We start from the raw sequence: 108,627 nt of genomic DNA, 5'->3' as shown, positions 1-108,627 counted from the left end.
TGAAGGCCGGGTCCGGCGCGAAGCCGAAGCGCGCATAGTAAGCCGGGTCGCCTGCCAGCACGCAACCCTTCGCACCGAGCGCCTGCAGCCGCGCCAGCCCGGCGCGCACCAGCGCGCTGCCGACTCCCTGCCGCTGCCGGGCCGGAAGGACCGAAATCGGGCCGAGGCCGTACCAACCCGCGCCCTGTCCGGACATCGCAACCGGCGAAAAGGCAACGTGGCCTATGATGGCGCCACCCTCCTCCGCCACCAGCGACAGCGTCAGCGCGCCGGCCGCCCGCAGCCGGTCGACGATCGCCGGCTCCGAACCGTCGCTGTAGGGCACGCCCGCAAAGGCGACAGCCGTGAGGTCGCGGATCGTCTCGTCGTCGCCCTGCGCCTCGTCGCGGACGATCATTCGACCGTCACCGACTTCGCCAGATTGCGCGGCTGGTCGACATCGGTGCCCATGTGCACCGCGGTGTGGTAGGCGATCAGCTGGATCGGCAGGGCAAAGACCAGCGGCGCGATGATCTCGTCCACCGTCGGCAGCACGATCGTCGCCATGGTCTCGAGCTTGGTCGCTGCCGCGCCGCGGGCATCGGTGATGAAGATGATGCGCCCGCCGCGCGCCGCCACCTCCTGCATGTTCGAAACGGTCTTCTCGAAAAAGCGATCGTGCGGGGCGATCACGATCACCGGCATGTTCTCGTCGATCAGCGCGATCGGCCCGTGCTTCAGCTCGCCGGCGGCATAGCCCTCGGCATGGATGTAGGAAATCTCCTTGAGCTTCAGCGCGCCCTCGAGCGCCAGCGGGAAGCTCGTGCCGCGCCCGAGATAGAGGACGTCGCGGCACTTGGACAGTTCGCGGGCCAGCTGTTCTATCGCCGGCTGGATGGTGTTCAGCACGTTCGCCATGATGCGCGGCGTCTCGGCCAGGCTGCGGACAAACGCCTTCTCCTCCGTTTCGTCCAGCGTCCCGCGCGCCCGGCCGGCCTGCAGCGCCAGCGAGGCCAGCACGGCGAGCTGGCAGGTGAAGGCCTTGGTCGAGGCGACGCCGATCTCCGGCCCGGCCAGGGTCGGAAACACGACATCGGCCTCGCGCGCGATGGTCGATTCCGGCGCGTTGACGATCGCGCCGATCTTCAGGCCGGCCTCTCGGCAATAGCGGAGCGAGGCCAGCGTGTCGGCGGTTTCGCCGGACTGGGAGATGAACAACGCGGCCGACCGCGGATTGAGAGGAATCTCGCGGTAGCGGAATTCGGAGGCGACGTCGATCTCGACGGGGAGCCGGGCCAGCCGCTCGAACCAGTATTTTCCGACCAGACCTGCCAGGTAGGCCGTACCGCAAGCCGACACCGACAAGTTCGGAATATTTGCGAAATCAATCTCGTGCGCCGGTTTTTTCACCTTGTTGTCGATGAAATCGACATAATGGCTGAGCGTGTGCGAGACGACCTCCGACTGCTCATGGATTTCCTTCTCCATGAAATGCCGGTGGTTGCCCTTGTCGATCATGTAGGCGGCGACACCGGACACCTGCCGCGGGCGGTCGACCGGATTGCCGTCAAGGTCGAAGATGTGCACGCCGTTGCGGCCCACCACGGCCCAGTCGCCGTCGACGAGATAGGTGATGTCGGAGGTGAACGGCGCGAGCGCGATGGCGTCGGAGCCGAGAAACATCTCGCCCTGCCCGTGGCCGATGGCAAGCGGTGGGCCGTTGCGCGCGACCATGATCGTGGCGGGATCGTCCTCGAACATCACCGCCAGGGCGTAGGCGCCGGTCACCCGCTGCAGCATGGCCAGCATCGCGTCGCGCCGGCCGTGCCCTTCCCGTCGCAGCCGCGACAGCAACTGGGCGACCACCTCGGTATCGGTCTGCGTGGCGAACCGCGCGCCGCCGGCGATCAGTTCGTCCTTGATCTCGGAAAAATTCTCGATGATGCCGTTGTGGACGACGGCCACCCCGTCGGTGAAGTGCGGATGGGCGTTGTCCTCGGTCGGCGCGCCGTGCGTCGCCCAGCGGGTGTGGGCGATGCCGATCGTCCCGTCCAGCGGCTGCTCGACGAGGCGCGCCTCCAGGTTGACCAGCTTGCCCTCGGCCCGCCGCCGCTCGAGCCGACCGTCGCGGATGGTCGCCACGCCAGCCGAATCGTAGCCGCGGTACTCCAGCCGCTTCAGCGCCTCCACGAGACGCCCGGCCACCGGCCCGGCTCCAACAATGCCGACAATACCGCACATGAGATCACTCCAAGTCTGGTCCGCCCTGCCATTCGCCGGCTACGGCCCCGAAGGTTGCGACAGCTTCATCCGCGCACACACTGGATTGAAAATCGATTCCGACTTTCGGCTGTGCAGCGCGGCAGGTTCCGCCTTGAGGTATCGATTTTCGTAGTAAGCGCAATGGCTTCGCGCTCACTTTCGGTTTCAACCGTTAACGCCGGCAACGGGTGGCTAGTCGCCAGTCTTCGTTCGCGCCGCCTTGATCGCGGCGTTGCGCGCCTGGATCAGCCGCGCCCGGCCGGGCTTGTTCTCCTGACGGGCGCGGCCGAAGGCGACCGCGTCGTCGGGGACGTCCTGCGTGACAACGCTGCCCGAGGCCACATAGGCGCCGTCACCGATCGTCACCGGCGCCACCAGCGCCGAGTTCGAGCCGATGAAGGCGTTCGCCCCGATTCGCGTCTCGTGCTTGTTGATGCCGTCGTAGTTGCAGGTGATCGTCCCGGCGCCGATATTACTGCCGGCGCCAATGAAGGCGTCGCCGATATAGGTCAGGTGGTTGACCTTGGCGCCGGCGCCGATCTCCGCCTTCTTCACCTCACAGAAGTTGCCGACCTTGGCATCGGCGCCGAGATTGGCGCCGGGCCGGAGCCGCGCGTAGGGGCCGACGCTAGCCCCGGCGCCGACATGCGCGCCCTCCAGATGCGAGAACGCGTGGATCACGGCACCGCTCTCCACCGTCACGCCCGGCCCGAAGACGACGTTCGGCTCGATCATCACGTCCCGGTCGATGTTCGTGTCATGGGACAGGAACACGGTCTCCGGGGCGATCATGGACACGCCGGACAGCATCACCTCGGTGCGCCTGCGTTGCTGCCAGAGACGCTCGATGACGGCGAGCTCGGCCCGTGTGTTGCACCCGGTGAGTTCCTCTTCCGGAGCCTCCACCGCCGTCGCGCGGCCGCCGGACGCCCGCACCACCTCGACAATGTCGGTGAGGTAGTACTCGCCCTTGGCGTTGGCATTGCCGATCCGGTCGAGAAGGTCCAGCGCCTTGCCGCCGTCGATCGCCATCAGGCCGCCATTGCAATAGGCAATCGCGCGCTCCTCGACCGTGGCGTCCTTTTCCTCGCGGATGCCGACCAGTTCGCCGTCCCGGACGATCAGGCGGCCGTAGCCGAAGGGATCGGCGGCCATGAAGCCGACGACCACCACGTCGCTGCCGCCGGCCAACCCGTCCCGCGCCGCCAACAGCGGTGCGGGCGTCAAGAGCGGAGTGTCGCCGAAGACGACGAGCACGTCGTCATATCCTCGGGCGATGGCCGCCCGCGCGGCCAGCACGGCATGGGCGGTACCGAGGCGCTCTGTCTGGACATGGGTCTCGGCGCGCACGGCCGGGTTGCGGGCCGCGGCCTCGACCCGTTCGGCATCGCGGCCGAGCACCAGCGCCACGTCGGTGATCCCCGCCGCGGCGAGCGCGTCGACCACATGGGCGATCATCGGCCGGTTGCCGATCGGATGCAGCACCTTCGACAGGGACGATTTCATGCGGGTGCTTTCGCCGGCGGCCAGGATCACGGCCAGGCAGCTGCGTTTGTTCTCGTCCCTGGACATCACTTCCCTCGCTGAACATCTCCGATGCCGATCCTTAGCAAAGGCACCCGGTCACAGACAAAGGGAAAACGGCGCTACTCGGTGCGCCGCAGCCGGCTTTCCACCAGAAGACCGCTCTCATCGAGAATCGGATAGGCCACCGACACCAGGTGGGCGTTGATGCGCTTCAGGTCGCGCAGCATGTCGAGGTGGAGCGAACTGGTCTGCAGGCTCTCGAGCCGGCCGTCGCGAAGCCGGGCCAGATGCCGCTCGGACGACTGCTTCTCCAGATGCCGAACCGCGACCTTCACCTCCACGAGCCGCCGCGCCAGCGCAAAGTCGCGGGTCACGAGGATCGTCTGGGCGATGCGGAGGTTTTCGAGCGTCAGATTGAACAGGTCCGTCAGTTCGGCATAGCCGTCTTCCGAGAACATCAGGCCGTTGACGATCTTCTTGTTCACCTGTTCCTGCAGGCCTTTCTCGATGATGTCACCGACATGTTCGAGATTGATCGCATAGTCGATGATGACGATCGAGCGCGCGGAATTTTCGGCGTTCAGGCCGTTATGCCCAAGGCGCGAAAGATAGATCTTGATCGCCTGCTGCAGACCGTCGACCTGCTTCTCCAGCGTTGCGATCCTTGCCAGTTCGGCCAGATTGTTCTCCTCGAAGGCCTTCATCACATGCATCAGCATGATCTCGATCAGGTCGCCCACGCGCAGCACTTCCCGCGCCGCGCCGGACAGCGCCACGACCGGTGTCGAAAGAGCCGCCTCGTCGAGGTGATGCGGCCCGGTCTCGCCCGGCGGTTCGTCCGGCACCAGCCGTTCCATCAGCCGCGCCAGCAGTGACGACAGCGGCCAGAAGGCCAGGGCAACGACGAGGTTGAAGGCGAGGTGCGCGTCGACCGGCAATTTCGATGCCGACAGCGGCAGCTGCATCAGCGCATCGGCCGCCACCCCTGCCAGGGGAAGAGCCACAAGACAACCGACAGCGCGCACGATGAGATTGCCGAGCGTCACCCGCCGCACCGGCGCCGGCGACTTCAGCGTCGCGACGACCGGCGGTATGGCACCGCCGAGATTGGCCCCCAGCACCAGCACCAGCGTCAGGGCCGGCGAGAGGATGCCCATGGTCGTCAGCGACAGGATCAGCACGACGATGGCAAGGCTGGACGAGGCGACGAAGGCGAGCACGGTCGAGAACAGCAGGGCCACGGGCCAGGCGCCGTCCAGCAGCGTCAGGAACGCGGCGAGCGCTGGCGACTGGCGCATCGGCTCGGTCGCAAGGCTCAGCAGGTGCAGCGAAAGCAACATCAGCCCGATGCCCACCAGCGCTGATCCTGCACCCTGGCGCGCCGTCGATGCGGACTTGTAGAGAATCATGCCGATCAGGATGACCAGCGGTGCGACCCAGGCGATACCGGTCGCGACGATCCACGCCGTCACGGCGGTGCCGACATTGGCGCCCAGCAGCACGATCTGCGCCATGCGCGACCGGATGAGGTTCTTCTCGACGAACGAGGCCGTCATCAGCGCCGTCGCGGTCGAACTCTGCAGCGCGATCGTCGACAGGAATCCAGCGGCGAATGCCCGCAGCGGACCACCCGTGCCAAGCGCCAATCCCTTGCGCAGGCGGCCGCCGAAGGCGCGGGTCACCCCGTCCTTGACCTGCGCCAGGCCGAACAGAAGCATGGCGACGGCGCCGAAGAGGTTGATTGTCACGATAAGAGAAGCCATCAGCATGCCTTTCGGGATCGGACAGTCCGTCGTCCGGGCGGCTTGCGTCAAGCTGCCGCCGCACCATCCGGACCGTCGTTGGCATTTCGCACCACACGCACCGATTCATCAATCATTTCAGGCAAAAATATTTTGCCGGCAAACAAGCCTTCCGGCACCTGACCGAGCTGTCGGACGCCTTTGACCGCCAGACGGAGGCCGCCTTGCCGTCGCTGTCGGCCGACCACGGCATCCGGTACTGATTCCGCGGCCCCTTCGTCTTCTATTCCGCAAAACTTTCCGTTAAGAGACGGGTTCCGTCCGGCGACAACGCCGTGCCAGTAAGGAATGCGAAGTATGCTCGAATCATTGCGAAAAGGCGCCCAGACCTGGGTTGCAAAGGCCTTCCTCCTCATTCTCGTCGTCTCGTTCGGCGTGTGGGGTATTTCGAGCTCGCTCGTCACCGGGGCATCGAATGCGGTGGTGACCGTGGGCGACGTGAAGGTCTCGCCGACCGACTTCCGCCTCGCCTATGAGCGGCAGTTGTCGACGCTGTCGCAGCGCTTCGGAACGCATCTTACGCGCGACCAGGCCCGGGCGCTGGGCGTCGAGAACCAGGTCTTCGCCGAACTTGTCGCCGGCGCCGCCCTTGATCAGCTATCGCAGGACATGAGCCTCGGCCTCAGCGAGGATCGCCTGGCCGAGCTCATCGCCGCCGATCCCGCCTTCAGGGGACCGAACGGCAAGTTCGACCGTGCCGCCTTCTCTTCCATCCTCCGCAACGCCGGCTTGCGCGAGAATGACTATATCAACAACCGCAGCCAGGTTGCCGTGCGCAGCCAGATCGTCGAGGCCGTCTCGGACGGCTATGCCGCGCCCGCGACCCTGACGGACGCCATCAAGCAGTATCGCAACGAGGCCCGCACCCTCGACTACCTCCTGCTGTCGAACGCCAATATCGATCCGATCAAGGCGCCGGCCGACGACGTGCTCGCCGACTGGTTCGAGAAGAACAAGGCGAAATACCGCGCGCCCGAATATCGCAAGATCGTCTATGTCGCGCTGGCGCCGCAGGACATTGTCGACGCCTCTTCGATCGACGATGCCGCGCTGCGCGAGGAATACGAGCGCAGCAAGGACAAGTACCGCAGCGACGAAATGCGCACCATCGAGCAACTGACGTTCCCCGACCGCAACGCCGCCGACGAGGCCGCCGCCCGTCTTGCCGCCGGCACCAGCTTCGACGCCCTGATCACGGAGCAAGGCAAGTCCGCGACCGACGTCCTTCTCGGCGACTTCAGCCAGGCCACCGTGCCCGACCAGACCCTGGCGGCCGCGGCCTTCGCCATAGCGGAAGACGGGGGAACCTCGCCGGTCGTGGACGGCATCTTCGGTCCGGTCATCCTGCGCGCGACGAACGTCCGCCCCGAAAGCGTCCGGTCGTTTGAGGAGGTAAAGGAAGAGCTGCGCCAGGAACTGGCGCTGTCCCAGGCCAGCCAGGATCTCATGGCGGTCCATGACCGCTTCGAGGAGGCCCAGGCCGACGGCGCCCGGATCGAGGACGCGGCCAGCCAGGCCAAGCTCAAGGCCGTTACGATTGAGGCGGTCGACAGCACCGGCAAGGGCACGGACGGCGAGGACCTCGGCCTGCCCGAACAGGCCGCCCTGCTCGCCGAAGTCTTCAAGACCGAGGTCGGTCTCGAGAACCCGCCGGTCAACTACGGCCGCGAAGGCTATATCTGGTTCGAGGTGCTCGACGTCCAGCCCGAGCGCGACCGAACCCTTGACGAGGTTCGCGACGTGGTGGCCGCAGACTGGACGGCGCAGCAACAGCGCGAGGCGCTCGCCAAGACGGCCGCCGGGATCGCCGAGCGGATCCGCAAGGGCGAGGCTATGGACGTCATCGCCGCCGACATGGGCATCGCCGTCGAGACGAAGGCCGGACTCACGCGGGAGACGCAAGGGGATGTGGCGCTCAGCCCTGCGGCCATCGCCGCGGCGTTCGGCGGACCGGCCGGCCACGTCGCCAATGCGCCGGGAGTTAACGGCGAGGGCCAGGTCGTCCTGCGGATTACCGATGTGAACAGTGGCGCGGTGGGCGATGCCGGCGCGGATCAGCAGATCGAGGCCGTCGCCCGCGCCAGCGGCGACGACATCCTCGACCAGATGGTCACGAGCCTGCAGTCCGCCTATGGCGTCTCGGTCAACCGGCAGCTCGCAGAACAGAGCATGCAATAATACAGCCACTCGAACGGAGCGGACATGTCTGACCTGAAACCATTCATCGCCAAGGTTGCCACGGGCCAGCCGCTCGGTCGCGAAGAGGCACGCGCCGCCTTCGAGATCATCATGTCCGGCTCGGCGACACCCTCGCAGATCGGCGGGTTCCTCATGGCGCTGAGGGTGCGCGGGGAGACCGTGGACGAGATCTATGGTGCCGTCAGCTCGATGCGGGCCCGCATGCTGCCTGTCGCCGTGCCCGCCAACGCGATCGACATCGTCGGCACGGGCGGCGACGGGGCCGGCACCTACAACATCTCGACGCTTGCCGCGATCATCGTCGCCGGCGCCGGCGTTCCGGTCGCCAAGCACGGCAATCGCGCACTCAGTTCGAAGTCCGGCACGGCGGATGCCCTGTCCTGCCTCGGGGTCAAGCTCGACATCGGGCCGGAGGCGATCGCGCGCTGCGTCAGGGAAGCCGGTCTCGGCTTCATGTTCGCAACGCTGCACCACCCGGCGATGAAGCATGTCGGCCCGTCCCGGGTCGAACTCGGCACGCGAACGATCTTCAACCTGCTCGGGCCTCTGTCCAATCCCGGCGGTGTCAAGCGCCAGCTTGTCGGTGTCTTTTCTCCGCAATGGCTGGTGCCCGTGGCCGAGGTGCTGCGCGATCTCGGCGCCGAGGGCGTCTGGGTGGTGCACGGCTCCGGCCTCGACGAGATCACCACGACCGGACCGACCCAAGTCGCAGCCCTCGAGGACGGAAAGGTTCGGCAGTTCGACCTGTCGCCGTCCGACTTTGGCCTGCCGCAGGTGACCCTCGAGGACATCCGCGGCGGCGACGGCGCCCACAACGCCGAAGCGCTGCGCGCGGTTCTTGACGGGGCGCAGGCGCCCTACCGCGACATCTCGCTCGCGAATGCGGCGGCGGCCCTTGTCGTCGCCGGGACGGCCGGCTCGCTCGGCCAGGGGATGGAGCTTGCGCGACAGTCGCTCGACGGCGGCAGTGCCCGCACGGTGCTGGCCCGGCTGATCGCGGTTTCCAACGCCGGTGATTAGGGATAGGCTCGTCGCATGACCGACATTTTGAAGAAGATCGAGGCCTACAAGCGCGAGGAGATCGCGGCGGCGAAGGACCGGGTTTCCCTTGCCGAGCTGCGCGCGATCGCCCGTGACCAGGAGCCGCCGCGCGGCTTCCTTGCCAGCCTTCTGGCCAGGCGGGCCGAAGGTGCTTACGGGCTGATCGCGGAGATCAAGAAAGCGAGCCCGTCGAAGGGGCTGATCCGGCCGGATTTCGACCCGCCCGCCCTGGCGAGAGCCTATGAGACCGGCGGCGCCACCTGCCTGTCGGTGCTGACTGACCAGCCGAGCTTTCAGGGCGCACCGGAATTCCTGACGCAGGCACGGGCTGCCTGCGGCCTGCCGGCGCTGCGCAAGGACTTCATGTTCGACACCTACCAGATCCAGGAAGCGCGCGCCTGGGGCGCCGACTGCATCCTGCTGATCATGGCCTCGCTTTCGGACGATCTGGCCGAACGACTTCAGGACAGCGCCTTTTCGCTTGGCATGGATGTGCTGGTCGAGGTCCATGACGAGCAGGAGATGGAACGCGCGCTGAAGCTGAAGTCGAAGCTGGTCGGTATCAACAACCGCAACCTCAGGACCTTCGAGGTCGACCTCGCCGTGTCCGAGCGGCTCGCGCGGATGGTCCCCGATAACCGCCTGCTCGTCGGCGAAAGCGGCATTTTCGCCCATGCCGACTGCGAGCGCCTGAAGCATGCCGGAATTTCAACCTTCCTCGTCGGCGAAAGCCTGATGCGCCAGCACGACGTCGCCGCCGCAACGCGCGTGCTGCTGACCGGCTCGGCGGCAACCCTGGCGGCCGAGTGATGAAGGCTGGCGGCGGGGTCCTGACGCACATCGGCGCCACCGGCGAGGCCAACATGGTCGACGTCGGCGACAAGGCAGAGACGGTCCGCGTGGCCGTGGCCGAAGGCACCGTGCGCATGCGCCCCGAGACGCTGGCGCTAATTCGCGAAGGCAATGCCAAGAAGGGCGACGTCATCGGCACCGCGCGCCTGGCCGGCATCATGGCCGCCAAGCAGACCGCGAGCCTGATCCCGCTGTGCCACCCGCTGATGCTGACCAAGGTCTCGGTCGAGATCACCGAGGACGCGGCCCTGCCCGGCCTGCGGGTTGAGGCGACGGCGAAATTGACCGGCCGTACCGGTGTCGAAATGGAGGCGCTGACCGCCGTCAGCGTCGCCTGTCTCACGGTCTACGACATGGCCAAGGCCGCCGACCGCGAGATGGAGATCGGAGGGATCCGGCTCGTTGAGAAGTCAGGTGGGAAATCGGGCGATTACAAGCGTGGGGAGCGCGGCTGACGATGTCGCTTCTACCGGTGGAGGACGCACTCGAGCGCTTGCTGGCGGCGGCGCGACCACCGGAACGAACCGAAAGCCTTCCGCTGCACGAGGCGTGCGACCGGGTGCTGGCCAGGGATGTGGTGGCGCGACTGACCCAGCCGCCCTTCGACAATTCGGCAATGGACGGCTACGCGCTTCGCCATGCCGATATCGCCGAAGCCGGCGCCGTCCTGCGGGTCATCGGACGGTCGGCGGCGGGGCACGCCTTCAATGGCAGCGTCGGGCCGGGCGAAACAGTCAGGATCCTGACCGGCGCGCCGATGCCGGTCGGAGCCGACACCGTGCTCTTGCAGGAGGATGCGCAAAAGCTGGAGGACGGCCGGATCCGTTCGACGTTCGTGCCGCCGCGCGGCCGCCATGTCCGGCCGCGCGGCCAGGACTTCCGTCAGGACGAGGTCGTACTCCGGAAGGATGAACTGCTCGACGCCGGCAGGCTGCTGGTAGCCGCCGCGATGAACCATCCCGTGGTCGAGGTCTATGCCCCGCCGAAGATCGCGCTGCTCGCCACCGGCGACGAACTTGTGCCGCCGGGCTCCGCGCTCGGACCAAGCCAGATCGTCGCCTCCAACAGCTACGGCGTCGCCGCGATCGCGCGTGAGGCCGGCGCCGAGGTCATCGACCTCGGCATCGCAGCGGACGATCCGAATGCGATCCTCGACGCGGTCGACTGGGCCAGGGCCTGCGGTGCCGACGTACTTGTGACGCTGGGGGGCGCCTCCGTGGGGGATCACGACCTCATTCAGCCGGTACTGCTGTCGGCCGGCATGGAACTGGACTTCTGGCGCGTGGCGATGCGCCCGGGGAAACCTCTGATGGTGGGGCGGCTGGGCGCTATGCAGATCCTTGGCCTGCCGGGAAACCCGGTATCGAGCATGGTGTGCTCGCTGCTCTTTCTCGAGCCGCTGGTCAAGCGTCTCGCCCGCATGCCCCAACCCGACCGCCGCACCCTTGCCGTGACGGGTGCGCGGCTGGCTGCCAACGACAGGCGACAGGACTACCTGCGCGCGACGGTGGAGCCGCGCGGCGACGGCGTACTGGTGGCGACCCCGTTCCCGGTCCAGGATTCATCGATGATGAAGGTCTTCGCCGCGGCGAACTGCCTGATCATCCGCCCGCCGCTGGCCGATCCGGCCGAGCCTGGCGATCCTTGCGAAGTGCTGCTGCTCCGGTCGCCGACGGCCAGCTAGGCTCGCCGGGGCGCCGCGAGTTGGACGACCGTCCGCGCGCCCCCGGCGTCAAGCAGGGGCCACCTCGCTGCAGCAAGTGCCTATGCTCACTCGGTTTTCCCGTAGAGCCGCTCGATCTCCTGCCTGGCCTTCTCCGAAAGCGGATCGCCCGGATGACGGGCGATGAACAACTCCAGCGCCTCGCGTGTCCCCCTTGCCTTGAGACGGGCATATTCTGCCGCTATCGCCTCACGCGCGTCTGGGCCTTCCTGCATGTTTCCTCCCACCGGGGATGCGTCGTTTACCAGGGTCGCCGGCGCAGCACCGACGAGAACCGCCACAAGAATGGAGCAAAATGTGGCCGGCGACATCATGGCTTCTCCATCGTACCTCCAAGTGTCATCGCAAACTGGCGGTGCCTCACGCACGCGCCGTTAAGCATTGGACAGTATGTACGATAGGGGAATGCTCGTCAGGGCCAATGAGTTCGGCCTGCCTTCGAACAAGGAAATGTGAATGAGCGGCACAGCTACCAACACCAAGACGGTCTCCGCGAGCGGATCATCCTTCATCGACGCGATCATCGGCGACAGGGCCTGGAGCGGCCAGGTCACCTATGCCTTCCCGACGTCGAGTTCCGTCTATGGCTATGCCGGCGAACCCGGCCAGGGCTTCGGGACCGTTTCCGAGAAGGTCAAGCAGGCTGCCCTGTTCGCCATGGAGCAGTCCTACGGCTCCACCGCCAATGACGGCTTTTCGATCGAGGGCTTCACCAATCTCAACCTGTCCCAGGCGAGCGACCCGAGCACGGCCACCGTTCGCCTCGCCGAGTCCACCTACAACAACCCGACGGCAAAGGCCTATTTCCCAGGCGGGGCCAGGCAGGCGGGCGACGTGTGGTTCGGCACCAAATACGCCGGCACGTCCAACGACATGCGCAACCCGGTCGCCGGCAACTACGCCTGGCACACGCTTCTGCACGAACTCGGTCATGCGCTGGGTCTCGAGCATCCGGGTGAAGGTCTGGCGACGATGCCGACCGCCTACAACTCGCTCGAATACACCGTCATGACCTATCGGTCCTATGTCGGCGACACCAGCGGCTACTATCGCTACGAGAACTACGGCGCACCGCAGACCTACATGATGGCCGACATCGCCGCCCTCCAGCAGATATACGGCGCCGACTTCACGACCAATTCCGGCAACACCACCTACAAATGGAATCCGACGAGCGGAGAGACACTGGTCAATGGTGCCGTCGCCATTGCCCCCGGCGCGAACCGGATTTTCGCTACGGTCTGGGACGGTGGGGGCATCGATACCTACGACCTGTCGTCCTACCGCAGCAGCGTCGCCGTCGATCTTCGCCCCGGATCCCACTCGCTGTTCAGCGAGACGCAGCTGTCCTACCTGGGCGGCGGACCGAACGATGGCTTTGCACGCGGCAACATCTTCAACGCCCAGCTCTACAAGGACGACACGCGCTCGCTCATCGAGAACGCCAAGGGCGGCTCCGCCAGCGACACGATCACCGGCAACCAGGCGAAGAACAAGCTGTACGGCAATGGCGGCAACGACAAGCTCTACGGCCGCGAGGGCAACGACACGCTGTATGGCGGTTCCGGCGCGGACACGCTCGACGGCGCGAGCGGCAATGACTTTCTCTTCGGCGGCTCCGGGGCCGACAGGCTGGTGGGCGGTTCGGGCAGCGACACGGCATCCTACTCCGGCGCGAGCAAAGGCGTCACCGCCAGCCTGGCAAACGCGAAAATCAACACCAACGATGCCAAGGGCGACACGTATTCGTCGATCGAGAACCTGACAGGTACGAGCTATGACGATCGGCTGATCGGCAACAACGGCGCCAATCGCATTGTCGGCGGTGCCGGCAACGACATCCTCACCGGCGGTGCCGGCAACGACGACTTCGTCTTCCGAAAAGGCTTCGGCAAGGACACGATCACCGATTTCACCGACGGCGCCGACCAGATCGACCTGCGAACCTATGGCTTCAGCAGCGTCGAATCCGTATTGAGCAAGGCGAGCCAGATCGGTGCCGACACCGAGATCCGGTTCTCTTCGACGGACACCCTGCTTCTGAAGAGATTCGACGCCGACAATCTCGACAAGGGCGACTTCATCCTCGTCTGAGCCGCCTCAGCCGCTCATGGCCGGACGCAATCCGGCCACGAGAGCTGTGGGATGGCGCTGCCGGCAACTGCGGACCTGCGCGCCGAGAATCAAACAGGCGCCACCCTGCGGCAGCGCCCGTTCGAACAGAAAACGCTGAACTCAGTCGACGAAGGCGCGCTCGATGACGAACTCGCCCGGCTTGTTGTTCGCCCCTTCGGTCAGCCCCGCACCCTCGAGAAGGGCCTTCGTTTCCTTCAGCATGGCCGACGAGCCGCAGATCATCGCGCGATCGACCGCGGGATCGAAGGGAGCGACGCCGAGGTCGGCGAACATCTTGCCGTTGCCGATGAGGTCGGTGATCCGGCCCTGATAGGGGAAAGGCTCGCGGGTCACGGTCGCATAGTGGCGCAGCTTGCCGCCGACGACCTCGGACAGCAACTCGTCCTTGGCGATCTCCTCAACGAGATCGAATCCGTATTTCAGCTCGGAGACCTCGCGGCAGGTATGGGTCAGGATGACCTCATCGAACTTTTCGTAGGTCTCCGGATCGCGGATTAGGCTGGCGAAGGGCGCAATGCCCGTGCCGGTGGAGAACATGTAGAGGCGCTTGCCGGCGGTCAGCGCGTCCAGCACGAGCGTGCCGGTGGGCTTCTTGCGCATCAGCACCTGGTCGCCCTGCTTGATCTGCTGGAGGTGCGATGTCAGCGGGCCGTCCGGGACCTTGATCGAGAAGAACTCCAGCTCCTCGTCCCAGGCCGGGCTCGCGATCGAATAGGCGCGGTAGACGGGCTTTCCGTCCACCATCAGACCGATCATCGCAAACTCGCCGGAGCGGAAGCGAAAGCCGTCGGGACGCGTCATGCGGAAGCGGAACAGGCGATCGGTGTAATGCTGCACGTTCGTGACCGTCTCGGCATAGACGCCGGCGGGAACGGAGGCTGCGAGATCTTCAGTCTTGGCTGGCGCGTTCATGCGTGGTCTTTTCCTGCGATGTGCGAAACTTGGTGCGTATAGGCAGATATTATATCGCGCCCCGCTTAGGAAGGCATTGCGTTCCAATCGCAGCGGCCAAGCGCAAATTGCATTTCATGCCCGTCTCGTGACCGTGGCTGCGTTATAGATTGCACTGCAACAAAAAGAAAGACCCGCTCCCGGCAGCAGCCGAAAGCGGGCCGTTCTCGCGACATTTTGCGTCAGCCGACGCGCCGCCAGCTGTAGGACCGGGCGTCGGCGGCGGCCTTGGCCGCCGGCTGGTAGTGGTTGTCGATGCCGGGCAGCCGGTTTTCGGCCAACCGCTTCAGGGCCGTGGCGTTGGTCACGGCGAAGCTGTCGATGCCGCAACGGAGCATCAGTGGGATCTGGTCGATCAGTACGTCGCCCACCGCCCTCACCTCGCCCGCAAACCCGAGCCGCGCCCGCAGCAACGAGGCATGGCTGAAGGCCCGCCCGTCATTGAAGGCCGGGAACGCCAGAGCGACGAGGGCCAGCCGGTCGAGATGCGGCCCGAGCTTGCTGACATCGTCGGCTGGGTTGATCAGCACGCCGAAGCCGCTTTCGTCGCCGTCCTCTGCGCGGGCGAGGAAGTCCTCGAGCCCGATGATCGCCTTCTCGTTGGAGCCGGCCGTGGCCTCGTCGGTCTCGATGACCCACGGGTCGTCGTTCACAAAGCCGCTTTCCTTCCAGATCTTCGTCATTTCCAGCGCCCCCTTAAGCCGCTTCCGCCGCATTGCCGTAGAGCGCGTCCTTGAACGGCTGCGGCCCGACGCGGCGATAGGCCGCCAGGAATGTCTCGGACGGATCGTTCCGCAGGCCCAGATAGGTATCGACGATCACCTCGACCGCGTCGGTGACCTTCGCCGGTTCGAAGCCGCGGCCGATGATCTCGCCGATCGAGGTGGTCTCGTCGCCGGAGCCGCCAAGCGTGATCTGATAGAGTTCCTCGCCCTTCTTCTCGACGCCGAGCAGGCCGATGTGGCCGACATGGTGATGGCCGCAGGCATTGATGCAGCCCGAAATCTTGATCTTCAGTTCGCCGATCTCGGCCTGCCGCTCGGGCGCGCCAAAGCGGCTGGAGATTTCCTGCGCGACCGGGATCGAGCGGGCGTTGGCCAACGCGCAGTAGTCCAGTCCCGGACAGGCGATGATATCGGTGATCAGCCCGGCATTGGCCGTGGCCAGCCCGGCGGCGACCAGCGCACGATAGACCGGCTCGAGGTCGGCGAGCGCCACATGCGGCAGGATCAGGTTCTGCTCGTGGCTGACGCGGATCTCGTCGAAGGCATACTCCTCGGCGATGTCGGCAACCGCCTCCATCTGCGCGTCGGTCGCGTCGCCCGGGATGCCGCCGATCGGCTTGAGGGAGATCGTCACCATGCCGTAGTCGGGATGCTTGTGCGGATGGACGTTCTGCTGGACCCAGCGCGCGAAGTCGGAATCCGCCTTCTTCCAGCCGGCGAGGCTGGCCCAGCCTTCGGCCCGCGGCGCCAGCGGCGGCGGGGCGAAGTAGGCCGTAATGGCCTTGATGTCGGCCTCGGGCAGCTTCAGTTCGGTGTTCTTCAGCGCGGCAAACTCGGCCTCGATCTGGCGCGACAGTTCCTCGACGCCCGTCTCGTGCACCAGGATCTTGATGCGCGCCTTGTACTTGTTGTCGCGCCGGCCATGGAGGTTGTACACGCGCATGATCGCGGTGATGTAGGAGAGCAGATCCGCTTCCGGCAGGAAGTCGTTGATCTTCTTGGCAACCATCGGCGTGCGGCCCTGCCCGCCCCCGACATAGACGGCAAAGCCGATCCGGCCCTGCTCGTCCTTCTTCAGGTGCAGGCCGATGTCGTGCACCTGGATCGCGGCCCGGTCGCGCTCGGCGCCGGTCACGGCAATCTTGAACTTGCGCGGCAGATAGGAGAACTCGGGATGAACCGAGGACCACTGGCGCAGGATCTCGGCATAGGGCCTCGGATCGGCGACCTCGTCCGCGGCAGCGCCGGCGAAGTGGTCGGCGGTGACGTTGCGGATGCAATTGCCGGAGGTCTGGATCGCGTGCATCTCGACGCTGGCAAGGTCGGCGAGCGCGTCCGGCATGTCGGCGAGCGCCGGCCAGTTGTACTGGATGTTCTGGCGGGTGGTGAAATGGCCGTAGCCGCGGTCGTATTTGCGGGCGATATGCGCCAGCATCCGCATCTGGCGGCTGTTTAACGTCCCGTAGGGGATCGCGACGCGCAACATGTAGGCGTGCAGTTGCAGGTAGACGCCGTTCATCAGCCGCAGCGGCTTGAAGGCGTCTTCAGCCAGTTCTCCCGACAGGCGTCGGGAAACCTGGTCGCGGAACTGCGCGACGCGGTCGGCGACAAAGGCGTGGTCGAATTCGTCGTAACGGTACATGTCTTGTCCTTCAGGCCGCGGCGGAACGGGTCTCTTTCAGCCCGGCATAACCGGCTGCGTATGGAATGGACGGGCCTTCGGCGCGGATGCGCTCACGCATGCGCAGTGGTCGCAGCACGCCGCCGACCTCCTCGACGTCGACGACGTTGACGTCGACCACCTTGTTATCGGCAAAGTCGCGCTTGCCGGTGGCCTCGAGGGCTTCAACGGCCTCCTTGTGGCGGGCGACGAAGGCCGCCTGCAGCGACTCGTTCCAGTTGCCGGCGGCGTCGAGCCAGACGGAAACCCCGTCCGACAGCCGGTTTGCTGTCAGGACCTTATCTGCCATGTCATGCTCCCAGATATGCGTTGTCCGCCGGCGCGCGGGCGCGCACGAGGGGTACGGAATGTTCGAAATTGGCGCCGGCGACCGCGTCGCCGATGACGACCATCACCGGGCCGGTCAGTTCGTCGCGATACTGCAGGTCCGGCAGGTCCTTGAGCGTGCCGTGCAGCAGGCGCTTGTCGGCCCGGCTGGCGTTCTCCACCACCGCCACCGTCGTCTCGGCCGGCAGCCCGGCCTGCATCAGGCGCGTTGCCACCGAGGCGGCGACGGTGCGGCCCATATAGACGGCGATCGTCGCGCCGGACACGGCAAGCCGCGCCCAGTCGGGCAGGACCGCGCCGGTCAGGTCGTGGCCGGTGGTGAAGACCAGCGAGGAAGCAACGCCGCGCAGCGTCAACGGCAACTCGAAATCGGCAGCCGCCGCGAAAGCCGAGGTGATGCCGGGCACGATTTCGTAGGTGATGCCGGCGCCGCGCAGCGCCGACATCTCCTCCGCGGCACGGCCGTAGACCAGCGGGTCGCCGGACTTCAGGCGCACGACGCGCCTGCCGGACCGTCCGAGTTCGACCAGCAGATCGTTGATCTCGTCCTGCGACTTCGAATGGCACCCCTTGCGCTTGCCGACGGCAATCCGCTCGGCGTCGCGCCGGCCCATGTCGACGATCGCCTGCGGCACAAGCGCGTCGAAGACGATCGCATCGGCCTCCATCATCACCCGTTGGGCGCGCAGCGTCAGCAGATCCTCGGCGCCCGGACCGGCGCCGACCAGCCAGACATGGCCCTCGGCTCCTTGTGCGGTCGCCAGCAACTGCGTCGCCCGGCGCCGGGCCTCGTCCTCGTCGCCGGCATTGATCCCGTCGGCCACCGCCCCCTGGAAGAACCGGCGCCAGAAGACGCGGCGCGTGGCGCCGCGCGGAACGAGGCTTTCCACCACGTCGCGATAGGATGCGGCCAGCTTGGCGAGCCGACCGAGCGAGGGCGACAGCAACTGGTCGATCTGGCCGCGGATAATCTGGGCCAGCACCGGCCCCGCCCCCTCCGTGCCGATCGCCACGGCCACCGGCGCGCGGTTGACCAGCGCCGGCGTGAAGAAATCGCAATACTCGGGCTGGTCGACTGCATTGGCCGGGATGCGCAGCCTGCGGGCCGTCTCGACGATCGACCGGTCGGCTGCCGCGTTTCCGGTGGCGGCAAAGACCAGGGTCGCGCCGGACAGGATTTCGACCATGGGGCCGGCGGGCACGACCGCGATCGACTCACGCCGCAGGTAGGCGGCGAAGTCCGCTTCCAGTTGGGCGGCGGCGACGGTGATGGCGGCGTCGGTGTTGCGCAGCAGCCGGACCTTGGCATAAGCCTCATCGCCGCCGCCGACGACGACGACGCTCCTGCCGCTGACGCGAAAGAAGGCGGGAAACACCGAAAGTCTGTCCTGGGCTCGCTGCATCACATGATCCGGTTCAAGTGTGGCGAACTATCGCCAATCGCAGAGCCGAAATGAAGAAACAGAAATCCGTGCCATTTTCGGCGGGCGTATTGTTTTGCTCCCCCGGCCAGCTTTTGGAGCAAATATCTCCGTTACCCTGTCCGGCCTTGCCTAGCCACCGGCGCGACCGCTAAAGCTTTCTCCGTACCCACCACTTCGAGAAGGACTCCCCATGGATCAAGCTGCGCTGGCAAAACGCTTGCTCGACGTCATCGAAGGTGACGTCCTTCCGCTGACCACCAAAGGCGTCGCCGCCGGCAACAAGATCTTTGGCGCCGCGATCCTGCGGAAGTCCGACCTGTCGCTCGTCGTCGCCGAGACGAACAATGAAACGGAAAACCCGCTCTGGCACGGCGAGGTGCACACGCTGAAGCGCTTCTATGAGCGGGCGGACAAGCCGGACACGAAGGACCTCGTCTTCCTGTCCACACACGAGCCCTGCTCCATGTGCCTGTCGGCCATCACCTGGGCGGGGTTCGACAATTTCTACTATTTCTTCACCCACGAGGACTCCCGCGACGCCTTCGCCATTCCGCACGACCTGAAGATCCTCAAGGAAGTGTTCCGCCTGGAGCCGGGCGGCTATGCGAAGAAAAACGCATTCTGGCGCTCGGCCGCGATCGGCGACCTGATCGCCACCGCGCCGGAACCGGAAAAGTCCTCGCTGCAGGCGCAGGACGCCCGCATCCGCGCCGTTTACGACCGCCTCTCGGACAGCTACCAATCCGGCAAGAGCGCGAACACCATCCCGCTCAACTGAGCGGCAGTCGGAGAAGAAGCATGAAGCCGTCCCGCGACATCCAAGGCCTTATCGTCATCATGGAGGCGCTGCGCCAGCCCGAGACCGGTTGCCCCTGGGACATCGTGCAGACGTTCGAGACCATCAAGCCCTATACGATCGAGGAGGCCTATGAGGTCGCCGATGCCATCGAGCGCGGCGACATGCACGACCTGTGCGACGAACTCGGCGACCTGCTTCTGCAGGTGGTCTTCCATGCGCGCATGGCGGAGGAAGCCGGCGAGTTTGCCTTCGCCGACGTGGTCGAGGCAGTTACCCGCAAGATGATCCGCCGCCATCCCCACGTGTTCGACCGTTCCGACGCCGACACGCCCGAGGCTGTCAAGGTCCAGTGGGACGCGATCAAGCAGACGGAAAAGCGTGAGCGGCTGGAGCGACGCGCGCACCGGGGCCTGCCCCCTGAAGCGGAAAAAGGATTCCTCGGATCGGTGCAGCGTTCCTTCCCTGCCCTCGTGGAAGCCCTCAAGCTCCAGGAACGGGCCGCCAAGGTCGGCTTCGACTGGTCCGAGCCTGAACCGATCCTCGACAAGATCGAGGAGGAAGTGACGGAATTGCGGGAAGCGCTCCGCAACGGCGACCGAAAGAAGGTGGCCGACGAACTGGGCGACCTCATCTTCGCCGTCGTCAACATCGGCCGCCACACCGAGACCGATCCGGAAATGGCGTTGCGCGGCACGAACGCGAAGTTCCGGCGTCGCTTTGCCCACATCGAGATGGAGCTTGCCGCCCGCGGCGAAACCCTGGAAGCCGCCACGCTGGAGCGGATGGAGGCGCTGTGGCAGGCAGCGAAGGCGATCGAACGCCAGGTCGAGCCGGGACCGCGCTGATACCGCGTCCTAGACTTCCCAGTCTTCCAGCGGCCGCTTCTCGCCGCGTCCGAGCCGGCGGTCGAGTTCAGCGGCTTCGGTCTCGGTGAGCCGCAGCGCGATGCGCACCGCGCCGTCCTCCAGATCCTCGCGCCCGTCGACGATCGAGTGGTCGTAGATCCACGGCAGGAGCTGCAGCTTGTCGAGGGGAATGACGACGTCCCGGTCAACAAGCGCGCCCGAGAGCCGCCGATTGACCTCGTCGAGCAACCGGTCGACCCCGTCCCCGGTCAGGGCCGAGACCGCGATCGTGTTCGGCGTCGAGACCGCCTTCTGGACGAGCGCTTCGCGCTCGGCCGGTGGCAAGTCGTCGATCTTGTTCCAGACCTCCAGGATGCGCGCGGCGCCGTCCTTCTCGTCGATGCCGAGATCGGCGAGGATGCGCAGCACGTCAGCCGCCTGGGCGCCGTTGTCCGGGTCCGACATGTCGCGCACGTGCAGGATCAGGTCGGCCTCCAGCACCTCCTCCAGCGTCGCACGGAACGCGGCGACGAGATGGGTCGGGAGATCGGAGATGAAGCCGACGGTATCGGAGAGGATGACAGTGCGCCCCTGCGGCAGCTTCATCCGCCGCAAGGTCGGATCGAGCGTGGCAAACAGCATGTCCTCGGCCAGCACGCCCGCCCCGGTGATGCGGTTGAACAGCGTCGACTTGCCGGCATTGGTGTAGCCGACCAGCGCGACGATCGGATGCGGCACCTTCTTGCGCTTGGAGCGATGCAGCTGACGCGTGCGGCGCACCTGCTCCAGTTCCCGCTCGAGCCGGACGATCCGCTCCTGCAGCAGCCGCCTGTCCGCCTCGATCTGGGTTTCGCCGGGACCACCCATGAAACCGGCGCCGCCGCGCTGCCGCTCCAGGTGGGTCCAGCTCCGGACCAGCCGGCCCTTCTGGTAGTTGAGGTGGGCGAGCTCGACCTGCAGCGTACCCTCCTTGGTCGAGGCGCGCCGGCCGAAGATCTCGAGAATCAGGCCGGTCCGGTCGATGACCTTGGCGTTCCATTCCTTCTCGAGGTTGCGCTGCTGGACCGGCGTCAGCGGATGATCGACGATCACGAGCCCGGCGTCGCTCTCATCGAGCGCAACCTTGATTTCCTCGATCTTGCCGGCCCCAAGCAGCGTGCCCGGCTTGGGCTGCGTCACCGGCACGATCGCCGAATGGACCACATCGAGATCGATCGCCCGGGCCAGCCCGCTCGCCTCGGCAAGCCGCGCCTCGTCCGAGCGCGCCGCCGGACCGCTGGTGTCGGCCCGTCCCTTCTTCACGACCGGCGCGATCACCACGGCACGCGAATCATCGCGGCGCCGTTCGGGCTCCGGGACCATCGAGTCCTGCGTGGTGTCGCGCTTGTTAATGAGCCTTGACCTTGTCAGGAGGCGCCTTCTTCGCTCTCGAACATCTGCAACGGCTGGCCGGGCATGATCGTCGAGATCGCGTGCTTATACACGAGCTGGGAATGTCCATCCCGCCGCAGGAGCACGCAGAAATTGTCAAACGAGGTCACGACGCCGGTCAGCTTGACGCCGTTAATCAAGAAGATCGTGAGGGAAATTTTTTGCTTGCGAACAGTATTAAGGAAAAGGTCCTGCAAATTCTGAGAACGTTCCGCCATTGCGCCGCTTCTTTCTTGATTGCCGATCCTGTTGATCGGTTGACTAAACGATAATACCCCGGAAGAGTTCGAGCTTAGATGCCTCTCCGTCGTTTTTGGTATCAAATCGCAGTCTTCTCCGCAACGTCGAAAAAAGCCTCGCGCAGTTTCTGCGCCACGCTGCCGGGATGGCCGTTGGCGATGGGCTTTCCGTCGATCTCGACCACCGGAAAACAGATGCTCGTCGCAGCCGAAACGAACACCTCGCGGGCGCAAAGCATTTCCTCGACGGTGAAGGCCCGCTCGCTGAGTTCGAGACCGAGCTTCATGGCCACATCCATCAAAGTCGCCCGGGTGATGCCGCGCAGAATGCCGCTGTCTGCCGGGCGAGTCGCAAGCCTGCCGTCGCCGTCGACGATCCAGACATTGGTGGCCCCGCCCTCCTTCACGCAGCCGCCGGCATCGACGAAGATCGCCTCCTGCGCGCCCCTGTCCTTCGCCAGCTGGCGCGCAAGCACGTTCGGAAGCAGGCCGACCGTCTTCACGTCCACGCGCTCCCAGCGATTCTCCGGTACCGTGATGGCCTTGATGCCCTTGGCATTCTTTGCGGCGATGACGCCAGGATCGGTCGGCTTCGCCGTCACCACGATCGACGGCGGCGTTCCGTCCGCCGGAAAGACATGGTCCCGGCGGGCGACACCGCGGGTCACCTGCAGATAGAACAGGCCGTTCCGGACCTTGTTGCGCCGCAGCAGTTCGCGGATTACCGCAATCAGCGCGGCACGCGCCATCGGCCAATCGATCCGGATCTCGCGCAACGACCGGTCGAGGCGGTCCAGGTGCCGGGTCAAATCGACAATCATGCCGTGCCGTACCTCGCAAACCTCGTAGACGCCATCGGCAAACTGGTAGCCGCGATCCTCCACATGCACGGCGGCTGCGGCATGACGGAGATATCGGCCGTTGACATATGCGTAACGCGGCATCTGGAACCGTCCTGTGCCTAGAAGTACTGGATGCTGACGCGGAAGAGCTGCTGCACATGACGAACAGCGTCCCCGGTGGCGAACAACACCACGCGGTCCTTGGCCTTGATCTTCATCTCGCCGTCGGGGCGCAGCACGGTGCCATCGCGATAAATCGCTCCGATTCGGATGCCGTCCGGCAGCTCGAGTTCGCGGAAGGGAATGCCGACAAGCGGCGAGGTCTCGAGCGCGTCGGCCTCGATCACCTCCGCCGAGCCGCGCTGGACAGCGTAAACCGAGCGGATGCGGCCCTTTCGGACGTGCTGGAGAATCCCCGAAATCGTCACCGCGCGCGGGTTGATGTGGGCGTCGATGCCGAGGCTCTTGGCGAAATCCTGGAACGACGGTTCGTTCAGGAGCACCAGGTTCTGCTTGCAGCCCAGCTTCTTCGCCATCACGCTGCCGAGGATGTTGACCTGGTCGTTGTTCGTCAGCGCCACGACCAGGTCGGCATCTTCGATGTCGGCCTGAAGCAGCAGCTTCTGGTCCAGCGCCGAGCCGTGCAGGACAACGGCGTTGCGCAGCTTGTCCGCGATGTGGACCGCCCGCTCGCGATCGTTCTCGATGATCTTGATACGGGTCCGAGGCTGGAAATCCTCGATGGTCTTCGCGACGAAGAAGCCGATGTTGCCGCCGCCGGCGATGACGATCCGCGCGGCCTCCTGCTCCTCATGGCCGAACAGGGCGAGCGTACGCCGGACGTGGGTGCGCTCGCAAACCACATAGGCCAGATCGCCGGTCTGCAGTTCGTCGCCCGAGCGTGGAACGAACAGCTTGCCGGCGCGGTAGATGCCGGTGACCGTCGCGATCAGGTCCGGGAACAACTCGGTCAACTGCTGCAGCGGCGTGTTGACGACGGGGCAGTCCTCCATGCATTCGATCGCCAGCATGACGATGCGATCGTCGGCAAAGCGGACGATGTCGGTCGCACCCGGGAAGGAAATCCGCCGCAGCACCATCTTGCCGACCTCGATTTCCGGCGAGATCGCCACGTCGATCGGCACGTCGTCGCGGGAAAACAGGTTCGAGTACTCAGGCGCCAGGTAGCTCTGTGCCCGGATGCGGGCGATCTTCGTTGGAACCTTGAACAGCGAATGGGCCACCTGGCAGGCGATCATGTTGATCTCGTCGTGCAGCGTGACCGCGATGATCATTTCGGCCTGGTCGGCGCCGGCCTTCGCCAGCACGTCCGGATGGGCGCCATGGCCGACGACGCCGCTGACGTCGAGGGTCTCGGTGATCGCGGAAATGAGAGAGGCTGACGTATCGATCACCGATACGTCGTTGCCTTCCTGGGACAGACGCTCGGCGATGCCGTAACCGACCCGCCCGGCGCCGCAGATAATGACTTTCATGTGATGTCCTTCACCGCGTTTTCGTCAGACTAGACGCCGAGCGACTTCAGCTTGCGATGGAGAGCGGAGCGCTCCATGCCAACGAATTCGGCGGTGCGCGAAATGTTGCCGCCGAAGCGGTTGATCTGGGCCATCAGGTAGTCGCGCTCGAACATCTCGCGCGCCTCCCGCAGCGGCAGCGTCATGATGTGGTGGTCGCCCTGGTTGGACACCTTCGGCAGCATGTCGCCGACGTCGGTCGGCAGCATGTCGGCGGTGATCGGGCTGTCCGGGCCGTCGCTCCGGGCGAGGATCATCAATCGCTCAATGTTGTTGCGCAGTTGCCGGATGTTGCCGGGCCAGTCGTGCGCCTGCAGCACCGCGAGCGCGTCGTCGCCGATCTTCCGGGCTCGGATCCCGGCATGCTCGCTGATCTGGCGCATGAACATGTCGACCAGGAAGGGAATGTCCTCGCGGCGCTCCGCCAGCGCAGGTACCCGGACGGGCACGACGGCGAGGCGATGGTAGAGATCCTCGCGGAACGCCCCTTCGGCGATCAGGCTTTCGAGATTGTAGGCGGTGGAGGAGATGATGCGGACGTCGACCTTCACCCGTTTGGAGCCGCCGACGCGCTCGAACTGCTGGTCGACGAGCACGCGCAGGATCTTGTTTTGCGTCTCGCGCGGCATCTCGCCGATCTCGTCGAGGTAGAGGATACCGCCATGGGCCTCCTCCAGCGCGCCGGTCTTGCGCTGATGTCCGGCGCCGCCCTCCGTGCCGAAAAGCGCGATCTCCATCCGTTCGGGCGTGATCGCGGCGGCGTTGAGCACGACGAACGGGCCATTGGCGCGAAGCGACTTGCGGTGAATCATGCGCGCCACCAGTTCCTTGCCCGAGCCGGAGGGACCGAGGATCATGACGCGGCTGTTGGTCGGCGCGACCTTGTCGATCGTCTGCCGCAACTGGGAAACGGCAACCGACGTGCCGATCAGTTCGACGGCGTCGCCCGAGCGGCGCTTCAGTTCGGTCACCTCGCGCTTCAGCTTGGAGTTCTCCAGCGCGCGCTCGGCAATCAGGATCAGCCGATCGGCCTTGAACGGCTTCTCGATGAAGTCATAGGCCCCCCGCCGGATCGCCGAGACCGCCGTCTCGATATTGCCGTGGCCGGAAATCATCACCACCGGAAGCTCCGGATGCCGGCTCTTGATCTCGTCGAGCAGAGCCAGCCCGTCCAGCTTGCTTCCCTGCATCCAGATGTCCAGGAAAACGAGACGCGGCAGACGATCGCTGATCGCCTGCAGCGCGCTGTCGCTGTCAAAGGCTGTCCGCGTCTCGTGTCCCTCGTCGGAGAGGATGCCCGATACGATCTCACGGATATCCTCTTCGTCGTCTACAACCAGAATATCAGAGGCCATGGGTCAGTTCCTTGTCATCTTCATCCGCATCTGCGGCCACGTTGTCGTCGGCGGGCAGGATCACGCGGATCATCGCCCCATGGCCGCTGTCGAAGTCCGCCGGCGCGTCGTGCAACTCGAGCTGCCCGCCGTGGTCTTCGATGATCTTCTTCACAATTGCGAGACCGAGGCCGGTGCCCTTCTCGCGCATCGTCATGTAGGGTTCGAGAATCCGGTGCCGGTTCTCGGACGGCAAACCCTTGCCGTTGTCGATCACGTCCACGACGAAGTGACCGCTGGTCTCCTCGCGCCGCGCCCGCACCAGCACCTTTCGCTCCTCGCGCTGCACTTCCGCCGGCAACGCTTCGATCGCCTCCACGGCGTTCTTGATGATGTTGCCGAAGGCCTGGCCGAGCATGCGCGCGTCGAAATGGCCGGTCAGCGCCACGTCCTCGAAATCCTTCAGGAAGGTGACGTGGGTGTTGCCCATCTCGCGCAGGAACACGGCGTCCTTCAGCACCGCCCGCAGATCGGACTTGTCCTTGGTCGGCTTCGGCATTCGGGCAAAGGCGGAAAATTCGTCGACCATCCGTCCGATGTCTTCGACCTGGCGCACGATCGTATCGGTGCACTGGTCAAAAACGGCGCGGTCTTCCTGGTCGATCTGCTTGCCGTAACGCCGCCGGATACGCTCAGCCGACAGCTGGATCGGCGTCAGCGGGTTCTTGATCTCGTGGGCGATCCTGCGGGCGACGTCGGCCCAGGCCGTCGAGCGCTGTGCGATGACGAGGTCGGTGATGTCGTCGATGGTGATGACGTAGGACTCGCTGGTGCTCTTCGCCTCCTCGCGCGTCACCTGGACGTTGAGGGTGCGCTCGGTGCCGCCACGCATGATGTTCACCTGGCGGCGATACTCGTTGCGATAGCGGTGGGAAGCCTCCTGCAGCACCACGTCGATTTCCGGCGCCAGGTCGCGGAGGCGCGCACCGAGGAGGGCACCGGCGCTGCGGCCGAACAGATGCTCGGCGGACGAGTTGGCGATCGTCAGCCGCCCACCTTCCTCGACACCGATCACCGCGGCGGTGACGCCGGACAGCACGGCCTCGATAAAGCGGCGGCGATGATCCATCTCGTCCTTGGCGTCCAGGATCTGCCCCTGCTGCGCGCGGATCTCGGCGATCATCTTGTTGAAGGTGCGCGACAGGTTGCCGACGTCGCCGTCAGCGCCCTTCACCGGCACGTGTACATCGAGATTGCCGGAGGCGACGGCATCGGCGGCGCCGATCAACAGGCGGATCGGTCGCACGATCCGGTCGGCGACCGCGATCGCGGTCCAGATCGCGGCCAGAAGCACGATGAGGGCGAAGCCGAGATAGAGCACGCCGAAGGCAAGCTGCAGCGATGCCCGACCGGCCTCCAACGCCCGGTACTCCGCCGTGTTGTCCTCCATCATCCGCATCGAGCGGATCACCTCGGGATCGACCGTTCGGATCGTGTAGAGATAGGTGTCCGGAATGTTGTCGATCTTGATGACGGCGCCGACGAGGTTGGTGGTTCCCGGCGGTATCAGCGTCGGCTGCCCGGCCGCTGCGGCCTCGAGCGCCTCGTCCGGTACGGTCGGCAACGGCTTGTCGGTCGGAATGTTGGCTTTCAGGATCAGCGAACCGTCGCCGCGCACCAGGAACGCGCCGAGCATGCCGCGTCCCCGCGCCTGCCGCGTCATCAACTCGGTGAAGCCGGTGCGATCGAGGCTGTAGAGCTGGCGGTTGCGCTCCAGGTCGTTCGACATCGATACGGTCTGGCCCTGCAGGTAGCTGGCATTCTCCAGCACATAGGCCTGCGCCACGTTCAGCGACGAGCTGACGATCGACTGCGTCCGGATCGAGAACCACCGGTCGAGCCCGACGTCGAGCGTGATCGAGGCGAAGATCGCCACCAGGATGGCCGGCGTGATCGCGACGATGGAGAACAGCGCGACGATGCGCACATGCAGCCGGGCTGCGGCGCGCCCGCGGGAGCGGGCCTTCAGCAGCCGGGCGATCTCGCGGCCGATCAGGAGGATCAGGCCGAGGACGAAGATCGCGTTTACCGCCACCGAAGCAATGATGACGTTCGTCTCCGGCTTGATCGGCGTCAGGCCGAGCAGGATGAAGAGCGAGATCGTCGCAGCAATCAGCGCCCCGCCGGCGAGCAGCAGCCCCGGGAACGCGAACGACGCCCTGCGGTCACGACCGTTGCCGCTGCTTTCTTCTGCGCCCCTCGGCAGGGCTGCGTTCTCGCTCATCAAATGCACTCACTTCGACCGGCCGGGGCCGACCGGCGCCCTCGCCCGCCCCATGCCGATGCAGCTGGAAACGAAGCGGGCCTCCCCGCCCCCCTGGATGCGGTGGAAACGACTCACCGGCATCACCACGCATATGTTACCACCAAGCAACACATTGTGGCGAAAATGCAACGCAGATTGCCGTGAAGTCAAGCCAGGCGGGAGCTGCGGTAGACGGTTACGCCCAGTTCCCGGATTTTCTTGCGCAGCGTGTTTCGGTTCAGGCCGAGAAGGTCCGCGGCCTTGATCTGGTTGCCGCGCGTCGCGGTGAGAGCGGCCAGAATCAGCGGATACTCCATCTCGGCCAGAACCCGCTCGTACAGCCCGGGCGGCGGCAGGCCGTCGCCAAAGCTTGCAAAATACTGCCGCATGTTCTCCTCGACCGCCTGCGAGATCGAAAGCGCGCCGTTGCGGGGTGCGGTCTTCTCGATCGGGCTGTCGGGAATGTCGGCACGCAGTTCGGTCTCGATGATCTCCCGGGTAATCACGTCCTGCGGGTAGAGCGCGGTGAGGCGTCGGACCACGTTCTCCAACTCGCGCACATTGCCCGGCCAGGGATGTGCCTTCATCAGCTCGAGCGCCTCCTGGTCGAACCGCTTGGCATCGAGGCCCTCCTTCTCCGCCTGCTGGACGAAATGGCGGACAAGGTCGGGAATGTCTTCGGCACGGTCGCGCAGCGGCGGCAGCCGCAGCGGCACGACGTTCAGGCGGTAGTACAGGTCTTCGCGGAACAGGCCCTGGTTGATCGACTGCTTCAGGTCCTTGTTCGTGGCTGCGACGATGCGTACGTCGGTGCGGATCGGCGTGCGGCCGCCGACGGTGGTGTACTCACCCTGCTGGAGCACGCGCAGCAGCCGCGTCTGCGCATCCATCGGCATGTCGCCGATCTCATCGAGGAAAAGGGTTCCGCCCTCCGCCTGCTCGAAGCGTCCGGTGGATCGGTTCTGCGCGCCGGTGAAGGCGCCCTTCTCGTGGCCGAACAGTTCGGACTCGATCAGGTCGCGCGGGATCGCGGCCATGTTGATCGCGACGAAGGGTCCGCTGCGACGCTTGCCGTAGTCGTGCAGCGCCCGCGCCACCAGCTCCTTGCCGGTTCCGGATTCGCCGGTGATCATCAGCGTCAGGTCGGTCTGCATCAGGCGCGCCAGCACCCGGTAGATCTCCTGCATCGCCGCAGAACGCCCGACCAGCGGCATGCCGTCCTGCGCGTCGTCATCCGGCTTGGCCGGCCTCTTCTTCGGTTCCGACAGTGCCCGGCCGACAATGGCGATCAGCTCGGTGAGATCGAAGGGCTTCGGCAGGTAGTCATAGGCGCCCCGCTCCGATGCCTTGATCGCCGTCATGAAGGTATTCTGGGCACTCATGACGAGGACGGGAAGGTCCGGGCGCGCCTTCTTGATGCGCGGCAGCAGGTCGAAGGCGTTCTCGTCCGGCATGACCACGTCGGTCACCACTATGTCGCCTTCGCCGGCGGCGATCCAGCGCCACAGCGTGGCGGCGTTGGAGGTGATCCGGACGTCGTAGCCCGCGCGGCTCAGCGCCTGGTTCAGGACGGTTCTGATCGCCGCATCGTCGTCGGCAACAAGGACTGTTGCGCCTGTCATCTGCTATTTCCTCTGCTCTCGGGAGGTGTCGTCGTCCTCGCTCAGGCCCTTGGAGGCCGGCATCAGGACGCGGAAGGTGGTGCGGTGCCCCTGGCTGTCGCATTCGATGATGCCGCCGTGGCCGCCGATGATCTTGGCGACCAGCGCCAGGCCCAGGCCGGATCCGTTGGTCTTGGTGGTGATGAAGGGGTCGAACAGATGCGGCAGCAGATCGGGGGGCACGCCGGGCCCGTTATCGTGCACGCAGAATTCGAGCGGCAACGACACCTTCTCGCGCGTGCCGGCCACCGACAGGCGAATGCCCGGGCGGTAGGCCGTCGTCAGCATGATCTCGCCGTCCGGCCTGTCGCCGACCGCCTCGGCCGCGTTCTTGATCAGGTTCAGAAACACCTGCACCAACTGGTCGCGGTTGGCGAACACCGGCGGCAGCGACGGGTCGTAATGTTCAGTGATCTTGATCTTGCGGGCAAAGCCGGCGCCGGCCACGGCCTTCACATGGTCGAGCACGGAATGGATGTTGAGCGGCACCCGATCGACGGGGCGCTCGTCGGAGAACACCTCCATGCGATCGACCAGCGAGACGATGCGGTCGGTCTCGTCGCAGATCAGCCGCGTCAGCGCCCGATCCTCGTCGACCACGGAACTCTCCAGCAACTGCGCCGCGCCGCGAATGCCCGACAGCGGGTTCTTGATCTCGTGGGCCAGCATCGACGCCAGACCGGTCACCGAACGGGCTGCGGCCCGATGGGTGAGCTGGCGATCGATCTTGTCGGCCATCGTCCGTTCCTGCAGCACGACGACGACGGAGCCGGGCGCGCTCGTCACCGGCGCCACGTAGAGATCCACCAGCTTTTCCGCCCCGAGCCTCGGCGAACTCAGATCCACGCGGTATTCGTTGACCGGAGCCCGTCGTTCGCGCACCTGCTCGATCAACGTAAGAAGAGGGCTTCCGAACGGTATGAAATTATTGATGTTATGGCGCGCCAGGTGGTTGGCGCTTGCGCCGAAGAATGACTCGGCTTCCCAGTTGGCGAACGCGATGTGCCCGGCCTCGTTGACGAGGATGACGGGGTGCTGGATCGCGTTCAGTACGGCCATCGCCAGGCCGCTGCCGTCGATTTTTTCGCCGCTTCCCGCGCTGGTCATGCTGCCTTCTCTTTCCGCAAGGCGGATGGATCGCCGTCGCTGAGTGCGGCCTCCAGCCGTTCGGCGACGAATGCGCTATCGGTCGACGTCATCAGGGCTGCCTTTTCCGCCGGCGCCAGCGCGGGCGCAAACCGTGCCAGATACCAGCCGACGTGCTTGCGCGCGTGGCGCAGGCCGGGTACCGCCCCGTAGAAGTCCAGCATCATCCGGTAGTGCTCGACCGCGAGCCGCGCCAGCGCCGCCCCGCACGGTTCGGCGCAGGCTCCGGCCAGCACCGCCGGATGCCAGGGGCGCCCCTGCGCCGCCCGTCCGACCATCACCGCATCGGCGCCGGAACGCTGCAGGATCTCGACCGCATCCGCGGCGGTGTCGACGTCGCCATTGGCGATCAGTGGCACGCCGATGCGCTCGCGTACGGCCCGGATCGCATCCCAATCGGCCTTGCCCTCGTAGAACTGCATGCGCGTACGGCCATGCACCGTGATCAGCTGCACACCGGCCGCTTCGGCGCGCACCGCAATGTCGGGCGCGTTCAGGCTGTCATGGTCCCAGCCGAGCCGCATCTTGACCGTCACCGGCACCTTGACCGCCGCCACCGTCGCCTCGATCAGCCGCAACGCATGGTCCGGCTCGCGCATCAGCGCCGAGCCGGAATAGCCGCCGATCACCTTCTTCGCCGGGCAACCCATGTTGATGTCAATGATATCGGCGCCGTTCGCCTCGGCCACACGGGCCGCCTCCGCCATCCAGTGGGCATCGCGGCCGGCGAGTTGGACCATGTGCGGGCGAATGCCGCGATTTCGGATCCGCGCCCAGGATTCGGGCGCGTTGCCGGCCAGCTCGCGGCTCGCGACCATTTCCGTGACCACCAGGCCCGCGCCGAAGCGCCAGGCCAGCTCGCGGAACGGCAGGTCGGTAACGCCGGACATGGGAGCCAGCACCACCCGGTTGCGTAGAACCTGGCTGCCGATGGCCAACGATGCCGAGAGGTCCCTCACAAGCAATTGCTTATCTTTCATGCAGTCAACTTTCGTGCACTATTTTTAGACAGATCGGGGCGGCTTGCCAAGCCGTTTCGGTTGCCTGCAGCAAAATTCCGCAACGCGCTGGAATTGGATCGGCGATGGGTCTAAACCGGCCGGAATGCGCTTGGCTTGCAGGGGTTGAAGACAGAATGGGCGAGAAGAACCGGACCAGTTGTGGCGTGATCGTCGTTGCCGCCGGACGCGGAGAACGGGCCGGATCGCACCCGGACGGACCAAAACAGTATCGCCGCATCGGTGGCCTGCCGGTGATCTCCCATACGCTCGACGTCTTTGTCAATTGGGCGCCGGCGCGGGCGATCGTGGCGGTGGTCCACCCCGACGACACGGAGCTGTTTTCCGCCGCGCTTGACGTGGTGAGCGGCGGCAAAGAGCGCGTCCGATCCGTCGTCGGCGGCGCCACCCGCCAGAAATCCGTACTCGCCGGCCTCGAGGCGCTCGCGGGCAGCGGCATCGACCATGTGCTGATCCAGGATGCGGTTCGGCCCTTTGTCGGGCGGGACCTGCTGGCGCGGATCGAGGCGGCGCTGGCGGCCGGCGACAAGGCGGTCCTGCCCGCCGTCGCCGTGGCGGACACGCTCAAGCGCAGCGGGCCGGACGGCCATGTCGGCGAGACTGTCGCGCGTGCCGGCCTGTTTGCCGCCCAGACGCCGCAGGCCTTCGATTTCCAGACCATCCTCGCCGCTCATCGCCGCGCCGCGGCCGCGGGGCGGGAAGACTTTACCGACGACGCGGCCATCGCCGAATGGGCCGGGGTGCCCGTTCGCCTGGTCGAAGGCGCGGCCGAGAACGTGAAACTGACCCTGCAGAAGGACATCGACATGGCCGACGAGCGCGTCCTGGGACCCGCCCTGCCCGACGTGCGCACCGGCAACGGCTACGACGTCCACCAGTTGGTCGAGGGTGACGGCGTTACCCTCTGCGGCGTTTTCCTGCCGCATGACCAGAGGCTGTCCGGGCACTCCGACGCCGACGTCGCGCTGCACGCACTGACCGATGCGCTGCTTGCGACCTGCGGCGCCGGCGACATCGGCGATCACTTCCCGCCCTCCGATCCGCAGTGGAAGGGCGCGCCCTCGCGCATCTTCCTCGCGCATGCGGCGAAGATCGTGCGTGAACACGGCGGAGCCATCATGAACGCGGATGTCTCCCTCATCGCGGAAGCACCCAGGATCGGCCCGCGCCGGCAGGAGATGCGGCAGAACCTCGCCGACATGCTCGGCATTTCGCTGGAACGCTGCTCGGTCAAGGCGACGACGAACGAAAAGATCGGCTTTGTCGGCCGCCGGGAGGGCATTGCCGCGATCGCCACGGCGACCGTCGTCTATCGGAGGCAGAGACCATGACCATGTGGCCCAGCGACATCGAAGCGGCAGCCCGCGCGCTGGTGGAGGATTGGACGGCGCGGGGGCTGACGGCAGCTACGGCCGAATCCTGCACCGGCGGGCTGGTCGCCGCCGCACTGACGGAGATCCCGGGCTCTTCGAACGTGCTGGACCGCGGCTTCGTCACCTATTCCAATGGCGCCAAGGTGGAGTTGCTGAAAGTCTCGGCCGCCACGCTTTCCAGGCACGGCGCGGTCTCGGCCGAGACCGCGGTGGAAATGGCGCGGGGAGCGCTGAAAGGCTCCGATGCCGAGGTGAGCATCGCGGTGACCGGCATTGCCGGTCCCGGCGGCGGCTCGGCGGAAAAACCGGTCGGGCTCGTGCATCTGGCCGCCGCCCGCCGCGACGGACAGGTCCGGCACCAGGAAATGCGCTATGGCGATGTCGGGCGCGACCAGATCCGGCTCGCCACCGTGCGGACCGCGCTGTCAATGCTGGCGGAGATGGGCGGTCAATAGCCCCGAGGTTCCAGCGACCGCCGCTGGTCAGGCGCGGTAGATCACGTCCGCCCGCGTCTCGAAGGCTTCCGTGAACATGTGGAAGGCGCGATCGAACATCGACCCCATGAGCGCGCCGAGAATGCGGCTCTTGAACTCGTAGTCGATGAAGAAATGGACGTTGCAGCGGTGATCGTCCAGCGGCTCGAAACGCCAGCGGTTGTCGAGGTAGCGGAAGGGGCCGTCGATGTATTTCACGTCGATCGCGTAGGCCGCATGGTTCAACAAAACCTGCGTGGTGAAGGTCTCGCGGACCGCCTTGAACCCGACGGTCATGTCGGCAAGCAGCAACTCCTTGCCGTCACGCTCCTTGCGCGACCTGACGACCAGCCCCTCGCACAGCGGCAGGAACTCGGGATAACGCTCCACGTCGGCGACGAGCGCGTACATCTGCTCGGGGGTATGCGGAACCGCGTGGTGCGTCTCGAACTTCGGCATAAGGACCAGATATTGAAACCGGAGGAGAGAAACAAGGGCGGAATTCGGACCTGCGGAGGTGCGCCTCAAGCCATTCCGGAGGCCACCCGGGCATAGGCCGAGAGGATCGCTTCCGCAGCCTGCTCCGCCTGGTCCGCGTCGGTCTGGTAGTTGGATACGGAAATCCGCATCACATGACGGCCCCGCCACTGGGCGCCGCCGACGAAGAGGCGCCCCTCCCGTTGCAGCAGCGCGATCACCTCCTGCGTCATCCGGTCCCCCGCTTCCGGCGGGAGCCCATCCCCGAACCGCAGGATGACCTGGTTGAGCTCGACCGCATTCAGCACGCGGATCCCGTCGCGGGCCGCCAGCATGCGGGCCATCTCGGCTGTGGCGTGGCAGTTGCGCTGCACCAATTCGGCGATCCCGGCCCGGCCGAGATGCCTGATCATCGCCCACGTGGCAAAACCACGGGCGCGGCGCGACAGCTCCGGCACGTAGTGGGACGGGTCGCGTTCCCCTGCCTGCGCCAGCGGCAGGTAACTCGCGGCGATCGTCATCGCCCGGCGGTGGGCGAGTTCGTCGCGCACGATGGCATAGCCGCTGTCGTAGGGAGTCTGCAGCCATTTGTGCCCGTCGGTCGCCCAGCTGTCGGCCAGTTCGACGCCCGCCGCCAGCTCATGCCTGGCCGGGCAGGCGCGCGCCCAGAGGCCGAAGGCGCCGTCGACGTGGACCCAGGCGCCCTTGGCCTTCGCCACCGGAACGAGGGCGGCAAAATCGTCGAAGGCGCCGGTGTTGATCTGGCCGGCCTGGAGGACGGCGATCGCCGGACCCGCAACGGCCGCTGCTGCGGCGACGAACGCGTCCGGCCGGATTCGGCCCGCCTCGTCGGTTTCGATCCTGACCACGCGGTCATGGCCGAGGCCAAGGAACTGCAGGGCAGAAAACACGGTGGTGTGGGCGTCGTCCCCAATCAGCACGGTGACCGGCGGGGCCCCGAAAAGCCCCTGCGCGTCGGCATCCCAGCCGCAATGCCGCAAAACCTCTCCGCGTGCTGCCGCAAGGCAGGCAAAGTTGGCGATCGTCGCGCCGGTGACAAAGCCGACCGAACTTTCGCGCGGCAGGTCGAGCAGTTCCAGCAGCCAGCGGGCGCACACCGTCTCAACCGCCGAGGCCGCGGGCGAAGCGACGTGGTTTCCGGTGTTCTGTCCCCATGCGGAGGTCAGCATGTCGGCCGCGACGGCGGCCGGATGAGAGCCACCGATCACCCAGCCGAAAAAGCGCGGCCCCGTCATCAGGCTCAGGCCGGGTTCCGCGCCCGCCACCAGGTCCCGCAGGACGGCCTCGGCCTCGCTACCCGCCTCGGGCAGCGGCTCCTCGAACGCCTCCAGCGACGCGGCATAGTCCTGTGCCGGACGATGCGGCCGCTCCGGAACGGAGATACGAAACCGCGCGGCCTCGTCCGCCGCCTGCCGGAACAGCGCTCCGATATCCATATGCGCCTCCCTCAAGGACATCGCCCGCATGGCGACAGCGGCAAGCCTACGCCTGCGGGTGACTGCCGACAATCTCGGACGCGGGAAGGCAAAGGGCATGGCCGCAAACGCAGCCGCTGTCCTCTGCAATCACCGGCTATTCCGCCGCGACGCCGGTTTTTCCTTTCTTGCCGTCCATGGGCTGGTGCTGCGCCAGAACCGCCACCAGACGCCGGGCATCCCGGCGCGACCGCAGCACCACCACAGGCGTGTCGCCGCCGTGCCCGACCAGCATCTGCTCGATCTGTGGACTTTCGGTCCGCTCGAAGTTCCAGACATAGGACAGGAACTGCCGGCTGATCCGCTCGGGACAGCCGTCGGCCATCTCCGGCCGGCACTGGCCGCGATAGCGCAGCCAGCGCGTGAGCACGCCGTATACCGACAGCCAACGCGGCGGGCGGAGCCACAGGAGCAGTTGCGCGGAGGCGAGCCGCAGCGGCAACGTGCCCGGGCTCGTGCCGTCCATGATCCAGCGCGCGGCCACGATGCGTTCCTCGAGGCGTGCGAGCGCCTCGGCGCGCGGGCGCGGCGTCCAGCCTGACAGCCAGAAGAATTCGCGGTCCATCGAGACATAGGGCAGCCCACAGAGCTGCGCGATCCGCAAAGACAGCGTGCTCTTGCCGCTGCCCGAGCATCCGATCACCAGCACCCGCTCCGCCGCTCCCAGGCGGACGGCGGCCTCATCGACCGAAATGACGTTCACCATTGCCCCCCAATGAACCGGTCACCGTCGACAACCGGACGGCGCATCTAGACCATCACGGCGCAATTGTCCATTCGCGGTGCGCGTGTTGGCTCGAACTTTGGCGAGACGGCTGGTCGTCGCCCCCGGCTGGGCCTAGGCGCAGCCAGTTTCAGGTGTGCGGCCGACCGCCATCCGTACGGCCAGCAAACCGTTCGGCCGCCGCTGGCTTCTGCAGACGCGGGGCATGGCCGTAATGGCGCGAATAGGCCCGCGACAGCGCCGCTGCGCTGCCGTAGCCGACCCGCCGTGCCACCACCTTGACCGGGAGGCCGCGGTTCAGCTCGATCCGGGCGATCGTCAGGCGCCAGGACGCCAGATAGGCGATCGGCGTGACACCGACGACGGACCGGAAGCTATTGGCGAAATGGGTCCTCGACATGCCGGCAAGACCGGCCAGATCCTCCAGCCCCCACTCGCGCTGCGGCTCCTCGTGCATGGCGACCATTGCGGCCGCAAGACCCGCATGGGCCAGCCCGCCCAGCATGCCGATCTCGGCGGCGCCGCGTGCAATCTCCTGGCGCAACAGGCGAATGACCAGAACCTCGACCAGCCGTCCGATCAGCGGAACGCCGCCGCATCGCGGCTGCTCGTGTTCGTCCAGAACGAGGGCGAGGACGTCGGCAATCGCCTCGGTGTCGGCGCATCCTTCGTCGCCGGGTGCGCCGATCGCCACCGGCAAGGCCTCCGCAATCGGATTCACACCCCCGCCGATGTCGACCCGGGCCATCAGCAGGCCGGCTTCTGCATCGGTGCGCAACACCGCCCAGACTTCCTCCGGCGTGCCGTTGGGGAAATACACAAGCCGGCATCCCTTGCCGTCGATGGCGGCCGTGGCGATTGCCGGAAGACCGTTGCGCGCTGCAAACAGGTTCGGAGCCCGCGCCGGATCAAGCTCCCCTGCCCCAAGGTCGCCGACGACCGACGCCTCGATGCCGAAGCGCCCGATCAGCGCCGACAGTCGGTCCAACCGACCTTGCGACATTTGTACTCTCCATCACGTTTTTCGTACGAACGGTATCCGTTGATACAGTATGACTCTTTCTCATCCGACTCAATGACCTTTGGAGGCATCCATGCTGGTACCACGCCAACCCGTTCTATCACTGACCCTGCCCCTCGTCGGCGGCGGAAGCTTCAGCCTGACGGACGAGAAGCCCGAGTTCGCCACGCTCGTCGTTTTCTATCGCGGGTTGCACTGCCCGATTTGCGCGACCTATCTGAAGGAGCTTGAACGGCTGACGCCGGAGTTCGCGGCAAAGGGCGTGACCACGATCGCCGTGTCTTCGGACAACGAAGAGCGCGCCGCGGAAATGGCGACGAAGATTGGCGCCAAGGAACTCCGTTTCGCCCACAGCCTGCCGCTCGCCGAGGCGCGGAACTGGGGGTTGTTCATCTCTACCAGCCGCGGTGTAACCTCGATCGGGATCGAGGAGCCGGCGCTGTTTTCCGAGCCGGGCGTCTTCCTCGTCCGCTCGGACGGCACGCTTTATTTCGCCTCCGTCCAGACGATGCCGTTCGTCCGGCCGCATTTCCAGGAGATGGTCGGCGCGCTCGACTTCGTCCGCAAGAACGACTATCCGGCGCGCGGTGAGCACACGGGCGCGGTCTGACCGTCTGCCAAACGAAAGCGACCGCGCCGGACACCGCCGGTGCGGTCGCGCCATTGTCAACGGCGGTTGGGTCTGGGGGCCGCTAGTCGGCGGCCAGCAGCTTCTTCTCGCGCGCCGCCCTCAGCCGGGCGAAGTCGTCACCGGCATGGTGCGAGGAACGGGTCAGCGGGCTGGCCGAAACCATCAGGAAGCCCTTGGCATAGGCGACCGTCTCGTAGGACTTGAACTCGTCGGGGGTGACGAACTTCTCGATCTTGTGGTGCTTGCGGGTCGGCTGCAGATACTGGCCTATGGTCAGGAAATCCACGTCCGCGGTGCGCAGGTCGTCCATCAGCTGCAGCACCTCGTTGCGCTCCTCGCCGAGCCCGACCATGATGCCGGACTTGGTAAACATGGTCGGATCGAGCTCCTTGACCCGCTGCAGCAGGCGGATGGAGTGGAAGTAGCGCGCACCCGGACGAACCGTTAGATAATTGCCGGCCACGGTCTCCATGTTGTGGTTGAAGACGTCGGGCTTAGCGGCGACGACGCGCTCCAGCGCACCGGGCTTCTTGAGGAAGTCTGGCGTCAGGATCTCGATCGTCGTTTCCGGCGAGGCCGCGCGAATGGCGGAGATCACCTTCTCGAAATGTTCCGCGCCGCCATCGTCCAGATCGTCACGGTCGACAGAGGTGATCACCACATGCGACAGGCCCATCTGCCGGACCGCCTTGGCAACATTCTCCGGCTCGTCCAGGTCGAGCGCATTCGGCTTGCCGGTGGCGACGTTGCAAAAGGCGCAGGCGCGGGTGCAGATCTCGCCCATGATCATGAAGGTGGCGTGCTTCTTGTCCCAGCACTCGCCGATGTTGGGGCAGCCCGCTTCCTCGCAGACCGTGACGAGCTTGTGCTCCTTCACGATCGAACGGGTCTCCTGGTAGCCTTTCGACACCGGGGCCTTGACGCGGATCCACTCCGGCTTGCGCAACACCTCGGTGTCGGGCCGATGCGCCTTCTCCGGGTGCCGGACGCGCTTTTCCTCGGGATTGGTCCTGTCAAGAATGGTGACCATGCTGCCGTTTCCACTTCGTCGGGCGCCACGCCCTCGCCGGTCTTTCGCTCCGGCCCGATATAGGGGCCGGAGCGGGTGGTAATCAAGCCCGCAATCAGGCGTTCAGCGCGCGCCCATAGGCGTCGAGCACGCTTTCCTTCATCGTCTCCGAGATCGTCGGATGCGGGAAGATGGTGTGAATCAGTTCTTCCTCGGTTGTCTCCAGGTTCATCGCCACGACGAAGCCCTGGATCAGTTCGGTGACCTCCGCGCCGACCATGTGGGCGCCGAGCAGTTCGCCGGTCCTCTTGTCGAAGATCGTCTTGACCATGCCCTGGTCCTCGCCGAGCGCGATCGCCTTGCCGTTGGCGACGAAGGGGAAGCGGCCGACGCGGATGTCGCGTCCCGTCTCCTTGGCCCTGGCTTCGGTGAGGCCGACGGAGGCAACCTGCGGATGGCAGTAGGTGCAGCCCGGGACCTTGAGCTTGTCCATCGGGTGGACGTTGGGGAGCCCGGCAATCTTCTCGACGCAGATCACGGCCTCGTGCTCGGCCTTGTGCGCCAGCATCGGCGGACCGGCGACGTCACCGATCGCATAGACGCCGGGGACGTTCGTCCGCCCGTAGCCGTCGATGGCGATGAAGCCGCGATCGGTCTTCACGCCGAGCGCCTCGAGCCCGATGTTCTCGACATTGGCCTGCACGCCGACGGCGGAGATCAATCGGTCGGCCGTGATCTTCTCGACCTTGCCGCCCTTCATCTCGACATGGGCGGTGATCGAGTTGGCGCCCTTCTCCACCTTGGTCACCTTGGCGTCCAGATGGATCTTCATGCCCTGCTTTTCGAACTGCTTCTTGGCGAGTGCGGAAATCTCGGCGTCCTCGACCGGCATCACCTGCGGCAGCAGTTCGACCACGGTCACCTCGACGCCGAGGGTGCGGTAGAAGGAGGCAAATTCGATCCCGATCGCGCCCGAGCCCATCACCAGCAGCGCCTTCGGCATCTCCTCGGGCTTCATCGCCTCGAAATAGGTCCAGATCAGCTTGCCGTCCGGCTCGATGCCCGGCAGCGCGCGCGGGCGTGCGCCAGTGGCGATGATAACGTGCTTGGCGGTGTAGGTGCCCTCGGGCAGCACCGTCTTCGGCAGCGGCGCCTGCGGCTCGACCGGCTTCTTCGCCGGCTTCGACACCACCACCTCGCCGGGCTTGGTCAGCTTCGCCTCGCCCCAGATGATGTCGACCTTGTTCTTCTTCATCAAGAAGCCGACGCCACCGTTCATGCGCTGGGCGATGCCGCGCGAGCGGGCAACGATCGCCTTCAGGTCGGGCGTGACGGTGCCGTCGATCTTGATGCCGTAGTCGCCCGGGTGCTTGGCGTGATGATAGACCTCCGCAGAGCGCAGCAGCGCCTTGGTCGGGATACAGCCCCAGTTCGAGCAGATGCCGGCCAGATGCTCGCGCTCGACGATCGCGGTCTTGAGGCCGAGCTGGGCGGCACGGATGGCAGCGATGTAGCCGCCCGGACCCGAACCGATGACAATGACGTCGTAGGCATTCGACATGAGCGCTTCCACTCCTCTTCATCTTTTGTCGGCACGCCCGAAAGGCGGGGCACCGTCTCGTTGGAAAGGAGCGGAAGCCGTTTCCGTCCCCTTTACGGTTGCTGCCCGACCGTCTCCGACCGTGTCAGCATCCCGTAGATTTCGTCCTTGAGCCGCATCCGCTCTTTGCGCATGTCCGCCATGCGAAAGTCGTCCGCCGGCTCGATGTCCGTCTCGGCCCGATGGATCGCCCGGTTGACCGCATCGTACTCGTTGCTGATGCGGCGGAAGTGTCCATCGGTCTCCCGCAGTTGCCGGATCCGGCCGACAAGCTGCGGAAATTCTTCTGCCAGTTGGTGCGGGGTGTTCGACATGGCTGCATCTCCTTGCTGAAATCGATGCACCCAGACTAGGTTGCGCGCCTTGCCGCTCCTTGATCCCCGTCAATCTCCGCTTCAAACTCCGAGCATCATGCGCACGACCGGTTCGAGCCCCCGGCCGATCGCCCGCGTGTTCTCGGCATCCAGATGCACGCCGTCGAGGGGCGAGGTCCGCGCCACCGAGCCGGCATCGAAGAAGCCGCAGCCCTTCTCGTCGGCGAGATCCGCGTACAGCGTCGCCAGCATCGAAGACTGCTCGACGCCGCCGGCAAACATCGCCGCAAAGGCGGTGTTGGCCGTTTCGCAAATCGCCGGCGGGGAGACGACCAGGATCTCCGGCTGCTCCTCGCGATCAAACGACCAGGCGTGGTGGCGCACCAGCTCGATCAGCCGCTCCATGCCCCGCATCGCGCCGAAGGCGGTGCCGCAGATCGCCGGCTTCATGTCGTTGGCGCCGAGCAGGATGATGACCAGATCGATCGGATCGTGGCTATGCAGGATCGTCGGCAGGATACGCGCGCCGTTGCGGTCGCAGTCGGCAAGATGGTCATCATAAGCCGTCGTGCGGCCGTTCAACCCCTCTGCGATGACCTGCACGCCTGCTCCAAGCGACTTCTGCAGCACGGCCGGCCAACGGTCCTCCGGCGCATGGCGCCCGAACGTCTCCGCGTCGTAACCCCAGGTGAGGCTGTCGCCGTAGCAGAGGACCGTTTTCATGGCCGGACTCCGTCGTTACACCAGCATCCCCATCGGGTTCTCGATGTAGCGCTTGAACGCCTGCAGCAGTTCCGCCCCGAGCGCGCCATCGACGCAGCGATGGTCGGTCGAGAGCGTGACGGTCATCATCTGCGCGATTACCATGCCGCCGTCCCTGACGATGACCCGCTGTTCGCCGGCACCGACCGCAAGGATCGTCGCGTGAGGCGGGTTGATGACAGCGGCGAAGTTCTTGACACCCATCATGCCCATGTTGGAGACCGAGGTCGTACCGCCCTGGTACTCTTCCGGCTTCAGCTTGCGGTCCTTGGCGCGCTGGCCGAGATCCTTCATCTCGTTGGAGATGGCCGACAGGCTCTTCGTCTCCGCGTGGCGAACGATCGGCGTGATCAGGCCGCCCGGGATCGACACGGCGACGCCGACGTCGGCGTGCTTGTGCTTGACCATCGCCGAATCCGTCCAGGAGACATTGGCGTCCGGCACGTCGCGCAGCGCCAGCGCCATGGCCTTGATCACCATGTCGTTGACCGAAAGCTTGTAGGCCGGCTTGCCGTTGCGCTCGGGCGCGGCAGCGTTCAGTTGCGCCCGCAGCGCCATCAGCGCGTCGAGCTCGCAATCGACCGAGACGTAGAAGTGCGGAACGGTCTGCTTGGATTCGACCAGGCGACGGGCGATCGTCTTGCGCATGCCGTCATGCGGCACGAGCTCGTAGGAGCCCTCCTCGAACAGCTTGAGCACCGCCTCGTCCGACGGACCCTTCGCCAAAGCGGCAGCCGGGGCTGCAGCCGCAGCCGGCGCTGCGGGCTTCTTCGCACCGCCGCCGGCGACGGCGGCCTCGACGTCCGCCTTGACCACGCGTCCATGCGGACCCGAACCGGCAATCGCCGCAATGTCGAGACCGGCTTCCCTTGCGAGACGACGGGCCAGCGGCGAGGAGAACGTGCGGTTGCCGTCGACCTTGGCCGGGGCGGCAACGGACGGAGCGGCTGCGGCCGGTGCGGGCGCGGGCGCCGTCTTTGCCGCGGGCGCAGGGGCGGCCGCTTCTGCCTTCGGCGCCGCAGCGTCGGCGCCGGCGCTGGCCGCGGCCTTGACGTCCTCGCCCTCGGCGGCCAGCACCGCGATCAGCGAGTTGACCTTGACCCCCTCGGTGCCGGCCGGGACGACGATCCTGGCGATCGTGCCCTCATCGACGGCTTCCACTTCCATAGTGGCCTTGTCGGTCTCGATCTCGGCGATCACGTCGCCGGACTTGATCGTGTCGCCTTCCTTGACGAGCCACTTGGCGAGGTTGCCCTCCTCCATGGTGGGCGACAGGGCGGGCATGGTGATGTTGATCGGCATGTCTCCGCCCTCCTCTTACTTGTAGCAGACGGTCTTCACCGCCTGGACGACTTCACCGACGTTCGGCAGCGCGAGCTTCTCAAGGTTGGCCGCATAGGGCATCGGCACGTCCTTGCCGGCGATCGTCAGGATCGGCGCATCGAGATAGTCGAAGGCCTGCTGCATGACGCGCGTGGCGATCTCGGTGCCGACCGAGCTCTGCGGGTATCCTTCCTCGACGGTGACGAGGCGGCCGGTCTTCTTGACCGATTCGATGATCGTCGGCAGGTCCATCGGGCGAATCGTGCGCAGGTCGATCAGCTCGACGTCGATGCCCTCCTTCTCCAACTCGGCGACCGCCTTGGTCGCGTAGCTCATGCCGATGCCGAAGGACACGACGGTCGCATCCTTGCCGGCGCGGTGAATGCGCGCCTTGCCGATCGGCAGCACGAAATCGTCGAGCTTCGGCACGTCGAAGTGCTGGCCGTAGAGGATCTCGTTCTCGAGGAAGATCACCGGGTTGGGATCGCGGATCGCCGCCTTCAGCAGGCCCTTGGCGTCGGCCGCGGTGTAGGGCATGACGACCTTGAGGCCGGGGACGTGGCTGTACCAGGCGGCGTAGCACTGCGAGTGCTGCGCGGCGACGCGGGCGGCGGCGCCGTTCGGACCGCGGAAGACGATCGGCGCGCCCATCTGGCCGCCGGACATGTAGAGCGTCTTGGCCGCCGAGTTGATGATCTGGTCGATCGCCTGCATGGCGAAGTTGAAGGTCATGAATTCGACGATCGGTTTCAGCCCGGTCATTGCCGCACCGACGCCGACGCCGGCAAAGCCGTGCTCGGTGATCGGCGTGTCGATCACGCGGCGGGCGCCGAATTCCTGCAGCAGGCCCTGGGTGATCTTGTAGGCGCCCTGATATTCGGCGACTTCCTCGCCCATGACGAAGACGTCGCCGTCGCGGCGCATTTCCTCGGCCATCGCGTCGCGCAGCGCTTCACGCACGGTCGTCGACACCATCTCGGTACCGGCCGGGATGTCCGGATCGGCGGCCACGGCGGCGACCGGCTGAGCCGGCACGGCGGCTGCGGCCGGGGCCGGTGCCGGGGCGTCAGCCTTCGGCGCGGCGACGGCGTCCTCGCCGATGCCCTTGCCGGCCTGATCGATGTCCTCGCCTTCCGCGGCGAGAACAGCGATCAGCGCGTTCACCTTCACGTTTTCGGTTCCGGCCGGGACGACGATCTTGGCGATCTTGCCCTCGTCAACCGCCTCCACCTCCATGGTGGCCTTGTCGGTCTCGATCTCGGCGATCACGTCGCCGGCCTTGACGTCGTCGCCCTCGTTCTTGAGCCACTTGGACAGCGTGCCCTCTTCCATCGTCGGGGACAGGGCGGGCATGAGAATATCGATCGGCATGGTGGTTCCTCCGCCCGGATCAGATCAGAATGTCGGTATAGAGCTCGGATGCATCCGGCTCCGGATCGGACTGGGCAAAGTCGGCGCTGTCGGCGACGACATCGCGCACCTGCTTGTCGATCTCCTTCAACTCGTCCTCGGTGGCCCACTTCTTCTCCAGCAGGCGCGCACGCACCTGCTCGATCGGGTCGTGTTCGGAGCGCATCTTCTGCACTTCGTCCTTGGAGCGGTACTTCGCCGGGTCGGACATCGAATGGCCGCGATAGCGGTAGGTCAGCATCTCGAGGATGATCGGTCCCTTGCCGGCGCGGCAATGGGCGACGGCCTCGTCACCGGCCGCCTTGACCGCGCGGACGTCCATACCGTCGACCTGGAAGCCGGGAATGTTGAAGGAGGCGCCGCGCTGGGAGAAATCGGTCTGGGCCGAGGCCCGCGAAACGGACGTGCCCATGGCGTAGCGGTTGTTCTCGATGATGTAGATGGCCGGCAGCTTCCACAGCGCCGCCATGTTGAAGCTCTCGTAGACCTGGCCCTGGTTGGCGGCGCCGTCGCCGAAATAGGTCAGCGAAACATTGTCGTTGCCGCGGTACCTGTTGGCAAAGGCCAGACCGGTGCCGAGCGACACCTGCGCGCCGACGATGCCATGGCCGCCATAGAACTGCTTCTCCTTGGAGAACATGTGCATGGAGCCGCCCTTGCCCTTGGAAAGGCCGCCGCGGCGTCCGGTCAGTTCCGCCATCACGCCGCGCGCGCTCATGCCGCAAGCAAGCATGTGGCCGTGATCGCGATAGCCGGTAATGACCTCGTCGCCATCCTTCAGCGCCATCTGCATGCCGACCACGACGGCCTCCTGGCCGATGTAGAGGTGACAGAAGCCGCCGATGAAGCCCATGCCGTACAACTGGCCGGCCTTCTCCTCGAAACGCCGGATCAGCAGCATTTCGCGATAGGCCGTAAGATCCTCTTCCTTGGAAAAGTCGGCGAAGGTGCCGCCGTTGAAGTCTTTCTTGACAGGCCTGGCCGCACTCTTGCGGCTAGATACGGACGCGGTCTTGCGCGGAGCCATACATTCCTCCCGGGTTATGTCTTTGGACGCAACCATAGGGGAAGAAGAAGCCGCCAGCAATGCCAGAAATGCATGGCTCGCATTCCGTATAAATATTTGAAATGATTTAAATATTTCAAATTAACCCGATGTGAGTTAATTGCGCTTTTCAATGAAAAACAACGATCTCGTCACTTCGCGACATGTTCAGGGCGAAGCGTGCCTTCTCATCCAGCATGTCACGTTCGAGCGAACCATCGCTCATCAGCGCAACCTCGCGCTCGAGCCGCTTCCGCTCCTCCACCAGCACATCGCGCCGCGCCTGGCGGGTGATCCGATCGCGCTCAAAGCGCTCCATCGCCCGCAAGCCAAAGTCGCCATGAACGGAATGATAGCTGAAATAGGAGAGGAAGGCGACCGTGATCGCCGGAACGACAAACCGGCCGAGCCGGCGCTTCTTGTGATGCTTGGTCCACATGGAGGAGCCCCGATACGCAATACCCGGCGAGCATAGCGTCGATCGGTTAAGCAAGCGTTGACCATGTTGGAGAGGATCGGGCGAACCGGACCGCGCCGGCCAGTGGCACCCCGCCCGCCAGGGCGCGGATGTGTCGGTGGCGGCGCCGCGGCCGCCACGGAACATTTGCGGTGTCGGGGCAAAGCCATCGGCCGCGCCCCGACCGGAAAATCAGCCGCGCAGGATCGAGCGGCCGGCGTATTTCGCCTGCGGACCGAGCTGCTCCTCGATGCGGATCAGCTGGTTGTACTTGGCGGTGCGGTCGGACCGCGCCAGCGAACCGGTCTTGATCTGGCCGCAGTTGGTGGCGACCGCGAGATCGGCAATCGTCGAATCCTCGGTCTCGCCGGAGCGGTGCGACATCACCGCCGAATACGACGCCTTGTGCGCGGTCTCGACCGCATCGAGGGTCTCCGACAGCGAGCCGATCTGGTTGACCTTGACGAGGATCGAGTTGGCAACGCCCATCTTGATGCCGTCGCGTAGGCGGGCCGAGTTGGTGACAAACAGGTCGTCGCCGACGAGCTGTACCTTGCCGCCGACCTTGCCCGTCAACGTCTTCCAGCCGTCCCAGTCGTCCTCGGCCATACCATCCTCGATCGAGAAGATCGGGTACTTGGCGGTCAGCTCGGCGAGGTATTCGGCCATTGCACCGGGCTCCAGCGTGCGGCCCTCGCCCTCGAGCACGTACTTGCCGTCCTTGAAGAACTCGGTCGAGGCGCAGTCGAGCGCGATGAACATGTCGTCGCCGGGCTTGTAGCCGGCCTTCTCGATCGACTTCATGATAAAGTCGAGCGCCGCCGGGGCGGACTCGAGGTTCGGCGCAAAGCCGCCCTCGTCGCCGACATTGGTGTTGAAGCCGCCGGCCGCCAGTTGCTTCTTCAGCGTGTGGAACACCTCCGAGCCCATGCGGACGGCGTCGCGGATCGTGTCGGCCCCCACCGGGACGATCATGAACTCCTGGAAGTCGATCGGATTGTCGGCATGGGCGCCGCCGTTGATGATGTTCATCATCGGCACCGGCAGGACACGGGCATTCGGGCCGCCGACATAGCGGTAGAGCGGCAGGCCGGAAGCGTCCGCCGCCGCCTTGGCGACCGCCAGCGAAACGCCGAGGATGGCGTTGGCGCCGAGGCGCGACTTGTTTGCCGTGCCGTCGAGCTCGATCATCGTCTGGTCGATCAGGACCTGGTTCTCGGCGTCGAGCCCGCCAACCGCCTCGAAGATCTCGCCATTGACCGCGTCGACCGCACGTTCCACGCCCTTGCCGAGATAGCGGGTTCCGCCGTCGCGCAGTTCGACCGCTTCATGCGCGCCGGTCGACGCGCCGGAGGGAACCGCCGCCCGGCCGAAGCTGCCGTCCTCGAGATGGACATCCACCTCGACGGTCGGATTGCCGCGGCTGTCGAGGATCTCGCGGCCGATGATGTCGATGATTGCGGTCATGGTTCTCTTCCCTGGTTCTTGAGCGGGGTCAGGTAATCTAATCGATTAGAGTGTTCATAAGCGAAGCTGGCGGAATTGCAAGGTCGCCGCGCTCGGCTAGCGCGTGCCTGTGACAATGCCGTGACGGCCGCTCACGCCTTGGCCACGGCATCGAAGGCGAGCAGCTTCTCCAGCAACCGCGGCATGTCCTTCAGCGGCACCATGTTCGGACCGTCCGACGGCGCATTGTCCGGGTCCTCGTGGGTCTCGATGAACAGGCCGGCCACGCCAACGGCCACGGCCGCCCGGGCCAGCGTCTCGACGAACTCGCGCTGGCCGCCGGATGAGCCGCCCTGGCCGCCCGGCTGCTGCACCGAATGGGTGGCATCAAACACCACCGGCGCGCCGAGCGCTGCCATGATCGGCAGCGAGCGCATGTCGGAGACCAGCGTGTTGTAGCCGAAGGACGCCCCGCGCTCGCACAACAGCACATTCGGGTTGCCGCTCTGGGTGAACTTTGCCAGCACGTTCTTCATGTCCCAGGGCGCCAGGAACTGGCCCTTCTTGACGTTGATGACGCGGCCGGTGCCGGCCGCGGCGACCAGCAGGTCGGTCTGGCGCGACAGGAAGGCCGGGATCTGCAGGATGTCGACGGTCGGCGCGACGAGGCCGCATTGCTCCTCGGTGTGGATATCGGTCAGCACCGGGAAACCGAATTCCTGCTTCAACTCGGCGAAGATCTCCATCGCCTTGTCGAGGCCGATGCCACGCTTGCCGGCGAGCGAGGTGCGGTTGGCCTTGTCGAAGGACGACTTGTAGACGAGGCCGACGCCGAGGGTACGGCACAGTTCGACCAGCTTTCCGGCGATCATGAAAGCATGTTCGCGGCTCTCCATCTGGCACGGGCCGGCGATCAGCGTCAGCTTCTCCTTCTGCGAGAAGGTAACCTTGCCGGGGCCTTCGCCGGCGGTGACGACTGCATTCGTTTCCATGTCATTCTCCAAAGACAAAAAGCGCGCCCTGACCGGGCGCAGGCGCGACGACCAGACGGCCGCCCCGCTCGGTGAATTCGATGTCATTGTCGATCAGGTGACGGCGACAACGGGACAAGTCCACGACCCGAAAGACAACCGCCTCCCCCTTGAGGCCCCGATCGGCCGATGGCGGGCTTACGCCATAAAAACCCTGCATGCCGTCGGAATTGAGGACGGATATCCGTCCGCGCGCGGTCTCGACGCTCATGCCGAAGGAATGGGCCTCGACCTCGCGCTCGTCGGCAGCGATTTGCACGAGATACTGGAAGTCGGTCGGGTTCTGCTCGGAGAGCACCACCTCCGCCAGCGCGGCCACGCCATTCGCGTGCTCCACGAGCGCGGTGCGGTCGGATGGCAGCGCGACCACGCGCTCGCTGGCGAAGAAGAAGAAGTCCGGCGCGCGCAGGTCGGCGGCGAAGGCCAGGCGAAAGCTGCCGCTGGCGCTACCGCCGCCCGGCAGGCGCATGTCGCGCGAGAATTCGAGGACTTCGCCCGCGGACAGGCCTTCTGCCGCGTAGCGCTCGTCATCGGCCCACGCATCTTCGCTGGTCATCGCCACCGCCGACAGGCCGTCCGCGCCGCGGCGGAAGCGAAAAGCCTGGTCGCGCGCGACGAAGACGTTTCCCGCCCGCGCGGATGCCTCGCAGTCCTCCCGATTGGCGACCGCGAGCGGTTCGAGATAGCTGCCGTCGGCGAGAAAGACGCAGGCGTTTTCGGTGCCGAAGGGGTGACGCGCATCGGCCGCGACAGTGAATCCGAGCCTCCCAAGGCGTTCCCGCGCAATCGACAGCTCGACTACCGGCAGGACCAGATGATCGATGGCACGTGGCGTTCTTGGCTTCGCGTTCATGGCGGCGTCCGGTCTCCTCATCCGGCCGTGCTTTGCCCTTTTTGCCGCCGCTTTGCAAGGGCAGCCGCCTTGTCGGCCGCGCCGGCACCGCCAGCTGCCCGGCAGGCTGACGTTGCGTGAGGCTGATGGCAGGACGGCTGATTGTCAAAAATTCTGTTAATTACAGCCGCAGCGTGCGTCCCGGGCGCAACCACCATTTTGACAAGCTTGCCGTTGGCGGCTTACCTGCCGGCCGGTCAATGATGCCGCCGATCGATCAGAAGATGCTGAATTATCTCAATATTTAAGCAACTTCAGGCGCTGGTCCGCTTCGTCGCTGACGGCAGTTTTGACTTTTTGACCCGGGGCCAAAGGGATGGTCATGAACTTTTTTCGGCGCGGCGACGAACACGGTGTTGATAGGCATGGTTCCGACAGACGGAGGACAAGCGCGGGCAATCCAGCCGACGAACGGGACGGAAGCCGCCACGGGGGGTACCACCCTGCCCCGTCCGGAACGGGGCTCGAAGCTTTCGGGCTGGCGCTCGAGGAAAGCAAGCAGTCCTCGGATCAGCTCGTCGCCAGCCTGACCTTCGTGCAAGGCCGGGTCACGACACTGCTGACCGCGCATGCCAGCGCTTTGGACGAGGTCGGCGCACTGAGAGCGGAGTGTGCCAGGTTGAGCTCCCTGCTGGACTATGAGGGCACGGCCCGGCGCAAGTTCGAGCAGGAAAGTGGACAGCTTGCGGTCGAGGCCAAGGAGGCCCGCACCGACAATGCGACGCTGCGGGTAGAGGTCGATGCCGTTCGTCAGGAATTCGTCAGGCTCCAGGCGTTGTACGGCGTGACCTGCGAGGAGCGCGCCGTGGTGGAAAGCCGACTGGCCGATGCGGAACGGGAACTGTCGGAGCGGAGCGGCCAGTTCGACGAAGCCGCCGCGCAGCTAAAGCGCACGCAGATGGATCTCGAACGGCGCGGGCGCGAACTGTCGAGCCTGCGCGAGCGGCTCGAGGGCGAGACCACCGCCCACCAGCTGCTGCAGGAGACGTCCCGGCGCGAGAGCGCCGCCCAGCTTCGCGAGATGGCGCGCCTGAACGACGAGAAGGGACAACTCAAGACCGCACTCGCCGAGCAGGAGGCTCTCGTGCGTAGCCTGCAGGCGAGCACCGCTGCGCTCCGCCAGGAGACCTGCGCGCTGGAGGACCGGAACCGGCATCTGGAAGAGGAACTGGAAAGCCTGCAAAGCGCAACGGGGCTCCAGATCGCGCAACTGAGCACCCGCCAGGACGCCCTTGGATCCAAGGCGGAACTGGCGGAGAAGCTGCTTGCGACCGCGAACGGCCGCAATCGCATGACGGACGAGGAGCTGCGCACGACGCGGGCGGAGCTGAACCGGACAAAAGCGGACCTCCAGACCACCGCTGCGCGTGCCGAGCGGCTGTCGGAGGACCTGTCGCGCGCCCGCGCCGCCGGTGGCGAGACCGAATCGGCGCGACGCGACCTCGCCGCCCGGAACGGCGAACTCGCACTCAAGCTGCGCGAACTGGAGACCTTGAGCAACCAGCGCGAACGGGAGTGGGAGGAGACCCGCCGCGACATGGGCTCCCGCTCAGACGCCGATCGCCACGAGATCGGCCAGTTGCGCACGTCGCTGGAGATCGCCCGCTCGGAGATGCGCCAGCTTCAGACCGAACGTGCCATCCTGTCCGGACAGCTCGAGGCAGCCCGGGGGGGGCGGGCCAATAGTGGCGAGACCCGTCCCGCCCGGCCCTCTGCCGAACCTGATCAAACCCTGCGCACGCCGCGCACCGCCGCGGCTCAGCCACGCATCGAGATCTCGGAATGGGCCCTGCGCGCCAATGCGGCGAGTACCCCAGCGATCGGCGACCGCCTGCAGACGATGGACGTCAGCGAGTTGCCGCCGGCCGAATAGGCCGGATCGCCGGCGGAGAGCATGACGCCCTCCGCCGGCGACTAGAAAGCAGTTCCTCGCCGGGCCACCGTTGGACCGGCCGAGAACGGCACCTGCCGGCGGAGCGGTCGCGCGGTCGAGACCCGCGCCGTCAGGATGAAACGGAATGCCTGTCGACGGATGACCCAAGCGCCGTTGGCGAATGCGAGCGGAATAATCCGCCGTCGCCAAACGTCCCGCGAGAAAACCCGACCTCCGTCCCACAACCGACACTGGCTGTTCCTGATCGTGGCAATGCTGACCCGGCCTCCCCTCGACACCCCCGCCTCACAACCGAGCGGCAGGTCGTTTGTCGCCGGCGTGCTGGCGTCGGTGATCGTGCTTTTTGCCCACGCCATAACCGCCGTACGGGCCGTCTGGTCGGATGAGGGGCCGCCATTCCGGCAAGGCGTCTATTTCGCCAATCACAGCAGCCATGGCGACTTTCTCCTTATCTGGGCGGTACTGCCGCCGCGGCTGCGGCTTGCAACGCGACCGGTGGCGGCGGCCGAATATTGGTTGAAGTCGCGGCTCAGCCGCCTTGTCGGCCGCGATGTGTTCAATGCGGTGCTGATTGCGCGAGACCCTGCGGGGCGCAGCGAGGACCCGGTGGACCTCATGACAAGGACGCTTGATCAGGGAGCCTCGCTGATTCTTTTCCCAGAGGGCACGCGCAATGAGACCGAGGCGCCGCTACTGCCTTTCAAGAGCGGCCTCTATCACCTGGCATCGGCCCGTCCCGAGGTCGATCTGGTGCCGGTCTGGATCAGCAACCTCAACCGCGTGATGCCGAAAGGCGAGATCGTGCCGATCCCGCTCATCTGCACGGTGACCTTCGGTCGCCCCTTGCACCTCGTCCCGGGCGAGACCAAGAACACCTTCCTCGACCGCGCCCGCACCGCCCTGCTCGCTCTGTCGCAGCAACCGGGCTCTTCCGCATGACCGACACCCGTGCCGATCTCTTGACCCTCGTCCTTGGCGTCGGCGTCTTTCTGGCAGCAGCAACGGTGACCGGCCAGCTGCTGCAGCGGCGCCTGTCCCCCGATCACTCCAACGCAGCGATCGAAAATCTGAACGCGCGCATCCAGGCCTGGTGGGTGATGGCGGCGTTGATCGGGCTGGCCTTCGCCGCCGGTCGCATCGGCGTCATCGTCCTGTTCGCTTTTTGCTCGTTCGCGGCCCTGCGCGAGTTTGCGACCCTGACCAGCACCCGGCGCGCCGACCACTGGCCGTGGGCCACAGCCTTCTTCGTGATCCTCCCGCTGCAGTACTATCTGGTGGCGACGGACTGGTACGGGCTCTATGCCATCCTGATTCCCGTCTATGGATTCCTCTTGATGCCCATCATCGCCGTCGTCCGGGGCGATACCGAGCGCTTTCTCGACCGGGTTGCCGAGATGCAGTGGGCGCTGATGATCTGTGTCTACTGCGTCTCGCACGTCCCGGCCCTGCTGACGCTGCAGATCCCTGGCTACGAGGGCCGCAACGTGCTGCTGATCGCGTTCCTCGTCATCGTCGTGCAGATCAGCGACGTTCTGCAATATGTCTGGGGCAAGCTGCTGGGCCGGCGCAAGATCGCCCCGAAGCTGTCGCCGTCGAAGACCGTCGAGGGCTTTGCCGGCGGTATCGCCAGCGCCACGCTGATCGGCGCCGCGCTGTGGTGGATCACGCCGTTCACCCCGGTGCAGGCGGCGCTGCTGGCGCTCGTCATAACCATGCTTGGTTTCTTCGGCGGGCTCGTCATGTCGGCGATAAAGCGTGATCGCGGCGTGAAGGACTGGGGACATCTCATCGAGGGCCATGGCGGCCTGATCGATCGGCTGGATTCAGTCATTTTCTCGGCGCCGATTTTCTTTCACATCGTACGCTACTGGTGGTCCCTGACATGAACCGCAGCCTGGAGAACCTGGTCACTGCCTACAGACATCCGCGCCGCGCGGAGGCTCGCACGCCATGACGTCCGGTGCCGACCGCCGCCCGCTCGCCAGCCGCAACACGCGCTGGGCGCGGTCGCTCGCCCGCTGGCTGGCCGCGCGATCGATCACGCCCAACCGGATATCGCAAGCGAGCATCGTCGCCGCCGCGTTCGCCGGCGCCTGCTTCTGGCTCGGCGGCCCCCTTGAGGGCATCGCCCATGCGGTGACGATGCTGGCTGCCGCCGTGTTCTGCCAGTTGCGCCTGCTCTGCAACCTGTTCGACGGAATGGTCGCCGTCGAGGGCGGCAAGGGCGAAGCTGACGGGCCGTTCTGGAACGAATTTCCCGACCGGATCGCCGACATGCTGATCTTCGCCGGCGCGGGCTACGGCATCGGCGTGCCGGCGCTCGGCTGGTCGGCTGCCGCCTTCGCCGTCCTGACCGCCTATGTGCGGGAACTCGGCCGCGCGGCAGGCGCACCCAGCGATTTCTCCGGTCCGATGGCGAAGCCGCACCGAATGGCGGTCATCACGACCGCCGCAGTGCTGTCGGCCCTTGCCGCAGACTGGGACGGCCGCGCGCTGATCGTGGAAATCGCGTTGTGGGGCGTTGCCGTTGGTGGCGCGGCGACGGCGCTGCGACGAAGCATAAGGCTGCTGCGACGGCTCAAGCGCTGAGGCGGGCCGGGCCGTCCGACGGCCACGGCCCGGCATCGCCGGCTTCGATCGCTAGGCGCCCGCCCGCTGCCGGCCATGCCGGCTCGAAGTGCGCAAATGCCAAGTCCCTACGCCGACGGCCGCCGGAGGAAAGCCTCCGGCGGCCCATACGGTCTGGCGACCGGGCTACCGCTCAGCTTCGGGTGATCGACACGCCGCCGTCGACCAGCGAGGCGGTGCCGGTCACGAAGGAGGCATCGTCGGAGGCCAGGAACAGCACGGCGCGGGCGAGTTCGTCAGCCGACGCGACGCGTTTCAGCGCGTGGAGGTTGGAAATGAAAGCCTGCTTGTCGGCGGTGTCGTTCGCCTGCCGGTACATGTCTGTCTCGACCGCGCCCGGCAGCACCGCATTGACGCGAATGCCCTGCGGGCCGAACTCCGCCGCGAGCGCCTGAGTCAAGCCGATCAGGCCCGACTTGCTGGCGGCATAGGCGGCAAGGCCGGGGAAGGCAAAGGTATGGCCGACAAAGGTCGAGGTGAAGACGACCGAACCTGCGCCATGCTTGACCATTTCGGCGATCTGGTGCTTTGCGCCGAGAAACGAGCCGGTCAGGTTGCTTGCGATCGTTTCACTCCAGCCTGCCTCAGAGACCCCGGTGCTCGGCCCCGCCTCGCCGAGCGTTCCGGCATTGTTGAAGCCGATGTCCAGCCGGCCATAGGCGTCGACCGCCAGGGCAACCAGGGCCCTGGCGTAGTCCTCCGAGCGGACGTCGCCGGCAAGTGCCCGGGCCTTGCCACCGGCGTCGCGAATTTCCGAAACCAGATCGTCCAATTCGCGCTGGCGGCGCGCGCCGACGACGACGCTTGCGCCCTCGGCGGCAAAGAGTCGGGCCGTAGCCCGGCCGATCCCCGCACTGGCACCGGTGATGATTGCGACTTTCCCTGACAAGCGAGTCATGATGAAGCTCCTGGTTTGGGTCGCGGACCATTCCGCGTCACCCTTGCTTGCCGGCAATATCGCCTCATAAACTCGTTCGTTGTAGCCTCCAGAATCCCGACCTGCTTTTCGGAAAGATCGAACAATGATCAAGCTCGACAGCATCATCAGCTTCGTCGCGATTGCGGAAGCAGGCTCGATCAGCGAGGCGGCGCGGCGGTTGCGTCTGTCAAAGTCGGTGGTCAGCGAAAGACTCGCCGATCTCGAGGCCGGCCTCGGCGCCGTACTGCTGCACCGCACGACCCGACGGCTTTCGCTCACCGAGGACGGAACCGCGTTCCTCGAACGCGCCCTGCGGATCAAGCACGAGGTGCAGGCGGCCGCGGCCGACCTCGCCGAGCGGCGTGGCGAACTGGTCGGGCCCCTGCGAATCTCTGCTCCCGTGACCTTTGGGCGCCTGCACCTCGGACCTGCGCTCTACCCGTTCCTCGAGAAGCATCCGCAGATCGAGATGACGCTGGACCTCGACGACCGGCGCGTCGATGTCAGCGCCGGCGGCTACGACGCCGTCATTCGCCATGGACCAATCGTGGACTCACGACTGATGGCCTGGCGGCTCGCGGCGAGCCGCCGCGTCCTGGTTGCCTCGCCGTCCTACCTTTCCGACCATGGCGTGCCATCGACGCCGGAAGAACTGGCCGGCCATCGCGGCATCTTCTATACCAACCGTGGCGTCTCAGACTGGCGATTTCCGGGGTCTGAAGGCGCAGCGATGGTGATCCGCGGGCGGCTTGCCCTTGGCATCAACAACGGCGACATGATGCGCGATGCAGCGATCGCCGGCTTGGGGATCGCGCTGTTGCCGATGTTCATCGCCGGCCCGGCGCTGAAGGCCGGGGCCCTCAAGGACGTCGACATAGGGCTGGAGCCGGAGGAAGAGTTCATCTTCGTGGCCCATCCGGACGGCCGCCGTCCGTCGGCAAAGCTCCGGGCGCTGGCCGATCACCTGCGGGAAGCCTTCGGCCAGCCGCCCTACTGGGAACGCTGAGGTAATTAGGGACGCAAAAAGGCCCGGCGCGACGACCGGGCCCAACTATCGGCGCTCCGCTGCCGTCAGACCAGCCGCGACTGCTCCAGTGCGGCTTCGATGAAGCTTGCAAACAACGGGTGCGGGTCGAGCGGCCGGCTCTTCAGTTCCGGGTGGTACTGTACGCCGACGAACCAGGGATGGTCCGGGTACTCGACCGTCTCCGGCAGAAGACCGTCCGGCGACATGCCGGAGAACACGAGCCCGCAGCCCTCGAGCCGCTCCTTGTAATCGACGTTCACCTCGTAGCGGTGACGATGACGCTCGGAAATCTCGGTGGAGCCGTAGATGTCGGCGATACGGGTGCCGGGCTTCAGCGCCGCGCGATAGGCACCGAGCCGCATCGTGCCGCCGAGGTTGCCTGATGCGGTGCGCTTTTCCAACTCGTTGCCCTTGACCCATTCCGTCATCAGGCCGACGACGGGCTCCGCGGTCTTGCCGAACTCGGTCGAGGAGGCGTTCTCGATGCCGGCGAGATTGCGGGCAGCCTCGACCACCGCCATCTGCATGCCGAAGCAGATGCCGAAGTAGGGTACCTTGCGCTCGCGCGCGAACTTGGCCGCGCGGATCTTGCCTTCCGAACCGCGCTCGCCGAAACCGCCGGGAACGAGGATGCCGTGCACCTTTTCCAGATACGGCGCCGGGTCCTCCTGCTCGAACACCTCGGACTCGATCCAGTCGAGCTTGACCTTGACGTGGTTGGCGATCCCGCCGTGGTACAACGCCTCGATCAGCGACTTGTAGGCGTCCTTGAGACCGGTGTACTTGCCGACGATCGCGATCGTCACCTCGCCTTCCGGCGTCTTGATGCGGTCGGAAACGTTCTGCCACGGCTCCAGCCGCGGCTTCGGCGCCGGCTCGATGCCGAACGCCGCGAGCACCTCGTCGTCGAGGCCTTCCTTGTGGTAGGCAAGCGGCACGTCGTAGATGGAGGCGACGTCGAGCGCCTGGATGACGGCAGACGGGCGGACGTTGCAGAACAGCGAAAGCTTCCTGCGTTCGGCCTCCGGAATCTCGCGGTCGGCGCGCACCAGCAGGATGTCGGGGTGGATGCCGAGCGCCTGCAGTTCCTTGACGGAGTGCTGCGTCGGCTTGGTCTTCAGCTCTCCCGCAGCCGGAATATAGGGCATCAGCGTCAGGTGCACGTAGATGGCGGTGCCGCGCGGCAGATCGTTGCCGAGCTGGCGGATCGCCTCCATGAACGGCATAGCCTCGATGTCGCCGACCGTGCCGCCGATCTCGCAGATGACGAAATCGTAGTCCTCGTTGCCGTCGGTGACGAAGTTCTTGATCTCGTTGGTGACGTGCGGGATCACCTGCACGGTCGCGCCGAGATAGTCGCCGCGGCGTTCCTTGTCGATGATGTTCTTGTAGATGCGCCCGGTTGTGATGTTGTCGGTCTTGGTCGCCGAGCGGCCGGTGAAGCGCTCGTAGTGACCGAGGTCGAGGTCGGTCTCGGCACCGTCGTCGGTGACGAACACCTCGCCGTGCTGCGTCGGGCTCATCGTGCCGGGATCGACGTTGAGATAGGGATCGAGCTTGCGAAGCCGGACCCGGTAGCCACGGGCCTGCAGCAACGCTCCGAGAGCGGCGGCCGCAATTCCTTTTCCGAGGGAAGAAACCACGCCGCCTGTGATGAATACATATCGCGCCATGGGAGTCACCGGATACCTTTTCAAAAATGATTCCGCCACCGAAAAATCGCCACGCGGGAAATTTTCCGTGGAGGAATGCCTGGGATTCACACAAGAAGAAGGCCGGCGGGCTTGGCGCCTGCCGGCCGGGTTAACATGGTCGCGTTGCGTTACTGTCCGGTCGGAACGTCGCTGTCCTGGCCGGAAGCGGCGGGCGCCGGGGCGCCGCCGGTGCCGGTCGCAGCACCGCTGTCGGTCGGAACGGCATTGCCGGTGGCCGGTGCGGGCGCCGGAGCCTGCTGGCTGGTGGACGGCGTCGTCTCGCCGCCGAGCGAGTTGAGGACGCCGTTGCCGTCGCCGGTGGTGCCCGGGATCCGGTCAAGGATGTCGGTCGGCTTGGACTCGTAGCGCGACAGGATGCCCATCGCCAGCGCCAGAACGAAGAACAGCGTCGCCAGGATCGCGGTCGTGCGGGTCAAGGCGTTCGCCGCGCCGCGCGCCGACATGAAGCCGGTGCCGCCGCCGATGCCGAGACCGCCGCCCTCTGACCGCTGGATCAGCACGATGCCGATCAGCGCCAAGACAACCATGAGATAGATGACAAGCAAAACGGTCTGCATATTCGAAAACCCTGCCCGAAGGCACAAGAAGGAGATATGGCGGCTCAATATACCAAGCCGCCGGCCATTCCAACCCCTCCCCGGCAAAAGCCGGGATCAGGCCGTCAGTTCGTCGTATGCGCGGTAGATGGCGAGGAAATCGTCGGATTTCAAGCTCGCCCCGCCGACCAGCGCGCCGTCGACATTGGCAACGCCCATCAGTTCCTTCGCGTTGGCCGGCTTGACCGACCCTCCGTAGAGGATACGCATCGTCGCGCCGTCCTTGCCGAAACGCGCCGTCAGTTGCTCTCGCATGAAGGCGTGGGCCTCCTCGACGTCGGCGGCGGTGGGCGTAAGCCCCGTGCCGATCGCCCAGACCGGCTCATAGGCGATCACGGTGTTCTTCGCACTCGCGCCATCCGGTACGGAGGCGGACAACTGCGCTCTCAACACGTCCAGCGTCCTTCCGTCCTTGCGCTCCTCATCCGTCTCGCCGATGCAGACGATGGCGACGAGGTCGGCCTGATGGGCGCGCTCCGCCTTTTGCCGCACCAAAGCGTCGCTTTCGCCGTGATCGGCGCGGCGTTCCGAATGGCCGACGATCACATGGGTGCCGAAGCAATCGGCGATCATCTCCGCCGACACATCACCGGTATGGGCGCCGGACAGTTCCTGATGGCAATCCTGAGCCCCGATCTTCAGCGGGCTGTCGTCGCAAAGGGCGGTCGCGACATAAAGCAAGGTCGCCGGCGGGCACAGCAACGTCTCGACCTTCGCCGACAGAGGCCCCTTCACTCCCTCGGCCATCGCCTTGATCTGCTCCAGCGAGGCGCGGGTGCCATTCATCTTCCAGTTTCCGGCCACTAGCGGGGTCACGTCCGGTGTCATGTTGCCTCCCAAGAACTGTCGATCGATTGTTCCCGCGACGTAGCAAATCATCGCGGTGATTGTAAGGGCATGCACGCCAAAGGCTCGGCCGGCTTCTATTGCGCGAAAATCCAGTTCAGCGTCTCGCGCCAGTCCGTCATCCGCACCGGCGTACCGTGCGACCCCGTCCGGAAAAGCACGAACTGCGTCGGAACGCCGGCGGCGACAAGCTGGCGGAACAGGGCCACCTGGTCCGCGGCCGCATAGACCTTGTCACTTTCGCCGTGGGTGAAATAGACCGGCAGCCGCGCCTTGAACGCCGCGCTTGCGACGTAGCCGGAATCCGCCGCGCCGCCCATCACGACCATGCCGGCGAGTTTTTCCACGGCCCCTGCATCGCGTGCGATCTGCCAGCAGATGAAGCTGCCCATGGAGGCGCAGGACAGGACGATTGGCGCGCCAGGCGAATTTTCCCGCGCCAGATCGATCAGGCCGACGATCGCGGCCGCCCCCTTTTCGTCGAAGCCCGCAACGCTGGCGGAGTAATACACCCCGCCATTGCGCATCGCCAGGTTCTTCAGTCGGTTGAAGTTGCCGCCGAAACTCCAGTCATTGTTTCCGAGCCTGCGGTCCCCGCCCCTGCCGTGGATGAAGATAACCGTGAAGGCGGCTCGCTTCCGGCTCCCGGTCACCGCCACATCGACTGGTCCGCCGACCGTCTCAAGCGTCAGGTTTTCCTGTTGCCGCTTGACGGCCGTGGAGACGTAGGCCGCCTTGGCGCGCCGTTCCGGCACCTGGTCGCGACCGTTGATGTCGCGCATTTCCTGGTAGTCGACCACCCGCAGCGCCCCGCCGTCGGAGCGGTCGATCACTGCCGGATAGGCAAACAGCGCATCCTTCCACGGCTCCAGCGCCGCGGCGGCCGCGAACATCGGCTGGGCGAACAGAAATGTGGCAAGAACAAGCCCCCAACGGCAACGAACTGTGGACTGCGGCATGAAGTCGGGCTCCCTTCGGGCGGCAACTCTTGCCATTGGCGGCGCGCCGACGCAATCCTCAGGGACCCAACAATCATCGGTTCGAGCGGCTCCGGACGAGAACGAATCGCGAAACCGCGCGAAGTCTGGCAAACTCGGGTGATTCGCCGAACCGATGCGATGCCTTGAATTCGCCCGCCCTCCGGGCCTATCGGAGAGGCCCGCTGCAACGAAGCCAAAATCCTGATGGACGATAACAACGATCTCTTTGCCAACGTCGAAAGCACGCCGAAGCCGGAAGCGGCGGAGGCGCGGCCGCGCGAGAACGCCGCCGCCGCACCCCCCGCCCCGCGCCCTGCGGCGCCCGGCGGTGACGGCGGCAACTACGACGCCTCGGCGATCCGCGTGCTCGAGGGACTCGAGCCGGTGCGGATGCGGCCGGGCATGTATATCGGCGGCACCGACGAAAAGGCCCTGCACCACCTCTTTGCCGAGGTGATCGACAACTCGATGGACGAGGCGGTCGCCGGCCACGCCAACTTCATCGAGGTCAGCCTCGACGCCGAGGGCTTCCTGACGGTCAGCGACAACGGCCGCGGCATCCCGGTAGAGAACCACCCGCAGATGCCGGGGAAGTCTACGCTCGAGGTGATCCTGACCGTGCTGCACGCCGGCGGCAAGTTCGACGGCAAGGCCTATGAGACCTCCGGCGGCCTGCACGGCGTCGGCGTTTCCGTCGTCAACGCGCTGTCGGACCAGCTCGAGGTCGAGGTTGCCCGCAACCGCAAGCTCTACCGCCAGCGCTTCTCCCGTGGCGTTCCGCTCGGCCCGCTGGAGGAAGTCGGCGACGTCCAGAACCGGCGCGGCACGAAGGTCCGCTTCCACCCCGATCCGGAGATCTTCGGCGCGCATGCCCATTTCGATCCCGCCCGCGTGTTCCGCATGGCCCGCTCCAAGGCCTACCTCTTCGGCGGCGTCGAGATCCGCTGGAACTGCGATCCGTCGTTGCTGCAGGAAGGCTCGGAGACCCCGGAAAAGGCGGTGTTTCACTTCCCCGGGGGGCTGAAGGACTATCTGCAGGCGACGCTCGGCAAGGAATACACGGTCACGCGCGAGATTTTCGCCGGCAAGACCGAGAAGTCCGGCGGCCATGGCGCGCTCGAATGGGCCGTCACCTGGTATGGCGGGGACTCGCTGATCCATTCCTACTGCAACACGATCCCCACCGCCGACGGCGGCACCCACGAGGCCGGCCTGCGCATCGCGCTGACCAAGGGCCTGAAGAACTATGCCGAACTGACGCAGAACAAGCGCGCGGCGATCATCACCACCGACGACGTGATGATTTCCGCCGTCGGCATGCTGTCGGTTTTCATCCGCGAGCCGGAATTCGTCGGCCAGACCAAGGACAAGCTGGCGACCGTCGAGGCCCAACGCATCGTCGAGAACGCGCTGCGCGACCCGTTCGACCACTATCTCGCCGACAACCCTGCCGAGGCCGCCAAGCTGCTCGACTGGGTGATCGAGCGCGCCGAGGAGCGCGTACGACGGCGCAAGGAGAAGGAGGTCACCCGCAAGACCGCCGTCCGCAAACTCCGCCTTCCGGGCAAGCTCGCCGACTGCTCCCAGAATTCCGCCGAGGGCGCAGAACTCTTCATCGTCGAGGGCGACTCGGCCGGCGGCTCGGCCAAGCAGGCTCGCAACCGCGCCAACCAGGCGATCCTGCCCCTGCGCGGCAAGATCCTCAACGTTGCCAGCGCCGGGCGCGAGAAGCTCGGCGCGAACCAGCAGATCTCCGACCTGGTGCAGGCGCTCGGCTGCGGCACCCGCACCAAGTACCGCGAAGAGGACCTGCGCTACGAGCGCGTCATCATCATGACCGATGCCGACGTCGACGGCGCCCACATCGCCTCGCTGCTGATCACCTTTTTCTACCAGGAGATGCCGGACCTGATCCGCGGCGGTCACCTCTATCTCGCCGTCCCGCCGCTCTATCGCATCAGCCAGGGCGCCAGGACCGCCTATGCCCGCGACGACGCGCATCGCGAGGAATTGATGCGCACGGTGTTCTCCGGGCGTGGCAAGGTCGAGATCGGGCGCTTCAAGGGCCTTGGTGAGATGCTGCCGCAGCAGCTCAAGGAAACGACGATGGATCCGAAAAAGCGCACGCTCCTGAAGGTCGAGGTCGATGACGTCGATTTCGAGGGCACCCGGGCGGCCGTCGACGACCTGATGGGAACGAAGGCCGACGCGCGCTTCCGCTTCATCCAGGAGCGCGCCGCCTTCGCCGACAATCTCGACATCTGATTGCAGAATCGGGCTGCCACAATTTCGCGGCTTTGCGGCGCTCTAGAATTGCCGCGAAGTCTTTGAATGCGCCGGTGATTCGCCCGCAGGCAGGCGCACACGCGGCCCCTGCTCAGGAGGAATGTGCTGGTGAAAGCCGCTCTCATCGTCATGACCATTCTCGGCTGCGACGACTCGGTTACCCAATGCCACTACATCGACACGGTTGCGGAAAGCTGGCAGACGATCGCGCTCTGTGACGCGCAGTCAGAGGCGCTTATCGGGCGCTATCAGAACAGCAACTATCCGGTCGTTGTCGCCGTGTGCGAGAGTGACGGCAAGCTGGAGAACGTCGACGCACTGGCGGACTTCCCTGCCCCGCCTCCGGATGCTTTGGCGGCAACGCCCGCCCAACCGCTCGAGGTGCCCACCACCACGCCGCCGCGGCCCGGCATCTCCGCACGGACCATGGCGATGCTGAAAAGCCGGCTGCCGGATGGAGTCGCGCTGAAGCAGACCCTGTCGAAGCCGTTCCGCTATGCCGAAGACGGCTACAGCTGGGTGGTGAAGAAGTTCGCCGACTGAGCAGAGACGATCGCGGCTTCCGGACCGGGACCGCGACCGCCGTCGCAGGCTTCAGGCAGCGTCGCGCGCCGCCTCCAGAGCAAAGCTGCGGGCCGACCGGCGCTGTTCGGCCAGCGACAGGCTTTCGATCATGTCGAGAAGTTCGCGCGAGGCGTCACTGGCGGTTTCGCGGGCACGCGCGGCAAGACGCGCAGCGACCGTCGTGCGCGCGGCTCCGCGCCGCACGTCCTCGCGCCAGAGCAGGATGGCCTCGGCGAACAATCCGCTGACGTCCCGGCCGAGCCCGGCGGCCTCGAACAGGGACCGCACCGCGTTTTGCCGGCCGTCGGCAAGGATCGAACGCACACGCCGTTCGCCCTGACCGGAGAGGTTGGCCATCGCGGCGGAGACAAACTCAAGACGCCCGGCGCAGAGGGTCTGCATCAGGAAGACCGGCGTCAGCCGCCCACAGACCCGCAGGTGCTCGACCAACTGGCCGACCTCCTCGCCCTCGACCTCCGCCGCCATGCCGATCGTGGCCACGTCGCAGGCCTCACGCGCAATCCGCTCGGCCCTGCGCGACCCGACGGTAGCCCGCACGAGCGAACTGCAGGCCAATGCGCTTCCAACCTTCTCGACCAGGGCATGACGAGTCTCGCTCGGCAGGTCGTCGCGACCGAGCAAACGCGCCCGCACGCCCGGGTCGTCACCATGGCGCTCGCAGATCCGCATTAGCGTCCGCCTCGACAACACGGCCTCCTCGCTGGCAAGCATGGTGACAAGGTCGAAGACGCTGCCGACCTCCGCGAGTGCGGCCGAAACGGCCCTGGATAAAAAGGCCCTGTGAGCAATAAAGGACCGGGTGGCATCGCTGCCCCGGGCCGCGAGATCGACGAGATCGGCGTCGGTAAGCACATCCGAACGCATCAGCACCGGTCCCGAGACCTCTGGCTGGTCCGCCGCCAACGGCAGGATCACCGCCCGTGGCGCTGAAGGAAAGTCGGCCAGCGCCTCGGCCAGCGCCTGACGAACCCTTGGTGCGGGATCGTCGAGCAGAAACATCATCGCCATCTCGGCGGCGTTTCGCTCGTCATGGCCGATCGACGCACTGGCATAGGCGCGAGCAAGCGCCCCGGCCGCCTTCGCCCGGTCACTGGCTTTTGCGGTTTCGGCCCATCGGAGAAAAGCGTGGATGATCACGTGGCGCCCCGGCGTTCTGGATTCTGTTGCAGTAGCGGTCACGCTAGCGGCAAAAGGTTTACGATTGGTTCACCATGTTCCTTAACCGCCTTCCGCGGCCTTTGAGGCGCCGGGAAAGGCGGCGCCCGGCACGCGCGCTTGCAGGCGACGGCGGGCAGACCTAAAAGAAACCATGCAGTTGCAGCTCCACTCTCTCCTGATCCTTGCAAGCAATTCTGCGCTCGCGGACGGCACCGGCGCGGACGCGCTGCTGTGCGACAGCGCGCCGACGACAGGCACGCAGACCGCCGGGAGCGTCTTCCTCAAGGTGCGCGACGAGAGCGAAGCCCAGTTGCGCGCGCTGCTGCGCCAGCGGCCAGCCGGTGTGATTCTCACTGACTGTCGGTCGGGTGCCGAGGTGCAGCGGCTGGACGTGCTCCTCTCGGTCGCCGAGGCCGAGGAGAGCGTTCCGCTCGGGCAGACCCGCGTGCTTGCAGTCACCGACGGCCTGTTGCCGGCGCCACTCTCTCCGGATGGATTTGCCGGCAAGTCGCAGCGCCTTTGCGGCCTTGTCTGGGACTGGCGTGCGCTCGCAACGACCCTCGGCGCGTCCCGTTGCCGCGACGCGGACGGCCGCTGGAGCGAGGCCTTCGCCTGCGCCCGCGCTGCAACGCTGATGGCCGCCAAGGCCGCGGGTGTTTGCGCCTATGACGTTGCCGGGGCACCGCCGGTTTCCGATTTTGCCGATGAATGCCGCATCGCCCGCGCCGACGGGTTCGATGGCCGAGCCACCGAAGAGGCCGGACAGATCGCCGCGATCAACGCGGCGTTCCAGGGCCCACGGACGTGACGGATCCCGGCCGCTATTTGCGCTGCGGCCGCATCATCTCGAAGACATCGCCCGCGTCGCAATAGTCCATATAGCCCATCCGCCCGATCGGCCGCGCGGCCGACAGGTCGAAACGGCCCTCGCGCACCGCCGCGTCGCTGATGTGAATACCGACCACCTGGCCAAAGACGACCCAGGACTCCGACGTCGCGCCGTCGAGGCCGCGCGGCCGCAGGATCTCCGTCATCCGGCACTCGAGCGCGGCCAGGGCTTCGGCGACGCGCGGGGCATCGACGAGGCGCGCCGGCTCCGGCGTCAGGCCGGCGAGCTCGAACTCGCTCTCCCCGTACGGCGCCGCCAGCGAGGTCGTGTTCATCTGGTCGATCAGGCTTCGGCTGACGAAATTGCAGGTGAAGGCCCCGGTCGCCTCGATGTTGCGGACACTGTCCTTGTGGCCGCTGGAGGAGAACATCACCAGCTTGGGCTTGTCGCTGACCGCATTGAAGAAAGAATAAGGGGCCAGGTTATGGCGGCCGTCGGGTCCCTTCGTCCCGATCCATCCGATCGGTCGCGGGGAAACGATCGCCTTGAACGGATCATGGGGAAGTCCGTGCGCATTGGTCGCCGTCTCGTAGAACATTGCAGCGCCCTCAGCCTGGCTCACCCACCCAGGAAACGATCTCCTTCAGATCCGGTCGCGGTCGCTCGGTCGGCGGCACCATGGCGGTGCCGATGTGGACGAAGCCGGCGATCTTCTCGCCGGGCCGGACCCCGAGCAACGGATAGGCGCGCTCGTCGAAGGCATACCACTCCGTCAGCCAGTTCGAGGCATAACCGTGCGCGTTCGCCGCCATCAGCAAGTTGAGGCAAACGGCGCCGGCCGACATCAGCTGTTCCCACTCGGGAATCTTGAAATGCGGCGCCGCCGTGCTGACAACCGCGACCACGACAGGGGCGCGCGACAGACGGGTGTTTTCCACGACGACCATCTCTTCGGAAAGGTCCGGCCTGTCGCTAAGGGCGATCTTCGCCAGTTCGGCGCTGATGCGTTCGCGCTCGCCGCCGCGGTAGACGATGAATCGCCATGGCGCGAGCTTGCCGTGGTCGGGAACGCGCGAGGCGAGCCGCAGCATCGATTCGATCTCGGCCTGCCCCGGTCCGGGCGCGCCCATCTGGAAGGCCGGGATGGAGCGACGGCTGGAAAGATAGTCGATGAGCTTGATATCGGTTTTCATCAGGCGGGAGTTCCACTAACCTAAGGCCGTCAGGCGGCCATCAAAATGCCATTTGCCGGGCATCCAAGTGGAGCCAACGAGTCAGGAAGTCAACCTTCGCCATGCCCATCCAACGCATTTCCGCACTTGCCGGGGTCGTCTCATTATGCGCCGTCTGCGCGATGTCTCCAGCCGTAGCCCAGGACACGCTCGACAGCTTTTCGCAGATCACGACGCCCAGAAAGAGCGGCAAGCTGACCTCCTTCAATCCGCTCGTCACCGGCGAAGGCGAGCAGAGGGAACTCCGCGACGTCATCTGTGAGGCGCTGCTGACCAAGGATGGCGAACCGATGCAGCAAGGGCTGAGCTGGCGGGTGTTCTCCCCCATCCCCGGCGCCGACGGAAAGCTGCCGCTTCTGGCATCGTCCGAGGGCGGCTCGGCCGCGTTCCAGCTCATTCCCGGAGAGTACTTCGTCAACGTTGCCTTCGGTCGCGCGGCGGCGACGAAGAAGCTGGTCGTGCCGGAGAGCGGGACGGTCGAAAAGCAGGTGATGGTGCTCGATGCCGGCGGAATCACGCTGAACGCGGTGTCCGGCTCGGATGTACGCATCCCGCCGAACGAACTCACCTTCTCGATCTATTCATCGGAAGTCGGCGAGGACGGCGAACGCAGCCTGGTCGTGCCCAATGTGAAGCCGAAATCGGTGGTGCGACTCAATGCCGGCACCTATCACGTGGTTTCCGACTACGGCGCCGTCAACGCCGTCATTCGCGCCGACATCCAGGTCGAGGCAGGCAAGCTGATCGAGGCGACGATCCAGCACCGCGCCGCGAAACTGACCCTGAAGCTCGTCGCGGAGGAAGGCGGCGAGGCGATCGCCGATACCGCCTGGTCCATCCTGACGTCGTCCGGCGACGTCGTCAGCGAGAGCGTGGGCGCCTTTCCGACGCTGGTTCTGGCGGAGGGCCAGTACACGGCCGTGGCGCGCAACAAGAACAGGATCTACCAGCGCGACTTCACCGTAACGGCGGGACAGAATACCGACGTCGAGGTTCTGATGGCGGAGAGCCCGGAACAACAGGCGCAGGCCACCATCGAGGCCAACTGACCCCAGGGCCACTACCCCGCCAGCCGCCTCCGCGCCCGGCGCGGCGGCCGCATGGAAAAGACGGCGTGATGGATGCGGCCGAGCAATTCCTTCCTGTCGGCGGCCCCGCTGAGTTCGCTCCAACCGATCATGTCGCCGATCCGCGCGGAGATGGTGGATCCGGACAGGCGCTTGAATTCACGGATCAGCAGCGACAGACGCAACGTCATCGAGATCTTGCTGGCGATGTGAAACAGCGGGCCGTTCTGCCCCTCGAAGTAGATCGGGATGACGTTTGCCCTTGCCGCCTGCACCAGCTTCGCCGGGAAGATCTTCCAGGGCAGGTCCTCGGCGACGCCGAAGCCGCGCCGCGCCGTCGCCACGCCGCCGGCAGGGAAAATGACGATCGTGACGCCTTCCTTCAACAGCCGTTCGGCCTCGTGCCGGGTGCGCATGTTGATCGCCATCGCCTCCCTCGTCTCCTCGAAGGAGACCGGCAAGGCGTACGGCGCCATCTCCGGCACCTTCAGCAAGTCGTTGTGGATCATCACCCTGAACGGGCGGCCGAGCCGCTCGGCCAGCGCCAGGACGGCGATCCCGTCGCCAATGCCGAAGGGATGGTTGGCCATGATGACGAGCGGGCCGTCCGGAATCCGGCGCGGCGGCCATTCTCCCTTGACCTCGAGCCCGACATTGATGAGGTCGAGCATCTCCGCAAAGACATGGTCGCTCCGCCCGACCGTCTCACGCCGCCAGCGCTCATAGAGCGCCGCGTAGCGGTCACGTCCGGAAAGCCCCTCGATCGAGCGGATGAACCACCGCTTCAGCCGAGGGTCGTTCTCGTTGGCATAAGACAGTTCCTTGAAACGCACGGTCGTCCTCGATCCTTGGGATTCCCGACTGCGTACCACGGAATTGTTGCACCCATCTGACAATGCCTGTGGGCAAGGGCGTCAGGCGGCGAAACGGGCCGCTCTCCGCTTGAGGTCGGGCGGCGTCGATTCGTCGACCAGCGCGGCGATCGCCGCGTCGAGCGACATCGAGGTCTGGTTCTGAGAGCCAAGCCGACGGATATTCACCGTGCGCTCCTCCGCCTCGCGCCGGCCGCAGACGATGATGACCGGCACCTTCGTCACCGAATGCTCGCGGACCTTGTAGTTGATCTTCTCGTTGCGAAGATCGGTCTCCACGGTCAGGCCGGCGTCGCGCAGCTGTTCGGCGACCTCACGGGCGTAGCCGTCCGCCTCCGAAGTGATCGTCGCCACCACCACCTGCAGCGGCGCGATCCACAGCGGCATGTGGCCGGCGAAATTCTCGATCAGGATGCCGAGGAACCGCTCCATCGAACCGCAGACGGCGCGGTGGATCATCACCGGCTGGCGCTTCTCCGAGGCCTGGTCGATGTAGAAGGCGCCGAACCGTTCGGGCAGGTTGAAGTCGACCTGCGTCGTGCCGCACTGCCATTCGCGACCGATCGCGTCCTTCAGCGTGTACTCGAACTTCGGCCCGTAGAACGCGCCCTCGCCCGGCAGGATGCCGGTCTTGATGCGGCCGCCGGACTGCGCCTCGATCGTCTTCAGCACCTCCATCATCACGCTCTCGGCGCGATCCCAGAGATCGTCGGACCCGACACGCTTTTCCGGACGGGTCGACAGCTTGACCACCACCTCGCTGAAGCCGAAGTCCTCATAGACCGACAGGATCAGGTCGTTGATGCGCAGGCACTCCGCCGCCATCTGCTCGTCGGTGCAGAAGACATGGGCGTCGTCCTGGGTGAAACCGCGCACGCGCATCAGCCCGTGCAGCGCGCCGGACGGCTCGTAACGATGAACGTTTCCAAATTCGGCAAGACGAACAGGGAGTTCCCGGTAGGACTTGAGACCATGCTTGAAGATCTGCACGTGGCCGGGGCAGTTCATCGGCTTTAGGGCGAAGACCCGGTCGTCGTCGGTATCGTCACCGGCCACCGTCACCTTGAACATGTTGTCACGGTACCAGCCCCAGTGGCCGGAGGTCTCCCACAGGGACTTGTCGAGCACTTGCGGCGCGTTGACCTCCTGGTAGGTATTGGCGAGCCGGCGGCGCATGTAGGCAACCAGCGTCTGGAACATGCGCCAGCCCTTGCCGTGCCAGAACACCACGCCCGGCCCCTCTTCCTGGAAATGGAACAGGTCCATCTCGCGACCGAGGCGGCGGTGATCGCGCTTCTCGGCCTCGGCCAGAATGTTGAGGTAGGTGTCGAGCTCCTCCTGCGTGTGCCAGGCGGTACCGTAGATGCGGGTCAGCATCGGGTTGTTCGAATCGCCCCGCCAGTAGGCGCCGGCCACCTTCATCAGCTTGAAGGCGGTACCGATCTGGCCGGTCGATGCCATGTGCGGGCCGCGGCACAAGTCGAACCAGTCGCCCTGGTAGTAGATCTTGAGGTCCTGCCCTTCCGGGATCGCATCGACGAGCTCGACCTTGTAGGCCTCGTCCTTGGCGGAAAAGACCTCCCGCGCCTTCTCGCGCGACCAGACCTCCTTGGTGAAGGGCTTGTTGCGGGCGATGATCTCCTTCATCCGCTTTTCGATCTTCGGCAGGTCGTCCGGGGTGAACGGCTCGTTCTTAGCGAAGTCGTAGTAGAACCCGTTCTCGATCACCGGACCGATCGTGACCTGCGTGCCCGGCCACAGCTCCTGCACGGCCTCGGCCATCACATGGGCCGCGTCATGGCGGATCAGCTCGAGCGAGCGCGCATCGTCGCGGGTTACGATCTCCAGACGGCCGTCGGAGACCGGGTCGGACAGGTCGCGCAGCTCGCCGTCGAGCGCCACGGCCACAGCCTTCTTGGCCAGCGACTTGGAAATCGACTCGGCGACATCGCGGCCGGTCGCGCCAGCCGGATATTCGCGAACGGAACCATCGGGAAAGGTGAGGGAAACGGCATTCGACATCATGAACTCCTATCCAGTCCCGCCAACGAATGCGGGTGGTCGAAATTGAGATGACCAGTCGGGGTGATTGATCAGGTCGCCTGATTAGTGTGTTTGCGGGCCGGAGTAAAGATTTCGCTGGGCTTCGACGGCCATCACCGCAAGGCCCCCCGCGGCCGTCCACGCCCCTGCCAGGCAGAGCCGCAGGGGCGGCCATCGAGCGGTCATCAGCCGGCCATTATCGCCGATCCGGCTCTGGCGGCAGACGCCACAACCGCCACGGCGCCCACCAGGCGAACCGGGACGGCAGCCGCTCCGGCACCGGATCGAAGCCGCTCGTGCCGCCCGGACCGCAACGGACGACGCGGAACAGCGTCATCCAGCCGCCGCGCCAGAGGCCGTGCCGGCCGATCGCCTCGTAGCCGTATTCCGAGCAGGTCGGCAGGTGCCGGCAGGCATTGCCGACGAAACCCGACAGTGTCAGCTGGTAGAGCCGGATCAGCCCCGTGCCGAACAGCCGCCCGGGCGTTCTTGCGACCGGGCCGGCCCAGTTGCGCGAGCCGGAGACGCCTGCGGCGCGCGGAACCGGCGACGGCGCTGTACCGCGGGGCGGACTGGCCGCCTCAGGCCACGGCTGCGCATCGCCGCTGCCTGCCCCGTGCCGCTCTGTGCAGCGATTGCACATCGCTAGACCGCTTCGGCGGCCGCGCCCCGCTTGGCCTCGATCTGGCCGATCGCATCGACCACGGCGTCGAAGGTCAGCATCGTCGAGGCGTGCCTTGCCTTGTAGTCGCGTACCGGCTGCAGGAAGCGCATGTCCTCGAAACGGCCGGACGGCCCCTCACCGTCCGCCTTCAGCATCGCCAGCATGTCCTGCCGCGCCTGGCGCACCTCGGCCGCGGACGCGCCGATGACGTGCCGGGCCATGATCGAGGAAGACGCCTGGCCGAGCGCGCAGGCCTTCACGTCATGCGCGAAGTCGCTGACGCGGTCCCCGTCCATCTTCAGCCAGATCCTCACGCGCGAACCGCACAGTTTCGAATGCGCAGTGGCTTCGGCATCGGCGTCTTCCAGCAAGCCGATGCGGGGGATGTTCCCCGCGAACTCGAGAATGCGACTGTTGTAAATGTCTTCCATCGGGATTGTCCGAATTGCCACGTTTTCTAGTTCTTTGCTCGATCCGGGCAGCATATTCTAGCGTACACGCGAAAAAAGCATTCCGTGTCGCCGCTGGCCTCTTCCACAGCGATCAGGCGATATTATATGCTATGTCGTGTTGGGGCGACCGTTTTGCAATGCGGAAGGGGTCGCCTGTTGTTTGGGAAACCGTGCCGGACGATCGAGTGCACTGAGACGCCGAGATCGGAAAGCCCCGGAGCCCGCCAACGGGACCCAAGCCTGCAGGGTTAGGCGAATGGCCAATGGCGAGTCCGACATTGACGGAAGTCAAACCTGCAGAAAGGCCATGGATCCATGGACGCCGTAATCAAGAATTTTCCCGTCGGTGACGACCACTCCGGCCGACCGACCCAGAAGGAAGCAGAGGAAGCGGTTCGCGTCCTGCTGCGCTGGGCTGGTGACGACCCGCAGCGCGAAGGACTGCTGGATACGCCGGCCCGTGTGGCCAAGGCCTACCGCGAACTGTTCTCGGGCTACGACCTCGACCCCGAGGAGGTCCTGGGCCGCACCTTCGAGGAGGTGGCGGGCTACGACGACATCGTGCTGGTCAAGGACATCCCGTTCTATTCGCACTGCGAGCACCATATGGTGCCGATCATCGGCCGGGCCCATGTCGGCTACCTGCCGAGCGGCCGCGTGCTCGGGCTTTCCAAGATTGCCCGCGTCGTCGAAATCTACGGCCGGCGGCTGCAGACCCAGGAGACGATGACGGCCCAGATCGCCAGCGCGATCGACGAGACGCTGCGCCCGCGCGGCGTCGCGGTGATGATCGAGGCCGAGCACATGTGCATGGCGATGCGCGGCATCCAGAAACAGGGCTCGACAACGCTGACCACCACCTTTACCGGTACGTTCAAGACCGAGCCTGCCGAGCAGGTTCGTTTCATGACCATGATCCGGGGCCGCGGATAAGTCCGGCGGCTCCGTCCTTTGGAGCCGACGATGGCGATGCAATTCCAGCCCCCCTCCAGCGACAAGACCGAACTCGAGACCGGCGCGGCGTTCACGCCGCGCTTCGACGCGCACGGACTGGTGACCGCGGTCGTCACCGATGCCCGTGACGGCGAACTGCTGATGGTCGCCCACATGAACGCCGAGGCGCTCGCGCTGACGCTGGAGACCGGCGTCGCCCACTACTGGAGCCGATCGCGCAACGCGCTGTGGAAGAAGGGCGAGACCTCCGGCAATCTGCAAATCGTGGTGGAACTGCGCACCGACTGCGACCAGGACGCGGTGTGGCTCAAGGTCTCGGTCGCCGGCCATGACGCCACCTGCCACACCGGCCGCCGGTCCTGCTTCTACCGTACCGTCGCCGCCGACGGCGGCGCGGCCCGGTTGACGACAACCGACGACCGGGTTCGCTTCGATCCGGCGGAAACCTACAGGAAATAAGCCGGAACTCGCGCGTTCCGTGCCGTTTCGGCACGGATTCATCAAATGGCAACGGAAATGGCGCCTAATGTCCGGTGCAACCACTGCACACGGAATACCGCGATGGCATGCCATCTTTTGCCGCCAGCCTTTGACGGTCGGCCACTTTCTTCGGCCAGATCGCCCGATTGCCCTTACTACTCCTTATTGATGAGCGAAAGCAGAGGGGCTTGGCTCAACGGCCAGCATCGTCTCGCTCCCATGGTCAATGTCAGGACGCATTCTTTGCTTTATTGTTCGAGGGGCGATGGCGGGACTGTGGAACCGAACGATCGAGCGCGCAGTTTTCCGCACATCGGAGGCGTGGAATGTTGAACTGGAGCTTCAACCGCAGCACGGCGACCCCGGAATCGTCGGATCCGGGCGGACCGACTCTGCCCGAACCGCCTCCGGCGGTCCCGTCTCAGGTCCCGCCCCGTTCACGCATCGCGCTTGCGCTCGGCGGCGGCGCGGCTCGCGGCTGGGCCCACATCGGCGTGCTGCGGGCGCTCGACGAGGAAGGCATCGAGGTCAGCATGATCGCCGGCACCTCGATCGGCGCGCTGGTCGGCGGCTGCTACCTGGCCGGCAAGCTCGACGAACTCGAAGGATTTGCGCGCTCGCTCACCATGCGCAGGATCGCCAGTCTGCTCGATTTCACCATCCGGGGCAGCGGCCTGTTCGGTGGCATGCGGCTGACCCGCCGCATGCAGGAGCACCTGGAGAACATTTCGATCGAGGAGCTTGGCCGCCCGTTCGTCGCGGTCGCAACCGAGGTCAACACCGGGCATGAAGTCTGGATCGGCGGCGGCGCACTGATCACCGCGATCAGGGCTTCCTACGCCCTGCCCGGCATTTTCGAGCCGATCAAGTGCAACGGCCGCACGCTGGTCGACGGGGCGCTTGTCAATCCGGTGCCGGTGTCGGTGTGCCGCGCGCACGAGCAGCCGCTGGTCGTCGCCATCAACCTCAACTACGACCTCTACGGCCGCTCGGCCGTCATCAAGCACACCGCCAGCGTGCAGCAGATCGACAATACGGCGCGCCAGGAAAACAGCGAGGCACGGCTGGGCCTGACCAGCGTGATGGTGCAGTCCTTCAACATCATCCAGGATCGCATCGCGCGGGCGCGCCTTGCTGGCGATCCGCCCGATCTGGCGCTGCATCCGCGCCTGAGCGACATCGGGTTGTCCGAGTTTCACCGCGCCGGCGAGGCCATCGACCGCGGCTATCTCGAGACAAAGTCGAAGATCACCGAGATCAGGCGGATGCAGGAAGCGCTGCTCTGGTAGCCGGCATGAAGATGCCGCCGCGCTGATCGCGGCCTTGCGGCGAACTTTTGCAGACTTGACGGGAATGGGATGCGGGACGCGCGGCGCCCCGCCCACGGGCTCGGGTCAGCCGGAAATATAGGCCTTAATGGCCGCGGCTTCGTGCTCGATCGAGCGGATATGCGCCTTGACGACGTCGCCGATCGAGATAATGCCAACGAGGCGGCCGTCCTTCTCGACCGGGATATGGCGCGCGCGCAGCGTGCTCATCATGGCCATGACCTCTTCCACCGTCGTGTCCTCGCTGCACCGGTGGACGTTGCCCCACATCACGGAGGAAATCGGCTTGTCCAGACAATCCGCACCACTCTTGGCAATGGCGGCGACGACGTCGCGCTCCGTCAGGATGCCGGCGATCCGGTCGTGACGGTCGACCACGACGATGGCCCCGATGTGGTTGTCTCGCAGATAAACGGCGGCCTGACGAACGGTGAGCTGCTGGCCGCAGGTAATGACGTTGCGGCCCTTTTCGTCAAGGATGGACTTTACATACATGCGCTCCTCCCAAGTGATCATCACGCAGAGAGGCAGGGATCCCGACAGGGTCGCCCTGCCAGCCCGGAGAGGCCGTCGTCAAACCGCGCCTCCCTTCGGCCCCGACATGCATGCGCGAACCGGGACACCATCATGGTGCGTTACCAAGGCTGCGAAAGCAAGTCCGCCGGATGGCTAGCGTTAATCCGGGCGGTGCCGGAAGTCGGCCCTGGCGCCGATGGTGTCGAACAGCGGGAAGCAGAAAAAACCGAACAGGAAGCCGCCGATATGCGCTTCCCAGGCGATCGTCGCGCCGTCTGCGACGGCAAAGAGCTGGCCGAAGCCGATGGCGAAGTTCGTCAAGAACCACACCGCCGAGAACACCAGGACGGAGCGATTGGACAGCGATTGGGCGATCGAGAGCCGGCGGTTGAGGTGCGCGTGCTGGCGGTCGATTCGCCCGCCCGGAGAAAACACAAACCGCGCCGCCGCCCCCATCAGGCCGGAGACGACACCGGAGGCACCGATGACGATGACCAGCTCTCCCCAGTTGACGGCGCAGTGAAGCGCCACCGAGGCCGCCGCAGAAAGACACCAGAACAGGACGAACCGGGACGCGCCGATGCGGCGGGCGACGGGAGCGCCGAACGCCACCATCCAGAAGACGTTGAACAGCAAGTGCTCCCAGCTGCCGTGCAGGAACGAATAGGTCACCGGCGTCCAGAGCCAGGCCCAGTCGGCAGCCATAAGCTGCGGCGCGTAGCGGGCGGAGATGAACGCGAACTGCAGGAGCACCCACTCGTCGGCCATCGGCGGCAGCAGGTAGACCCGCACGAGGTGGACCGTCGCCAGCAGCGCAATCGCGACGACAAGACTGCCGGGCAGGTTGAAAGCCGGCTCCCGCTTCGGCGCCGGGCGCCGGATGGCGAGATCGTCGTCTTTGTTGTCGGTGTCGTTCATCGCTCTTCCGCCGGTTCCCGGACAAGGCCGTCGCAGCGCTTATACAGACAAAATGTGGGCCGTACAGCGCTAGCCGTACGACCCCGAGCCCCCAAAACCCCGGCCCTGAAAGTTGGTGTGCTGAGGAGGTTTCCCCCCGAAGTGATGATGACGGTGTGCCACGGCGGTCAAAATCATACAATCGAAACCAATAGTTAACCTTAACATCGCCGTGGCACGTTCCTCGCTACTTCTTCATCAACAGGTGGCCGACGGGCCGCCCGGTGCCGTTTTGGCACAGGTGGAGTGCTGGTTTGATGCAGACGACGACAGCAAGAGCGATCTACGCCTACTGGTCGCGCGTGCGAGCGGGACGAGACATTCCCAATCGGCGCGACATCGAGCCGGCAGATCTGAGGCAGCACCTGCCCGACCTGTTCATCCTCGAGCAGTCGGCAGGCGCTGGACCGTCGTTTCGCCTCGCCGGCACCCGGCTGTGCAGCCTGTTCGGGCGCGAGTTGCGCTCTGCAGGCCTGCAGCGGCTGTTCGCGCCGGACGTCCGCGAGCGCGTGCTGCGGATCTGTGCAAGCAGCATGGCCCAGCGCACGCCCGCCCTCCTCCATGCCAGCGCCTATGGCGGCTCGGACCGGGCGGCGGGCATCGAGATCCTGTTGCTGCCGATCAGTTCGCACGCCGCGCACGCGGATCGGCTCTTCGGCGTCCTGTGCCCGATCGAGGCGGTGCAGCCGCTCGACCTGCCCCTCCGGTACATGACCGTCGACAGCGTCGGCATGATCGACCACGAGCAGGAAAATGCCTTCCTGCAGGCCCGTCCGCCCATCCCGTTGCCGGCCTCCGTCATGGCGGTGCGCAAGACGGACTTCGGCAAGATGGTGCGGCGGGTTCTGCATCTACGCGTATTCGACGGCGACAAATAAGATGCCGCAGCGCCAGAATCGACAAAACCTTCGCCAAAGCCATCCACCTTGAACGATCTGTTAACCTCGAAAGGTTAGGAGTTTGAAAGAGATTTTTATCAGGCCCGACTGTCCATGTATTCGTTTCAACAAACGTCACCGACAGCCCGCAGACCGCAACCCGAAGCGCGCAGCTTCCAGCGCGTGGCCGTGAACCTGTCCGGCCGCCTGATGCTGCCCAATCATGAAGAGTACGACTGCACCGCACTCAACATGTCGCCGGGAGACGTGTTCTTTTCCTGCCACGCCCGTCCGCGCGCCGGCGAACGGATCATCGCCTATGTCGACCACCTCGGCCGCATCGAGGGAACCGTCTACAAGGTGCTGGAAGAAGGCTTCATCGTCATCGTCAACGCCACCGATCGCAAGCGCGAAAAACTGGCGGCGCAATTGACCTGGATTGCCAACAAGCACGAACTCGGCCTGCCCGAGGACCGGCAGCACGACCGCCTGACGCCGCGCAACAGCCGCACGGAACTGGCGCTCGACGACGGCCGCCACTACCCCTGCCGCATCATCGACCTGTCGCTTTCCGGCGCCGCCATCGACATCGAGGTCCGGCCGATGGTCGGAACCCCGGTCCAGCTGGGCAATATGCGCGGCCGCGTCGTGCGTCACTTTCAGGAGGGCGTGGCGATCGAGTTTTCCCGCGTCCAATCCAAGGAAGCACTGCGCGAATTCCTCTGAGGTCACAAGGCGACGCACAGGCACCAGGGCCCGCAAGGGCCCTTTTTTGTTTTCGCTGCATGTTGAAATTTTTCGCGTCACGAGTGCAAGGCCCCGGCTCCGCACAGGGCGGCACCGACAGCACAAATCATGCAGGAAGCCTGTAGCGCGCGGTCACCCATAACCATCCGCAGCCGCGACAGCACCTCGCCACAGGATCTCGTCACGCGGCGACACGCGCAGAAATTTCAATACCTTGCGCCCGCCCCGGCGCGGAGAGCGCGCAGACGACCGCTACAATTTTATGCAAATTTTCGGCAAATACAGATAAAACACTGATCAAGATTTATTCTATATTTATTCTAACGCGTCGAAACTTTTCTTATATTTATACTTCCGAACTTCGCGTGAAGTAAAACGATACATGTCATTGTCCTCTCAACAAGGGGTCAGGACGATGACGACAAGAAACTTCTGGACAGGGACATTCGCGGTTTTGTTTTCTCTGGTATTCGGCCATGCCGCACAGGCGCTTCCCGCCCGCATGACCGTTGCCGGCCCGACAAACCAGCCGATCGGGCACTACGAGTTCTGCAAGAAATACGCGGACGAATGCGGCGCGACCGACGCGGGCGCGCCGCTGGTGCTCACCGAGACCAACTGGCGCCAGATCCTTGACATCAACTACTCGGTCAACAGCGCGGTCGAGCCGCTGACCGACGCCGACATCTATGGCGTCGAGGAGCGCTGGACCTACCCGGGCAGCGCCGGCGACTGCGAGGACTATGTCCTGCTCAAGCGCAAGATGCTGATCGAGGCCGGCATCTCGGCTTCGGACCTGCTGATTACCGTGGTGCTGCAGCCGAACGGCGAAGGCCACGCGGTCCTGACGGTCCGCACCGACCGTGGCGACTTCGTTCTCGACAACATGCGCAACAAGGTCCTGCTCTGGTCGCAAACGGAGTACCGCTTCCTCAAGCGCCAGTCCGAACGCAATGCCGGCAAGTGGGTCAAGCTGCAGGATGGTCGGGCCACGGCCGTCGGCAGCGTCCGGTAGGAGGCGCCCCGCCCATCCAAGGGCGACGGCAGCGCCTCCAGCGCCAAGGGCCAGGCCAGACCCCAACCCCGTCCCGACCTTGGCCCTCGCGGCCGGCCCCCTTGTCCCGGGGCCGGCCGCACCCCTTTGGTCGAACGGCCCGATCCTGCCGGACCGCAGCACGGTTAGGATATTGTTAACCGTGAGCCGTCAGTCTCGTCCGCATCAAGCAAGCTCCACGCCGGATCCATTGAGTAGCGTGTCGCCGGTATCCCTCCGGGCTGCAACGGAAGAGCCATGCACGCCAAAGCTCATGAAAACGACAACGCCCCCCTGGTTTCCGCCACGTTCCTGAAGCGACTGACGATCGGCATCGCCCTGCTTGCCAGCTTGACCGTCGCCATCAGTCTCGGCGGGCGGCTGCTCGGCGAGCGGATTGCCCTTGCCGGTCACACCGAGAGCCGAGCGGCGTTCGACATCGTCATCGGCGAAGACCACCTCCGCCTGCCGGCCAACGTCATCCGCTTCGAGGACCAGCGCCGCAGCGGCCCGGCCGAGCGCGTCGACCTCTACCTGACATGGCCGGAAATGGAGGGATACAGCAGCGCAAACAGGCGGCGCTTCAACGAAACCGGACAGACGGAGGGCCTGGTCTTCCTGCAACTGTCACAGAGCACCATGTCTCGGGACATGTCCGGCCGGATCGCGCCCATCTATTCGCACCTGTTCGAGGGGGCGGCGGCGGCAGGGCCAGCCGGCCTCACGGTCCGGCGGCTGAAGCGCACCTCCGGCTATGCCGGGGAGACTCTGCTGCTTGGAACCCTGCCGGACGGCACGCCCTACGCCACGCGCTGCCTGATTCCCGGCCAGGGGCAGCCCGCCACCAGCGGCGACTGCCAGCGAGATATCCACATCGGCGACGATCTGTCGCTGCTCTATCGCTTTTCGAGCAGACTTTTGCCGCAGTGGCAGGCGATGGAACAGGCGATCCGGGACTTTGCGCGATCCGCCCTTGCGGGCAACAGCGGCCGCCTACCCGGCAAAAGCCAGCGATAAAAAACGAGCTATCTCCGCAACCAATGATTCATCATAAACCGATTGGTAACCCTGCCCCGATAGTCTCGCCCCAATCGTCGTTCGCGCACCGCGCCTGGACGGCACAACAATCAGAGACTGAAGAGTAGAAGCGTGTTCGGTTCCGTTTTCTCCGTCATAATTTCTCGTGCGGCAGGCTTCGCAGCTGCGACATCCAAGACCCTGCTGATCGCAGGTGGTCTTGCCATCGCGGCGTCGGCCGCCGCTCATGCCAATCCGAAATACGCCGGCATCGTCATCGATGCCAAGACCGGCAAGGTGCTCTACAGCGATTCGCCCGACGAACTGCGCTATCCCGCCTCGCTCACCAAGATGATGACGCTCTACCTTGCCTTCGAGGCGCTCGAAGCCGGCAAGATCAGGAAGGACACACTCGTCCCGATTTCCAAGAACGCTGCCAAGGAGCCGCCGTCCAAGCTCGGGGTGCGGCCCGGCAGCAAGCTGACGGTCGACCAGGCGATCCAGGCACTCGTCACGCGCTCGGCGAACGACGTCGCGACCGCGCTCGGTGAATTCCTGGGCGGTTCGGAGGAGCGCTTCGCGCGGCTGATGACGCAAAAGGCGCGCGCGCTCGGCATGACCAAAACCGTCTATCGCAATGCCCACGGCCTGCCCAACACCGCGCAGGTCACCACCGCTCGCGACCAGGCACGGCTGGGACTGGCGCTGCGCCAGCACTTCCCGCAATACTATTCGTATTTCAACACGCGCAGCTTCCGTTACGGCAAGCAGACAATCGGGAACCACAACCGCCTGTTGGGCTCCGTCCGGGGCGTGGATGGCATCAAGACCGGCTACACGCGCGCCTCCGGGTTCAATCTCGTGACGTCCGCGCAGACGGATGGCCGCAGCGTTGTCGGGGTCGTGATCGGCGGCCGCTCGGGCGCATCCCGCGACCAGCAGATGAGGAAGCTCATTGCCAAATACATGCCGGCCGCCTCGCGCCGCGGTGGAGGCAACCTGATCGCGGAGACGGAAGATGCCCCGACGCTGACTGCAGCGGCGGCTGCGAGCGCCGTCTCCGCCAGCGCCTCCGCCGAAGGCGTGCTCGACCTACCCCGAAACGGACCGCTGCCGACCTACCGCTACGAAGAAACGCGCATCGAGACGGCCTACGCGGCGACGGCCACCGGCAATGCGTCTGCGCTCGTCGGCCGCGATGCGCTGGCCGCGACTCTACGGATCCAACAGCGCGAAGTTGCCGCCCCAGCCGAGGTCCCTGCACCGGCGGTCGAGCAGGGCGACACCGACGACACGCTCGATTCGCTGACGACCTCGTCGACGGCGGCCTCGGCCCAGCCGTCCCTTCCTTCGGGGTGGGTGATCCAGGTCGGCGCGACGCCGAACCAGGACCAGGCGAAGGCTCTGCTCGACCGGGCGCAGGATCAGGGCGGCAAGGCACTGCGCGACGTGCAACCGTTCACCGTGGCCTTCGCCAACGACGGTGAAAAGCTCTACCGCGCCCGCTTTGGCGGCTTCTCCGGACAGACCAGCGCGGTCAACGCCTGCAAGGTGCTGAAGAAGCGAGGCTTTGCCTGCTGGGCGAGCCAGCAGTAACAGGACTTGCCGCGCGGCTCACGGTCAAACGTCCGCGCGGCAATGAATATGGCCTTGGCCGTGGCAGCCACCGGATGGGTTCGATTGCCGGTGGCGGCGACAGGGCGGACGGCGCCGGACAGCGGCGAGCGTCGACCTCGATTGGGTATTGCGTACGAGGCACGTTATGGCGATGAACGAGAATGTGACCGACTCCCTGCCCGTTTCAAACGGAAAGCGTTCCCCCCGCGGCGGGCTTCACCCGCTGCACGAGGCCGCGCTACGGATCGCCGATATCGGGCGGTCGCGCTCGGCATCGAGGACGCGGGACCTCGTCGGAATGCTGCTGGCGCACGGCGCCCGCGCATGGCGCTCGGGCCAACCTGCCGTCGGCATCCATGTCCATGTCGGCCGCAGCGGCTGCGCCTATCCGATCAGGATGCGCCTGCGCTAGTTGCGCGATGAAGCGGCTCCCGGCCGGCCGCCGAGCCTTGGCCAGCGCCTGCCGCAGCATCTGTCATAGCGCTCGCCCGAGCCGCAGGGGCAAAGATCACTGCTGCGACGCTGCAGTCGGCCGACAACGGGTAGGAGCAGCGCTGTCGGGAGAATTGATGCAGCGAAGGCGGTCAGCTTGGCCGACAGGCCCGGGACGACCTGGCGCCTGCCGCCCTTGAACCCACGCCAGGCGCGCTCGGCGACATAAGCTGCATCCACGCGCGGCAGCACCTTGAACAACATCGCCCGCCCTGCGCCCGAACGGGTGAGAAACTCGGTATCCACCGGGCCCGGCGAAACGCAGGTCACGGTGACACCCGACTGGCGCAGTTCTTCGTGCAGCGAATCGGAAAAGGAACGTACGAAGCTCTTGCTCGCGTAGTACAGCGCCATGTTGGGGCCGGGTGTGAAGCCGGCGATCGAGCCGAGATTGATCACGCCGCCACGCTTGCGCGCCACCATTTCCGGAAGGAAATGCAGCGTCAGTTCGCTCAGCGCGCGGATGTTCAGGTCGATGATCCCCAGTTGCTCGCCGAGCGGCAGCGTCGTTGCCGCGCCGCGCAAGCCGTATCCGGCACTGTTGACCAGCACGTCACAGCTCAGCGCGTTGCCTGCCAGGAAGTCCTGCAACGCGCGCGCAGCGCCTGGCCTCGCGACGTCCAGCACCAGCGTCAGCGGTTCGCCGCCTGCTGCGCGCACCTCGTCGGCAGCTGCCAGGAGCCCCTCCTGACTGCGGCCGACAAGGACGATCGCGCCGCCGTCGCGGGCGGCCACCTTGGCGATCGCCCTGCCGATGCCGCGCGATGCACCGCTTACGACCACGGCTGGCCTCGAGTCCTGATTTCCCGTCATCCGGCCGTCCCCGCCGTGCTGCCGTGCCCGCCCTCACCCGTGCCGATACCGCGCACCTCGGCGGCGACGTCCTCGTTCAATATCTGCTCGAAGCGTTCCAGCGCCCGCGCCACGTTGGCTCCGTCCATCACCCGGTGGTCGTAGAGAATGCGGACGTTGACGGTGCCGTCCTCGGCGATCGGGCCGTAATTGAGCAGCGTCGTCAACGGCGTCAGCGGGTTGAAAGACTCGGCACCGAGGCCCGAATAGACCGAGAACTGGAAGGTGCCGAAATGGCGGATCCGCTGCCGCGCAATGTTGAGTCCGAGCCACATCAGCAGCCACCGGATCGGACCCGGAGCGCGCGCCAGCTTCAAGGCGCGGCGGAACTGCTTGATCTCCTGCAACGGGCGTGTGCGCGCCTGGCCGACGAGTTGCTGGAGTTCGGCGATGGAGCGGCGCTCGGGCGCCTTGATGGTGCCCAAAAGCACAATTTTTTCCCCCCCGTAGTCTCGCTCGTTGGCAATCGAGGCGACGCTCAGGGGGTACTCGTAGAAATGCGGCCAGGGCAACTTGACATAGGCCCGTCGCAATTCGGGCACGTCCTGGGACAGGAGCCCGTAGCCCTTCAGGAAAAGGGCGGTCCATGACGGGCGTTCCGGCTGCGCCGCTCTCGCCCTCAACAGCGGGCCGAGGTTCATCTGCCGCTGCACCGTGACCCGCGGGATTCCCATCGAAAACCGCATCAGGTCCCCGACCAGACGCCGTGGCGGCGAAATCTTCAAGGCCCGGCCGCGCATCATGCCACCTTCAATAGATATGCGGGATCAGCCGTTTGGTCCGATCCATGTAGGAGCGATAGCTGTCGCCGAAGGTCTCCAGCATCATGCGTTCCTCCTTGTCGACCCGGAGGAAGAAGAGGACCGCAAAGCCGACAAGGCCCGCCAGCCCGACGAACCAGTTCGACAGCAGCAAGGCCTGGCCGAGCGCCATCAGCAGGAAGGACGTGTACATCGGGTGGCGAATCAGGGCGTAGGGGCCGCCGCTGACGAGCTGATGCTTGTCGCGTATCTCCAGCGAGATCGACCAGTTCTTGCCCAGTTCCTTGTGGGTCCTGCGAAACAGCCACATCGCCATGAGGAAGAGAGCCGCCCCGACGGTCACCGCGAAGGGGCTGGCGGGGTAGTCCGCCGCTTGCGGAAAGCCGGTGGCGACATAGAGAAACGGCAGGCCCGCCATACCAACGATCGCAGCGGCGAGGCCGATCATGTCGGTGGTGGAACGGCGGTTCGTCACCACACGCACGCGCTTGGCGCGGCGCTCGAACGGGTAGCGAATGACGGCCCAGGCAACGACTCCGAGAACCCATAGAATTTCGCCGATGGCGGCAACGGTGAGGGTCATGTGGCGCACCGCAGGCTAGTCGAAGACACCCGCGCCATTGGCGCGGCCAGTCGCATTCCCATCATGTATTCATCTCGCGAAGCTGCGTCACGTATTGCTGTGGCCGGAGCCAGATAGCCGGGGTCTTGTAACCCATGGATCTCGCAATTTCACCCGTCCAGGCATTGCAATTGTTCACCGTCGCCTGCCAGGTCTTGGATTTGGCCTGCAATTGCCGGATGAAAGCGACCGTCTTGCGGTATTCGGGCTCGGTCAGCAACACGCGCCAGCTGGCCGAGCGGTATTCCTCTTCCAGGTCGCCGTCACTGGCCCCGGTCTCGGCGGGTACGGGCACAAAATGTCCGATGATATAGGGGGCGGGATCGTTGGTTGCGGGCGCGAGGCCCGCGACCTCCGGGTTGATCATCCTGCCCGACTTGTCCGTTCGCCCGAAGACCACGTAGGTATGACCGTAACTCAGCGCGTAGCGCGAGCGAAACTCGATGAAGTAAAGCTTCTCGCCGCGCCGGACCGCGCCCTCCTCGTCAGGATAACCGCGATAGTCAGATACGTAACGCGGAAGCGGCGGCTTGTCCTCCGACTGACATCCGGAGACCACAAGCGCGAGAAAAACCGCGAGCAAGACATGGCTCTTTCCCAGCGTCATGATCACGCTCCATTTCCAATGCCACGGTTAAAGTAGCGCAATTTTTGCTGGAAAGCACTCTCGCCATGCATTTGAAACAGGCCACGGGAGGGTCGTGAAGAGTGCGGTGGAAGGGGAGAGGCGACGCCTCTCCCCGAACCAAGGTCAGCGATTACTTATAGACCGGCGCCGGCGCGGTCTCTACCGGCGGCGGAGCCTTGCCCTTGCCCTTGCCGACGGTGTCGCAGGCGCTGAGGCTGACAACGGAAAGTACTGCTACTGTCACGATTAGAAGTCGGCTCATCAAGTCGTCCTTTCCTTTGAATGGAATAGGTTATCGAAGGCAACACTTCTACTAATAGCCGCAAACGCAACAAAGGCATAGTGCCGAAAGCCCACAAAGTTAACGTTGGCCAAGACCCTATAAGATCAGATTTTTCTACGGCTTGTCGCATTTGCGTGATGAGCGGTTAAACACACGCCCTGAGCGCTGCTGCTCCTGGCGCAAGCAGGCCGATTCCGACCGTGCGGCGCGCGTCGTTCCGGTCGATTTTCGCCCGATATGTATGCTTCACAGCAATTCGACGGCAATCTCCGTTGATCCGGCGCCGGCACGGCGGCGACTTTACGGACGGAAGCTTTTATATGACTTTTACTCGCGTCCCCACCGGCACGCGACTGTAAAGATCGACGATGTCATCGTTGGTCAGCCGGACACATCCATTGGACACCGCCTGCCCGATCTTCCACGGCTCGTTCGTTCCGTGCAGCCGATAGTAGGTATCCCGCCCGCCCTGGTAGAGATAAAGCGCCGCCGCGCCGAGCGGGTTCTGCGGGCCGCCTTCGACGCCGCCGGCGTACTGCTGCAGGTGCGGCTTGCGGCGGATCATGTCAGCCGTCGGGCGCCAGGATGGCCATTCCGCCTTGCGGCCGACGGTGGCCACGCCCTTGAAATTCAGGCCCTCCTCGCCGACCGCGACGGTATAGCGGATCGCGCTGCCACCACCTTCCACGTAGTACAGCCGGCGTTCCGCCGTATTGACGACGATCGTCCCCGGCGTCTCCTCGCCGTAGTAGGCGACATGGCGCCGGCGAGGCGGAGAGGAGACGCGGTAACTCGAGAAGGAGGGATAGCTGGGCGGCCAGTAGGTCGTCGTGCAACCGCTGGCCATCAGGCCCAACCCGAGCAATACAAATCCGCGGCGTGTCATGAAGTCGTCGACCATGTGCACCTGCTAGCGATTGTAACCCCGACCTCTAGCCATAGCATCGCGCGGCGCGCGGGCCAAGTCTCCCCCTTTGACTGAAGCTATGCCCTTCTTCCGTGCCCCCTTGCGTCCGACGCCTGCCTCTGTTCGACTGGCGCAACATAACAAAAAGGGTGTTTGCAATGAGCTTTAGCTTCGCGGGGAAGGTCGGGATCGTGACGGGAGGCGGGTCCGGGATCGGCGCGGCGGTGTGCCGCCGGCTGGCGCGACAGGGGGCCGAAGTCGCGGTTGCCGATATCAATGCGGAAGCCGCCCAGACCGTAGCCGGAGAGATCGCCTCGCTGGGCGGCAAGGCTCATGCGGTTGGCGTCGATGTTGCCGACCCCGATTCGATGGAGCGGCTGGTTGCGACGACGGTTGAGCGATGCGGCGGCCTGCACCTGGCCGTCAACAATGCGGGCATTCACGGCAACCGTCTGCCGACTGCCGATTGCCCGATCGACGACTGGAAAAGCCTGATCGACGTCAACCTCAACGGCGTCTTCTACGGCGTGAAACACGAGATTGCGGCGATGATGGCATCGGGTGGCGGCGCCATCGTCAACATGTCATCGGTGCTGGGGTCGGTCGGATTGCCGATGACGGCCGCCTATACGGCCTCGAAGCACGGCGTCATCGGACTTACCAAGGTCGCGGCCATCGAATACGCGCGATTCGGTATCCGCATCAACGCGGTCGGTCCAGGCTGGATCGAAACGCCGATGCTGGAAGAGCACCCGCAACTGGCCAACACAAGGCGCATGGAAGCGTTGCAGCCGATGGGTCGGCGCGGTACGCCGGAAGAAGTCGCGGCGCTCGTATGCTTTCTCCTGTCGGACGAAGCAAGCTTCATCACGGGCAGCTATCATCTGGTGGACGGCGCCTACAGCGCGCACTAGCGGCCCTGCCCGGCGTTGCAGCGCAGCCCGCGGGCGCCCCTACAGCAGACCGAGTTCGGCCAGCTCCCGCCGCAGTTCCATCGGCAGGTCCGCGCCACCGGCGTCGAGGTTCCTGAGGTCGCGCGGTGCGTCCTCACCCTTGAGGTAGCGCCAGCCCTGAAACGCCCGCCTCGGCTGAAGCTCGGTCTCGATGACCTCCGGGCCGAGCACGAGTTCGCAGCGGGTGATGCCGTCGGCGTCTTTGAAGGTCTTGAGGTCGAGCAAGCGCTGCCGGGCCTGGACCTGTCCCTTGATGACCCAGTAGAGCGAGCCGCCGTCGAGCAGATCGTCCACGCGTTTTGGGATCATGCGGGTCGTATGGCTCGTGCTCGGCTCGATGCCGGCCGCGATGGCGACCAACGCCCGCTCGGAAACCCACTCCCGCAGGTCTTCGATCGATTCGGCGCCGACGCACAGCTTGATGAGATGCAGGGCCATGGCCCCTTGAACGCCTTTCTCCGGCGGCAGTCAAGCCGGACGGAGCCGCCACGCAGCCACAGCCCCTGCCCGTTTGCAGCCACCGGTGCGATCAACACTCGACGACATTGACGGCAAGACCGCCCGTCGAGGTTTCCTTGTACTTCTCGTTCATGTCGACACCGGTCTGGCGCATCGTCTCGATGCAGGCGTCGAGCGGCACAAAGTGGGTGCCGTCGCCCTTGATCGCCAGCGACGCGGCCGTGACGGCCTTCACAGCGCCGAGCGCGTTGCGCTCGATGCAGGGAACCTGCACAAGGCCCGCAACGGGATCGCAGGTCATACCGAGATGGTGCTCGAGCGCGATTTCGGCGGCGTTTTCGATCTGCTCCGGGGTTCCGCCCATCACGGCGGCAAGCCCCGCCGCAGCCATCGCCGACGCAGAGCCGACCTCGCCCTGGCAGCCAACCTCTGCGCCGGAAATCGAGGCGTTGTGCTTGATGATGCCGCCGACCGCCGCCGCCGTCAGCAGGTAATCACGGATGCCCTCGGCGTCGGCGTCCTCGTGGAAGTGCAGGTAGTAGCGAACGGTGGCCGGCACGACGCCGGCGGCACCGTTGGTCGGCGAAGTCACGACCCGCCCGCCGGCGGCGTTCTCCTCGTTGACCGCCATCGCATAGACGCTCAGCCAGTCGTTCGCGAGCAGCGGGTTGGTCTTGTTCGAACGCCATTCCTCCTGCAGCTTGTCGTGGATCATGCGGGCGCGGCGCTTGACCTTCAGACCACCGGGCATGATGCCCTCGCCCTGCAGGCCGCGGTCGATGCAGCTTTTCATCGCGGCCCAGATCCGGTCGAGGCCGGCGTCGAGCTCCTCGCGGGACATTGCCGTTTCCTCGTTCGCGCGCTTCATCTGCGCGATCGTCAGACCCGAGCGGGCGGCCATCTCCAGCATCTGCTTGGCCGAGGAGAACGGGAACGGCACCTTGCGCTCGCCGGCCTGTGCCTTCGAGGAACGCATCGCCTCCAGTTCGGTGTCGGTGACGACGAAGCCACCGCCGACGGAGTAGTAGATCCGCTTCAGCAGCAGCCGGCCGTCGCGATCATAGGCGGAGAAGGTCATGCCGTTGGCGTGCCCTGGCAGCGGATTCTTCTTGTCGAATTCCAGGTCGTGCTTCGGCTGGAAGGCGTAGGACGGGTGGCCGGGCGGCGTGATGCGCCCGGTGCGCTCGACCTCGGCAATGATGGCGTCCATGCGGTCCGGATCGACCTGGTCGGGGCGCTCTCCCATCAGACCGAGGATCACCGCCCGGTCGGAGCCGTGACCGACGCCCGTGAAGGCGAGCGAGCCGTGCAGGCTCATCTTGATCGCCGCGACTGCCGCGCCCGACGGCCGCGGCCAGTCCGGAGACAGGATCAGGTCGAGAAAGCGATTGGCCGCCGACATGGGGCCCATCGTGTGGGAACTAGAGGGACCGATGCCGATCTTGAAGACGTCGAAAACCGAGAGAAACATGCCGGGAACCTGCCAATACCGAACGGCCGCACTGCAGCCGGAGCCTGCTATGCGGCGCCTCCTCCCGAATGATCACGGGATGCGGCACAGCATTATGTGATCGAAGCTACGTGATCGCGCAAGCCGCGTCAGGCGGCGTCCCGACATCGGGTTCTGCACCTGCGACATGGCCACGGCGGCAAACGTCGCCGCAAACGAAAACAGCGCGCCTGGGAGCGGCGCGCCGTCTTTGACTTGTTTCGGGATTTATATCAGATGCCGCCGAAAAGATAGATCAGGGCAAGAAGACCAGCAAAGCCGAGGACCGTACGAATGGTGAGGCCCCAGCAGGACTTCTGAGCGGTACTTTCCATGATTTCCCCAAATGAGAACACTGCGCCGGCCAATAATGGGCCGACTGTCGCCCTAATAGTAAATCCTTGATGAAGGCGCAACTGGAAAAAATGGCAGAAACATGGCGCCCGCCACCCAGCGCCCGATCCGGCGTCGACGATTGTGACATCAAACCAAAGCGTTGACGAAAGAGACGGGTCAGTTGGCCGCACCCGCCTTCATACTTTGGTCAAAGGCGTAAACGCCCGCCATAGCCTGTCCGACCGTGCGTGGCGCTTGCAATTCACGCAATCCGCGGCAAATTTCGAATCATGACAACCGCCGATCCGATCGCCCTTGCCGTCTTCGTCATCCTGTGGCTGGGCTATGCCTGGATCACCGACAACCGACGCTTCCTCAACCGGGTGAGCCTGACACGCGCCATGAACGCGCAGCGCGCCGCCTGGATCCGCAATGCCATGCGTCGCGACCTGCGCATGATCGACACCCAGATCATGTCCGGGCTGCAGCACGGCACCGCCTTTTTCGGCTCCACCTCGATCCTGGCGCTGGGCGGGTGCTTTGCGCTGCTCGGCGCCACCGATCAGGTCTTCACCGTCATCGGCGACCTGCCATCCGTCTTTCAGGCCGGACGCGCCGGCTTCGAGTTGAAGGTGGGGGGGCTCGCCTGCATCTTCGGCTATTCCTTCTTCAAGTTCGGCTGGTCCTACCGGTTGTTCAACTATTGCTCGATCCTGCTCGGAGCGGTACCGATGGCGGGCGATGTGCACAAGGATCCGGCCGCGGCAGAGGTGGCGGTCGAACGCGTGATCCGGATGAACATACTTGCCGCCCGCCACTTCAATGCGGGGCTGCGCGCGATCTTCCTGTCGATCGGCTATCTCGGCTGGTTTATCAGCCCCTACCTGTTCATGCTGTCGACGGCCTTCATCATCTTCGTCCTGATCCGCCGCCAGTTCTTCTCGGAGGCGCGCCGGACGGTGCTGGAAAAGCCCGACTAGCTCCGGTCCGCTGCCACCTTTCGGCCATCTTGGCTCGCACAAGCTCCAGGCCGGACATTGGCCCGAAGAATCGCGGCACGAGAGAGATGACAGCACAGACCACAGATCGGATCGACGTTGGCGGGGACGGTGCACCGGCCCGGACCGGACGCCTCGCATGGCTGGACACCGCCCGCGGCCTCGCGCTGGTGGCCATGGCCACCTACCACCTCAGCTGGGATCTGGAGTTTTTCGGCTACCTTGCCCCCGGCACGGCCGGAACCGGGCTGCTGCGGGCCTACGCCCGCCTGATCGCCGGCAGCTTCCTGTTCCTCGCTGGCTTCGGCCTGGTACTCGGCCACCATGCCGAAATCCGCTGGCGCGCGTTCTGGATCCGGTTCGGCCGGATCCTGGCGGCTGCGCTGGCCATCACCGCCGCCACCTATTTCCTCTTCCCGGACGCGTTCATCTTCTTCGGTATCCTGCACGCGATTGCGGCCGCCAGCCTGCTCGGCCTGCCGTTCCTGCGCCTGCCGGTTGCCGTGGTGCTTCTGTGCGCCGCCGCAAGCCTTGCCACCCCCCACTACCTCCGAAGCGCCATTTTCGACGCGCCGGCCCTGTGGTGGGTCGGCCTTTCGGAAAGCCCGCCGCGCTCAAACGACTACGTGCCGTTGCTGCCCTGGTTCGGCGCCTTCCTGATGGGCATGGCCGCATGCCGGCTCTACCTTCGGTACGCACCGCCTCCACCTGGCCCGAAACAGGCTGTGGACAGCCGGTGGGCGTCGATGCTGGCGACGGCCGGCCGCCACAGTCTTGCCATCTATCTTCTCCACCAGCCCGTGCTGATCGCGCTGGTCTATCTGTTCTCGGTTGTCGCCCCGCCCGCAAGGCCGGACCCGGCGGAGAACTACCGGCAGAGCTGTGTCACGGCCTGCGGCCGAACGGGAGACGCCCCCGCCTCCTACTGCCGCACGTTCTGCGACTGCACGCTCGACCAGCTGCTGCAACGCGAGCTGTTCGACGGGCTCTACGGCGGCGGGATCGACGCCGGAACCGATCCGCGGGTGGCCGCCATCTCGCAGCAGTGCTCGGCGGAGGCGCAATTGGGTAACGAGTTGAAGGAATAGCCGCATGAATGCCTATCGGAGCAAGCCGTTCACCTTGCCCTGGCCCCCGATCATTTATGCCGTGGCCACGCTCGTCGCCCTGGTCCTGCAGCTACGTTTTCCGGCAGCCTTCCCGGGCGCGGGCTCGTGGCTGGCCCTCGGCGTCGGCGCGATTCTGATCCTGTTCTCGGCTATGCTCGGCATCTGGGCCCTGCGCACGCTGAAGGACGGCCAGACCACGGCGCTGCCGCACCGCTGCGCCAGCCACCTGGTGACGCGCGGCCCCTATCGCTACAGTCGCAACCCGATCTATCTGGCGCACACGCTGGCGCTCGCCGGCGTCGGCATCGTTGCGCACAATCCGTGGTTCCTGGTGGCGGCGATCGCCGCCGTCGTCGTCACGACGCTGGTGGCGATCCGACGCGAGGAGCTGCATCTGCTCTCGCGGTTCGGATTCGATTTCGAGCGCTATTGCCGTTCCACCGCCCGCTGGATCTGACCGCGCAGACGTAGCGCCCCGGGCGGAACCGTCTCAGGTTCCGACGCCGATTTCCGCCAGGCGCGTCAGACACGCCTCCTCGACATTGTCGAGCTCATCGAGCGTTTCGTCGATGTCGCGGCGCTTCTGCCGCAACTCTTCGCGCTTCTCGCCGACTTTCTGCATGAGCAACTGCAACTGCCCCATCTCGCCGGGCGGGTCCTTGTAAACCTGGATGATCTCGCGGATCTCGGAGATGGTGAAGCCAATCCGCCGGCCGCGCAGGATCTCCTTGATCAGGTGCCGGTCCGCCGGGCGGAACAGGCGGGTCCGACCCCGGCGCTCGGGGTGAATCAGCCCTTCATCCTCATAGAAGCGCAAGGTTCGCGTGGAAACGCCGAACTCGCGCGTCAACTCCGTTATGGTGTAGTATTTGTCCACGCCGACTCCGAAGGTTTACGTCGGCGCAATCTTATTGACTTTTACGTGAAAGTCAATTTTTGGCGATCAATGGATCCCGAACCACCAGGTCGCCAGGCCGAGGAACGAGAAGAATCCGATCGTATCGGTGATCGCCGTAACGAAGACGGCCGAGGACACGGCCGGGTCCGCCCCCATCCGATCCAGCAGCATCGGAATCATGAATCCGGCGAGCGCTGCGGCCATCATGTTGATCAGCATCGCCGTCGCGATGATCCCGCCGATGTCGACGTCACGGAACCACAGCCCGGCCACGCACCCGATCAGGACGCCGATCAGCAGTCCGTTGAGCAGGCCGACGCCGGCCTCGCGCCGCACGACCCGCCAGGCGTTGTGGATGTCGAGGTCGCGCGTCGCCAGCGCCCGCACGGTCACGGTCATCGTCTGCGAGCCGGCATTCCCGCCCAGACCGGCCACGATCGGCATCAGGACCGCGAGCGCCACGATCTCCTCGATCGTCGCCTCGAACAGCGAGATCACCGAGGCGGCGATCCCGGCGGTGAACAGGTTGACGAGCAGCCAGGGCACGCGCGAGCGCGAGGTTTCGAGCACGGTGTCGGACAGTTCCTCGTCGCCGACGCCGCCAAGGCGCATCAGGTCTTCCTCGGCCTCTTCCTGAATGACGTCGACGACGTCGTCGATGGTCAGCACGCCGACCAGCCGGCCGTTCTCGTCGACGACGGCCGCCGACAGGAGGTCGTACTGCTCGAACAGCTGCGCCGCCTCTTCCTGGTCCATCAGCGCCGGAATCGGGTGGCTCGTCTGGCGCATCACCGCCTCGACCTTCGTGTCGCGCTTGGAGCGCAGCACCCGGTCCAGATCGACGACGCCCAGCAGCCGGAAGGTCGGGTCGATCACGAAGATTTCGGTGAAGCTGTCGGGAAGATCCTCGTCCTCGCGCATGTAGTCGATGGTCTGGCCAACGGTCCAGAACGGCGGCACGGCGACGAATTCCGAGCGCATGCGCCGACCGGCCGTGCTCTCCGGATAGTCGAGCGCGCGGCGCAGGCGGATCCGCTCGGTGAACGGCAGCTTCGAGAGGATCTCGTCCTGGTCCTCCTGGTCGAGGTCCTCGAGAATGTAGACGGCGTCGTCGGACTCCATCTCGCCAATGGCCGCGGCGATCTGCTCGTTCGGCAAATGCTCGACGATGTCGAGGCGGATGGCCTCGTCCACCTCGGTCAATGCCGCGAGATCGAAGTCGTCGCCGAGCAATGACACGAGCGCCAGCCGCTGCTCCGGCTGGATCGCCTCGAGCAGGTCGCCCATTTCCGATTCGTGCAGGTTGGCGACATGGCGACGCAGAAACAGGATGTCCCGGTCGGCGATTGCGGCGCCGACCTGCGTCAGGAAGTCGGTGCGCACCGATCCGTCGGGCGAATAGATGTCCTCGCCGTGGAAGGCCGGCTGCTCGGCCGGTCCGGAGCGCTCGTTCTCGTGTTCGCCGCTGTCCGTCATCCGAGCCGCTCCTCGAAAAACAAGTCTCGGCGTCGCATCCGCGTGATGCTCGACCGAGGACGAAGGAATGGGATTGCATTGCCCCTTGCGTGGCGGGCTTCCACCCTGCCGCCTCGTTCCGTGCTAGCCCAAAGCACAGCGCGGGTCCACAGCCGAGCGCGGCAAAAGCACAAGCCAAAGCGGCAAATTCTTCAATCTGTTGCCAGAATCCGACCGGTGCGGGGCACCGGCACGGCGCCCGGCCCGTCAGCGCCGGGGGCCGGTCCTTCTCAACTTCGCGCCAAACCGCTAATGCCGTGGAAACGCTGCATGCGAGGACAGACAAATGACGATGCGCCCCCTTGTCCGGTTCCCGGACGAACGCCTGCGGATGCCCTGCCGGACGGTAACACAGTTCGACGTCTCGCTGGCCGCACTCGCCGCCGACCTCACCGACACGATGCGGGCGGCGCCGGGTATCGGCATCACCGCGGCCCATGTCGGCGAACTGCTCCGGCTCGTCGTTATCGAGCTCGACGGGCCGGCATCGACTCGCATCTATGTAAACCCGCAGGTCGAATGGACCTCGCCACAAGGCGGCCGCCATACCGAAGGCAGCGTGTCGATGCCCGGGGTGACCGATGACGTCGAGCGCCCGTCAGCGATCAGGGTCCGTTACCAGGACCTTGGCGGCGAGTGGCGCGTGGAGGAAGCGGCCGGGCTGCTGGCGGTATGCCTGCAGCACGAAATCGACCAGCTCGACGGAATCTTCTGGATCGACCGTCTGTCGCGGCTGAAGCGGGAGCGAATCATCAAGAGATACCGCAAGCTTCAAGGCTCTTGAGCGGCCTCACGCCGTTCCGGGCGCACCCGGGATTGCCGAGGTCGACCAGCCTGTGACGAACGCGGCACGACGCTGCGGCGGGGCCTCGCGGCCCGGCTCATCAATGGCTAACAATCAAGGAAAAACAATAGCTTACTAAGCTAGATGGTGCGGTCGAGAAGACTCGAACTTCCACGGGTTGCCCCACAGCGACCTCAACGCTGCGCGTCTACCAATTCCGCCACGACCGCATCGTGGTAGGTGCCGAATTGCTCCAGCGGGGCTGCATGTAGCAAAAGCCTTTTGGGTGCACAAGGCCATCACGACAGAAATCTTGCGGGACGAGCAACAATTTCAACAGGCCCTGTGAACAGCCGGATTCCGCCCTGAAATCCTTGCGGCAGACCGCCTATATTGGCAGAAACGACGCCCAGAAGGACAAGCCATGCAACGCGCCGAACTTGAGAAGACGATGCTCGCCCCGCCGGGCTCGCCACCGGTCCGCTGGCGGATCGAGCCGGGACTCACCGCCTATGACGCGGCGGTGGCAACGATGGAACGCGAGGCGGCGGCGATCGCCGCCGGCGAGGCCGACGAGCTCGTCTGGCTGGTCGAGCATCCGCCGCTCTACACCGCCGGCACCAGCGCCGACGGCGCCGACCTGGTCGAGCCCGATCGCTTTCCGGTATTCCAGACCGGGCGCGGCGGCGAATACACCTATCACGGCCCGGGCCAGCGCGTCGTCTACGTCATGCTCGATCTCAAGCGCCGCCGCCAGGACGTGCGCGCCTTCGTCGCCGCGCTGGAAGACGTCGTCATCGGCACGCTGGCGCAGATGAACGTCAAGGGCGAGCGGCGCGAGGACCGGGTCGGCGTCTGGGTACGACGCCCGGACCGGCCGCCCCTGCCCGACGGCTCGCCGGCGGAGGACAAGATCGCCGCGATCGGCATCCGTCTTCGGCGCTGGGTGAGCTTCCATGGCCTGGCGCTCAACGTCGACCCCGACCTCGACCATTTCAACGGCATCGTTCCCTGCGGCATCCGCGGCTACGGCGTGACCAGTCTCGTCGACCTCGGCCTGCCGGTGATGATGAGCGACGTCGACGTTCGGCTGAAGGACGCCTTCGAGCAGGTCTTCGGCCCCGTGCGATCCGAGCGGTAGCCCGGCGCTCCGGCCCGCGACATCTCGATCGGCGGCGAGGCCGAGGCGCCCCCTGCCGGCGCTCCGATCGCCGTGCCTGCCGCGCCGCGCATCTGTTTGCGGCGCAATTGGAGCAGCCAAGCCCCGTATCCACCGACTACTCTCGACGGCGGAAGAATGGAGCCCGCAATGGCAGATTCCGGTGACGACAACACAATAGCCTTTCCGACCCGCCGCAACGACGGCGACACGCTTGGCGGTCGCATCTGGCGAGCACGCGATGCTCTCGACATGTCGCTCGAGGCGCTGGCCGAGCGTCTCGGCATTCCCCTTGAGACGGTCAGCGACTGGGAACGGGACCACGCCGAGCCTGGACCGCATTCGCTGTTCATGCTGGCCGGCGTGCTGGGCGTTGCACCGTCCTGGCTGATGGCCGGCATCGGCGAGGCCCCGCCGGAAGCCGACGCCGTCGAAGAACCGGCGATGCACCCGCTGGAGGTGCAACTGCGCCAGCTTCGGGCCCTCCATGCCCAGACCGGCGAGGCGATCGCGGCGCTGGAAGCAGCGATCCTGCAGCTCTCCCCCCAAAGCTGCAAGGAATAGTCCGGGCGCACTTGAGTAACCGTGCCCGCTCTGCGATGGTCCGGGCCAAGATTCCACGGACGAACGACATATTCAGGGAGAATAATCATGGACGTACGCGCAGCCGTCGCTATCCAGGCCGGCAAGCCGCTTGAGGTCATGACGGTGCAGCTCGAAGGCCCGAGGGCCGGCGAGGTGCTGGTCGAGGTCAAGGCCACCGGCATCTGCCATACCGACGATTTCACGCTTTCGGGCGCCGATCCAGAAGGCCTGTTCCCGGCGATCCTCGGCCATGAGGGCGCTGGCGTCGTCGTCGACGTCGGCCCGGGCGTCACCTCGGTCAGGAAGGGCGACCATGTCATCCCGCTCTACACGCCGGAATGCCGCTCCTGCCCGTCCTGCCTGTCGCGCAAGACAAACCTCTGCACCGCGATCCGCGCCACCCAGGGTCAGGGCGTCATGCCGGACGGCACCTCGCGCTTCTCGATCGGCAAGGACAAGATCCATCACTACATGGGGTGCTCGACCTTCGCCAACTACACCGTCCTGCCGGAGATCGCCGTCGCCAAGGTCAACCCGGACGCGCCCTTCGACAAGATCTGCTACATCGGCTGCGGCGTCACCACCGGCATCGGCGCGGTGATCAATACCGCCCAGGTCGAGATCGGCGCCACCGCCGTCGTCTTCGGCCTCGGCGGCATCGGCCTCAACGTCATCCAGGGCCTGCGCCTTGCCGGGGCCGACATGATCATCGGCGTCGACCTGAACAACGACAAGAAGGTCTGGGGCGAGAAGTTCGGCATGACCCACTTCGTCAACCCTTCGGAGATCGGCGAGGACCTCGTCCCCTACCTCGTCAACATGACCAAGCGCGGTGCCGACCAGATCGGCGGCGCCGACTACACCTTCGACTGCACCGGCAACACCAAGGTCATGCGCCAGGCGCTCGAGGCCAGCCACCGCGGCTGGGGCAAGTCGGTCATCATCGGCGTTGCCGGCGCCGGCCAGGAGATCTCGACCCGTCCGTTCCAGCTCGTCACCGGCCGGACCTGGATGGGCACCGCCTTCGGCGGCGCGCGCGGCCGCACCGACGTCCCGAAGATCGTCGACTGGTACATGGAGGGCAAGATCGAGATCGACCCGATGATCACCCACACCATGCCGCTCGAGGACATCAACAAAGGGTTCGAGCTGATGCACCAGGGCCAGTCGATCCGAAGCGTCGTGCTCTACTGATGTCGTCGCTCGACTACCGGGTCGACGTGCGGGGAATGGATGCCTTCTCCGCACGGGACCTCTATGCCATGCTGAAACTGCGCGTCGACGTCTTCGTCGTCGAACAGGCCTGTCCCTATCCCGAGCTCGACGGCAACGACATCGACGCCCTGCACCTTCGCCTGCTCGATGGCACCGCGTTGCTCGCCTGCGCGCGGCTCTGGCGGCCGGCGCCGGACAAGCCCCCGCGGATCGGCCGCGTGGCGGTGTCGTCCGCCCATCGCGGCCGGCGCCTCGGGGACGCTTTGATGCGCGAGGCGATCGCCGCCTGCCAGCGCCTCTACCCCGGCGAGCCGGTCGCGCTCTCGGCGCAGAGCCACCTGCAGAGCTTCTACCGCTCGCACGGCTTCGCGGCGACGTCGAAGGAATATTTCGAGGACGGCATTGCGCACGTCGACATGCTGCGCCCGCTGGCCGCGGCGACGGCCTGAGCCGGGCGCGATCGAGGAACTGATGCAGATGATTTACGTCGACGCCGATGCCTGTCCCGTCAAGGCCGAAGTGCAGAAGGTCGCCGAGCGCCACGGCCTCGAGGTGGTGTTCGTCGCCAACTCGGGCCTGCGGCCGTCGCGCGACCCGATGGTGCGCAATGTCATCGTCCCCGGCAGTTTCGACGCCGCCGACGACTGGATCGTCGAGCACGTGCAGGCGGGCGACATCGTGGTGACGGCGGACGTCCCGCTCGCCGGCCGCTGCGTCGCCAAGGACGCGCTGGTGACGGGTCCCGGCGGCCGCCTGTTCGACAAGGCCAACATCGGCATGGCGACCGCCATGCGCGACCTCGGCGCGCATCTGCGCGAAACCGGCGAGAGCAAGGGCTACAATGCCGCCTTCTCGCCGCGCGACCGGTCGACCTTCCTGGAAACGCTGGAACGGCTCTGCCGGCGGGCGAAGCCATCCGCCGGGAGCCGCCCGTGACCCCCGCGGCGGGCAAAAGTTTCCCTTTCAACGCCGTGCCATGCGCAGGTCGCCAAACGACAACGTCGGCGCCGTGCGGCACTAACCCGATGGAGTTGCCATGAAAGTGCTATCCCAGAACCAGGCCTTCGGCGGCATGCAGGGTGTCTTCGCCCACGATTCGCTTGCCTGCAAGTGCGAGATGACCTTTGCCGTCTTCGTCCCGCCAAAGGCCATCAGCGAGCCCTGCCCCGTGCTCTGGTACCTGTCGGGACTGACCTGCACCCATGCCAATGCGATGGAGAAGGGCGAGTATCGCCGCATGGCCGCGGAACTGGGCCTGATCATCGTCTGCCCCGACACCAGCCCGCGCGGCAACGACGTGCCGGACGAGCTGACCAGCTGGCAGATGGGCAAGGGCGCCGGCTTCTACCTCGATGCGACGGAGAAGCCGTGGGCCGAGAACTTCCAGATGTACACCTACATCACCGAGGAACTGCCGGCCTTCGTCAGCCAGCACTTCCGCATGGACATGACCCGCCAGGGCATCTTCGGCCATTCGATGGGCGGCCACGGCGCCATGACGATCGCGCTGAAGAACCCGGACCGCTTCCGCAGCTGCTCCGCCTTCGCCCCGATCGTGTCGCCGTCCACCGCCGACTGGTCGGCGCCCGCCTTCGAGAAGTACCTCGGTGCGGACCAGGCGGCCTGGCGCGAATACGACGCCTGCGCGCTGGTGGCGGACGGGGCGCGCTTCCCGGAATTCCTGATCGACCAGGGCAAGGCCGATGGTTTTCTCGACAGCGGCCTCCGCCCGTGGCTGTTCGAGGACGCGATCAAGGGGACGGATATCGGCCTCACGCTGCGTATGCACGAGCGCTATGACCACTCCTACTATTTCATTTCCACCTTCATGGACGACCACTTGAAGTGGCACGCCGAGCGGCTCGGCTGAAAACCATGGCGCCGGCGCATGACTGGGTTGCGCCGGCGGCTCTTGCCTTTCGATGCCCGGATGGCGATATAGGCGGCAGCAGACGGCTGCTGCCACACTCTTCGTGCGGTGACGAATGCGGGGACGGCCCCGCTCCTTGATGATGGAGCAGGACATGTCCTGGATTTTGCTCGTGCTGGCCGGCCTCTTCGAGATCGGCTGGGCGATCGGCCTGAAATATACCGACGGCTTCACAAGGCCCCTCCCCACAGCGCTGACCTCGGCGGCGATGCTCGTCAGCATCGTGCTGCTTGGCCTTGCCGTGCGCAACCTGCCGATGGGCACCGCCTATGCCGTCTGGACCGGGATCGGCACGGTCGGCACCGAAATTCTCGGGATCGTCCTGTTCGCCGAGCCGGTGACGGCGCTGCGGCTCGGCTGCATCGCCCTGATCGTCACCGGTATCATGGGCCTGAAGTTCGCCGCCTGAGCATCCTCAGCCCCGCCGGTTGTCGAGCGAAAACGCACCCGGTCCGGCGAAGAACAGGTAGAGGAAGATGAAGCAGAACGAGATCGCGGCGTCGCCGCGATTGTTCACCGGCCAGAAATCGACGGGCATGTGTGCCATGAAATAGGCGACTGCCATGAAGCCGCAGAGAACGAAGGCGGTCGGCCGGGTGAACAGCCCGAGAAGGATCAGCGCACCGCCGATCGCCTCGAGCAGCCCGGCCACGCCGATCAGGTTCATCAGGTCGCCGAACGGCGGATCCGCCGGCGGGAAGTTGAAGAGCTTCTGCGTTCCATGCTCGATGAACTGCAGGGCCGTCATGATCCGGAGCGCGGCCAGCGCATGGGGTTCATAGGGGGTCAGGCGTTCGGCAAGCGACATGTCCGGGCTCCAGCGACAACGATCGAGCGGCTTCCGGTCAGAACCGCTCGCAAGCCGGATTCTGACCCCGCCTACTCGACAGTCAAGATGCCGGCGGGGGATGCCGGAACCGAACGGATTTCTCTGCCTAGTTGCAGCTGATGTACTGCGTCGCCACGCACGGCGTGACCGCGCCGCGCGACCGGGTCTCGGCCCCGGTCGCGACCTGGGGCTTGCGCACACGCGGCCGCACCGTCAGCGCCGCCTCGCTCGGAATGATGACCGGCTCTTCGACCTTGTCTTCGGGCCGGTTCGGCCCGTGCGCGGCGATCGCGGTCGAGTGCGCCTTCGCCGTGCGCTGGCCGGACTTGCGCTTGCCGGCCGCCGCGGGCTTGACCGGGGCGAGCTGGTAGGCGATCGCCAGGCGCTTGGCGATGGCGGTGGCCAGCGCCCGGTCGCCGGCCTTTGCGCCGGGTTGGAAGCTGTTGATACGGAACCCTTCGCTCGCCACCGTCGAGCCGGTGCTGTCCTTCAGCAGGACCGTCACCTCGGCCGAGTTGCGGCCGACCTCGGCGCCCACGCCTCGGACCGCCTTCAAAATCCGAACGTCCATGGTTACCCTGGGTAGCCGCACCGGACGGCGCGTCGAGCGCACCGCCTGCTTCAGTTGCTGGCTGGCCAGCTTCGCGACCGACGGCGGAACGGTCGCATCGGCGGAGACGGTGACGCTACGAATGTCCTTGAGCGTCTCCGCCCCGGCCGCAGCCGTCAGGGCGAGCACCGCAAGCGCTGCCAGCGGCGCGCGAAGAAGAGAGATCAGCATATCTAGTCGAACCCATAGCCCGGGACTCCGCCCTCGGCGAATCAGTCCCCTCATGGATTCCGCTTTGCACGACCGGGCCAACGCGCGCAATGGGCAGTTGCGCCGCACTGGTCGGCTTCGCGCCGTCAGCGCGCAGCCAGCGCCGCCAACACGTCTGCCGCCACCTCGAACTCGGCCCGACGCAGTTCGCGGCGATGGAACGCCTCCTCGTCGGTGCCCCATTGCTCGATCTGCCAGTCCTCATCGAGATGGGCCAGCTTCCAGACCGTCGCCGCGTCAAGGCGGCCATAGGCGAACGCCAGTGCCAAAATGGCAGAACCGGTGAGCGTGGTGATCGTATGCAGGGCGGCCAATTCCAGCGGCGAGCCGAACCTTTCCAGGGCGGCGGCAAACGCGGCCATCGCCGGCTGCGGCTGTTCCTGGTGGATGACGCCCTCAGCCAGGATGAAGCGCGCCCCGAGGGCGTCGGCGGCCCAGTCGAGCACCGGGTCCCAACCCTCGCACTGCCACTGCACCAGGCGTTCCGGGCTGTCGGCGCGATAGCAGATCATATCGGTCCCGGCGAAACGGACGATCTCGTCCATGACCGCCGCGCGTTGGTCGGCGACCCCGTCGAGCGCGGTGTTGACGAGCCGCGTCACCGGCATCTTCGCCGGATCGATCACCTCGGCCTGCGCCTGCCACTCCTGCTTCAGCCGATCGGCCAGCGCCGGTGAGCCGACGGCGAGCGCCCGCCTCGCCGGCGTGCGCACGGGCCGCCCGTCGAGCAGCACGGTATGGCCGTCGTCGGTCTCTGCGATCGAGACCTCCTTGTAGAACCGCTTTGGCAGCGGCCGCTTCATCTGGATCTGCGCCCGGCGCACCGGATCGGGATCGCTCATGGCGTCGGACAGGTCTGTGAGGATGTCACGCATCGGATAACTCCAGCCACTCAAGCAGTTCGGCCGGCTCCCTTAGAATGTGGTCGGCTCCCGCCTCGACAAGCTCGGGAACGCTGGCATAGCCCCAAGCGACGCCGACCGCTTGCGCGCCGGCCGCCTTCGCCATCTGCATATCGTAAATCGCGTCGCCGATGACAACGGTGCGCGCCGGATCGACGCCCGATTCGGCGCAACATTCTGCGACCATGGCCGGGTGCGGCTTGGACGGGCAATCGTCGGCGGTGCGCGAGACGAAGAAGGTACGCTCGAAGCCGTGGGTGGCACGGATCGAATCGAGGCCGCGCCGCGACTTGCCGGTGACCGCGCCGAGCAGCAGCGCGTCCTCGCGCTCCAGCCGTCGGATCAGCGTCTCGATGCCGGGAAACAGCGGCTCCTGGAAGCCCGGCTCCGCCCGAACGCCCATGAAAATCTTCTTGTAGTGGCCGGTCATCGCGAGCGCCTGGTCGTCCACGTGCGGCTTGCCCTGCAGCCGGGCGATGGCAATGTCCAGTGTCAGGCCGATGATGCCCTTGGTGGCGGCGAGCGCCGGCCGCTCGAGACCGAAGTCGTGGAAGGTGCGCGCCATGACCTCGTGGATCAGCGTCGCGCTGTCGACGAGCGTTCCGTCACAGTCGAAAAGGACGAGCCGCATCACTCAGCCTCGTCGGCGGCGTTCTGGTCAAAACCAAAGACATTCCAGGTCTGCACCATGTGCGGCGGCAGCGGCGCGGTCACGCGCAGGCGCCCGCCGGCGGGGTGGGGAATGTCGATGTGGCGCGCATGCAGGTGCAGCCGGTTCTGTATGCCGCCCGGAAAGGTCCAGTTGATGTCCGCATCGAAATATTTCGGGTCGCCGAGAATCGGATGGCCGAGATGGGCGGCGTGAACGCGCAACTGGTGTGTCCGGCCGGTGTAGGGCTCCATCTCCAGCCAGCAGAAGTTCTGCCCCGCCTGTTCGACGACACGGTAGTAGGAGACGGCGTGATCGGCGCCGTCCTCGCCGTGCTTGGCAATGCGCATCCGGTCGCCGTCGGCCGTCTGCTCCTTCACCAGCCAGGTCGAGATCCGGTCCTCGCGCTTGCGCGGCACGCCCTTCACGATCGCCCAATAGGTCTTCTTGGTGTCGCGCTCGCGGAACGCCGCCGTCAGCTTCTGCGCCGCACCGCGCGTCCGGGCGACGACGAGCACGCCGGAGGTGTCGCGGTCGAGGCGATGGACCAGGCGCGGCTTCTCGCCCTTCTGGCTCGTCCAGGCCTCCAGCATCTTGTCGATGTGGCGGGTGACGCCCGAGCCGCCCTGCACGGCAATGCCGGCCGGCTTGTTCAGCACGAACACCTTGTCGTCCTCGTGCAGCAGCATGCGCGACAAAAGCTCGCCATCGGGCGAATGCTTCAGGTCCCGGCCGCCGATCGGGCCGGAGCGCGTATCCTTTGCGTCCACGCCCATCGGCGGGATGCGCACCATCTGCCCCGGTTGCACGCGGGTATCGGTCTTGGCGCGGCCGCCGTCCACGCGGACCTGCCCCGAGCGCAGCAGCTTCTGCAACTGCCCGAAGCCGAGCCCGGGATAGTGGACCTTGAACCACCGGTCGAGCCGCATGCCCGCCTCGTCCTGGTCCACCTGCCTGTGTTCGATGCCTGCCATCTTCGCCCTTCTTTCGTTGCGCCGTGCTTTAGCGCATGTTCCGGCAAAGGGGAAGTTTCGGGAACCGACGGGTCAGAAGGCCCGGAAGGTCAGCGTCGTCAGCGAGCGGACAATGCCGGGAATGACGGCGATATTGTCGTTGATGAACTTGCCGATGTCTTCCTCGCTCTCGACATAGACCTTCAAGAGCAGATCGTAGTCGCCGCTCGTGGAATAGAGTTCGGAGATCAACTCGGTCGCATAGAGCGCATCGGCCACTTCGTAGGTCTTGCCGGGGGCGCACTGCAGTTGCACGAAAATCGGTTTCATCGGACCACCCCGCCGCATGCCGCGGCCATTGATACCCGCCCCGCTCCGGGGCGCCCTGCCGGCTTTATGGCGGAGTTCACCCACCCGACGCAAGAGCGTGCGGCGGATTTGCTACGGCGTCGCTCCCCACCCCCGCTTCTGTAAGATTTTTCTAAAATGCCATCGTCATAATTCGCAGGTCCGAAAGGCCCCGGCGCTAAAATGACCCATCGCGCCGACGAAACGACAGATTATCGATGACACAGATCGTTACCGTATCCCCCAGCACTGCCGCCTACGCTGCGGAGGCCCACAAGGCCAAGACGCGCACGTCCACGCTGTTCGAGGAGAAACTCGAGGTCTGGCACAAAGTTGCCAGGGTCAACGGCGACGCCCTGCAGAAAGCCTATCTCGGCCTGGTCCTGCCGCCGGCGCTCGCCGTCGCGCTGCTGACGACACGGGCGCAGCCGGAAGCGACCGTGGAGATGGTCGATCGCGCCTACGCCGAAAACGACGGCACGGCCGAGACCGTCACCGTCGAGGAACAGGACAAGCTTTAGTTCACCGCAAGACAGGTCGGGCATCGACGGCGACCGCCGCCTCGCCTGCCTTCACGGCAACCTATTCCAGGAACGTCATCGGGTTGACGGGCGAGGCATTCTTGCGAACCTCGAAGTGCAGCTTGGGACGGGTGGCACTGCCGCTCATGCCGGAGGCTGCCAGCGTCTGCCCGCGCTGCACCTTCTGGCCGCGCTGAACGTTGAGGCTCGACGCATGGCCATAGACCGTTACGGTGCCGTCGTCATGGCGGACGAGCACTGCATTGCCGAGTTCCTTCAGGCTGCTGCCGGAATAGATGACGACCCCGTTCTCGGCCGCCTTGATCGGCGTTCCTTCCGGCACCGAAATGTCGATACCCTCGTTGCGGCTGCCCTCGACATTGGCGCCGTAGCCGGCGATCACGGCGCCGCGCACCGGCCAGCGGAACTTGCCGATTCCGGTCGATTCCGGCGCCTCGGCGGTGACGTCGGTCTTGGTCTCGACCTCGGCTACCGTCTCCGTCTTGGCCACCGGCGCATAGGCCTCGACCTTCTTCTCCACCGGCTCGACCGTCTTTTTCGGTTCGGGCAGCGATGCGGTCATCGTGGCGTCAGTCGAGGAGGGCGACGGGATCACGAGCTTCTGGCCTACGCGGATCGAGGCAGCAGACAGACCGTTTGCCCGCTTGAGCGCATCGACGGAAACACCGTTCCTGGCCGCAATCTTCGTCAGCGAATCGCCCGGCTGCACCTCGTATCCGCCCCCGGCCTTGCCTTCTCCGCCGGCGGTCACCTTTCCGGCATCGCCGGAGCTCTTGTCGCGGCTCTTGGAAGAGCCCGGCAGGATCGCCACCTCCTCGCCCGCCTGGTTCTCCGGCAACGGCTGCCTGTTGTCGCGATTGAGCGCTGTATCGATCGAAGCCCTGGCAGCGCTCGGGGTGGTGCCGAACACCGGGATAGTGATCTTCTGGCCAGGCTCGGCCTCGGCCGCAGTCTTCATGCCGTTGGCCTTGAGGATCTCCTTCTCCGGCACGCCGTAGCGGCTGGACAGCGTTTTCACGCTTTCGCCCGGGCGCATCATCACCACCGGCGCATTCGCCGTCGACCAGCCATTGCCGGCCTTGCCGCTTTCTGCCTTTGCCGTGGACTCGGGCTTGCGCACTGCCGGCACCGGCTGCGCCATCGCCACCTCGCGCTCGGCGGAGCTTGCGACCGGGGCCGGTTCGGCCAGAGCCGTGCGCTGCACGCTCACCGGCGTGGTCGCCATCCGCGCGCTCGAACCAGCATCCACCGAGGCCGACATCGGATACGACGTCTGCGCCCGGTTCATCGCCATGCCCTGGCCGGCGCCATTGATATCCCCTTGAGGGACGGCGGCGCCGCCGAACACCGTGCTCCGCGGGATCGAGTTGGTCGTAATGTCGTCGGATGAGGAGAACAGCCCGCCGAAGCGCGTGGCGTCGGAACTGCAACCGCTGGCGACGCTGGCCAGCAATACCGCCACGAGAAGCCGGGGCGCGGTCTTTCCAATACTCGGCGATACACTCTTACGCATGTCTGACAACCCAATCGAAACACAACCATTGCTGTGTAATGATTAAAGCGCGTTAGAGTTACTGCCCGGTTAAGGCAGCGCTCGCCAAATCGGATTCTTGAGGACTTGATAACCATCACGGACCGCAACACCCTGTCAAACCAGGGTGCGGCCGGGCGTCGGGTCAGAAGCTGCCCAGATACATGGAAGCGGCCCGGGAGACGCGGGCGCCGCTGACGGCGGCAGCGGCCGGCGCCATCTGCGGCATGTCGCGGCGAATCGTGTTGCCGCTCGCAAGGATGGCGTCGATCACTGCCGGCACCTCGGCGCCCTCGTCCGCCGCCTTTTCGGCATAGGCCAGCGAGCGGAGCGCGGAAACGGCCACCTCGCGGCTGCCAGCATAGCGCGGGCTCGCCTGGTCCTGCGGCTGCAGGTTGTCGAAATACGCGACATAGGCGCGGTAGTAGCCCTTCATGTCGCCCTGGTCTCGAAACCGTCGGAAAGCAACGTATTCGCGCTGTTCCAGCTCCGGCGAGACGATGTTGTTGCGCTCGTCCTCGGTCAGGGCCGGCAGCTGGCTGTCGTTGCGCGAGGCGCTCAGGACGAACAGCGCGTCGACGGACAGGGATACCTGCTCGGACGGATCGTAGGAACCGGCCCTGAACGCCGGCTGCCTGCCGCCATCGACCGGCTCTTCGCTGCTTCGACCGGCGGCCCGGGCGGCGAGATTGGCAATGCTGTCCCCTGTCGCCCGACCGGCAACGCTGTCCGAGATCTGCATGTTCAACTCCATTGGCACCGAGTGAGCCCCTGTCAGGGCATCCATGCGCACGACGTTAGGCCGTCGTCTGTCACGGGCTTATGGGGTGAAACTTGCGCGAGGCTTGCGTTGATTAACGAATGGTTAACGCACTCGACCCGGCGCGCCGTGGCTTGTCAACATATTGTTTTCTTGTGGTTTTCTAGTGCCGTCCATATCGGTTCGCATTTCAGCAATACCTGTTGGAAGGCAGTGCCCGGATCGCGCAGGCCGCGGCGCGACCGACTCGCTCCACCTTCCGTAACGTCAGTTTCGGCATCCCGACGTCAGAGGGCCTGGGCCTGGTGTGGCACGATCGGCAGGTACGGAACCGGGAACAGGTCCTCGCGATCGAAGCGGCTGCCGGTCTTGGACAGCCGCAGCATCCGGCATTCGGTATCGCTGACCATCACCGGCGCAAGCAGCATGCCACCGGAGACAAGCTGATCGACGAATTGCCGCGGCATGGCCGGAAAGGCCGCGGTGACAAGGATACGGTCGAAGGTGCCCTCGCCCGGCATGCCGTGGCTGCCGTCGCCCTGGCGCACGACAACGTTGCGAAGTCCTGCCTTCTCGATGCTGTGCTGCGCGCCGGTGACCAGCGTTTTGTAGCGGTCGACGGTCAACACCCGCTCGGTCAAACGCCCCATGACGGCGGCGGTGAAGCCGCTGCCGGTGCCGATCTCGAGCACCCGCTGGCCGGGCTTGAGATTGAGAAGATGCAGCAGTCTCACGGCTAGGTCGGCGCCTTCCACGAAGGAGCCGCATTCGATCGGCAGCAGCCGGCTGGAATAGGCTTCGCCGGCGAACTGCGCCGGCACGAACAGCGTCCGCGGCGTCTGTTCTACGGCGGTGAGCAGATCGATATTGTTGATGCCCTCGCCGCGCAGCCGCAGCGCCAGCGCTGCAAAGCCTTCCTTCTCAACCACCCGTGCCGCGTTCAATCGCCACCTCCGCCTCAGACGAGCGCGCGCTGAACGCGGTCAAGCACCGCGTAGTCCGTCAGATCCAGCTTGAGCGGGGTGACGGAAATCGCGTTCTCCCGCAGCGCGTGGATGTCCGTGCCGGCACGGAAATCGCCGTGCCGGTCGCCGAAGCGCAGCCAGAAATAAGGGAAGCCGCGGCCGTCCTGGCGCTCGTCGATGGTGATGCCGAAATCGAGCTTGCCCTGCGAGGTCACCTCGACGCCGCGGACCGAATCCGCGGGGCAATTGGGGAAATTCAGGTTGAAGAACGTGCCGTCGGGCAGCTCGACGTCCAGAAGCCGCCGGATCAGGTCGGGCGCATGGCGCTCGACCACGTCCCAGGGAACCATATGTCCGTCGGCATGGCGAAAAGCCTGGCTCAGCGCCATCGACGGGATCCCCTGCAGGGTGCCCTCGATCGCACCCGCGATCGTCCCGGAATAGGTGACGTCGTCGGCCATGTTGGCCCCGGCATTGACCCCGGACAACACGAGATCGGGCGGTCCCGGCAGGATCTCGCGCGCGGCCATGATCACACAGTCGGTCGGCGTGCCGCGCAGCGCGAAATGCTTGTCGGCGACCTTGCGAAGACGCAGCGGCTCCGACAGCGTCAGCGAGTGCGCAAGCCCGCTCTGGTCCGTTTCCGGCGCGACGACCCAAACGTCGTCCGACAGCGTGCGGGCGATCCGTTCCAGCACCGCAAGGCCGTCCGCATGGACGCCGTCGTCATTGGTCAGCAGGATGCGCATCGCTTCCCAAGTCCTTTCAGCTTGCCTTCTCGATCTTCTTCAGCCCGCCCATGTAGGGCAGCAGAACGTCCGGCACCGTGACCGAACCGTCCTCGTTGAGATAGTTCTCCAGCACCGCGATCAGGGCGCGACCGACGGCCACACCCGACCCGTTCAGCGTGTGAACGAACTTCAAGCTCTTGTCGTCCTTGCCGCGATAGCGCGCGTTCATGCGCCGCGCCTGGAAGTCGCCGCACACCGAGCAGGACGAGATTTCGCGATAGGTGTCCTGCCCCGGCAGCCATACCTCGATGTCATAGGTCTTGCGCGCGCCGAAGCCCATGTCGCCGGTGCAGAGCGTGACGATGCGGTAGTGCAGGCCGAGGCGCCTGAGGATTTCCTCGGCGCAGGCGGTCATGCGCTCGTGCTCCTCGATCGAGCTGTCGGTGTCGGTGATGGAAACGAGCTCGCACTTCATGAACTGGTGCTGGCGCAGCATCCCGCGCGTGTCACGTCCGGCAGAACCGGCCTCCGACCGGAAGCAGGGCGTCAGCGCGGTGAATCGCAGCGGCAGCTTTTCCTGGGCGAGGATCTCTTCGCGCACGAGGTTGGTAAGCGGCACCTCGGCCGTCGGAATCAGCCAGCGCTCGTCCGTGGTCCTGAACAGGTCCTCCCCGAATTTCGGCAGCTGCCCGGTGCCGAACATCGCGTCGTCCCGCACGAGCAACGGCGGCTGCACCTCGATGTAGCCGTGCTCCTGCGTGTGGGTGTCGAGCATGAACTGCCCGAGCGCCCGCTCGAGCCGGGCCATTTGGCCCTTCAGGATGGTGAAGCGGGAACCGGCAATCTTCGCCGCGCCCTCGAAATCCATCCAGCCGAGCGCTTCACCGATCTCGAAGTGCTCGAGCGGCTTGTGGTTCCACGCCGGTCTTTCGCCCCAGGTGTGCTTCTCGACGTTGTCGGTTTCGTCGGCTCCGACCGGCACGTCCTCGAGCGGGACATTGGGGGTACGAGACAGCGCGTCGTTCAGTTCGGC

The 108,627-nt window shown here is 65.6% G+C and carries 112 protein-coding genes and 1 tRNA gene (2 of these 113 cut by a window edge); 43 read left to right on the top strand and 70 right to left on the bottom strand.

Going from position 1 to position 108,627, the window contains the following annotated elements:
• The 4 genes from ACXAGF_RS09485 to ACXAGF_RS09470 all read right to left on the bottom strand — a co-directional run.
• A protein-coding gene (locus ACXAGF_RS09485) for a GNAT family N-acetyltransferase (protein WP_475016426.1) crosses the window boundary here: on the bottom strand, positions 1-397 show its 5' portion. The gene continues 98 nt to the left of window position 1, outside the view; 397 of the gene's 495 nt are visible here — the first part of the coding sequence; it begins with the start codon at positions 395-397; its stop codon lies beyond the left edge, outside the window.
• Positions 394-2,220 (bottom strand): glutamine--fructose-6-phosphate transaminase (isomerizing), encoded by a 1,827-nt coding sequence (gene glmS, locus ACXAGF_RS09480; protein WP_475016424.1) that lies wholly within the window; start codon positions 2,218-2,220, stop codon positions 394-396. Before glmS ends, ACXAGF_RS09485 begins: the two co-directional genes overlap by 4 nt.
• Positions 2,221-2,433: 213 nt before the next feature.
• Positions 2,434-3,813, bottom strand: a complete 1,380-nt coding sequence (gene glmU, locus ACXAGF_RS09475; protein WP_475016421.1) for a bifunctional UDP-N-acetylglucosamine diphosphorylase/glucosamine-1-phosphate N-acetyltransferase GlmU — start codon at positions 3,811-3,813, stop codon at positions 2,434-2,436.
• 74 nt (positions 3,814-3,887) lie between these two features.
• Positions 3,888-5,531, bottom strand: coding sequence for a Na/Pi cotransporter family protein (locus ACXAGF_RS09470; protein WP_475016419.1), 1,644 nt, complete (start codon positions 5,529-5,531; stop codon positions 3,888-3,890).
• Between the two features lie 336 nt (positions 5,532-5,867).
• Between ACXAGF_RS09470 and ACXAGF_RS09465 the strand changes: the two genes are divergently transcribed.
• From ACXAGF_RS09465 to ACXAGF_RS09445, 5 genes are read left to right on the top strand one after another with little or no spacing between them, the layout of a single operon-like run.
• Positions 5,868-7,748 (top strand): SurA N-terminal domain-containing protein, encoded by a 1,881-nt coding sequence (locus ACXAGF_RS09465; protein WP_475016417.1) that lies wholly within the window; start codon positions 5,868-5,870, stop codon positions 7,746-7,748.
• A gap of 24 nt (positions 7,749-7,772) precedes the next feature.
• A complete protein-coding gene (gene trpD, locus ACXAGF_RS09460; protein ID WP_475016415.1) occupies positions 7,773-8,789 on the top strand; it encodes an anthranilate phosphoribosyltransferase in 1,017 nt (338 codons plus the stop codon).
• 15 nt (positions 8,790-8,804) lie between these two features.
• Positions 8,805-9,620 carry an indole-3-glycerol phosphate synthase TrpC gene (gene trpC / locus ACXAGF_RS09455; RefSeq protein WP_475016412.1) on the top strand — a complete coding sequence of 272 codons (816 nt, stop codon included), beginning with the start codon at positions 8,805-8,807 and terminating at the stop codon, positions 9,618-9,620.
• Positions 9,620-10,117 (top strand): cyclic pyranopterin monophosphate synthase MoaC, encoded by a 498-nt coding sequence (gene moaC, locus ACXAGF_RS09450; protein WP_475016410.1) that lies wholly within the window; start codon positions 9,620-9,622, stop codon positions 10,115-10,117. Before trpC ends, moaC begins: the two co-directional genes overlap by 1 nt.
• Before the next feature lie 2 nt (positions 10,118-10,119).
• Positions 10,120-11,346 carry a molybdopterin molybdotransferase MoeA gene (locus ACXAGF_RS09445; RefSeq protein ID WP_475016406.1) on the top strand — a complete coding sequence of 409 codons (1,227 nt, stop codon included), beginning with the start codon at positions 10,120-10,122 and terminating at the stop codon, positions 11,344-11,346.
• Between the two features lie 86 nt (positions 11,347-11,432).
• On the opposite strand, the gene ACXAGF_RS09440 is transcribed toward ACXAGF_RS09445, so the two are convergent.
• On the bottom strand, positions 11,433-11,600 hold the full coding sequence (locus ACXAGF_RS09440) for a hypothetical protein (protein ID WP_475016404.1): 168 nt from the start codon (positions 11,598-11,600) through the stop codon (positions 11,433-11,435).
• 241 nt (positions 11,601-11,841) lie between these two features.
• Between ACXAGF_RS09440 and ACXAGF_RS09435 the strand changes: the two genes are divergently transcribed.
• A complete protein-coding gene (locus ACXAGF_RS09435) occupies positions 11,842-13,479 on the top strand; it encodes a M10 family metallopeptidase (RefSeq protein WP_475016402.1) in 1,638 nt (545 codons plus the stop codon).
• Positions 13,480-13,620: 141 nt separating this feature from the next.
• Here the strand turns inward: ACXAGF_RS09435 and ACXAGF_RS09430 are convergent, their stop codons facing one another.
• The 5 genes from ACXAGF_RS09430 to cysG form a co-directional block, all read right to left on the bottom strand.
• Complete coding sequence (locus ACXAGF_RS09430) at positions 13,621-14,433, bottom strand: ferredoxin--NADP reductase (protein WP_475016400.1); 813 nt, start codon at positions 14,431-14,433, stop codon at positions 13,621-13,623.
• A 221-nt stretch (positions 14,434-14,654) separates the two neighbouring features.
• Positions 14,655-15,155: a DUF934 domain-containing protein gene (locus tag ACXAGF_RS09425; protein WP_475016398.1), complete on the bottom strand. Its 501-nt coding sequence runs from the start codon at positions 15,153-15,155 to the stop codon at positions 14,655-14,657.
• A 13-nt stretch (positions 15,156-15,168) separates the two neighbouring features.
• Positions 15,169-16,839, bottom strand: a complete 1,671-nt coding sequence (locus ACXAGF_RS09420; protein ID WP_475016396.1) for a nitrite/sulfite reductase — start codon at positions 16,837-16,839, stop codon at positions 15,169-15,171.
• 10 nt (positions 16,840-16,849) lie between these two features.
• Positions 16,850-17,167 (bottom strand): DUF2849 domain-containing protein, encoded by a 318-nt coding sequence (locus tag ACXAGF_RS09415; RefSeq protein WP_475016394.1) that lies wholly within the window; start codon positions 17,165-17,167, stop codon positions 16,850-16,852.
• Between the two features lies 1 nt (position 17,168).
• A complete protein-coding gene (cysG, locus tag ACXAGF_RS09410; RefSeq protein WP_475016392.1) occupies positions 17,169-18,608 on the bottom strand; it encodes a siroheme synthase CysG in 1,440 nt (479 codons plus the stop codon).
• A 211-nt stretch (positions 18,609-18,819) separates the two neighbouring features.
• Between cysG and ACXAGF_RS09405 the strand changes: the two genes are divergently transcribed.
• A complete protein-coding gene (locus tag ACXAGF_RS09405; RefSeq protein WP_475016390.1) occupies positions 18,820-19,407 on the top strand; it encodes a deaminase in 588 nt (195 codons plus the stop codon).
• 20 nt (positions 19,408-19,427) lie between these two features.
• A complete protein-coding gene (gene mazG / locus ACXAGF_RS09400) occupies positions 19,428-20,273 on the top strand; it encodes a nucleoside triphosphate pyrophosphohydrolase (RefSeq protein ID WP_475016387.1) in 846 nt (281 codons plus the stop codon).
• A gap of 9 nt (positions 20,274-20,282) precedes the next feature.
• On the opposite strand, the gene hflX is transcribed toward mazG, so the two are convergent.
• The 9 genes from hflX to dusB form a co-directional block, all read right to left on the bottom strand.
• Positions 20,283-21,635: a GTPase HflX gene (gene hflX / locus ACXAGF_RS09395; RefSeq protein WP_475016385.1), complete on the bottom strand. Its 1,353-nt coding sequence runs from the start codon at positions 21,633-21,635 to the stop codon at positions 20,283-20,285.
• 44 nt (positions 21,636-21,679) lie between these two features.
• Entirely contained in the window at positions 21,680-21,922 is a 243-nt protein-coding gene (gene hfq, locus ACXAGF_RS09390; RefSeq protein WP_475016383.1) for an RNA chaperone Hfq, read from the bottom strand.
• 101 nt (positions 21,923-22,023) lie between these two features.
• Complete coding sequence (locus tag ACXAGF_RS09385; RefSeq protein WP_475016381.1) at positions 22,024-22,887, bottom strand: D-amino-acid transaminase; 864 nt, start codon at positions 22,885-22,887, stop codon at positions 22,024-22,026.
• A 17-nt stretch (positions 22,888-22,904) separates the two neighbouring features.
• Entirely contained in the window at positions 22,905-24,281 is a 1,377-nt protein-coding gene (gene trkA / locus ACXAGF_RS09380; protein ID WP_475016378.1) for a Trk system potassium transporter TrkA, read from the bottom strand.
• Positions 24,282-24,310: 29 nt separating this feature from the next.
• On the bottom strand, positions 24,311-25,675 hold the full coding sequence (gene ntrX / locus ACXAGF_RS09375) for a nitrogen assimilation response regulator NtrX (RefSeq protein WP_475016376.1): 1,365 nt from the start codon (positions 25,673-25,675) through the stop codon (positions 24,311-24,313).
• The gene (locus ACXAGF_RS09370; RefSeq protein ID WP_475016374.1) at positions 25,665-27,938 is read right to left on the bottom strand and encodes a sensor histidine kinase NtrY-like; all 2,274 of its coding nucleotides are present in this window, start codon (positions 27,936-27,938) and stop codon (positions 25,665-25,667) included. Before ACXAGF_RS09370 ends, ntrX begins: the two co-directional genes overlap by 11 nt.
• Before the next feature lie 188 nt (positions 27,939-28,126).
• Positions 28,127-29,581 carry a nitrogen regulation protein NR(I) gene (gene ntrC / locus ACXAGF_RS09365; RefSeq protein WP_475016372.1) on the bottom strand — a complete coding sequence of 485 codons (1,455 nt, stop codon included), beginning with the start codon at positions 29,579-29,581 and terminating at the stop codon, positions 28,127-28,129.
• A gap of 3 nt (positions 29,582-29,584) precedes the next feature.
• Positions 29,585-30,727, bottom strand: coding sequence for a two-component system sensor histidine kinase NtrB (locus ACXAGF_RS09360; RefSeq protein WP_475016370.1), 1,143 nt, complete (start codon positions 30,725-30,727; stop codon positions 29,585-29,587).
• On the bottom strand, positions 30,724-31,746 hold the full coding sequence (gene dusB, locus ACXAGF_RS09355; protein WP_475016368.1) for a tRNA dihydrouridine synthase DusB: 1,023 nt from the start codon (positions 31,744-31,746) through the stop codon (positions 30,724-30,726). The genes ACXAGF_RS09360 and dusB overlap by 4 nt, the downstream gene beginning before the upstream one ends.
• A gap of 155 nt (positions 31,747-31,901) precedes the next feature.
• Here dusB and ACXAGF_RS09350 point away from each other — a divergent pair, with 155 nt between their 5' ends.
• Positions 31,902-33,116: a bifunctional 2-C-methyl-D-erythritol 4-phosphate cytidylyltransferase/2-C-methyl-D-erythritol 2,4-cyclodiphosphate synthase gene (locus ACXAGF_RS09350; protein WP_475016366.1), complete on the top strand. Its 1,215-nt coding sequence runs from the start codon at positions 31,902-31,904 to the stop codon at positions 33,114-33,116.
• Positions 33,117-33,118: 2 nt separating this feature from the next.
• Positions 33,119-33,613, top strand: a complete 495-nt coding sequence (locus ACXAGF_RS09345; protein ID WP_475019247.1) for a CinA family protein — start codon at positions 33,119-33,121, stop codon at positions 33,611-33,613.
• Between the two features lie 27 nt (positions 33,614-33,640).
• Here ACXAGF_RS09345 and ACXAGF_RS09340 read toward each other — a convergent pair whose 3' ends face one another.
• From ACXAGF_RS09340 to ACXAGF_RS09325, 4 genes are all read right to left on the bottom strand, one after another.
• Complete coding sequence (locus ACXAGF_RS09340; RefSeq protein WP_475016365.1) at positions 33,641-34,090, bottom strand: type II toxin-antitoxin system RatA family toxin; 450 nt, start codon at positions 34,088-34,090, stop codon at positions 33,641-33,643.
• A gap of 65 nt (positions 34,091-34,155) precedes the next feature.
• Positions 34,156-35,565: a pyridoxal phosphate-dependent decarboxylase family protein gene (locus tag ACXAGF_RS09335; protein WP_475016363.1), complete on the bottom strand. Its 1,410-nt coding sequence runs from the start codon at positions 35,563-35,565 to the stop codon at positions 34,156-34,158.
• A gap of 136 nt (positions 35,566-35,701) precedes the next feature.
• Positions 35,702-36,310, bottom strand: coding sequence for a P-loop NTPase family protein (locus tag ACXAGF_RS09330; protein ID WP_475016361.1), 609 nt, complete (start codon positions 36,308-36,310; stop codon positions 35,702-35,704).
• A 148-nt stretch (positions 36,311-36,458) separates the two neighbouring features.
• Entirely contained in the window at positions 36,459-37,331 is an 873-nt protein-coding gene (locus ACXAGF_RS09325; protein ID WP_475016358.1) for a helix-turn-helix transcriptional regulator, read from the bottom strand.
• A 91-nt stretch (positions 37,332-37,422) separates the two neighbouring features.
• Here ACXAGF_RS09325 and ACXAGF_RS09320 point away from each other — a divergent pair, with 91 nt between their 5' ends.
• Complete coding sequence (locus tag ACXAGF_RS09320; protein WP_475016357.1) at positions 37,423-37,959, top strand: peroxiredoxin-like family protein; 537 nt, start codon at positions 37,423-37,425, stop codon at positions 37,957-37,959.
• 82 nt (positions 37,960-38,041) lie between these two features.
• On the opposite strand, the gene lipA is transcribed toward ACXAGF_RS09320, so the two are convergent.
• The 11 genes from lipA to ACXAGF_RS09265 form a co-directional block, all read right to left on the bottom strand.
• Entirely contained in the window at positions 38,042-39,010 is a 969-nt protein-coding gene (lipA, locus tag ACXAGF_RS09315; RefSeq protein WP_475016356.1) for a lipoyl synthase, read from the bottom strand.
• Positions 39,011-39,104: 94 nt separating this feature from the next.
• Positions 39,105-40,550 (bottom strand): dihydrolipoyl dehydrogenase, encoded by a 1,446-nt coding sequence (lpdA, locus tag ACXAGF_RS09310; RefSeq protein ID WP_475016355.1) that lies wholly within the window; start codon positions 40,548-40,550, stop codon positions 39,105-39,107.
• A gap of 92 nt (positions 40,551-40,642) precedes the next feature.
• Positions 40,643-40,903, bottom strand: a complete 261-nt coding sequence (locus tag ACXAGF_RS09305) for an HP1242/YdcH family protein (protein ID WP_475016353.1) — start codon at positions 40,901-40,903, stop codon at positions 40,643-40,645.
• Positions 40,904-40,984: 81 nt separating this feature from the next.
• Complete coding sequence (locus tag ACXAGF_RS09300; RefSeq protein ID WP_475016352.1) at positions 40,985-41,626, bottom strand: SGNH/GDSL hydrolase family protein; 642 nt, start codon at positions 41,624-41,626, stop codon at positions 40,985-40,987.
• Between the two features lie 15 nt (positions 41,627-41,641).
• The gene (locus ACXAGF_RS09295) at positions 41,642-42,967 is read right to left on the bottom strand and encodes a pyruvate dehydrogenase complex dihydrolipoamide acetyltransferase (RefSeq protein WP_475016351.1); all 1,326 of its coding nucleotides are present in this window, start codon (positions 42,965-42,967) and stop codon (positions 41,642-41,644) included.
• Between the two features lie 15 nt (positions 42,968-42,982).
• On the bottom strand, positions 42,983-44,359 hold the full coding sequence (locus ACXAGF_RS09290; RefSeq protein ID WP_475016349.1) for a pyruvate dehydrogenase complex E1 component subunit beta: 1,377 nt from the start codon (positions 44,357-44,359) through the stop codon (positions 42,983-42,985).
• Between the two features lie 19 nt (positions 44,360-44,378).
• Complete coding sequence (pdhA, locus tag ACXAGF_RS09285; protein ID WP_475016348.1) at positions 44,379-45,425, bottom strand: pyruvate dehydrogenase (acetyl-transferring) E1 component subunit alpha; 1,047 nt, start codon at positions 45,423-45,425, stop codon at positions 44,379-44,381.
• Between the two features lie 148 nt (positions 45,426-45,573).
• Positions 45,574-45,882: an FtsB family cell division protein gene (locus ACXAGF_RS09280; RefSeq protein WP_475016346.1), complete on the bottom strand. Its 309-nt coding sequence runs from the start codon at positions 45,880-45,882 to the stop codon at positions 45,574-45,576.
• A gap of 210 nt (positions 45,883-46,092) precedes the next feature.
• Complete coding sequence (gene eno / locus ACXAGF_RS09275) at positions 46,093-47,367, bottom strand: phosphopyruvate hydratase (protein WP_475016345.1); 1,275 nt, start codon at positions 47,365-47,367, stop codon at positions 46,093-46,095.
• Between the two features lie 131 nt (positions 47,368-47,498).
• Positions 47,499-48,338: a 3-deoxy-8-phosphooctulonate synthase gene (gene kdsA, locus ACXAGF_RS09270; protein WP_475016343.1), complete on the bottom strand. Its 840-nt coding sequence runs from the start codon at positions 48,336-48,338 to the stop codon at positions 47,499-47,501.
• A 1-nt stretch (position 48,339) separates the two neighbouring features.
• Positions 48,340-49,230 (bottom strand): VOC family protein, encoded by an 891-nt coding sequence (locus ACXAGF_RS09265; protein WP_475016341.1) that lies wholly within the window; start codon positions 49,228-49,230, stop codon positions 48,340-48,342.
• A gap of 125 nt (positions 49,231-49,355) precedes the next feature.
• On the opposite strand from ACXAGF_RS09265, the gene ACXAGF_RS09260 reads away from it, so the two are divergent.
• The 5 genes from ACXAGF_RS09260 (at position 49,356) to ACXAGF_RS09240 (ending at position 53,752) form a co-directional block, all read left to right on the top strand.
• Positions 49,356-49,517, top strand: coding sequence for a hypothetical protein (locus tag ACXAGF_RS09260; RefSeq protein WP_475016340.1), 162 nt, complete (start codon positions 49,356-49,358; stop codon positions 49,515-49,517).
• Between the two features lie 68 nt (positions 49,518-49,585).
• Complete coding sequence (locus tag ACXAGF_RS09255; RefSeq protein WP_475016337.1) at positions 49,586-51,142, top strand: hypothetical protein; 1,557 nt, start codon at positions 49,586-49,588, stop codon at positions 51,140-51,142.
• A 273-nt stretch (positions 51,143-51,415) separates the two neighbouring features.
• Positions 51,416-52,102 carry a lysophospholipid acyltransferase family protein gene (locus tag ACXAGF_RS09250; RefSeq protein ID WP_475019246.1) on the top strand — a complete coding sequence of 229 codons (687 nt, stop codon included), beginning with the start codon at positions 51,416-51,418 and terminating at the stop codon, positions 52,100-52,102.
• A complete protein-coding gene (locus ACXAGF_RS09245; protein ID WP_475016335.1) occupies positions 52,099-53,049 on the top strand; it encodes a phosphatidate cytidylyltransferase in 951 nt (316 codons plus the stop codon). Before ACXAGF_RS09250 ends, ACXAGF_RS09245 begins: the two co-directional genes overlap by 4 nt.
• 64 nt (positions 53,050-53,113) lie before the next feature.
• Positions 53,114-53,752, top strand: coding sequence for a CDP-alcohol phosphatidyltransferase family protein (locus tag ACXAGF_RS09240; protein WP_475016332.1), 639 nt, complete (start codon positions 53,114-53,116; stop codon positions 53,750-53,752).
• A gap of 172 nt (positions 53,753-53,924) precedes the next feature.
• On the opposite strand, the gene ACXAGF_RS09235 is transcribed toward ACXAGF_RS09240, so the two are convergent.
• Complete coding sequence (locus ACXAGF_RS09235) at positions 53,925-54,689, bottom strand: SDR family oxidoreductase (protein ID WP_475016329.1); 765 nt, start codon at positions 54,687-54,689, stop codon at positions 53,925-53,927.
• A 124-nt stretch (positions 54,690-54,813) separates the two neighbouring features.
• Between ACXAGF_RS09235 and ACXAGF_RS09230 the strand changes: the two genes are divergently transcribed.
• On the top strand, positions 54,814-55,716 hold the full coding sequence (locus tag ACXAGF_RS09230; protein ID WP_475016328.1) for a LysR family transcriptional regulator: 903 nt from the start codon (positions 54,814-54,816) through the stop codon (positions 55,714-55,716).
• A gap of 65 nt (positions 55,717-55,781) precedes the next feature.
• Here ACXAGF_RS09230 and ACXAGF_RS09225 read toward each other — a convergent pair whose 3' ends face one another.
• From ACXAGF_RS09225 to ACXAGF_RS09210, 4 genes are all read right to left on the bottom strand, one after another.
• A complete protein-coding gene (locus ACXAGF_RS09225) occupies positions 55,782-57,410 on the bottom strand; it encodes a CTP synthase (protein WP_475016326.1) in 1,629 nt (542 codons plus the stop codon).
• Positions 57,411-57,559: 149 nt separating this feature from the next.
• On the bottom strand, positions 57,560-58,009 hold the full coding sequence (gene secG, locus ACXAGF_RS09220; protein ID WP_475016324.1) for a preprotein translocase subunit SecG: 450 nt from the start codon (positions 58,007-58,009) through the stop codon (positions 57,560-57,562).
• A gap of 96 nt (positions 58,010-58,105) precedes the next feature.
• A complete protein-coding gene (gene tpiA, locus ACXAGF_RS09215) occupies positions 58,106-58,876 on the bottom strand; it encodes a triose-phosphate isomerase (RefSeq protein ID WP_475016322.1) in 771 nt (256 codons plus the stop codon).
• Between the two features lie 95 nt (positions 58,877-58,971).
• Positions 58,972-59,853 (bottom strand): alpha/beta hydrolase, encoded by an 882-nt coding sequence (locus ACXAGF_RS09210; RefSeq protein ID WP_475016321.1) that lies wholly within the window; start codon positions 59,851-59,853, stop codon positions 58,972-58,974.
• A gap of 225 nt (positions 59,854-60,078) precedes the next feature.
• Between ACXAGF_RS09210 and parE the strand changes: the two genes are divergently transcribed.
• The gene (parE, locus tag ACXAGF_RS09205) at positions 60,079-62,139 is read left to right on the top strand and encodes a DNA topoisomerase IV subunit B (RefSeq protein WP_475016319.1); all 2,061 of its coding nucleotides are present in this window, start codon (positions 60,079-60,081) and stop codon (positions 62,137-62,139) included.
• 129 nt (positions 62,140-62,268) lie between these two features.
• The gene (locus tag ACXAGF_RS09200) at positions 62,269-62,703 is read left to right on the top strand and encodes a hypothetical protein (RefSeq protein WP_475016316.1); all 435 of its coding nucleotides are present in this window, start codon (positions 62,269-62,271) and stop codon (positions 62,701-62,703) included.
• Between the two features lie 51 nt (positions 62,704-62,754).
• On the opposite strand, the gene ACXAGF_RS09195 is transcribed toward ACXAGF_RS09200, so the two are convergent.
• Positions 62,755-63,882: a DUF2336 domain-containing protein gene (locus ACXAGF_RS09195; protein WP_475016314.1), complete on the bottom strand. Its 1,128-nt coding sequence runs from the start codon at positions 63,880-63,882 to the stop codon at positions 62,755-62,757.
• Between the two features lie 172 nt (positions 63,883-64,054).
• Between ACXAGF_RS09195 and ACXAGF_RS09190 the strand changes: the two genes are divergently transcribed.
• Positions 64,055-64,711 carry a hypothetical protein gene (locus ACXAGF_RS09190; protein WP_475016312.1) on the top strand — a complete coding sequence of 219 codons (657 nt, stop codon included), beginning with the start codon at positions 64,055-64,057 and terminating at the stop codon, positions 64,709-64,711.
• 13 nt (positions 64,712-64,724) lie between these two features.
• Here the strand turns inward: ACXAGF_RS09190 and ACXAGF_RS09185 are convergent, their stop codons facing one another.
• Positions 64,725-65,330 carry a flavin reductase family protein gene (locus ACXAGF_RS09185; RefSeq protein WP_475016310.1) on the bottom strand — a complete coding sequence of 202 codons (606 nt, stop codon included), beginning with the start codon at positions 65,328-65,330 and terminating at the stop codon, positions 64,725-64,727.
• A gap of 10 nt (positions 65,331-65,340) precedes the next feature.
• Positions 65,341-65,925 carry a nitroreductase family protein gene (locus tag ACXAGF_RS09180; protein ID WP_475016308.1) on the bottom strand — a complete coding sequence of 195 codons (585 nt, stop codon included), beginning with the start codon at positions 65,923-65,925 and terminating at the stop codon, positions 65,341-65,343.
• Between the two features lie 161 nt (positions 65,926-66,086).
• Between ACXAGF_RS09180 and ACXAGF_RS09175 the strand changes: the two genes are divergently transcribed.
• The gene (locus tag ACXAGF_RS09175) at positions 66,087-67,013 is read left to right on the top strand and encodes a hypothetical protein (RefSeq protein WP_475016306.1); all 927 of its coding nucleotides are present in this window, start codon (positions 66,087-66,089) and stop codon (positions 67,011-67,013) included.
• A gap of 11 nt (positions 67,014-67,024) precedes the next feature.
• On the opposite strand, the gene ACXAGF_RS09170 is transcribed toward ACXAGF_RS09175, so the two are convergent.
• The 4 genes from ACXAGF_RS09170 to ACXAGF_RS09155 form a co-directional block, all read right to left on the bottom strand.
• Positions 67,025-67,864, bottom strand: a complete 840-nt coding sequence (locus ACXAGF_RS09170; RefSeq protein WP_475016304.1) for a lysophospholipid acyltransferase family protein — start codon at positions 67,862-67,864, stop codon at positions 67,025-67,027.
• Positions 67,865-67,945: 81 nt separating this feature from the next.
• Positions 67,946-69,925 carry a threonine--tRNA ligase gene (thrS, locus tag ACXAGF_RS09165; RefSeq protein WP_475016302.1) on the bottom strand — a complete coding sequence of 660 codons (1,980 nt, stop codon included), beginning with the start codon at positions 69,923-69,925 and terminating at the stop codon, positions 67,946-67,948.
• Between the two features lie 217 nt (positions 69,926-70,142).
• Entirely contained in the window at positions 70,143-70,589 is a 447-nt protein-coding gene (yidD, locus tag ACXAGF_RS09160) for a membrane protein insertion efficiency factor YidD (protein ID WP_475016300.1), read from the bottom strand.
• A 2-nt stretch (positions 70,590-70,591) separates the two neighbouring features.
• Entirely contained in the window at positions 70,592-71,041 is a 450-nt protein-coding gene (locus ACXAGF_RS09155) for an iron-sulfur cluster assembly scaffold protein (protein ID WP_475016299.1), read from the bottom strand.
• Between the two features lie 336 nt (positions 71,042-71,377).
• Between ACXAGF_RS09155 and folE the strand changes: the two genes are divergently transcribed.
• The 3 genes from folE to ACXAGF_RS09140 all read left to right on the top strand — a co-directional run bounded on the left by folE (position 71,378) and on the right by ACXAGF_RS09140 (position 73,785).
• Positions 71,378-71,995, top strand: a complete 618-nt coding sequence (gene folE / locus ACXAGF_RS09150) for a GTP cyclohydrolase I FolE (protein ID WP_475016297.1) — start codon at positions 71,378-71,380, stop codon at positions 71,993-71,995.
• Between the two features lie 30 nt (positions 71,996-72,025).
• Complete coding sequence (gene hisI, locus ACXAGF_RS09145) at positions 72,026-72,475, top strand: phosphoribosyl-AMP cyclohydrolase (protein ID WP_475016296.1); 450 nt, start codon at positions 72,026-72,028, stop codon at positions 72,473-72,475.
• A 347-nt stretch (positions 72,476-72,822) separates the two neighbouring features.
• Positions 72,823-73,785, top strand: a complete 963-nt coding sequence (locus ACXAGF_RS09140) for a patatin-like phospholipase family protein (RefSeq protein ID WP_475016295.1) — start codon at positions 72,823-72,825, stop codon at positions 73,783-73,785.
• A gap of 105 nt (positions 73,786-73,890) precedes the next feature.
• Here ACXAGF_RS09140 and ACXAGF_RS09135 read toward each other — a convergent pair whose 3' ends face one another.
• Together ACXAGF_RS09135 and ACXAGF_RS09130 are read right to left on the bottom strand one after the other, a co-directional pair.
• Positions 73,891-74,319: a CBS domain-containing protein gene (locus ACXAGF_RS09135; RefSeq protein WP_475016294.1), complete on the bottom strand. Its 429-nt coding sequence runs from the start codon at positions 74,317-74,319 to the stop codon at positions 73,891-73,893.
• 180 nt (positions 74,320-74,499) lie between these two features.
• A complete protein-coding gene (locus ACXAGF_RS09130; RefSeq protein ID WP_475016293.1) occupies positions 74,500-75,258 on the bottom strand; it encodes a rhomboid family intramembrane serine protease in 759 nt (252 codons plus the stop codon).
• Positions 75,259-75,554: 296 nt separating this feature from the next.
• On the opposite strand from ACXAGF_RS09130, the gene ACXAGF_RS09125 reads away from it, so the two are divergent.
• The 6 genes from ACXAGF_RS09125 to ACXAGF_RS09100 all read left to right on the top strand — a co-directional run bounded on the left by ACXAGF_RS09125 (position 75,555) and on the right by ACXAGF_RS09100 (position 81,001).
• The gene (locus tag ACXAGF_RS09125; RefSeq protein WP_475019245.1) at positions 75,555-76,175 is read left to right on the top strand and encodes a PAS domain-containing protein; all 621 of its coding nucleotides are present in this window, start codon (positions 75,555-75,557) and stop codon (positions 76,173-76,175) included.
• Between the two features lie 114 nt (positions 76,176-76,289).
• The gene (locus tag ACXAGF_RS09120) at positions 76,290-76,901 is read left to right on the top strand and encodes a PilZ domain-containing protein (RefSeq protein ID WP_475016292.1); all 612 of its coding nucleotides are present in this window, start codon (positions 76,290-76,292) and stop codon (positions 76,899-76,901) included.
• A 436-nt stretch (positions 76,902-77,337) separates the two neighbouring features.
• Positions 77,338-77,937, top strand: a complete 600-nt coding sequence (locus ACXAGF_RS09115; RefSeq protein WP_475016289.1) for a transglutaminase-like cysteine peptidase — start codon at positions 77,338-77,340, stop codon at positions 77,935-77,937.
• A gap of 276 nt (positions 77,938-78,213) precedes the next feature.
• Positions 78,214-78,972, top strand: a complete 759-nt coding sequence (locus tag ACXAGF_RS09110; RefSeq protein WP_475016287.1) for a hypothetical protein — start codon at positions 78,214-78,216, stop codon at positions 78,970-78,972.
• A gap of 132 nt (positions 78,973-79,104) precedes the next feature.
• Positions 79,105-80,568 carry an SPOR domain-containing protein gene (locus ACXAGF_RS09105; RefSeq protein WP_475016286.1) on the top strand — a complete coding sequence of 488 codons (1,464 nt, stop codon included), beginning with the start codon at positions 79,105-79,107 and terminating at the stop codon, positions 80,566-80,568.
• 166 nt (positions 80,569-80,734) lie between these two features.
• Positions 80,735-81,001, top strand: coding sequence for a hypothetical protein (locus ACXAGF_RS09100; protein WP_475016284.1), 267 nt, complete (start codon positions 80,735-80,737; stop codon positions 80,999-81,001).
• On the opposite strand, the gene ACXAGF_RS09095 is transcribed toward ACXAGF_RS09100, so the two are convergent.
• The 6 genes from ACXAGF_RS09095 to ACXAGF_RS09070 form a co-directional block, all read right to left on the bottom strand.
• The gene (locus tag ACXAGF_RS09095) at positions 80,998-81,894 is read right to left on the bottom strand and encodes an SDR family NAD(P)-dependent oxidoreductase (RefSeq protein ID WP_475016282.1); all 897 of its coding nucleotides are present in this window, start codon (positions 81,892-81,894) and stop codon (positions 80,998-81,000) included. The two genes, ACXAGF_RS09100 and ACXAGF_RS09095, sit on opposite strands and share 4 nt — an antisense overlap.
• Positions 81,891-82,673, bottom strand: coding sequence for a hypothetical protein (locus tag ACXAGF_RS09090; RefSeq protein WP_475019244.1), 783 nt, complete (start codon positions 82,671-82,673; stop codon positions 81,891-81,893). Before ACXAGF_RS09090 ends, ACXAGF_RS09095 begins: the two co-directional genes overlap by 4 nt.
• A 10-nt stretch (positions 82,674-82,683) precedes the next feature.
• On the bottom strand, positions 82,684-83,277 hold the full coding sequence (locus ACXAGF_RS09085; RefSeq protein ID WP_475016280.1) for a protein-S-isoprenylcysteine O-methyltransferase: 594 nt from the start codon (positions 83,275-83,277) through the stop codon (positions 82,684-82,686).
• 61 nt (positions 83,278-83,338) lie between these two features.
• Entirely contained in the window at positions 83,339-83,923 is a 585-nt protein-coding gene (locus ACXAGF_RS09080; RefSeq protein ID WP_475019243.1) for a hypothetical protein, read from the bottom strand.
• A 151-nt stretch (positions 83,924-84,074) separates the two neighbouring features.
• A complete protein-coding gene (locus tag ACXAGF_RS09075; RefSeq protein ID WP_475016279.1) occupies positions 84,075-84,206 on the bottom strand; it encodes an ABC transporter in 132 nt (43 codons plus the stop codon).
• A gap of 337 nt (positions 84,207-84,543) precedes the next feature.
• Complete coding sequence (locus ACXAGF_RS09070; protein ID WP_475016277.1) at positions 84,544-85,128, bottom strand: L,D-transpeptidase; 585 nt, start codon at positions 85,126-85,128, stop codon at positions 84,544-84,546.
• A gap of 164 nt (positions 85,129-85,292) precedes the next feature.
• Between ACXAGF_RS09070 and ACXAGF_RS09065 the strand changes: the two genes are divergently transcribed.
• Positions 85,293-86,048, top strand: a complete 756-nt coding sequence (locus ACXAGF_RS09065) for an SDR family NAD(P)-dependent oxidoreductase (protein ID WP_475019242.1) — start codon at positions 85,293-85,295, stop codon at positions 86,046-86,048.
• Positions 86,049-86,087: 39 nt separating this feature from the next.
• Here ACXAGF_RS09065 and ACXAGF_RS09060 read toward each other — a convergent pair whose 3' ends face one another.
• Positions 86,088-86,525, bottom strand: a complete 438-nt coding sequence (locus ACXAGF_RS09060; protein ID WP_475016275.1) for a DUF1489 family protein — start codon at positions 86,523-86,525, stop codon at positions 86,088-86,090.
• Positions 86,526-86,616: 91 nt separating this feature from the next.
• Positions 86,617-88,017 (bottom strand): L-serine ammonia-lyase, encoded by a 1,401-nt coding sequence (locus ACXAGF_RS09055; protein ID WP_475016274.1) that lies wholly within the window; start codon positions 88,015-88,017, stop codon positions 86,617-86,619.
• A 644-nt stretch (positions 88,018-88,661) separates the two neighbouring features.
• Here ACXAGF_RS09055 and ACXAGF_RS09050 point away from each other — a divergent pair.
• The 3 genes from ACXAGF_RS09050 (at position 88,662) to ACXAGF_RS09040 (ending at position 90,935) form a co-directional block, all read left to right on the top strand.
• On the top strand, positions 88,662-89,351 hold the full coding sequence (locus tag ACXAGF_RS09050; RefSeq protein WP_475016272.1) for a DUF599 domain-containing protein: 690 nt from the start codon (positions 88,662-88,664) through the stop codon (positions 89,349-89,351).
• 86 nt (positions 89,352-89,437) lie between these two features.
• Positions 89,438-90,457: a heparan-alpha-glucosaminide N-acetyltransferase gene (locus tag ACXAGF_RS09045; RefSeq protein WP_475016270.1), complete on the top strand. Its 1,020-nt coding sequence runs from the start codon at positions 89,438-89,440 to the stop codon at positions 90,455-90,457.
• A 4-nt stretch (positions 90,458-90,461) separates the two neighbouring features.
• Positions 90,462-90,935 carry a methyltransferase family protein gene (locus ACXAGF_RS09040; protein WP_475016268.1) on the top strand — a complete coding sequence of 158 codons (474 nt, stop codon included), beginning with the start codon at positions 90,462-90,464 and terminating at the stop codon, positions 90,933-90,935.
• Positions 90,936-90,968: 33 nt separating this feature from the next.
• Here ACXAGF_RS09040 and ACXAGF_RS09035 read toward each other — a convergent pair whose 3' ends face one another.
• Both ACXAGF_RS09035 and mgtE read right to left on the bottom strand, forming a co-directional pair.
• Positions 90,969-91,355 carry a MerR family transcriptional regulator gene (locus ACXAGF_RS09035; protein ID WP_475016266.1) on the bottom strand — a complete coding sequence of 129 codons (387 nt, stop codon included), beginning with the start codon at positions 91,353-91,355 and terminating at the stop codon, positions 90,969-90,971.
• A gap of 66 nt (positions 91,356-91,421) precedes the next feature.
• Complete coding sequence (gene mgtE / locus ACXAGF_RS09030) at positions 91,422-92,852, bottom strand: magnesium transporter (protein ID WP_475016264.1); 1,431 nt, start codon at positions 92,850-92,852, stop codon at positions 91,422-91,424.
• Between the two features lie 325 nt (positions 92,853-93,177).
• Between mgtE and ACXAGF_RS09025 the strand changes: the two genes are divergently transcribed.
• A complete protein-coding gene (locus tag ACXAGF_RS09025) occupies positions 93,178-93,675 on the top strand; it encodes a peptide deformylase (protein ID WP_475016262.1) in 498 nt (165 codons plus the stop codon).
• Between the two features lie 145 nt (positions 93,676-93,820).
• Here ACXAGF_RS09025 and ACXAGF_RS09020 read toward each other — a convergent pair.
• Positions 93,821-93,905: transfer RNA gene (locus tag ACXAGF_RS09020), tRNA-Leu, on the bottom strand.
• 194 nt (positions 93,906-94,099) lie between these two features.
• Between ACXAGF_RS09020 and lipB the strand changes: the two genes are divergently transcribed.
• The 7 genes from lipB (at position 94,100) to sugE (ending at position 98,973) form a co-directional block, all read left to right on the top strand.
• The gene (gene lipB / locus ACXAGF_RS09015) at positions 94,100-94,816 is read left to right on the top strand and encodes a lipoyl(octanoyl) transferase LipB (RefSeq protein ID WP_475016258.1); all 717 of its coding nucleotides are present in this window, start codon (positions 94,100-94,102) and stop codon (positions 94,814-94,816) included.
• Positions 94,817-94,984: 168 nt separating this feature from the next.
• Entirely contained in the window at positions 94,985-95,398 is a 414-nt protein-coding gene (locus tag ACXAGF_RS09010; protein WP_475016257.1) for a helix-turn-helix domain-containing protein, read from the top strand.
• A gap of 87 nt (positions 95,399-95,485) precedes the next feature.
• Entirely contained in the window at positions 95,486-96,613 is a 1,128-nt protein-coding gene (locus ACXAGF_RS09005; RefSeq protein WP_475016254.1) for an S-(hydroxymethyl)glutathione dehydrogenase/class III alcohol dehydrogenase, read from the top strand.
• Positions 96,613-97,083, top strand: a complete 471-nt coding sequence (locus tag ACXAGF_RS09000; RefSeq protein ID WP_475016252.1) for a GNAT family N-acetyltransferase — start codon at positions 96,613-96,615, stop codon at positions 97,081-97,083. Before ACXAGF_RS09005 ends, ACXAGF_RS09000 begins: the two co-directional genes overlap by 1 nt.
• Positions 97,084-97,111: 28 nt before the next feature.
• Entirely contained in the window at positions 97,112-97,570 is a 459-nt protein-coding gene (locus ACXAGF_RS08995) for a YaiI/YqxD family protein (RefSeq protein ID WP_475019241.1), read from the top strand.
• Positions 97,571-97,670: 100 nt separating this feature from the next.
• Positions 97,671-98,504: an S-formylglutathione hydrolase gene (gene fghA, locus ACXAGF_RS08990; RefSeq protein ID WP_475016249.1), complete on the top strand. Its 834-nt coding sequence runs from the start codon at positions 97,671-97,673 to the stop codon at positions 98,502-98,504.
• A gap of 154 nt (positions 98,505-98,658) precedes the next feature.
• Positions 98,659-98,973, top strand: a complete 315-nt coding sequence (gene sugE / locus ACXAGF_RS08985; protein ID WP_475016247.1) for a quaternary ammonium compound efflux SMR transporter SugE — start codon at positions 98,659-98,661, stop codon at positions 98,971-98,973.
• Positions 98,974-98,979: 6 nt separating this feature from the next.
• Here sugE and ACXAGF_RS08980 read toward each other — a convergent pair whose 3' ends face one another.
• The 6 genes from ACXAGF_RS08980 to ACXAGF_RS08955 all read right to left on the bottom strand — a co-directional run bounded on the left by ACXAGF_RS08980 (position 98,980) and on the right by ACXAGF_RS08955 (position 103,047).
• A complete protein-coding gene (locus ACXAGF_RS08980; protein ID WP_475016245.1) occupies positions 98,980-99,372 on the bottom strand; it encodes a DoxX family protein in 393 nt (130 codons plus the stop codon).
• Positions 99,373-99,499: 127 nt separating this feature from the next.
• Entirely contained in the window at positions 99,500-100,174 is a 675-nt protein-coding gene (locus tag ACXAGF_RS08975; RefSeq protein ID WP_475016243.1) for a hypothetical protein, read from the bottom strand.
• Between the two features lie 125 nt (positions 100,175-100,299).
• The gene (locus tag ACXAGF_RS08970) at positions 100,300-101,088 is read right to left on the bottom strand and encodes an ATP12 family chaperone protein (protein ID WP_475016241.1); all 789 of its coding nucleotides are present in this window, start codon (positions 101,086-101,088) and stop codon (positions 100,300-100,302) included.
• Positions 101,081-101,746: an HAD-IA family hydrolase gene (locus ACXAGF_RS08965; protein ID WP_475016239.1), complete on the bottom strand. Its 666-nt coding sequence runs from the start codon at positions 101,744-101,746 to the stop codon at positions 101,081-101,083. Before ACXAGF_RS08965 ends, ACXAGF_RS08970 begins: the two co-directional genes overlap by 8 nt.
• Positions 101,746-102,738: an RluA family pseudouridine synthase gene (locus ACXAGF_RS08960; RefSeq protein ID WP_475016236.1), complete on the bottom strand. Its 993-nt coding sequence runs from the start codon at positions 102,736-102,738 to the stop codon at positions 101,746-101,748. The genes ACXAGF_RS08965 and ACXAGF_RS08960 overlap by 1 nt, the downstream gene beginning before the upstream one ends.
• A gap of 72 nt (positions 102,739-102,810) precedes the next feature.
• Positions 102,811-103,047 carry an Lrp/AsnC ligand binding domain-containing protein gene (locus ACXAGF_RS08955; protein ID WP_192245016.1) on the bottom strand — a complete coding sequence of 79 codons (237 nt, stop codon included), beginning with the start codon at positions 103,045-103,047 and terminating at the stop codon, positions 102,811-102,813.
• 236 nt (positions 103,048-103,283) lie between these two features.
• Between ACXAGF_RS08955 and ACXAGF_RS08950 the strand changes: the two genes are divergently transcribed.
• Positions 103,284-103,586 (top strand): hypothetical protein, encoded by a 303-nt coding sequence (locus ACXAGF_RS08950; RefSeq protein ID WP_475016233.1) that lies wholly within the window; start codon positions 103,284-103,286, stop codon positions 103,584-103,586.
• Between the two features lie 61 nt (positions 103,587-103,647).
• On the opposite strand, the gene ACXAGF_RS08945 is transcribed toward ACXAGF_RS08950, so the two are convergent.
• From ACXAGF_RS08945 to serS, 5 genes are all read right to left on the bottom strand, one after another.
• Positions 103,648-105,120 (bottom strand): peptidoglycan DD-metalloendopeptidase family protein, encoded by a 1,473-nt coding sequence (locus ACXAGF_RS08945; RefSeq protein WP_475016231.1) that lies wholly within the window; start codon positions 105,118-105,120, stop codon positions 103,648-103,650.
• 163 nt (positions 105,121-105,283) lie between these two features.
• Positions 105,284-105,880, bottom strand: coding sequence for a biotin biosynthesis protein BioC (locus ACXAGF_RS08940; protein WP_475016229.1), 597 nt, complete (start codon positions 105,878-105,880; stop codon positions 105,284-105,286).
• Between the two features lie 305 nt (positions 105,881-106,185).
• Positions 106,186-106,842 (bottom strand): protein-L-isoaspartate(D-aspartate) O-methyltransferase, encoded by a 657-nt coding sequence (locus ACXAGF_RS08935; protein WP_475016226.1) that lies wholly within the window; start codon positions 106,840-106,842, stop codon positions 106,186-106,188.
• A 14-nt stretch (positions 106,843-106,856) separates the two neighbouring features.
• Positions 106,857-107,612, bottom strand: a complete 756-nt coding sequence (surE, locus tag ACXAGF_RS08930) for a 5'/3'-nucleotidase SurE (RefSeq protein WP_475016224.1) — start codon at positions 107,610-107,612, stop codon at positions 106,857-106,859.
• A 16-nt stretch (positions 107,613-107,628) separates the two neighbouring features.
• Positions 107,629-108,627, bottom strand: partial view of a serine--tRNA ligase gene (gene serS, locus ACXAGF_RS08925; RefSeq protein WP_475016223.1) — the 3' portion only. 285 nt of this gene lie beyond the right edge of the window; 999 of the gene's 1,284 nt are visible here — the last part of the coding sequence; its start codon lies off the right edge, out of view; the stop codon is at positions 107,629-107,631.

It is taken from the genome of Mycoplana sp. ABR4_002, assembly GCF_056159645.1.
This window is presented reverse-complemented; position numbering and strand designations above follow the sequence as displayed.

What these genes read in the sequence shown, in the direction of transcription:
- glmS (WP_475016424.1), bottom strand. Translation starts at nt 2,220, where the DNA reads ATGTGCGGTATTGTCGGCATTGTTGGAGCCGGGCCGGTGGCCGGGCGT.
- glmU (WP_475016421.1), bottom strand. Translation starts at nt 3,813, where the DNA reads ATGTCCAGGGACGAGAACAAACGCAGCTGCCTGGCCGTGATCCTGGCC.
- ACXAGF_RS09470 (WP_475016419.1), bottom strand. Translation starts at nt 5,531, where the DNA reads ATGGCTTCTCTTATCGTGACAATCAACCTCTTCGGCGCCGTCGCCATG.
- ACXAGF_RS09465 (WP_475016417.1), top strand. Translation starts at nt 5,868, where the DNA reads ATGCTCGAATCATTGCGAAAAGGCGCCCAGACCTGGGTTGCAAAGGCC.
- trpD (WP_475016415.1), top strand. Translation starts at nt 7,773, where the DNA reads ATGTCTGACCTGAAACCATTCATCGCCAAGGTTGCCACGGGCCAGCCG.
- trpC (WP_475016412.1), top strand. Translation starts at nt 8,805, where the DNA reads ATGACCGACATTTTGAAGAAGATCGAGGCCTACAAGCGCGAGGAGATC.
- moaC (WP_475016410.1), top strand. Translation starts at nt 9,620, where the DNA reads ATGAAGGCTGGCGGCGGGGTCCTGACGCACATCGGCGCCACCGGCGAG.
- ACXAGF_RS09445 (WP_475016406.1), top strand. Translation starts at nt 10,120, where the DNA reads ATGTCGCTTCTACCGGTGGAGGACGCACTCGAGCGCTTGCTGGCGGCG.
- ACXAGF_RS09440 (WP_475016404.1), bottom strand. Translation starts at nt 11,600, where the DNA reads ATGCAGGAAGGCCCAGACGCGCGTGAGGCGATAGCGGCAGAATATGCC.
- ACXAGF_RS09435 (WP_475016402.1), top strand. Translation starts at nt 11,842, where the DNA reads ATGAGCGGCACAGCTACCAACACCAAGACGGTCTCCGCGAGCGGATCA.
- ACXAGF_RS09430 (WP_475016400.1), bottom strand. Translation starts at nt 14,433, where the DNA reads ATGAACGCGCCAGCCAAGACTGAAGATCTCGCAGCCTCCGTTCCCGCC.
- ACXAGF_RS09425 (WP_475016398.1), bottom strand. Translation starts at nt 15,155, where the DNA reads ATGACGAAGATCTGGAAGGAAAGCGGCTTTGTGAACGACGACCCGTGG.
- ACXAGF_RS09420 (WP_475016396.1), bottom strand. Translation starts at nt 16,839, where the DNA reads ATGTACCGTTACGACGAATTCGACCACGCCTTTGTCGCCGACCGCGTC.
- ACXAGF_RS09415 (WP_475016394.1), bottom strand. Translation starts at nt 17,167, where the DNA reads ATGGCAGATAAGGTCCTGACAGCAAACCGGCTGTCGGACGGGGTTTCC.
- cysG (WP_475016392.1), bottom strand. Translation starts at nt 18,608, where the DNA reads ATGCAGCGAGCCCAGGACAGACTTTCGGTGTTTCCCGCCTTCTTTCGC.
- ACXAGF_RS09405 (WP_475016390.1), top strand. Translation starts at nt 18,820, where the DNA reads ATGGATCAAGCTGCGCTGGCAAAACGCTTGCTCGACGTCATCGAAGGT.
- mazG (WP_475016387.1), top strand. Translation starts at nt 19,428, where the DNA reads ATGAAGCCGTCCCGCGACATCCAAGGCCTTATCGTCATCATGGAGGCG.
- hflX (WP_475016385.1), bottom strand. Translation starts at nt 21,635, where the DNA reads ATGGTCCCGGAGCCCGAACGGCGCCGCGATGATTCGCGTGCCGTGGTG.
- hfq (WP_475016383.1), bottom strand. Translation starts at nt 21,922, where the DNA reads ATGGCGGAACGTTCTCAGAATTTGCAGGACCTTTTCCTTAATACTGTT.
- ACXAGF_RS09385 (WP_475016381.1), bottom strand. Translation starts at nt 22,887, where the DNA reads ATGCCGCGTTACGCATATGTCAACGGCCGATATCTCCGTCATGCCGCA.
- trkA (WP_475016378.1), bottom strand. Translation starts at nt 24,281, where the DNA reads ATGAAAGTCATTATCTGCGGCGCCGGGCGGGTCGGTTACGGCATCGCC.
- ntrX (WP_475016376.1), bottom strand. Translation starts at nt 25,675, where the DNA reads ATGGCCTCTGATATTCTGGTTGTAGACGACGAAGAGGATATCCGTGAG.
- ACXAGF_RS09370 (WP_475016374.1), bottom strand. Translation starts at nt 27,938, where the DNA reads ATGAGCGAGAACGCAGCCCTGCCGAGGGGCGCAGAAGAAAGCAGCGGC.
- ntrC (WP_475016372.1), bottom strand. Translation starts at nt 29,581, where the DNA reads ATGACAGGCGCAACAGTCCTTGTTGCCGACGACGATGCGGCGATCAGA.
- ACXAGF_RS09360 (WP_475016370.1), bottom strand. Translation starts at nt 30,727, where the DNA reads ATGACCAGCGCGGGAAGCGGCGAAAAAATCGACGGCAGCGGCCTGGCG.
- dusB (WP_475016368.1), bottom strand. Translation starts at nt 31,746, where the DNA reads ATGAAAGATAAGCAATTGCTTGTGAGGGACCTCTCGGCATCGTTGGCC.
- ACXAGF_RS09350 (WP_475016366.1), top strand. Translation starts at nt 31,902, where the DNA reads ATGGGCGAGAAGAACCGGACCAGTTGTGGCGTGATCGTCGTTGCCGCC.
- ACXAGF_RS09345 (WP_475019247.1), top strand. Translation starts at nt 33,119, where the DNA reads ATGTGGCCCAGCGACATCGAAGCGGCAGCCCGCGCGCTGGTGGAGGAT.
- ACXAGF_RS09340 (WP_475016365.1), bottom strand. Translation starts at nt 34,090, where the DNA reads ATGCCGAAGTTCGAGACGCACCACGCGGTTCCGCATACCCCCGAGCAG.
- ACXAGF_RS09335 (WP_475016363.1), bottom strand. Translation starts at nt 35,565, where the DNA reads ATGGATATCGGAGCGCTGTTCCGGCAGGCGGCGGACGAGGCCGCGCGG.
- ACXAGF_RS09330 (WP_475016361.1), bottom strand. Translation starts at nt 36,310, where the DNA reads ATGGTGAACGTCATTTCGGTCGATGAGGCCGCCGTCCGCCTGGGAGCG.
- ACXAGF_RS09325 (WP_475016358.1), bottom strand. Translation starts at nt 37,331, where the DNA reads ATGTCGCAAGGTCGGTTGGACCGACTGTCGGCGCTGATCGGGCGCTTC.
- ACXAGF_RS09320 (WP_475016357.1), top strand. Translation starts at nt 37,423, where the DNA reads ATGCTGGTACCACGCCAACCCGTTCTATCACTGACCCTGCCCCTCGTC.
- lipA (WP_475016356.1), bottom strand. Translation starts at nt 39,010, where the DNA reads ATGGTCACCATTCTTGACAGGACCAATCCCGAGGAAAAGCGCGTCCGG.
- lpdA (WP_475016355.1), bottom strand. Translation starts at nt 40,550, where the DNA reads ATGTCGAATGCCTACGACGTCATTGTCATCGGTTCGGGTCCGGGCGGC.
- ACXAGF_RS09305 (WP_475016353.1), bottom strand. Translation starts at nt 40,903, where the DNA reads ATGTCGAACACCCCGCACCAACTGGCAGAAGAATTTCCGCAGCTTGTC.
- ACXAGF_RS09300 (WP_475016352.1), bottom strand. Translation starts at nt 41,626, where the DNA reads ATGAAAACGGTCCTCTGCTACGGCGACAGCCTCACCTGGGGTTACGAC.
- ACXAGF_RS09295 (WP_475016351.1), bottom strand. Translation starts at nt 42,967, where the DNA reads ATGCCGATCAACATCACCATGCCCGCCCTGTCGCCCACCATGGAGGAG.
- ACXAGF_RS09290 (WP_475016349.1), bottom strand. Translation starts at nt 44,359, where the DNA reads ATGCCGATCGATATTCTCATGCCCGCCCTGTCCCCGACGATGGAAGAG.
- pdhA (WP_475016348.1), bottom strand. Translation starts at nt 45,425, where the DNA reads ATGGCTCCGCGCAAGACCGCGTCCGTATCTAGCCGCAAGAGTGCGGCC.
- ACXAGF_RS09280 (WP_475016346.1), bottom strand. Translation starts at nt 45,882, where the DNA reads ATGTGGACCAAGCATCACAAGAAGCGCCGGCTCGGCCGGTTTGTCGTT.
- eno (WP_475016345.1), bottom strand. Translation starts at nt 47,367, where the DNA reads ATGACCGCAATCATCGACATCATCGGCCGCGAGATCCTCGACAGCCGC.
- kdsA (WP_475016343.1), bottom strand. Translation starts at nt 48,338, where the DNA reads ATGGAAACGAATGCAGTCGTCACCGCCGGCGAAGGCCCCGGCAAGGTT.
- ACXAGF_RS09265 (WP_475016341.1), bottom strand. Translation starts at nt 49,230, where the DNA reads ATGAACGCGAAGCCAAGAACGCCACGTGCCATCGATCATCTGGTCCTG.
- ACXAGF_RS09260 (WP_475016340.1), top strand. Translation starts at nt 49,356, where the DNA reads ATGGCAGGACGGCTGATTGTCAAAAATTCTGTTAATTACAGCCGCAGC.
- ACXAGF_RS09255 (WP_475016337.1), top strand. Translation starts at nt 49,586, where the DNA reads ATGGTCATGAACTTTTTTCGGCGCGGCGACGAACACGGTGTTGATAGG.
- ACXAGF_RS09250 (WP_475019246.1), top strand. Translation starts at nt 51,416, where the DNA reads ATGCTGACCCGGCCTCCCCTCGACACCCCCGCCTCACAACCGAGCGGC.
- ACXAGF_RS09245 (WP_475016335.1), top strand. Translation starts at nt 52,099, where the DNA reads ATGACCGACACCCGTGCCGATCTCTTGACCCTCGTCCTTGGCGTCGGC.
- ACXAGF_RS09240 (WP_475016332.1), top strand. Translation starts at nt 53,114, where the DNA reads ATGACGTCCGGTGCCGACCGCCGCCCGCTCGCCAGCCGCAACACGCGC.
- ACXAGF_RS09235 (WP_475016329.1), bottom strand. Translation starts at nt 54,689, where the DNA reads ATGACTCGCTTGTCAGGGAAAGTCGCAATCATCACCGGTGCCAGTGCG.
- ACXAGF_RS09230 (WP_475016328.1), top strand. Translation starts at nt 54,814, where the DNA reads ATGATCAAGCTCGACAGCATCATCAGCTTCGTCGCGATTGCGGAAGCA.
- ACXAGF_RS09225 (WP_475016326.1), bottom strand. Translation starts at nt 57,410, where the DNA reads ATGGCGCGATATGTATTCATCACAGGCGGCGTGGTTTCTTCCCTCGGA.
- secG (WP_475016324.1), bottom strand. Translation starts at nt 58,009, where the DNA reads ATGCAGACCGTTTTGCTTGTCATCTATCTCATGGTTGTCTTGGCGCTG.
- tpiA (WP_475016322.1), bottom strand. Translation starts at nt 58,876, where the DNA reads ATGACACCGGACGTGACCCCGCTAGTGGCCGGAAACTGGAAGATGAAT.
- ACXAGF_RS09210 (WP_475016321.1), bottom strand. Translation starts at nt 59,853, where the DNA reads ATGCCGCAGTCCACAGTTCGTTGCCGTTGGGGGCTTGTTCTTGCCACA.
- parE (WP_475016319.1), top strand. Translation starts at nt 60,079, where the DNA reads ATGGACGATAACAACGATCTCTTTGCCAACGTCGAAAGCACGCCGAAG.
- ACXAGF_RS09190 (WP_475016312.1), top strand. Translation starts at nt 64,055, where the DNA reads ATGCAGTTGCAGCTCCACTCTCTCCTGATCCTTGCAAGCAATTCTGCG.
- ACXAGF_RS09185 (WP_475016310.1), bottom strand. Translation starts at nt 65,330, where the DNA reads ATGTTCTACGAGACGGCGACCAATGCGCACGGACTTCCCCATGATCCG.
- ACXAGF_RS09180 (WP_475016308.1), bottom strand. Translation starts at nt 65,925, where the DNA reads ATGAAAACCGATATCAAGCTCATCGACTATCTTTCCAGCCGTCGCTCC.
- ACXAGF_RS09175 (WP_475016306.1), top strand. Translation starts at nt 66,087, where the DNA reads ATGTCTCCAGCCGTAGCCCAGGACACGCTCGACAGCTTTTCGCAGATC.
- thrS (WP_475016302.1), bottom strand. Translation starts at nt 69,925, where the DNA reads ATGTCGAATGCCGTTTCCCTCACCTTTCCCGATGGTTCCGTTCGCGAA.
- yidD (WP_475016300.1), bottom strand. Translation starts at nt 70,589, where the DNA reads ATGTGCAATCGCTGCACAGAGCGGCACGGGGCAGGCAGCGGCGATGCG.
- ACXAGF_RS09155 (WP_475016299.1), bottom strand. Translation starts at nt 71,041, where the DNA reads ATGGAAGACATTTACAACAGTCGCATTCTCGAGTTCGCGGGGAACATC.
- folE (WP_475016297.1), top strand. Translation starts at nt 71,378, where the DNA reads ATGGACGCCGTAATCAAGAATTTTCCCGTCGGTGACGACCACTCCGGC.
- hisI (WP_475016296.1), top strand. Translation starts at nt 72,026, where the DNA reads ATGGCGATGCAATTCCAGCCCCCCTCCAGCGACAAGACCGAACTCGAG.
- ACXAGF_RS09140 (WP_475016295.1), top strand. Translation starts at nt 72,823, where the DNA reads ATGTTGAACTGGAGCTTCAACCGCAGCACGGCGACCCCGGAATCGTCG.
- ACXAGF_RS09135 (WP_475016294.1), bottom strand. Translation starts at nt 74,319, where the DNA reads ATGTATGTAAAGTCCATCCTTGACGAAAAGGGCCGCAACGTCATTACC.
- ACXAGF_RS09130 (WP_475016293.1), bottom strand. Translation starts at nt 75,258, where the DNA reads ATGAACGACACCGACAACAAAGACGACGATCTCGCCATCCGGCGCCCG.
- ACXAGF_RS09125 (WP_475019245.1), top strand. Translation starts at nt 75,555, where the DNA reads ATGCAGACGACGACAGCAAGAGCGATCTACGCCTACTGGTCGCGCGTG.
- ACXAGF_RS09120 (WP_475016292.1), top strand. Translation starts at nt 76,290, where the DNA reads ATGTATTCGTTTCAACAAACGTCACCGACAGCCCGCAGACCGCAACCC.
- ACXAGF_RS09115 (WP_475016289.1), top strand. Translation starts at nt 77,338, where the DNA reads ATGACGACAAGAAACTTCTGGACAGGGACATTCGCGGTTTTGTTTTCT.
- ACXAGF_RS09110 (WP_475016287.1), top strand. Translation starts at nt 78,214, where the DNA reads ATGCACGCCAAAGCTCATGAAAACGACAACGCCCCCCTGGTTTCCGCC.
- ACXAGF_RS09100 (WP_475016284.1), top strand. Translation starts at nt 80,735, where the DNA reads ATGGCGATGAACGAGAATGTGACCGACTCCCTGCCCGTTTCAAACGGA.
- ACXAGF_RS09095 (WP_475016282.1), bottom strand. Translation starts at nt 81,894, where the DNA reads ATGACGGGAAATCAGGACTCGAGGCCAGCCGTGGTCGTAAGCGGTGCA.
- ACXAGF_RS09090 (WP_475019244.1), bottom strand. Translation starts at nt 82,673, where the DNA reads ATGCGCGGCCGGGCCTTGAAGATTTCGCCGCCACGGCGTCTGGTCGGG.
- ACXAGF_RS09085 (WP_475016280.1), bottom strand. Translation starts at nt 83,277, where the DNA reads ATGACCCTCACCGTTGCCGCCATCGGCGAAATTCTATGGGTTCTCGGA.
- ACXAGF_RS09080 (WP_475019243.1), bottom strand. Translation starts at nt 83,923, where the DNA reads ATGACGCTGGGAAAGAGCCATGTCTTGCTCGCGGTTTTTCTCGCGCTT.
- ACXAGF_RS09075 (WP_475016279.1), bottom strand. Translation starts at nt 84,206, where the DNA reads ATGAGCCGACTTCTAATCGTGACAGTAGCAGTACTTTCCGTTGTCAGC.
- ACXAGF_RS09070 (WP_475016277.1), bottom strand. Translation starts at nt 85,128, where the DNA reads ATGGTCGACGACTTCATGACACGCCGCGGATTTGTATTGCTCGGGTTG.
- ACXAGF_RS09065 (WP_475019242.1), top strand. Translation starts at nt 85,293, where the DNA reads ATGAGCTTTAGCTTCGCGGGGAAGGTCGGGATCGTGACGGGAGGCGGG.
- ACXAGF_RS09060 (WP_475016275.1), bottom strand. Translation starts at nt 86,525, where the DNA reads ATGGCCCTGCATCTCATCAAGCTGTGCGTCGGCGCCGAATCGATCGAA.
- ACXAGF_RS09055 (WP_475016274.1), bottom strand. Translation starts at nt 88,017, where the DNA reads ATGTTTCTCTCGGTTTTCGACGTCTTCAAGATCGGCATCGGTCCCTCT.
- ACXAGF_RS09050 (WP_475016272.1), top strand. Translation starts at nt 88,662, where the DNA reads ATGACAACCGCCGATCCGATCGCCCTTGCCGTCTTCGTCATCCTGTGG.
- ACXAGF_RS09045 (WP_475016270.1), top strand. Translation starts at nt 89,438, where the DNA reads ATGACAGCACAGACCACAGATCGGATCGACGTTGGCGGGGACGGTGCA.
- ACXAGF_RS09040 (WP_475016268.1), top strand. Translation starts at nt 90,462, where the DNA reads ATGAATGCCTATCGGAGCAAGCCGTTCACCTTGCCCTGGCCCCCGATC.
- mgtE (WP_475016264.1), bottom strand. Translation starts at nt 92,852, where the DNA reads ATGACGGACAGCGGCGAACACGAGAACGAGCGCTCCGGACCGGCCGAG.
- ACXAGF_RS09025 (WP_475016262.1), top strand. Translation starts at nt 93,178, where the DNA reads ATGACGATGCGCCCCCTTGTCCGGTTCCCGGACGAACGCCTGCGGATG.
- lipB (WP_475016258.1), top strand. Translation starts at nt 94,100, where the DNA reads ATGCAACGCGCCGAACTTGAGAAGACGATGCTCGCCCCGCCGGGCTCG.
- ACXAGF_RS09010 (WP_475016257.1), top strand. Translation starts at nt 94,985, where the DNA reads ATGGCAGATTCCGGTGACGACAACACAATAGCCTTTCCGACCCGCCGC.
- ACXAGF_RS09005 (WP_475016254.1), top strand. Translation starts at nt 95,486, where the DNA reads ATGGACGTACGCGCAGCCGTCGCTATCCAGGCCGGCAAGCCGCTTGAG.
- ACXAGF_RS09000 (WP_475016252.1), top strand. Translation starts at nt 96,613, where the DNA reads ATGTCGTCGCTCGACTACCGGGTCGACGTGCGGGGAATGGATGCCTTC.
- ACXAGF_RS08995 (WP_475019241.1), top strand. Translation starts at nt 97,112, where the DNA reads ATGATTTACGTCGACGCCGATGCCTGTCCCGTCAAGGCCGAAGTGCAG.
- fghA (WP_475016249.1), top strand. Translation starts at nt 97,671, where the DNA reads ATGAAAGTGCTATCCCAGAACCAGGCCTTCGGCGGCATGCAGGGTGTC.
- sugE (WP_475016247.1), top strand. Translation starts at nt 98,659, where the DNA reads ATGTCCTGGATTTTGCTCGTGCTGGCCGGCCTCTTCGAGATCGGCTGG.
- ACXAGF_RS08980 (WP_475016245.1), bottom strand. Translation starts at nt 99,372, where the DNA reads ATGTCGCTTGCCGAACGCCTGACCCCCTATGAACCCCATGCGCTGGCC.
- ACXAGF_RS08975 (WP_475016243.1), bottom strand. Translation starts at nt 100,174, where the DNA reads ATGCTGATCTCTCTTCTTCGCGCGCCGCTGGCAGCGCTTGCGGTGCTC.
- ACXAGF_RS08970 (WP_475016241.1), bottom strand. Translation starts at nt 101,088, where the DNA reads ATGCGTGACATCCTCACAGACCTGTCCGACGCCATGAGCGATCCCGAT.
- ACXAGF_RS08965 (WP_475016239.1), bottom strand. Translation starts at nt 101,746, where the DNA reads ATGCGGCTCGTCCTTTTCGACTGTGACGGAACGCTCGTCGACAGCGCG.
- ACXAGF_RS08960 (WP_475016236.1), bottom strand. Translation starts at nt 102,738, where the DNA reads ATGGCAGGCATCGAACACAGGCAGGTGGACCAGGACGAGGCGGGCATG.
- ACXAGF_RS08955 (WP_192245016.1), bottom strand. Translation starts at nt 103,047, where the DNA reads ATGAAACCGATTTTCGTGCAACTGCAGTGCGCCCCCGGCAAGACCTAC.
- ACXAGF_RS08950 (WP_475016233.1), top strand. Translation starts at nt 103,284, where the DNA reads ATGACACAGATCGTTACCGTATCCCCCAGCACTGCCGCCTACGCTGCG.
- ACXAGF_RS08945 (WP_475016231.1), bottom strand. Translation starts at nt 105,120, where the DNA reads ATGCGTAAGAGTGTATCGCCGAGTATTGGAAAGACCGCGCCCCGGCTT.
- ACXAGF_RS08940 (WP_475016229.1), bottom strand. Translation starts at nt 105,880, where the DNA reads ATGCAGATCTCGGACAGCGTTGCCGGTCGGGCGACAGGGGACAGCATT.
- surE (WP_475016224.1), bottom strand. Translation starts at nt 107,612, where the DNA reads ATGCGCATCCTGCTGACCAATGACGACGGCGTCCATGCGGACGGCCTT.